The organism is Amycolatopsis keratiniphila subsp. keratiniphila (genome assembly GCF_001620365.2).
In the GTDB taxonomy this organism is placed as follows: Bacteria; Actinomycetota; Actinomycetes; order Mycobacteriales; family Pseudonocardiaceae; genus Amycolatopsis; species Amycolatopsis keratiniphila.
Genome location: NZ_LQMT02000052.1, coordinates 9,950 through 102,311, shown reverse-complemented (window position 1 = coordinate 102,311; position 92,362 = coordinate 9,950). Strand labels below are relative to the sequence as shown.

Here is a 92,362-nt window from a genome sequence, read left to right as displayed (position 1 = left end):
ACGGAAATCATGACAGGGCCCCGTGTGCCGCCTCCACCGCTGCACGAACCCCGCGCCGAAGAACCACCACCGTTCTGACCCGTCGCCGGAAAACGGCCACGGCTCGATCTTCATTGCCGAATACCGGCGAGGCCCCGGCACCCTCCACACGAGCCAACCGAGCCGCCCGGCAGCACCACGATTACGCCCCACCCCACACCGTCGCCGAAAACGACGACCCCCCGTCAAGCACAGCCACCACAAGCCCCAAGCACCCCCGGTGAAACCGGCGTGAACACCCGGTGACACCTCGCGACCCCACCCGGCAACCCCAGCCGCCAGTTGTCCACTTCATGACGTCATCCGGCCCCACCGCTAGGTGTTCCACGACACTTTTTGGCGGGTTCCTACAATCCCCGGCCCCCGGCATGCGCCACCGGCGACATTCTCGTACCGGCCGGTAAGAGGCAGGCTGTTAGACAGGTATCAGGAGACTGTCCCGCGCGTGATCCGGCGGGACGGTGCCGCTCACTTGGGAGGCTCAGTCGGTGTTCAGTCGTGTCGCCATCGTCAACCGCGGAGAAGCCGCGATGCGGCTCATCCACGCCGTCCGCGAGCTTTCGGCGGAGACCGGACGGCGGATCGAGACCGTCGCGCTCTTCACGGACGCGGACCGGTCGGCGACGTTCGTGCGGGAAGCCGACATCAGCTACAACCTCGGGCCCGCGTCGGCGCGTCCCTATCTCGACTTCGCCGTGCTGGAGCGGGCGCTGACCGAGACCGGGGCCGACGCGGCCTGGGTCGGCTGGGGGTTCGTGGCCGAAGATCCGGCCTTCGCCGAGCTGTGTGAGCGGCTGGGCGTCACCTTCATCGGTCCGAGCGCGGACGCGATGCGCAAGCTCGGCGACAAGATCGGCGCGAAGCTGATCGCCGAAGAGGTCGGCGTGCCCGTCGCTCCCTGGAGCCGCGGCGCCGTCTCCGATCTGGACGCCGCCATCAAGGCCGCCGACGAGATCGGCTATCCGCTGATGCTCAAGGCCACCGCCGGCGGCGGCGGTCGCGGTATCCGCGTCATCACCTCCGCCGACGAGCTCAAGGACGCCTACGAGCGCACCAGCCTGGAGGCCGAGCGCGCCTTCGGCAGCGGCGTCGTCTTCCTGGAGCGCCTGGTCACCGGCGCCCGGCACGTCGAGGTCCAGGTCATCGCCGACGGCCAGGGCACCGCGTGGGCGCTCGGCGTCCGCGACTGTTCGGTGCAGCGCCGCAACCAGAAGATCATCGAGGAGTCCGCCTCCCCGGTGCTGAGCCCCGAGCAGGCCGACGAGCTCAAGCGGTCCGCCGAGCGGCTCGCGCTCGCGGTCGATTACCGCGGCGCCGGAACGGTCGAGTTCCTCTACCACCCCGGCGACAAGCTGTTCGCGTTCCTCGAGGTGAACACCCGCCTCCAGGTCGAGCACCCGATCACCGAGCTGACCACCGGCATGGACCTGGTCAAGGCCCAGCTGCACGTCGCTTCCGGCGGCAAGCTCGAAGGGGTCCAGCCCGTCGAGTTCGGGCACGCCGTCGAGGCGCGGCTCAACGCCGAAGACCCGGACCGCGACTTCGCGCCGTCCCCGGGCCGCATCGCCCGCCTGGACCTGCCCGCCGGCCCCGGTATCCGCGTCGACACCGGGGTCAGCGAAGGCGACACCATCCCGGCCGACTTCGACTCGATGATCGCGAAGATCATCGCCTACGGCCGCGACCGTGACGAGGCGCTCGGCCGCCTGCGTCGCGCGATGGCGCAGACCACGGTCATCATCGAGGGCGGCGCGACCAACAAGAGCTTCGTCCTCGACCTGCTCGACCAGCCCGAGGTGATCGACGGCAGCGCCGACACCGGCTGGATCGACCGCGTCCGCGGTGAGGGCAAGCTGGTCACCCACCGCCATTCCGCGATCGCGCTCGCGGCCGCCGCCATCGAGGCGTACGAGGACGAGGAAGCCGTCGAGCGCCAACGGCTCCTCTCCACCGCGCACGGCGGCCGCCCGCAGGTCCAGCACGAGAGCGGCCGTCCGCTCGACCTCAAACTGCGCGGCGCCGCGTACCGCGTGAGCGTCGCCAGGATCGGCCACCGCCGGTTCCGCGTCGGCGTCTCGGCGGGCGGCGGCGACATCCACCCCGCCGACGTCGAGGTCGACCGGTTCGACGAGCACACCGGCCAGATCACCGTCAACGGCACCCGGTTCCGCCTGGTCACCGGCACCCACGGCCCGATCCACCTGGTCGAGGTCGACGGCATCACCCACCGCATCAGCCGGGACGAGGGTGGCGTCGTCCGCTCCCCCGCGCCCGCGCTCGTCGTCGCTACCCCGCTGGAGGTCGGCGCCGAGGTCGAGGCAGGCGCGCCCGTGCTGGTGCTGGAAAGCATGAAGATGGAGACGGTGCTCCGCGCGCCGTTCCGCGCGAAGCTGCGTGAGTGCGTCGTCTCGGTCGGCAGCCAGGTCGAGACCGGCGCTCCCCTGCTGCGGCTCGAACCGGTGGCCGAAGAAGGCGAAGAGGTCGCCGAGGACACCGGCAGCGTCGAGATCGAGCTGCCCGCGGAGCCGGACGGCACGTCGGCGGTACAGCGGATCACGCGGGGACAGCAGGATCTGCGCAGCCTCCTGCTCGGCTTCGACGTCGACCCGCACGACGAGCGCCGCACGCTCAGCGCGTACCTGGCCGCCCGCGTCGAACTGGACGGCAACGGCGATCGCCCGCTGGAGGGTGAGGTCGAGCTGCTGACCGTTTTCGCCGACCTCTCCGAGCTGATGCGCAACAAACCGGCGCGCGAAGACACCAAGACGGACACCCGGGTGCACAGCTCCCGCGAGTTCTTCCACACCTACCTACAGAGCCTCGACGTCGAACGCGCCGGGCTGTCGGAGTCGTTCCAGAACAAGCTGAAGAAGGTGCTGGCGCACTACGGCATCAAGGATCTGGAGCGGACCCCGGAGCTGGAGGAGGCGGTTTTCCGCATCTTCCTCGCCCAGCAGCGGACCTCGTCCGACGTCGCGGTCGTCACCGCGCTGCTGCGGCAGTGGCTCACCGAGCCGCAGCCGTTCGAGTCGATGCGCGAACCGGCCGGCAAGGCGCTGGAACAGCTCATCGCCGCCACCCAGCTCCGCTTCCCGGTCGTCGGCGACCTGGCGCGCAGCGTGGTGTTCCGCTGGTTCGCCCAGCCGTTGCTTCGCCGCACCCGCGCCGAGGCCTACAGCGAGGTCCGCAAACACCTGCGTCACCTCGACCTGCACCCGGATTCGCCGGACCGCGCCGAGCGGATCGCGAGCATGCTGGCCAGCGCACAGCCGCTGGTCCGCCTGCTCGGGCAGCGGATCGGCCGCCCCGGCACCGATCACAGCCCGCTGCTGGAGGTACTGAGCCGCCGCTACTACGGAAACCGCGCGCTCACCGATGTCCAGCAGGTGACCGTCGGCGGCTGCACCTTCGTCACCGGCGACTACGCCGACGCGAACGAGCGGTTCCACATGGTCACCACCGCCGTCGACCGCGCCGGGCTGCCCGGGGCGATCAAGGCGGTCGCCGGCCTCGCCGCGCAGCTGCCCGCCGACACCGACGTCGAGGCGGACCTGTACCTCACCTGGGACGACGAGTCGGCCGACGACGACACGATGGCCGCCGGGCTGCGCGAAGTCCTCACGGCCGAGTCGCTGCCGAGCCGGATCCGGCGGATCACCACCACCGTCGCCGGGCACGGCGGCGCGGTGATGCACCACCACTTCACCTTCCGCCCGTCCTCGACCGGGTTCAGCGAGGAGCGGCTGATCCGCGGCCTGCACCCGCTGATCGCCCAGCGGATGCAGTTGCAGCGGCTGGCGAACTTCGACCTCACGCGCCTGCCGTCGGGCGACGAGGACGTGTACCTGTTCAAGTGCGTCTCGCCGATGAACCCGTCGGATCAGCGGCTGGTCGCGCTCGCCCAGGTCCGCGACCTGACCCCGTTGCGGGACAACGACGGCAAGCTGCTGGCCCTGCCCGCGGTCGAAGGCACGCTGGCGGGCTGCCTCGACGCGATCCGCGAGGTACAGGCGAAGCTTCCGCCGAAGAAGCGCTTCGACACCAACCGGATCATGCTGTACGTGTGGCCGACCAGTGAGCTCACCGGCGCGGAGCTGGACACGGTCGCCCAGCGGGTGCAGCCGTCGACGGCCGGCGCGGGACTCGAAGAGGTCCAGTTCCTCGGCAGGCAGCGCGACCGCGCGACCGGCGAGGTCAAAGAGGTCGCCGTGCGCATCGGCTACGACGTGAGCGGCGGCGTGCAGATGTCGCTGTCCGAGCCCACCACCGAGCCGATCCTCCCGCTCGACGACTACCGCCAGAACGTGTTGCGCGCCCGTCGCCGCGACACCGTGTACCCGTACGAGCTGACCGAGATGCTCGGTTCGTTCACCGAGTACGACATGGACGACACGAACACCCTCGTCCCGGTCGACCGGAAGAAGGGCCGCAACAAGGCCGCGATCGTCGCCGGTGTGGTCACCACGCCGACCGAACGGCACCCGGAGGGCGTCAAGCGCGTGGTGCTGCTGGGCGACCCGACGAAGGCGCTCGGCGCTCTGTCGGAGCCGGAGTGCTCGCGGGTGATCGCGGCACTGGACCTCGCCGAGCGGCTGCGGGTCCCGTTGGAGTGGTACGCGCTCTCGGCGGGTGCCCGGATCTCGATGGAGTCCGGTACCGAGAACATGGACTGGGTCGCGGCCGCGCTCAAGCGGATCGTGCACTTCACCCAGAACGGCGGCGAGATCAACATCGTCGTCGCGGGGATCAACGTCGGCGCCCAGCCGTACTGGAACGCCGAAGCGACGATGCTCATGCACACCAAGGGAATCCTGGTGATGACGCCGGATTCCGCGATGGTGCTGACCGGTAAGCAGTCCCTCGACTTCTCCGGTGGCGTCTCGGCCGAGGACAACTTCGGCATCGGCGGCTACGACCGGGTCATGGGCCCGAACGGCCAGGCGCAGTACTGGGCGCCGAACCTCGCCGCGGCACGCGACGTGCTGATGTCGCACTACGACCACACGTACGTGGCACCGGGCGAGCCCGGTCCGCGCAAGGCGGTCACGAACGACCCGATCGACCGGGACATCTCGTCGTTCCCGCACGCGGCCGTCGACAGCGACTTCACCACGGTCGGCCAGATCTTCTCGCGGGAGGCCAACCCCGACCGCAAGAAGCCGTTCGACATCCGCACCGTGATGCGCGCGCTGTCGGACCAGGACCACCCGGTGCTGGAGCGCTGGCCGGGGATGGCCGACGCGGAGACCGCGGCCGTGCAGGACGTGCACCTCGGCGGGCGGCCGGTGTGCCTGCTCGGCATCGAGTCGCGTTCGGTGCCGCGCCGCGGCTTCCCGCCCACCGACGGCCCGGACACCTACACCGCGGGCACGCTGTTCCCGCGGTCGTCGAAGAAGGCGGCGCGGGCGATCAACGCGGCCAGCGGCAACCGGCCGCTGGTGGTGCTGGCGAACCTGTCCGGCTTCGACGGTTCGCCGGAGTCGATGCGGAAGCTGCAGCTGGAGTACGGCGCGGAGATCGGCCGGGCGATCGTCAACTTCGAGGGCCCGATCGTGTTCACCGTGATCTCGCGGTACCACGGCGGCGCGTTCGTGGTCTTCTCGAAGGCGCTGAACCCGAACATGACGGTGCTGGCGCTGGAAGGCTCGTTCGCCTCCGTGCTCGGCGGGGCGCCCGCCGCGGCGGTCGTGTTCGCCGGTGAGGTCAACGCGCGGACCGCGGCGGATCAGCGGGTGCGGTCGCTCACCGAGAAGCTCAGCGGGGCTGTGGGTGCCGAACGCGCCGCGCTGGCCGCGGAGCTGGCCGAGGTCCAGGCGTCGGTGCGGGCCGAGAAGCTGGGCGCGGTCGCGGCCGAGTTCGACGGCGTGCACAGCATCGAGCGCGCGGTGAAGGTCGGCTCGGTGGACGCGATCATCAGCGCCGCCGAGATGCGGCCGCGCATCATCGAAGCGATCGAAGCGGGCCTGGCGAAGCAGTAGCCCTCCCACCCCCTCACGAGTGCTATGAACGGGACGTTCCNNGAACGTCCCGTTCATAGCGTTTCCGGAGGGCTAGTCGGCGGGCGGCTGATCCCCGAAGTCCTCGGGCGCGATCTTGTCCAGCGCCGCCCGGAACTCCTCGACCTCCCGTTCCTGCGCGACCGGGTCGGACGGCACCGTCGGCAGTTCCGCGTCGGGCCCGGCCCCCACGATCTCGACCCGCACCGAAGCGACCTCCAGGACCGCGTCCGCCACCTCGATCCCGACCCCGGCCCGCAAGCCGATCGCGACCGCGTCACTCGGCCGGGCGGAGACGCGGATTCCGGAATCGAGTACCAGATCCGCGAAGAAGATGCCGTCCCGCAGCGCGGTGACCTGCACCCCGGTGACCCGGTGCCCGAACGACTCGACCACCTGGCCGATCAGTTCGATCGTGCCGGGCCGGGGCAGCCGGATCCGTTCCTGCGCGAGCGCCACCGCGCTCGCCTCCGGGCCGCCGATCGTGATCGCCAGCCAGCGACGTTCGCCCTCCCGTTCCCGCAGCAACATCACCGGTGCCGCTTCCGGGGCCAGGACTGCCATCCCCTCGACGTCCATCGAAATCATGCGCGGTACCTCATTCCCTCGCTCAGGCGTCGTCCTTGAGTGCCTTGTCCGCCACCACCTCCGACGGGGCGGGCCGGTCACGCCGCTGGAACGGCGTCGTGTGCCCCTCGGCGCGCAGCCTGGGGATCATGTGCGGATAGTGGAGTTCGAACGCCGGCCGTTCCGACCGGATCCTCGGCAGATCGAGGAAGTTGTGCCGGGGCGGCGGACAGGTCGTCGCCCACTCCAGGGAGTTCCCGTGTCCCCACGGGTCGTCGACTTCGACGACCTCCCCGAACCGGTAGCTGCGGACGACGTTCCAGATGAACGGCAGCACCGACGCGCCCAGCAGGAACGCGCCGATCGTGGAAATGGTGTGCAGCAGGGTGAAACCGTCCGAGCTCAAATAGTCGGCGTAGCGGCGCGGCATTCCTTCGTTGCCGAGCCAGTGCTGGACGAGGAACGTCATGTGGAAGCCGATGAAGGTGGTCCAGAAATGGAGCTTCGCGAGCCGCTCGTCGAGCATCCGCCCGGTCATCTTGGGGAACCAGAAGTAGATCCCGGCGAAGGTGGCGAACACGATGGTGCCGAACAGCACGTAATGGAAATGCGCCACCACGAAATAGGTGTCGTGGATGTGGAAGTCCAGCGGCGGCGCGGCGAGGATGATCCCGGTCAGCCCGCCGAGCAGGAACGTCACCATGAACCCGATCGACCACAGCATCGGTGATTCGAAGGTGAGCTGCCCCTTCCACATGGTGCCGATCCAGTTGAAGAACTTGATCCCGGTCGGCACCGCGATCAGGAAGGTCATGATGGAGAAGAACGGCAGCAGTACCGCGCCGGTGGCGAACATGTGGTGCGCCCACACGGCGAACGACAGCGCGGTGATCGCGATCGTCGCGAACACCATGAGTTTGTAGCCGAACAACGGTTTCCGGCTGAACACCGGGACGATCTCGGTGATGATGCCGAAATACGGCAACGCGACGATGTACACCTCGGGATGACCGAAGAACCAGAACAGGTGCTGGAACAGGATCGCCCCGCCGTTGGCCGGATCGAAGACGTGCGCACCTAGCCGCCGGTCCGCCTCCAGCCCGAACAGCGCCGCGGTGAGGATCGGGAAGACCGCCAGGATCAGGATCGTGGTGAACAGGATGTTCCAGGTGAACAGCGGCAGCCGCCACATGGTCATCCCGGGCGCGCGCAGGCAGAGGATCGTGGTGACCATGTTGACCGCGCCGAGGATCGTCCCGAGCCCGGACACGATCAGACCCATGATCACCAGATCGGCGCCGACGCCCGGCGTGTGCGCGGCGTTGGACAGCGGCGTGTACATCGTCCACCCGAAGTCGGGCGCGCCGCCCGGCGTCAGGAACGAGCTGAGCACCATCAGCCCGCCGAAGAGGTAGAGCCAGTAGGAGAACGCGTTCAGCCGCGGGAAGGCGACGTCCGGGGAGCCGATCTGCAGCGGCAGGATGTAGTTGGCGAAGGCGAAGAGATTCGGTGTCGCGTACAGCAGCAGCATGATCAGGCCGTGCATGGTGAACAGCTGGTTGTACTGCTCCTGCGACAGGAACTGCATCCCCGGCCTGCCCAGCTCGCCGCGCATCAGCAGCGCCATGAAGCCGCCGATGAGGAAGAACGCGAACGAGGTGCTCAGATAGAGCACGCCGATCGTCTTGTGGTCGGTGGTGCGGACGACGCTGAGGAAGACACTCCCCTTGGGGGCACGGATCCGCCCGCCGAAGCGGACGGCCTCCGGTCGCGGAGAGGGCTTCACGGCGGTCATGGCGACTCCCAGCACGAGGACACACCTTCTGAAGGCTGGTACCCCTCCAGGAGAGTCCCTACACGCGCGCTTTTCAAGAGGCCGAAGGGGACCATCCCCGCGTCTGATGTGGTGAAGGCGCCCATCACCGCGTGCGATGCGGGGAAAGGCCCCTTCAGCCACCGAGCAGTGCCTCCAGGTGGTCCGCCGCCGTGGCCGCCCCGCCCGCCTCCCGGAACGAGGCGCCCAACTTCTCGGCGGCCGACCGGTAGCCAGGATCGCCCAGCACCCTGGTCACCGCGGCCGCGATCCGGTCGGGTTTCGCCTTGCCGAACCGCAGCCGGACACCGGCGCCCGCGTCGACGACCTGGCAGGCGACGATCGGCTGGTCGTCCCGGATCGGCGCGACCACGAGCGGCACCCCGTGCCACAGGCTTTCGCAGACGGTGTTGTGCCCGCCGTGGCAGACGACGGCGTCCGCGCGGGCCAGAAGCGCCATCTGAGGCACCTGTGGCACCACGAGCACCGTTTCCCCCACCGGCCCCACGGCACCACCGGGATCGGCGATGACGGTCCGGATCCCGTCGACCCCGGAGAGGCCCTTGGCGGCCGCGCGGAGGAAGTCCCCGGCGGCGTCGGCGTTCGCGGTGCCGAGGGTGACGAACACGGTCGGCACCGCAGGGTCGAGCCGCTCCCACGGGAAGCCGCCGGTGGGCGCGCGCCCGCCGATGGACGGCCCGACCAGCCGGACCCGGCTCGGCAGCGCGGCCGGGCCGAGCAGTTCCCTCGTGGTGAACGCGAGCACGCCGTGCGGCGACATCCTGGGGTCGGCGGGGCCGCCGTCGATCCGCGCGCGCAGGCCGTCGAGGAGGTCGTCGAGCCAGGCCGCCACCTTGGGGAGTCCGGCCAGCGGGTCGACCAGTTCCGCGGACGTCGTCGCGGAGGTCACCCACGGCAGGCCGAGCCCGTCGGCGACGAGACCGCCCGCGATGGCCTGCTGGTCGGCGATCACCACCTGTGGCCGGAACCGGCCGATCGCGGCGCGGACCCCGGGCGCCATCGCCTCGGCCAGCGGGATCAGGAACTCCTCCCACAGGAACCGGAACGCCGCCGGTCCCTTGAGGCTCGCGTCGCGTTCGGGCAGGCGGCGCGGCACGGCGCACGGGAACACGTCGGCACCGTCGCCGGCGAGCCGCCGGATGACCTCCGGCCGCCCCGCCCAGGCGACCCGGTGCCCGCGTGCGGTGAGGGCGGCCGCGACCCCGACCGCGGGGTTCACATGCCCGGTCAGCGGCGGGGTGACGAAGAGGAATCTGCCCACTCAGGCCGCCGTTTCGCACGAGTGTTCGCGGACCCAGCCCAGGATCAGTTCCGACGTCTCCGCGGTGCGCTCGACGAGCACCGAATGTCCCTGGTCCGGCAGCACGACGGTGCGGCAGCGGGCGAGGTTCGCCTCCAGCTCCGGCACCTGCGCCGCGAGTCCCGACTGGTCGCCGAACAGCGCGAACACCGGGCACCGGACCGCAGTGAGGTCGTCGTCGATGGTCCGGCTCAGCGGGATGTCCTCCGCCAGCGTGGTGGCCGCGAGGATCCTGTACGCGGATTTCGACAGCCTCGCGGTGTGCGCCCCGTGGTTCTCGGCGATCCAGCCGATCACCTCGTCGTGCGCGAGCCGGTTCTTCGCGTCGGCGAGCCCCTCGGCCATGTGCCCGATCCACGCCCGCACCGGTGGCTCCGCTTCGATGGCGACGACGCTGGCGACGCGTTCGGGACGCGAAGCCGCGAGCCCGAAGGCGATCGAGCCGCCGAACGAGTTCCCGGCCACGTGCACCGGCCGGTCGATCCCGAGCGTGGTGAGCAGGCCGTCGAGATCGGCGACGAACTCCTCCAGCCGGTAGCCGGTGGCGGGCCGCGTCGTGCGACCGTGCCCGCGAAGGTCGTACATGACGACGTCGATGCCTTGCGCCGCGAAGGCGGGCCCGAGCGTGAAGTAGTAGCTCGCCAGGCTGTCTGTGAGGAGGCCGTGGACGAACACCACGACCGGCGCCTCGCCGTCCGGCGGACCGAGCCGCTGGACGTGGACGTCGAGATCGCCGACCTTGACCTTCGCCATGTTCAGGCCTTCCCCGCCAGGGACGCGACCACGTGGTCGACCAGTTCGCCGACGGTCAGCGCGATGATCTCGTCCAGTTCGCGGTCCGCGATGAACTCGGCGAAGTTGACCTTGTCGCCGTAGTGGTCGCGCAGCCGCCCGGACAGCGTCACGAGGTCGATGCTCTCCAGTTCGAGGTCGTCGTGGAACTTCGTGTCCCGGCCGATCTCGGCGTCGTCCAGCCCGTACTCCTCGAGCAGTTCGCGCAGCATCACGGTGAGGTCGGCCAGCACGGTCCCGGCCGCCACGGTTTCGGTGGTCATTCTTCGTTCTCCGTCCAAGCCACGACGTAGTCCTTCGCCGGTGTGGTGATCGTGGTGTGCCACACCGGATACCGGGCACCACCCGCCGCCACGACGAGCCGACCGTCGTCCGCGCCGACGACGGCGAAAGCGCGCGGATCACCGCGCAGACCGGTGCGGAGCCGTTTCGCAACGGCCTCCTTGGCCGCCCAGAACCTGGTGAACCACAACGCTTCCGGCTCGCCGAGCAGGGCCCGTTCCGCCGGACCGAGAGCCGCGGCGACCGTGCTCTCCGGCCGGTCTTCGACGGCTTCGATGTCGATACCGCAGGGCCCTCGCCGGGCGATGGCGACGCCGAGCGCGTCCCGGTGGGCGATCGAGACGGTGAGCTCCGGCAGGCTTCTCCCATAGGCGCCCGAGACGGTCGGCGCCCCCGACGAGTCGTTCCCGATGCGCAGCTCGGCGGGGAAGATGTCGCCCGCGCCGTCCGTCCACAAGAGACACCGGACGGCGTCCTTCGCCGCGATCCGGCCGAGTAACCAGGTCCGTCTCCGGCGCGGCGACTGGCCTGCGTACGCCTGTCTTTCCTGCCCCGCCAGCACGTTCCGCATGATCAGCTCGCGGGTGGCCAGATCCGGCCACTGCTCGCGGACCAGCGCCCAGCCGCCGGGGCGTTCCTCGGACAGCGTGGCGCGTTCGGGACGCCGGTCCATCGCCCGGATCACCGGGTTGCTGTCGAACCGGCGATCGCGCCAGCCCTCGATCTCGGCCCACACCCGGCCGCCCCGGCTCAGCTGGACGTCCGCTTCGAGTTCCGCGTCGGTCACCGACACGATGCGGACGACGCAGTCGAGCCGATCCCCGGGTAAGGGATGCTCGCCGTAGAACCGGATCCGCCGCATCCCCACCGGGAACACCGTGGTCCGTGCGGGAAGCCGCGACATGATCCAGTAGCCGAGCAGCTGACCGGCGTTGTCCAGCAGCGCCCCCGGCGCGTCCGGGGTTCGCAGCACTCCCCGTACGTGGCGATCCCCCACCGCGACCAGTTCTTCGACACCCTGGAACCTCGGCCCGTGGAACATCCAGCGTTCGGTGTAGAGCTGCTCGGCGCGCAGGTCCGGCCTCCGTTCCCGGGCGGCCGGGAACGTCCACGGCCCGGGCGGATCGGCGGGGAACGCGGCGTCCAGATCGACGACGGCCCTGGAGTAGTCGCCGAGGGAGACACCGGCTCGCGAGGGGCCTTGCGGCACCACGGTCACCGGCACGTCCAGCGCGGGGGTCGCGGCGATCCACTGGTTCAGCCGGACGTCCTCCAGTGCGACCGCGCGACGGCCCGGCGCGGCCTGTTCGGCGAAGTCCATCAAATGCCCGATCACCGTCGTCGCGGGTACGACCGGCCACGAGTCGGCGGGTTCCGCGCCGGGTGGCTGTTTGAAGAAGCAGTGGTCGAGCAGATACGGCATCGTCTCGACGGAGACGCGGAGTTCGGTGCGCGACGGCCGGATCCGGGGCGCCGGCCTGGCGGCGAACAGTTCGGCCGCCAGGCCGGCGGTGTCGGCCAGCAACCCGGAGAATTCGGCTGCCAGCGGGTTCCGTTTCCCGATCCTGTCCAAAGTGGACGCACCGGCCCCCGACGGGCGGAACCCGTGCCGGACACGTTCGTCGAGCGACACGAGCGCGCCGCCGAGGTCGAGCCGGATCGTCCGGCCGCGTTTCGCGCCGCGCCGGCCCGGCAGCAGTTCGAACGCCGGATCGGCGCCGTCGGCCCACAAGGCCGTCGCGGTCCGCAGCAGTTGCCGGAGACCGGGCCGGTGCGCGGAATGCGCGGCGACGACGAGATGTTCGCGGTCGTGCAGGGTGTTCCCGATCAGCGACCCGAGCTGTCCGGCGCCCGTCTGCACGAACGCGCGGAAGCCGGCCGCGTACAGGTTCTCCACGAGACCGCGGAACCGCACCGGCTCCAGCAGATGCCGGACGAACAGGTCGCGTACTTCCGCGGCGGCCTCCGGATACGGCCTTCCGGTCGTGGCGGACCAGACCGGGAGTTTCGCCGGATACAGCGTGTAGCGCTCGGCGGCCTCGCGGATCGGGCCGAGATACGGGGCGAGCATCGGGGTGTGGAAGCCGGACCGGAACGGCAGCACCTGGGCGATCACGCCGTCCGCGCGGAACCGCCGGACGAAGCCGTCGACGGCCTCCTCCGGCCCGCAGATCATCGCCTGGTTGGGCGCGTTGTCGTGGGACAGGACCACTTCGGACTGTCCTTTGAGGACTCTGATGACCACGGACGACGCTGCGCCGATCACCGCGAAGGCCAGACCCGGCACCTTGAGCGCGTCGGGGTCGAAGCCCGCCAGGAACGCGTCCACCTCGGTGTCGGCATGGATCCCGGCGACGGCCATCGCGGTCCACTCCCCCAGGCTGTGCCCGGCGAGCGCGTCCGGGGTGACACGCAGCCCGCGCAACGCCGTGTCGAGCAGCCTGCCCAGCTGGAACACACCCTTGCCGTGCCTGCCGACGTCGCCGATCGTGACGTCCGGCGCTTCCCAGCGGATACCGAAATGCCGGGCGATGTCGCCGGCGTGCGCCTCGAATTCGTTCTCCAGCCCGGGGAAGACGAACGCGAGCTTGCCCCCGCCCACGCCGAGCAGCGGTTCCGGAACGAACCAGAGGTCGTTGCGGCCGCGCCAGGGTCTGCCCTTCGCGACCACTTTCCTGGCCAGGTTCAGCCGTTTGGGTGTCGGGTCGACGAGCCCGAGCCGGACCCGGCCGCGACCGGTGTCACACTCGCTCAGGACGTCGTCGTGGTCGAGCAAGCAGCCCATTTCGGCGACGGTCGGCGCCGAGAGCCGCAGGACCCGTTCCGGCTCGGAGACCTCGACGGCGGGCCGGGTCGCGGCCTGCTCAAGGACCACGTGGGCGTTGATCCCGCCGAAGCCGAACGCGTTGACCCCCGCCCGCCGCACCGGCCGCCGGTCGTCGGTCTCCCAGGCCTTCGCGGTGCCGAGCGTCTCGAACCGGGTCGCCGCCAGCGCCGGATGCGGGTGCTCACAGTGCAGGGTCGGCGGAAGAACCCCGTGGTACACCGCCAAAGCGGCCTTGACGAGTCCGGCGACCCCCGCCGCGGGCATGGTGTGCCCGATCATCGACTTGACCGAACCGAGCACCGCCGTCGGCTCGCTCTCCCGCCCGAAGACCTCCGCGATCGTCGCCAGTTCGGCCGCGTCGCCCGCCGGGGTGGCGGTGCCGTGGGCTTCGAGCAGGCCGATCGTGGCGGGATCGATCCCCGCCGCGCACCAGGCCTGCCGCACCGCGCGGACCTGGCCGTCGGTGTCCGGAGTGGACAGTCCGGCGGCCCGGCCGTCGCTGGCCACGCCGGTCCCGGTGACCACGGCGTAGACCCGGTCGCCGTCCCGTTCGGCGTCCGCGAGCCGTTTGAGCACGACGATGCCGGTGCCCTCGCCGATCAGCACCCCGTCCGCGTCCCGGTGGAACGGCCGGATCCGCTGGCTCCGCGACAACGCGCCGAGCTGGGAGAACACGCTCCAGAACGTGACGTCGTGGCAATGGTGCACGCCACCGGCCAGCACGACGTCGCATCGCCCGCTCACCAGTTCGCGTACGGCGTGGTCGACGGCGACGAGCGAGGAGGCGCAGGCGGCGTCCACCGTGTACGCGGGTCCGCGCAGGTCGAGCCGGTTCGCCAGCCGCGAGGCGGCGAGGTTGGGCACGAGCCCGATCGCTGCGTCGGGGGCTTCGGGGCCGAGCCGGTCGGTGAACGCCCGGCGGAGTTCCTCCAGCCGCTCGCCACCGAGTTCGGGCATCAGTTCGCCGAGGGTGCGCACGACCTGGGTGGCCGTGCGGACCCGCTGGTCGAGCCGCACCAGCCCGGGCGTCAGATAGCCGCCGCGGCCGAGGATGACGCCGGTCCGCTGCCGGTCGGCGGGCAGCCGGTGCTCCCCGCCCGCGTCGGCGATGGCCTGCGCGGCCACCCGCAGCGCGATCAGCTGATCGGGTTCGGTACCGGGGACCGACGACGGCATCACGCCGAACCCGGTGACGTCCACTTCGGCCAGTTCACCGACGAAACCACCGCGATGGCAGTAGATCCGGTCCGCCCGCGGTTCGGCGTCGGGCTGGTAGAAACCCGGATCCCAGCGGTCGGCCGGGACTTCGGTGATCGCGTCGACGCCGTCGACGATGTTGCGCCAGTAGGTGTCGAGGTCGGGGGCGCCCGGGAACAGCACCGACATCCCGACGATCGCGATCGGGGAGGTTTCGGCCACCGGTCACCACCCCGACGCGGTGTAGGTGACGGCCGTGAGGGCCGCGTCGCCCCACGCCAGTTCGCGCAGCAGGCTCAAGGTGCCTTCCTCGGGGTCGATCAGCTCGATCCCGCGCCGGGCGTAGTCCCGCATCAGTTCCGGAGTGACCATCCCGTTGTTCACCCCGGTGGGCGCCCAGGGTCCCCAATGGACGGTGAGTCCACGGCGTCCGTACACAGTGGACCAACGGTGGCCGAGCGCCTCCAGCGCGTCGTTCGCGGCCGCGTAGTCGGCTTGACCGCGGTTCCCCAGCGTCGCGGCGACACTGCCGAACAGGACGGCGAACTTCGGCGCCTCCGGCAGTTCGCCCGCCGCCGCGAGCAGGGTGCTCGCCCCTTCGACCTTGGTGGCGAAGACCCGGTCGAAGGACGCCGGATCCTTCTCGGCGATCAGCTTGTCCTCGATGACGCCCGCCGCGTACACGATACCGTCGAGCCTGCCGTGTTCGGCGTGGATCTCCTTGACCGCGCGGTGCACGGCCTCCGCGTCGAGCATGTCCACCGAGTGGTACCGCACCGGGCTGCCGAGGTCGCCGATCCGCCGCAGCGTTCCGCGGACCTCGCGTTCGGACTCGATGAGCCGGATGGTCCGCTCGATCTCCGCCGGTTTGGACAGCCCGCTCCCGATCAGGGCGGCACGCAGCTCTTCCGTCGTCGTCGCCGTCGCGATCTCCGGTTCCTCACCGTCGATGGGCACGGCGGTGCGGCCGAACAGTTCGATACGGCATCGCGACGCCGAGGCCAGCGCGGTGGCCAGCCGGGCGGTGATGCCCTTCGCCCCGCCGACCAGGAGGACGACCGAGTCCCGGTCCAGGCCGAGGGCTTCCGCCTCGGCCGTCCCGTCACCGGCCGGGCCGGCGCCCGTGCTGCCGAGCAGACCGAGGCCTTCCTCGGTCATCCGCAGACCACGCCGAGCGCCACCGCGGCGGACGACGACCGGCTCCCAGTCTCCGGCGGACAGCTCGGCGAGCAGGGTCTCGACCTGTTCGTCCACAGTGGATTCCGGATGCTGCTCGACCACGCGGGCGACCGTGTCCGGGTACTCCCTGGCGACGGTCCGGAAGAAGCCGCGGGCACCGTCGGCGGGGCCGTTCGCGATGAGCCACCGCGGACCGCGCGCCAAGACCGCCTGGTACAGCGCGAAATCGTCGGGGAACGACGGTGACAGGTGGAACACGCCGTCCGCGCCGCGCTCCGGTACGCCCTGGACCAGTTCGGTTTCGGCGCCGTATCCGGCGAGCCGGGCGGTGAGCATCTCGGCCACCTGGCCTTCACCGACGACGGCGAAGCGGAGCCCGGCGAGTTCCTCGTCGGCGGGAGCGGCGTCGGCGAGATCGAATTCCCGCATGAGATAACGCTTCGGCGCCACGACGACGGCGCCGCTCTCTTCGGCGCGCTGGTCACCGGAAGGAACCCCGCCGAGCAGATCGGCGAGTTCCGCCGCCGTCCGGGCCTTGGCGAGGACCTCGGGATCACCGTCGGTCAGCCCCAGCCGGGTCGCGAGTTCTCCGGCGATCTCGGCCCGTTTGATCGAATCGACGCTCAGATCCGCTTCGAGGTCCAGGTCCGGTTCGATCATGTCCACCGGATAGCCGGTCCGCTCGCCGATCACCTCGACGACGGTGTCGAAGACCGACCGTTCGGGCGCGATCTCGACGCGCACGGGCTCGGGTACCGAAGGAACGACGACGGGCGCGGGCGGCGGCACACCGGGATCGGTGCCGAGGTAACCGAGCAGGACGTCCCGTTGCGCGGCGATCATCTCGCGGCTGGTGCGGAGGAACTCCGAGATGAGCGCCTCACCGCCGTCGGTGCCGGGCCGGGAAGTCACGATCGCCTCCGTGGGGATTCGCTGGGCTGGGTGCAGGGCGGTGGCGGGGATCTCGCCGTCGGCGGTGCGGACGAGGTGCCCGTCGACGGTCCAGCCCGCCTTCTTCGGCGGCCGTGCGGACAGCGCGTCACTGCACGCACGGCCGGTGAACAGCCGGCCGGTGCGGACGTCCGCACCGGCGACCGCCAGCCTCGCCAACACGGCGAGGAAGCCGGGGATCCCGGTGCGGCGGCCGCCTTCGAGAGCGACCGTCCGATGTGGACGGCCGTCGAGTACGGCGCCGACGAGCCGGGTGAGGACCGAGCCGGGGCCCGCTTCGACGAAGGTCCGGGCGCCTGCCGCGTACATGGCCTCGATCTGGTCGGCGAACCGCACCGGCGCGCCGATCTGCGTGGCCAGTCTGGCGCGGATCCCGTCCGGGGTGGACGGGTACGGCGCGGCGGTCCGATTGGCCCACACCGGGATCTCCGGTTCCCTGACCGCGACGGTACCGAGCACGCGGGCGAACTCCGTCTCCGCCGGGGCGACCAACGGGCTGTGGAACGCGCACGCGACCGGAAGGGATTTCGCCCCGAACCCGCGGACGCGCAGGCGGTCCACCGCGACGCCGACGGCGTCCGTGGGCCCGGAGATCACCGTCTGCTCCGGCGAATTCCGGTTGGCGGTGACCACGGTCCCGGTCAGGCCCTCGGCGGCGAGCACCGCTTCGACGTCGGTGGCGTTCGCGGCGACGGCCGCCATCGTTCCCGGGTCGCCGGTGCCGGTCGCGCCGAGGATCGCCTCCGCCCGCGCCCGGCTGAGTTCCAGCAGCGAAGCCGAACTCAGCGCACCGGCGACGGTCAGCGCGACCAGTTCGCCGTAGCTGTGCCCCGCCGCCATCGAAGGCCGGACCCCGGCCGTGCCCAGCAGGTGGTGCGCAGCTAGCCCGACGATCCCGAGCGCGGGCTGCGCGGCCCGGGTATCGGTCAGCCGGGCACGCTGTGCCTCGCGTCCGGCCTCGTCGAACGCGGTGGGCGGGAACAGGACGTCGACGGTGCTCCCGCCGCGCACGAGATAGCGCCGCAGTTCGGGGAACGCGACGAACAGCTCCGCGAACATCCCCGGGCGCTGGCTGCCCTGCCCCGGGAAGAGGAACGCGATCTCGCCCAGCGGCGCGTCGTCGGCACCGAAGATGCCCGCCTTCTCGTCCCGCTCCCCCGCGATGGCCCGGCGGAGCAACCCGGCCAATTCGTCCACAGTGGACGACAGAATGGCGAACCTCGTCCGGCCGCCCCGGCTTTCCGCCCGGCGCGACGCGGCGAGCGCCAGATCCCGCAGCCGCCAGCCTTGCTCTGTGGCGGCCAGGAGATCCTGCGCGTCCTTGTCACCCGCGAACAGGAAGAGCTCGGCAGGCCACTCGTCGAGGGTCTTCGCGGGCGGAACGGCGCCTTCGTGCGCGGTGAGGACGACGTGGAAGTTCGTGCCGCCGAATCCGAACGCGCTCACCCCGGCGACGCGTTCGGTCTCGGCCCACGGCCGAGCCTCGGTGTGGAACGCGAACGGGCTGGTCGCCGGGTCCCAGGCCGGATTCGGCATCTCCAGGTGCAGCGTCGGCGGTTTGACCCCGGTGTGAAGCGCGAGGCTCGCCTTGATCAACCCGGCCAGCCCGGCGGCGCATTTCGTGTGCCCGATCTGGGATTTCACCGAACCGAGCGCACACCGGCCGGGTTCGCCACCGGCCTCGGCGAACACCTTGGTCAGGGTGGCGAGTTCGGTGCGGTCGCCGACGACGGTGCCGGTGCCGTGGGCTTCGACGAGCCCGACCCGCGCCGGCGAGATCCCGGCGTTGCGGTATGCCCTGGTCAGCGCGTTGTGCTGGCCTTCGGGCCGGGGTGCGGTGAGCCCGAGCGCCCGGCCGTCGCTGGCGCTGCCGACGCCCTTGATGACGGCGTAGACGCGGTCGCCGTCGCGTTCCGCGTCCGCCAGCCGTTTCAGGACCACGCACGCGACGCCCTCGCCCAGCGCGATCCCGTCCGCGTCGCTGTCGAAGGTGGCCGATCGGCCGGACGGCGAGAGCGCGTGCACCGAGGAGAACAGCAGGTAGTCGTTGATGCCGTTGTGCAGATCGGCGCCGCCGCACAGGACGAGGTCGCTGGTGCCGGTGACGAGTTCCTTGCAGGCGACGTCGACGGCGGTCAGCGACGAGGCGCACGCCGCGTCGACCGTGTAGTTCGCGCCGCCGAGGTCGAGCCGGTTCGCGACCCGGCCGGCGATGACGTTGGCGAGCACCCCGGGGAACGAGTCTTCGGTGAGGCGCGGCAACTGGCGATCGAGGCCGGCCGGGAGTTCGCCGAGGTAGGACGGGAGCACCGTGCGCAAGGTCATCGCGTTGGACAGGTCGCTTCCGGCTTCCGCGCCGAAGACCACCGACGTGCGCGACCGGTCGAAGGCGCGTTCGGCGTATCCGGCGTCGGCGAGCGCCCGCCGCGACACTTCCAGCGCCAGCAGCTGCACGGGTTCGATACTCGCGAGCGACGCGGGCGGGATGCCGTGGTCGAGCGGGTCGAACGGGATCTCCGGCAGGAAACCGCCCCAGCGCGACGGCGTCTTCTCGCCGTCGCCGTCGGGCGCGTAGTAGAGCGCCGGATCCCAGCGCCGGGCCGGGACCTCGGTGACCGAGTCCGCTCCGGACAGGATGTTCGCCCAGAACGCGGCTAGGTCCCCGGCCTGCGGGAAGACACCGGCCATCCCCACGATGGCGATGTCGAGCGGTTCCGGCACGGGCTCGTCGTCCGGGACGCTCAGCAGTTCGGCGGCGCGGGCGGCGAGGAACTCCTGTGCCCCGGGGCCGACGGCCTCGTGCACCCGGGCGATCGTCGTGACCTCGGACCGCAGCACGGCGACGGCGCCCGCCATGAACATGCCCTCGGCGAGCTGGCGGCCCTCGTCGACCGGGCTGAGCGCGTCCCCGACCCGCTCGATTCCCTTGCTCGCCAGGCGAAGCCGTCCGACGTTGAGCTTCTCCAGCCGTTCCCAGGCCTCGCGGTCGGGCACGTCCTTCAGCGCGCGTTTGAGTTCCGCGTATTCGGTGGTGAACGCCGAACGCACGCACCGTGTCGCGTGTCCCGGCGCGGTCTCCAGCAGGTCGGTGCGGGTCGCTTCGACGATCTGGCGCTGGAACAACGGCAGGACGGCGCCCGCGCGCACGGCCTCCTCGGTGAACAGGTACGCGGTGCCCATCAGCAGGCCGACCGTCGCGCCGAGCCGGGTCAGCGGTGCCGCGGCGGCGGTGACCATCGCGGCCGAGCGCTCGTCGTGCACTCCACCGGCGAAGTACACCTCGACCTCGGCCGCGTAGTCGCGGAGAACGTCGATCTGCGCTTCCCACAGGGGAAAACTCGCCCTCGGCCCGACATGCCCACCGCATTCGGCACCTTCGAAGACGAACTTGCGCGCGCCCGCTTCGAGGAACTGGCGCAGCAATCCCGGCGACGGGACGTGCAGGAACGTCGAGATCCCGGCGTCCTCCAGCACCTTCGCCTGCGCCGGACGGCCACCGGCGATGATGGCATGACTCGGCCGGATCTCGCGGATCACCTCGAGCTGCCCGGCCCGGACGTCCTCGGCGGCGAACCCGAGCACGCCGACGCCCCAGGGCGCGTCGCCCAACGCCGTCTTGGTCGCTTCGAGCATCTCGCGGGTCTGCCCGGGCCCGGACAACGCCAGGGCCAGGAACGGCAGCGCTCCCCCGGCGGCGACGGCCCGCGCGAATTCGGGCTGGTCGCTCACCCTGGTCATCGGGCCCTGCGCGAGCGGCAACGGGCCGCCGGAAGCGGTGAGCCCCTCGGCGATCGACGCGCGAACGCCTTGGATCGCGGCCGGGAGGGTTCCCCAGCGGTCACGGAACCGCTCTGCCAGGAAGGCGTCCTGACCGGCTTCCACCGGCCGTCGGCGGAGCCGCCGGACACCACCGTCCACAATGGTCTCGGAACCGTCGAGGCCTTCCAGCGCCATCGTGACGTCCGACGGGAGTTCCGCTTCGGGGAGCAGCGCGAACGCCGTGTCGAGGACGACACCGGCGGCGCCTCCGGCCACGGCGGCGGCCGCGGTGTGCGTGCCGATCCCGCCGTACGCCCAGACCGGGACGCCGATCGCCGGATCGGCCAGCAACTGCTGCAGGAACACGAAGGTGCCGAGTTCACCGACCCTGCCGCCTGCCTCATGGCCTCGGGCGACGAGACCGTCCGCACCGGCGGCGACCGCTCGCACGGCTTCGTCCCGGCTCGTGACTTCCACGAGCACCCGGCGGCTCCCGAAGTCCACAGTGGACTGCGGCGCGCCCGCGGCGAGCAGAACCGTGTGCACCGCGGGAGGAAGCTCGGCCGGTCCCGCGACACGGACGCCGAAGCCGGTCGCGAGCCAGCACTCGGCCAGGTCGAGTTCTTCGCGGGCAGCCCGGTTTCCGCTGGTCAGGTCCAGGACACCGAGCGCACCGGCCCGCGTCGCCGCGGCCGTGAACCGCGCGGACGGCACGCGATGAGGGTGCATCGCGATGAGCAGATCCGCCGTACCGGTCAACGTTGAGGCATCGGCGCCACGAATCGACTTACCCACGGGAAGCCTCCGGCACACGGAAGAGTGACTTGGTTACCGGGCGTACTTAAACGCAGGCGAGGCTTTACGTCAATACTCGACAGTAGGGTTTCCGGTCACAGGAACCGGATGGCGGTACGCCGACCTGCGAAACGCGAAGTCCGTCGCGAGAATTTAGCGTTCCGGATACACACAGGACACCGGTTTTCCGTTCTCCCACGGGAAAGAACAGTCAACGACCAGGTGTCCCAACGTCCGATACGCCATCCGGCCTGTTACCCGGAGTACGCCATTCCGCTTTCGTCGGACCACCGGAATCAGTGGTCCGTACCCATTTCCGGAATTCGACTCCCCTTCGCCCTATCGTCGGTATCAAGGCGCCAAGAGATTCGGTATCACGCGCGGAAAACATGAAGGGAATCAGCGGGATTTCGCATTACGGACGGCGATGCCCAGCAGTTCCGCGGCCGGACCGGCGAGCCGCCGCCCGGCCGGCCACACCGCACGCAGCTCCCGGCCGAAGTCGACGCCGTCCACCGCGACCGCGACGAGCCGCCGGTCGGCGACATCGCGGGCGATGGCGAGCTCGCTGATCACCGCCGGCCCGGCGCCCGCGATCACCGCGTTGCGGACGGCGGATGCGGAACCCAGTTCCAGCAACGGTTTCGCCGGGCCGACCCCGGCCTTGCGCAAGGCGGCGTCCACCGTCTCCCTGGTCCCGGAGCCGAGTTCACGGACCACGAGCGGCGTGATCGCCAGCTCGGCCGCGGTCACCGGGCGGCGTTTGCGCGCCCACGGATGGCTCGCGGGCACGACGAGGACCAGGCGGTCGGTCGCCACCCGGCGGGACGAGAGGCCGGGCAGCGAACCGGGCGACTCGACGAACCCGAGATCGACCTTGCCCTCCCGCGCCATTTCGGCGGCCTGATCGGAGTTGGTGACCTCCAGCCCGAGGTACAGCCCGGGGTCGCCGCGTTTGAGCTCGCCGATCCAGCCCGGCACCAGATACTCGGCCAAGGTCATGCTCGCGGCGACGCGCAGATGCGCCTCGTGCTGCGTGCGCAGCGCTTCGGCGCCGTCGAGGAGACCGTCGAGTTCGGACAGCACGCGGTGCGCCCAGCCCGCGATGACCCGGCCGTCGGGGGTGAGCGCGGAGCCGCGCCGCGTACGGTCGACCAGCACCAGTCCCAGCCGTCGCTCGACTGTGGACAGTCGTTTGCTCGCCGACGGCTGCGCGATCCCGAGGCTGGCCGCGGCCTGCCCGATACTGCCGAGCTCGTCCACGAGCACGAGCAGGCGCAGGGAGTCCAGATCGGGTGTGGTCATAGCCCAAGTGTATGACCTACCCCCGGTATTCCCGGCTACCGAGGCCATCCTGGCCGGGCGAAGCTCGAACCATGAGCACCACGCACGCGAGACCGACGAAGCCCTACCTCACCGCCTTGGCCGTCACCGGCGCCGGGGTGGCCGCCGCGTACCTGATCGGCACCGCGTTCCCGGTCGTCAGCGCGCTCACCATCGCCGTCGTGCTCGGCATCCTCACCGGCTCGCTGTCGTCGGTGTCGGAGGAGACCCGGAAGGCCATCTCCGGGATCACCAAGAAGCTGCTTCGCGCCGGTGTCGTGCTGCTCGGTCTCCAGCTCTCGCTTCCCTCGGTCCTCGCGCTCGGCCCCGGGACCCTGCTCGCCGTCGTGCTCACGGTCGGCATCACGTTCCTCGGCACGATCGGCCTCGGCAGGCTCCTCGGTGTGCCGCGTGGCCTGGCGATGCTGGTCGCGACCGGGTTCTCGATCTGCGGCGCGTCCGCCATCGCCGCCATGGAAGGCGTGGTGAAACGCGAGGACTCCGACGTCGCGACCGCGGTCGCGCTGGTCACCTTCTACGGCGGGCTCGCCATCGCCGCGGTCCCGTTGATCGGCGGCTGGCTGCGGCTCGACGCGGCCCGCGTCGGCGAATGGGCCGGGCTCAGCGTGCACGAGGTCGCGCAGGTCGTCGCCGCGGCCACTCCCGCGGGCAGCGCCGCCATCGCGGTCGCGATCGTGATCAAGCTCAGCCGGGTGGTCCTGCTCGCGCCGATGGTCGCCGCGGTCGGCGTGCACGAACGGAAGCGTCCCGTCGACGGCAAGCGGCCGCCGCTCGTGCCGCTGTTCGTCCTCGGCTTCCTGGCGATGGCCGCGCTGCGCAGCACCGGGATCGTGCCGGGCGTCGCGCTCGACGTCGCCAAGATCGCCTGCACCCTGCTGCTGGCCGGAGCGCTGTTCGGGCTGGGCTGCGCGGTCCGGATCGGCACGCTCGTCCGCACCGGCGGCCGCGCCCTCGTGCTCGGGCTGCTCTCCACCCTGCTGGTCGGGACCACCGCGCTGATCACGCTGACCGTGCTCGGCTGAGGACCGCGACCGCGAGCAGCGCGACCACGCCGCCGGTGACCATCACGGCCGGGACGGACACCGCGTCGACGACCAGCCCGCCGAGCAGCGCGCCCGCCGAAAGGGTCGCCTGGAACGACGAGGTGAACAGCACCGACGCCGCCTCGGGCGCCTGCGGAGCCGCCCTCGCGAACCACGTTCCCGAACAGACCGGCACGGCACCGTAGGCGAAACCCCAGACCACAAGCAGCACGAGCGCGCCCGGTTCCGTGTCGCCGAGGAATGGCAACGCGCAGGTCACCACGCCGATCAGGCCCGCCGCGGTGAGGAAGGTCAGCCGGAGGTCGCGCGCGATCGCCGCACCGGCCACGAAGTTGCCGGCGATCCCGGCGGTGCCGTAGACGAACAGGAAGACGGTGATCAGCTCCGGACTCACCTGCGTCACTTGGCGCAGGAGTGGAGTGACGTAGGTGTAGGTCCCGAAATGGGCGAGCACGACCAGCACCGTGACGGCCAGCCCGAGCCGGGTCGCCCGCTGCCGGGTCATCGCGCGCAGGACACCGAGCCGGGTCGCGCCCGCCGACGGCAGTGGGGGCAAGGCCCACGCCAGCGCGGCGAGGACACCGGCCGTGAACACCGCCATCACGGCGAAAGCGGCCCGCCAGCCGAAAAGTTCGCCGAGGAAGGTGCCCGCGGGCACGCCCAGTACTGAGCCGAGCGGCACGGCGGAGAAGATCACCGCGGTCGCCGTGCCCGCGCGTTCCGGACCGACGAGCCGGGCGGCGAGCCCGGATCCGATCGCCCAGAAGGCGCCGATCACCAGCCCGACCAGGACTCGCGAGACGAGCACGGCCCAGTACGCGTGCGCCGTCGCGGCGAGGACGTCGGACAGGGCCAGCACCACCATCAGCGCGCACAGCAGGATCTTGCGGTCGAGCCGTCCGGCGGCGACGGTGACCGCCGGGGCCGCGAGCGCGGCGAGGAAGCCCGGCAGGGTCATGGTCAGGCCCGCCGTCCCCGGCGTGATCCGGAAGTCCTCGCCGATCGGGGTCAGGAGGCCGATCGGCAGGATCTCCGTGGTGACGAGGGAGAAGATCCCGAGCGTCACCGCGAGGACGGCGAGCCATCCCTTCAGCGGGGTCCGCGCGGAGGTGTCGAGGGTCGAAGCGGTCATGTGCTCCAGCCCATCACCGTGCGGGCACCGCGGTCTGGCGGATTCGCGACGTCGATCTAGGTGCGGGACCGCTGGGTCACGACGATGCAGGCGACGACGATCAGCGCGGTCACCGGCGCGGCGGCCGGGAGATGCTCACCGAGCAGCAGGACCGCCCAGACCAGCGTCAGCAGCGGCTGGGCGAGCTGCAACTGGCTCGCCCGCGCGACCCCGATCTCGGCCATTCCCCGGTACCAGGCGAAAAACCCGCCGAACTGCGAGATGAGCGCGACGTACAGCAGGCCGACGATCCCTTCGCCGGTGACGTGCAGCGGCTCGGTCGCGAGCCCGAAGACGGCGAACGCGCCGGTGACCGGCAGCGCCATCACCAGTGCCCAGGCGATCACGTGCCAGCCCGCCATCTCCCTGGCCAGCCTGCCGCCCTCGGCGTACCCGAACGCGCACAGCACGAGCGCGCCGAACAGGAACAGGTCCGCTGTGGACAGTCCGCCGCCGCTCTGCGCGACGGTGAACACCACGACCGCGCTCGCGCCGACCGCGGCGGCGAGCCAGAACCGGCGGGACGGCCGGTTCCCGGTCAGCTTCGAGGAGATGACGGCGGTGGCCAGCGGCAGCAGCCCGATCACCACCGCGGAATGCGCCGTCGACGACGTCTTGAGCGCGAGAGTGGTCAGGATCGGGAAGGCGAGGACACAGCCGAGGGAGACCACCGCCAGACCCCGCCATTGGTCGCGCCTCGGCAGCGGGACCCGGAAGACCCGGAGACAGGTGCCCGCGACGAGCGCGGCCAGGACACTGCGCAGCCCGGTGGCGGTCCACGGGTCGAAGCCCTTGAGCGCCCACACGGTGGCGGGGAACGTGAACGAGAAGGCGAGGACACCCAGCGCCGCCAGCGCGGTCCCGGAGCGGACCGCTACTGCCCGGTCCGCGATAGCGCTATCATCCAGTCTCATGTCCGATGGTAGCAGTGTCACCAGCCTGGTCGTACAGCTGCGGTCCACTTTGGAGCGCTATCCGGTCGATGGAAAGCTCCCTTCGAGCCGGGAGCTGGTCCGGGAGCTGAAGGTGAGCCCCGTGACGGTGTCGCGCGCCATCGCCGCGCTGGCCGCCGAAGGACTGGTGATCACCCGCCCCGGCGCAGGCGTGTTCCGCGCGCCGCCGCCTCGTGAAGCGGTGGTGTCCGGTGACGTGTCGTGGCAGGAGGTGGCGCTGAGCTCGCGGTCCGGCACCCGCGCGATCGACGCGAGTGGCGTGCTCACCGCGCTGAGCGATCCGCCGTCGGGCGTCATCGACCTCAACGGCGGGTACACGCACCCGAGCCTCCAGCCGGAACGCGAACTCGCGGCGGCGTCGGCCCGCGCCGGCCGTCGTCCCGGCGCGTGGACGCGGCCGCCGATCTGCGGCCTGCCCGAACTGCGGGCCTGGTTCGCCCGCGACATCGGCAGCCCGGTGAACGTCGAGAACGTACTGGTCACCTCGGGCGGGCAGAGCGCGCTGACCACGGCGTTGCGCGCGCTCGGCGCCCCCGGCGCGCCGGTGCTGGTGGAATCCCCGACGTACCCCGGGATGCTGGCCATCGCGCGGGCGTCCGGGCTGCGGCCGGTCCCGGTGCCGATCGACCGCGACGGCGTCCGGCCCGGACTGCTCGCGGACGCCTTCCGCGACACCGGGGCCCGGTTGTTCGTCTGCCAGCCCGCGTTCCAGAACCCGACCGGCGCGGTGCTGTGCGCCGAACGCCGCGCCGAGGTGCTGCGGATCGCCCGTGACGCGGGCGCTTTCGTGATCGAGGACGATTTCGCCCGCCTGATGGCGCATCCCGGCAGCCCGGCTCCCCCGCCGCCGCTGGTGGCCGACGATCCCGACGGGGTCGTGGTGCACATCCGCTCGCTGACGAAACCGGCGTCGCCGAGCCTGCGGATCAGCGCGCTGGCCGCCCGCGGCCCGGCGCTGGAACGGTTGCGCGGCCTCCACGCCGTCGAGAGCTTCTTCGTGCCGCGGCCGTTGCAGGAAACCGCGCTCGAACTGGTGAGCTCTCCGGCCTGGGCCCGGCACCTGCGGACCCTCGCGGCCTCGTTGCGGGAACGCCGCGACGTGGCCGTCTCGGCGCTGCGGGAGTTCCTGCCGTCCTGGCAGGCCGTCCCGGTCCCGACCGGGGGCTACCACCTGTGGCAGCCGCTCCCCGGCTTCGTCGACGAAGTAGCGCTGACCAGTGCCGCTTTCCGTGCGGGAGTAGCGGTCACCCCCGGCAGGATGTACTTCGCGGCCGAGGCACCGGGCCCCTATCTGCGCCTGAGCTACGTCAGCGCCGCGACAGGCGCCCAGCTGCGCGAGGGGATCCAACGCCTTTCCCAGGCGTACCAGGAGATCCCCGGCTGACGTCTCGTACGATCGCGCACGGAGGCGACGAGAAGGCATGACTCAGCCCGCGGCGGAGCCGCACGATACCCCCGGCAGGCTCTGGGAGCTGCTCGACGACGGCCAGCGCAAGGCGCTGCGGGCCGAGGCCGAACTGCGCCGGTACCCGGCGGGAACGGTGATCATCCGCGAGGGTGACCGCTCGGACTGGGTGCTGATCCTGATGACCGGGCGGGTCAAGATCACGTCGGTGTCCACCGGCGGCTACGACGCCGTGCTGGCCGTGCGCGATCCGGGCGACATCATCGGCGAGATGGCGTCGATGGACGGCAGCCTGCGCTCGGCGACGGCGATCGCCGTCGAGCCGGTCACCGGGCTGTGGCTGTCTTCACGGGCGTTCAACTCCGTGCTCCGCGAGCATCCCGGCATCTCCGTGGTCCTGCTCCGGATCATCACCTCACGCCTGCGCTACGCCAACTCGCGCCGCACCGAATTCGGGGACAGCACCGCCGCCGAACGTATCGCCGCCATCCTCGTCGACCTCGCCGAGCGTTACGGCGTGCCCGTCGCCGACGGCACCCTGATCGCCCTGCGGATCAACCAGCGCGACCTCGCGGGACTCGCGTCCGCGTCACGGGAAGCCGTCGCGCGGACCCTGCGGGCCCTGCGCGCCGACGGGCTGCTCAGCACCGGCCGCCAGCGGCTGGTCGTCCGGAGCCTGACCGACCTCAGGCAGCTGGCCCCCGACGACCGCTGAGCCGGTGCGGCAGCGCCCTCATCGGTGCACGGCTCTCCAGCGAAGCAGGGTCCGATGGCGTTCCACCCGCGCCCCGAACCGGGTGAGCGTTTCGCGCACGGCCGGGTCGCCGGGGTCGAACATCACGCGGTCGCGCACCAGGGCGCCCAGTTCGATGATCAGCGGCCCCGCCAGGTCGTCATGGACCCTGAGAATCGTCAGCGAAGCCAGACCGCTCTGCTTCTTGTGCCAGGCGAGGACGTCGACGCGGACCGGCGCCCTCCGGAACCGGCGCACGCCCATGGCGACGAGTCCCGCGACACCCTGGCACAGCAATTCCAGCACCAGGAACGGCATCAAGAAGAGCCCCAGCAGCAAGTACATCGGGACATGCACGAGTGCTTCCAAGAAGACCAGCAGCCCGAAAGCGCCCGTCGCCACCTTGTCCAGAGGTCCGTTGTCTTCGACCTCGTCTCGAGCCTTGGGTTCGTCGTCGAGGTAGAGCCCCCAGTCCGGGGTGAGCTTGTAGTGCCGGTAGCCGCCGGCGAGCCCAGCGAACGGCTGGACCCACCGGCGCCACGGGGCGAACCGGCGATCGACCGCCCATTCGCGCCCCTCCGGATCGAACACCTTCATCGCCCTCCCCCTCTCGATCTCGCCCCGTGTCGGCGGGATCGAGCTTGGCAGGAAAAGGACCGTCGTTCTGCGTCACCTGACACAGAACGCGAGACCGGTTGTACGCGCCTTGTACGACCGAAATGGACGCTGATGCCCCGTCACCCGGAAACCATCCAGGACGGAGCAATCCCTTGAAGATCTCTCGCGTCGCTCAGGGCCTGTTCGCGGCCCTCGTCGCCATCGCGGCGGTCGGCGCCTTCCCGGTCACCTCATTCGCCTCGACCGCCGCCGTAGGGAACACGGTGGTGTACAAACAGAAAACAGAAGGTTACGACTGCTTCAGAATCCCCGCCATCGTCAAGGCGAACAACGGCGAACTGCTCGCGTTCGCCGAAGGCCGCAACGGCGGCGCCGGCTTCTGCAACGACCGCGGCGACATCGATCTCGTCGTGAAACGCTCCGCCGACAACGGGAAGACCTGGAGCGCACCGAAGATCGTCATCGAAGGTTTCGGTGACACCAAAGGAAACCCGACGCCGATCGTGATCCCCTCCACCGGGCGGATCGTGCTGCTCTCGGTGATGGAATGCGTCAAGAACCCAGACTGCAACCGGATTCCGCGTGTCTCGATCAGCGACGACCACGGCAAGACGTGGACCGCGCCGAAGGTGCTCACCACGCAGCTCGGGTTCGCCACCGCGCCGGGCTGGCTCGCGACCGGTCCGTCGCACGGCATCGTGCTGACGCGCGGCGCGCACGCCGGCCGGATCGTCGCCGGGATGAGCTACACCGTCGACGGCAAGAACAGCGGCGCGCTCATCTACAGCGACGACCAGGGGGTCACCTGGAAGCGCGGCGCCACCGACACCCCGGCGACGACGGCCGGGCTCAACCCGCAGGAGATCAGCGTCACCGAACTGCTCGACGGGCGGGTCTACGCCGCGGCGCGCAACCAGGCCAATAACGACGACAAGTGTTTGAGTGGTGGCGCGAAGAACCGTGCCTACGCCATCAGTTCCGATGGTGGCGCGAGCTTCTCCACCAAGTTCACCTTCGAGGAGGACTTGATCACGCCGGTGGTACAGGCCTCGACCGCGCGGATGACCGCGACCGACAAGGCGGGCAAGTACAACCGGATCCTGTTCGCCGCGCCGTCGGTCTGCGACCGCCGCAAGGAACTCGTCGTGCGGTCGTCGTTCGACGAGGGCGCGAACTGGCAGGGCAACTCCGCCGGAACCCTGGTGTGGAGCGGTGATGCCGCGTATTCCGACATGGTCCAGCTTTCGTCGGGCTCCGTCGGCGTGCTGTACGAGGCGGGCCCGGCGGGCAACGCCAACGAGACCATCCGCTTCTCGACCGTCACCGAGACGACCCTCGGCGCTCCGGTGTGCGGTGGCGGCTACGGCGTGATCGACTCGGCGCCCCTCGGGACGGCAGGCACGGTTTACCTGTCCTACAACGCTTCCAACGGACAGAACTGTGTCAGCACGATGAAGAGCGAGGCGGCGGGCACCGCGACCGCGACGTCGGCCTACCTCGAGGTGTCGGGGTCGGCCCGGATCACCGACTCGGGCTCGTTCTCGTGGTTCGCCGGTCCGGTGCGGGCGGCCGCGGCGGGCAAATGCGTGAAATGGGGCGGTTCCGCGGGCGGGATCAAGTACGACAGCCCGTCCGAACACTGCGGCTGACATTGGGCCTCGTCAGTGGTAAGGACGGTTCTTGAGCGGTAAGGCGAAGGTGTCGTGGTCGCGGGCGGGTCGATGGTGGGGTGAAGGCTCCCTTCGCCGCGTCTAATGCGGTGAAGGGAGCCTTCGCCCCGGTCGCTCATCCGCGCCGGCCACCTACGCCACGTTTGCCTTACCTCTCAATAGAACGGTCCTCACCACTCACGAGGTCACGCGCGGCGCGTCACCCACCAGAGCCTCGCGCCCAGCACGGCGGCGACCGCGGCCGCGGCGGTGAGCCACCAGAACGTCGCGCGGAAGGCCGCATCCGCGCCCGCGGGCAACAGATTCGCCAGCACGACGGCGAACAGGGCGGTCCCGGCGGCGCCGCCGACCCGGCTGACGATGTTGATCTGCGCGGCGGCGTCGGGCAACTGGTCCTTGGTGACGGCCGCGTATCCGGCCGTCGTCGCGGGCATCAGCAGGAAGGCCACGGCGATTCCCCTGGCCAGCAACAGGATCTGCACGACGGCACCGTCGGGCGGGAAACCGCCGATGGCGAACGGGACGGTGGTGGCGAGCGTCGCGACACTCCCCCAGGCGGCGACCAGGCCCGCGCCGTAGCGGTCGGTGAGCTTGCCGGAGATCGGCAACGCGATCGCAGAACCGAGTCCGAGCCCCATCAGCAGCAGCCCCGTCTCGACGACCCCGCTCCCGCCCAGCACCTGGAAGTACAGCGGCAGCAGGAAAAGCGCGCCGAACAACGCGGGTGCGGCGAAGAAGGACAGCGCGACCGCAGCGGTGTAGACGCGACTGGAGAACAACGTCAGGTCCATGACCGGGTTCTCCCGGCCCCATGACCGCCGGACGAACAGCGCCATCAGCACGACCCCGGCGACGAGCGGCACCAGCACTCCCGCGCCGAATTCCTCGCCACCCTCACCCCAGGTGGTGAGCCCGTACAGCAACGCCGGGATTCCCGCGCTCACCAGGACGAAGCCGAGCCAGTCCGGCCGGGTCGCCGTGCCCTTCTCACCGCGAGGCACCAGTCGCAGCCCGAGGAACAGCGCGATCGCGCCGACCGGGATGTTGATCAGGAACAGCCATTCCCAGGAGAGGCCGCGCAGCAGGACCCCGCCGAGGACCGGACCGAACGTCGGGCCGACGCTCATCACGATGCCCAGCGTCCCCATGACACGGCCGAGCCGGGCGGGACCGACCGCCTGGCCGAGCACCGTTTGCCCGGCGGGCAGCAACAGACCGGCGGCGAGGCCTTGCAGCACCCGCAGCCCGATCAGCCAGCCGACGTTCCCGGCCAGCGCGCACAGCACCGAAGCCACGGTGAACGCCGCCAGCGACACCAGCCACACCCGGCCCGCGCCGAAGCGGCGGCTGAGCCAGCCGCACAACGGCAACGCGACCGCCAGCGCGACCAGGTACGCGGTGAAAACCCATTGCACGGCAGCGATTCCGGCGCCGAGCTCGCGGGTGAGCGTCTCGGCCCCGACCGCGAGGACCGTGGTGTCCAGCATGGTCATGAACGCGCCGAGCACGATCACCCAGGCCATCCGCCAGGCCTCGGCCGGAACCTTGTCCGGCGGCGGGACCGTGTTCGCCCGCCGTTCCAGCGAAACAGCCATCGGGATGTTCTCCTCACGTGCCCGGGGATCTTGACCCGGCTCACGCTAAGACCTCGACTTAAGTCAAGGTCAAGCGAAGAACACCTCGATCACTTCGGCGGACGCAGCCGCGGGGAAAGCTTGGTGAGCGCCAATTCCTCCAGCCGGCTCGAAATCTCCGCGAGCCCGGCGTCGAACCGGTCCAGATCCACTCCCTTCTCGGACAGGTCTTCGCGAACGTGCTTCTCCACCTTCGCCCAGTCATTGCGGTACCGGGTGGCGAGTTCCTTCCACGGCACACCGGCCAGCCCGGCGGTGAGGCCGCCGTCGTAGGCGAGCACGCCGCGCTCCATCAGATACGCGATGCCCGGGTACCCGAGGTATCCCTGCCAGTAGGACCCGTTGTCGTTGGCCGTGATCGATCCCGCGGCCGGATCGTGGCGGACGTCGTAGGTCTTGGCCTTGTCCGACGACGTCACGCGTGCCGTGTCACCGTCGATCTCGACCCGCCCGTCGGCCACCGCGCCGAGCGCCTCGTAGATCTTGATGACCGGGGACGGCTTCCATGCGGTGGCCAACTCAGCCCTCGAGCCTTTCGAGCAGCACGATGTCGACGGTGTCACCCTCCTCTTTGCCGATCGCCTTGCGCACGTCGGCCTTCACCGGCAGCTTGTGGGTGCCGTCCCCCAGCGCCATGAACGAACTCCGGAACGGGTGCCCGTCGATCGTCCCGCGTACCTTGACCAGTCCCCTGGTGCCGAAGAACTCGGCGGAGCCGGGCATGATCACGTACGTCCAGCCGCCCTTCTCCGGGCTCTTGAGCAGCTTCGCGGTGAACTGTTTCTTGTCCATGGATCCACCCTACGACAGCGCACCGACGAAACCAGTGCCTCAGAGAGTGACCGCGGAGCGGAGGTGTACTCGGAAAGTGCCATACGCGTGAACCCGCCCGGCCGAAGGCCCCGCTATCGCGGTGGCAGGGCGCCCGATCCGCCGTCGTGACGTGCTTTACCAGCGAGCGCCCTGCCGACGTCGATCGCGGTCGCGGGTTCACCTGCAAACGCTCAGAGGGTGACCCGGATGCGCACGCGGCGGCCGACATCGCGGGCCCAGGCGCGGATCGACGGCCAGTCCCGGAAATCGCCTGCCCACGGGCCCGCCGCCATGATCTTCCAGAACAGGCCGCTCGCGGTGTCCGGGGTGAGCTTCCCGCCGAAGGTGGCCGTGCGTTCGGCGTCGATCCTCGCGGCCAGCAGGGCGACCCCGGCGGGCAGGCTCACCCGTTTGCCCGCGGCGAGCGGCCCGCAAGGCCCGCTGTGGAACAACCAGACGGGGCGGTTCCGAAGCGCCTCTTCGTGCTCGGTGAGCAGGCGGACCGCCTCGGGGCGCCAGCGCCGGTGATACAGCGCGCTGCCCACGATCACCGCGCCGTACGGCTCGACGTCCTCGACTTCGGCCGCGTCCAGCAGATCGGCCGTCAGCCCGCCTTCCCGCAGCTCGGCGGCGATCACCTCGGCGATCTCCCTTGTCCCACCGGATCTGCCGGCGTGGACGACGAGCACTGCGGTCATGTCACCATTGTCCGCGCGGCCGCAACCCGTGCCACCGTTCAGCCCATCGACACGCCGCATTCGGCTCACCTCTTCACCCGTCGGAGCGCTACCCGGGAGGCAGGAACGCCGGCCTCGCGGCCGGGTCGGGTTCGTCGTAGTAGCGGTGGAACACGGCGGTCTGCCCGCCGGAGAGCGGGGGGACGATCCAGCTCCACTCGGCCCGGCAACGGCGTCCCGCGCGTTCCTCCTTGGCGATATGCGTGAGGAACCGCCGCGATTCGGTGTGGTGGTCGGCGACGGTCACGCCCGCCGCGTCGAAGGAGTACTGGACGGCCAGCGTCAGTTCCACCAGCGCGCGATCACGCCACAGGGTGCGCTCCGACTCCGTCGACAGGCCCATCAGGTCGGCGATCACCGGCAGCAGGTCGTAGCGGTCGGCGTCGGCGAGGTTGCGCGCGCCGACCTCGGTGGCGAGGTACCAGCCGTTGAACGGCGCCGCCGGGTAGGTGATCCCGCCGATGACCAGCCGCATGTTGCTGATCGCCGGTACCGCGTGCCAGCGCAGGCCGAGCCCGGCGAACCACCGGTGGTCGGGATGCGACAACGGGACCTCCAGCACGGCGTCCTGGGGCAGCCGGAACAGGCGCCGCTCCCCCGGCTCGGTCTCGATGAGGAGCGGGAGGACGTCGAAGGACCCCTTCCGTTCCGGCGGTCGCCAGCCGTGCTCCCGGACGGTCTCGGTGAAGTCGGCGTGGCGCGGATCGCCCAGCACCGAGCCGTCGCCGAGCCGGTAGCCCGCGTACCGGACGAGCTGATCGTTGTGGATCTTCGGGCCGGGCCCCGCCGGGCCGTCCGGTGCGAACACGGTGATGGTCGAGCGGATCCGGCCGCCCCTGGTCGCCTCCCGCAAATGGGTGACGCACTCGTCGGCGATGGCGGCGGCGCCGTCGACGTCGCGGCGGTCTCGCACCTTCAACCCCTGCCAGTACAGCCTGCCGATGCACCGGGCGGAGTTCCGCCAGGCCACGCGCGCGCCGAATTCGAGCTCGGCGGTCGTGTGCCGGTAGGTGCCGGTCGCGCCGATCTCGGCACGGACCCGATCGAGCCGCGCGTGCAGTCGCGCCTGCTCTGCGTCCGTTTCGGCGTGAAAGAGCCGGAGGAAGTCCTCGGCCTCCGCGACATCGACGCTCCGTTCCCGCGGCCGCACCTCCGGAGGCAAGCGAGGGATATCCGTCACTCGCATGGACGCCGTCGCCACCTCGGCCTCCCACTCTCCGAATTCGACGCCGGCACCGGCGGCGGGAACGATCACCATTCCTCCTGCACTCGGAAATGCCCGGAGGCTCATACCTGATCGGCGAGCTGGCCGGGTCCGGACCAGACGAAAGACGATACCCCACGGAAAGACGGCCACGATCCACCAAATGGCAGATGCTTCGGCCGCGATGACATTTAGCCAGGTAGAAAGCTTGCCGACGACAATATTTGGAATTGAGTACGACTTCGCGGGATATTCACCGAATTTCTCCGAACGAAATGATCAAAGGCGGCCAAGATCACTTTATGATCGTCATTAATCACTCTTTCGAGCGTATTCACCCGCCAGCCCTTCTACTCTTTCCCCGTGCCGGTGTATTGGCCCGGTTCCGCCGTCGCTAGAGTGCGGGGACCTCCGGCGGAAAGGAAAATCGTGGTCGACAGGCGGATTCCGGTCATCCTGGTCGCGGGCTTCCTCGGCTCCGGCAAGACCACCCTGCTCAACCATCTGCTGGCCAATCGGCAGGGCGCGCGGATCGGGGTCGTGGTCAACGACTTCGGCAGCATCGCGGTCGACGCGATGGCCGTCGCCGGCCAGGTCGACACCATGATGTCGTTCGGCAACGGCTGCCTGTGCTGCGCCGTCGACGCGAGCGGCCTCGACGCCATGCTCGCGAAGCTTTCCGAGGCCGAGGCCGGGATCGACGTCATCGTGATCGAAGCCAGCGGGCTCGCCGAACCGCGTGACCTCATCCGCCTGATGATCGCCAGCGAGAACCCCGTCATCGCCTACGGCGGCCTGGTCGAACTCGTCGACGCCGCCGAGTTCGAGTCGACCAGGAAGCGGCATCCGGAACTGGACGAGCATCTCGGGTTCGCCGACCTGGTCGTGCTCAACAAGAGCGACCGGGCCGACGAGGAGACCCTGGCCAAACTCCGCGGCACGATCGACGAGATCGCACCGGGCACACCGGTGATCGCGACCTCCCACGGCCGGATCGACCCCACCCTGTTCTTCGACGCCCGGCCGCGCGAACGGGCGGGCCAGATGTCGTTCGACGACCTCCGCGAGGAGGAGCACGACCACGAGCACCATTTCCACACCGCGTACGACAGCGTCGCCTTCACCACCGAGCGTCCGCTGGACCCGCGACGGCTGATGGACTTCCTCGAACAACGCCCCGGCGGGCTCTACCGGATCAAGGGTTTCCTCGACTTCGGCCCGAACGGCGCGCGGTCCCGGTTCGGCCTGCACACGGTGGGCTCGTTCATCCAGCTGGAGCGGTCGGCGTGGCCTTCAGGCCTGCCGCGCCGGAGCGAACTGGTGCTGATCGGTTCGGGCATCGACACCGAGGCCGTCACCGCACGCCTCGAGGCCTGTGTCGCGGACGATCCCGAGGGCGTCGACGAACGCGGCATGCTGCGCGTGCTGCGGTTCATTCAGGACTGAAGCGGGCCAGACACGCCGAAGGCCGAAATACCGGGAATCGCGGCGCGTCTGCTTGACACTGTTTTCCGGAAGGAATCTCGAGCTGGACCACCTGTATCGGGAGGACAGTTCCATGACGAACACCGCCGGACGCTGGTACCTGGTCGGCGCGCTGCCGGAGGACTCCCCCGCCGCGCACCTGATGACCCGCTCCGAAGACCTCCGGTACCGGCGTTCCGCCTGCGGGGACAAGGAATCCCGGCTGTGGACGCCGGTGGATCTCACCACCACCGACGTCGCCCCGTGCCCGCGCTGCGCCGCGACGCTGCCCGGCCACCGGTCCAGCCGCAAGGCCCAACCCGCCGTGAACACGCAACTCGCCTTCGACCTGCCACTCTGACCTCATTCAGAGGACTAAATGCTTTCTTTCTTCGCCCTGCTCGGCGCCACCCGGGGCGGCTCGTTCGGCATCTTCGGGTAGACAGGCGGCCAAGGCGCGTCCATGAGCCCGTTCGCCATGTCCTTCCGGGACATTTCCAGCAGCGGTTCGATCGACTGTGGTTCCGTTGCCGCCCAAGGGTCTCCGCGTTCGGCGAGACGAGCGGGCACAGTGGACAGAGTGAGCTTGTCCGGCTCGACGGTCTCCAGTTCGTCCCAGCCGATCGGCGTCGACACCTGCCCGCCGACCCGCGGCCGCACGCACCACGCGCCGAACACCGTCTTGTGCGGCGCGTTCTGGTTGAAGTCGACGAACACGCGGGAACCGCGTTCTTCCTTCCACCACTGCGCCGTCATCTCGTCCGGGTGGCGGCGTTCGAGTTCGCGGGCGAGCGCGACGGCGGCCGCGCGGACCTCGTAGCCGTCCCACTTCGGCTCCAGCGGCACGTAGAGATGCAGGCCGCGCGAGCCCGAGGTCTTCAGCTGCGCCGTGATGCCCAGCTCCTCCAGCAACGCCTTCGTGAGGACTGCGCCATGCCGCAATTCGGGGAACCCGATCCCCGGCGACGGGTCGAGATCGATGCGCAGCTGGTCGCTGATGTCCGGCGCGTCGGCCCGGTTCGGCCAGACGTGGAAACCGAGGCAGCCTTGGTTCACCGCCCAGATGACGTGCGCCAGGTCCTTCGCCACCAGTGCGTCCGATGTGGTCCCGTTCGGAGTGGACACCACCGTCGTGGTGAGCCAGCCGGGCGCGTTCTTCGGGACCCGCTTCTGGAACCAGGACTTCCCGCCGGCGCCGTCGGGATAGCGTTCCAGCAGCAAGGGCCGGTCCCCGAGCTGGGCCAGCAGCGGGACCGAGACCGCGCGGTAGTACTCGACGAGGTCCAATTTGGTCTCGCCGCGCTCCGGGAAGTAGGCCTTGCCCGGATTGGACACCGTGAACTCGACGCCGTCGAGGTCCAGCGTGACCGGCTCCGCTTTCATGCTTCCCCCAGCTCGGTGAACAAGGTGGCCAGCTCGGCGGGCGGGACCTCTTCGAGCTGCGCGTACGTGCACGAGGCAGGCTCGCGATCGGGACGGAAGCGCACGAGCCTCCCGCCGTGCCGGAACCGGGTGCCCTCGACGTGTTCGTAGCGGACCTCGGCGACCCATTCGATGCGGACCGGCTCCCAGCTCAGGTCCTTCTTCGGCGCCCACCGGCTGCCCGCACCCGGCATCCGGCCGCCCGCCTCCTCGTGGGCCGCGGCCCACTCGCGCCAGGGATGGCCCTCGAGCGCGTTCTCCCGCAGCGGCGCGAGCTCCTCCACCAGCTCACGGCGCCTCGCGGCGGTGAAACTGCTGGCCACGCCCACATGGTTCAGGACGCCCTCGTCGTCGTAGAGGCCCAGCAGCAGCGACCCGACCCCGGCCCCGTCCTTGTGCCACCGGAAACCGGCGACGACGCAGTCCGCGGTGCGCTGGTGCTTGACCTTCCACATCACCCGCTTGTCCTGCTCGTACGGCGCGTCGGCGGGTTTGGCCATCACACCGTCGAAGCCCGCGCCCTCGAAGCGGGTGAACCAGTCCTGTGCGACGTCGGGATCCTCGGACAGCGGGGTGAGGTGCACCCGGGCGAACTTCGTGTCGACCACGCTTTCGAGCAGCTTGCGCCGCTCCCCGAACGGTTCCGGCGTGAGATCCCGGTCTTCCAGGGCGAGCAGGTCGAACACCACGAAACTGGACGGCGTCTCCTCCGCCAGCTTCTTCACGCGGGACGCCGCCGGATGCAGGCGCAGCTGGAGCGCCTCGAAATCGAGCCCGCCCTCGGTGACCAGCACGATCTCGCCGTCGACGACGCAGCGCTCGGGCAGCGCGTCCTTGAGCAGCTCGACCAGCTCGGGGAAGTACCTCGTCAACGACCGGTCGTTGCGCGAGCCCAGCACCACCTCGTCGCCGTCGCGGAAGACCACGCAGCGGAAGCCGTCCCACTTCGGCTCGTACAGCAACCCCGGCGTGCGCGGCAGTTCGTGCACGGCCTTGGCCAGCATCGGCTTGACGGGCGGCATCACGGGCAATTCCACGAGGCGATCCTAAGCCGCGCCACCGACAAAAGCGCGACGTCAGAGCCCGGCCAGGAGGAGCCCGCTGCGTGGTTTCGGTGTGAAGTAGGTGGCCTTCCTCGGCATCCGCGCCCCGGCCGCGTGCACGGCGAGCACCTCCGCGTACGGGACCGGAGCCAGCAGCAGCACCGCGTCCGCGTCTTCGGGCACCGGCACGCCGGGCAGCAACGGGCGCACGTTCGGGCCTTCCGGATCGACGCCGAGTGCCCCGCGGAGCAGCTCCTGCTCGACCACCGCGTGGTCACCACCCGCCTTGCCGAGCGACACCCGGAATGCCGACGTCCCCACCACCACGGTCACCTCGCCCGCCTCGGACGGCGGCTCCGGCGGGCCGGGGTGGAAGTCGTATCCCGCCTCCGTCCAGCGCCGGACCAGGGTGTCCGCGTCGACACCGGTGCCGGCGAGCACCCGGTGGATGGGCCCGATCCGCAGCCCCGGCCCGCCGGTGACCAGCGCCAGCAGCGCGCCGCGCCCGGAGGCCGCGGCGGCCGCGACGCGGTGGTTGCCGTCCGCGACCAGAAGATCCAAGCCGTCCAGGGTCGCCAGGAGCCGGTCCTGGTCTTCACCGGGACCGGTGAGCCACAGTTCGTGTTTGCGGCCCGCGCCGTCCACTGTGGACAGGCTGGGCACCCGGCCGCGACAGGTTCGTTCGATCAGCGCGGTCAGCTCGCGGCCGCCGGTCGCGGGGACCAGCATCGCGGCGCTCGTCGCGACACCGAGCCCGGCGAGCATCGCGGCCCGTTCCGCGACGACGTCCGGATAGACGTCCTCGGTGTGCCGGACCCGGGTGACACCGTCGTCCCGGACGGCGGCGGGGTCGACGAGGCAGAGCACGCCCAGCGCGACCCCGTCCGGCCCGTCGATGCGATACGGCGCGACCACCGAGGACACCGGGCGATAGTGCCGCTCCCGGATCCGCTCGAACGTCGCCCTGGCCTGCGGCAACGCGGCCTCGATCGACAGCCCGCCCGCCAGCGCGGCCGGGGTTCGGGCCGGATGCTGCACCGCCAGCAGGCTGTCACCGCGGGCCCCGGCGAGGGCTGCGGCCACGCGGTCCGGGTCGGCGAACTCGTCGACGTCGGGTCCCGGGACGGTGTCGCGGACTACCCAGCCGCGGTCGATCGGGCGGATCCAGGTGCTCATCCGATCCATTTTGCGGGATGGCTCACGGAAAAAATCGGTCCCATGACCGGGTGTCTCCATGGAATGCTTACCCATGCGAAGTAGTTGACGTCGTTCATGAGCCTGAGGAGACCGTCACAGATGACCACCCCGGCCCCGGTCACCGCGAAGGAAGGGGTCGGTTTCCGGTCCGCACGCGGCCCCGTCCTGATCGCCGTGATGCTGTGTTCCGGCCTGATCGCGCTGGACTCGACCATCATCGCCACGGCGGTGCCCTCGGTGGTCGCCGATCTGGGCGGGTTCTCGCAGTTCCCGTGGCTGTTCTCGATCTATCTGCTGACCCAGGCGGTCACCGTCCCGCTGTACGGCAAGTTCGCCGACGTCCTCGGCAGGCGCCCGGTGATGTTCTTCGGGATCGCGGCGTTCCTCCTGGGCTCGGTGCTGTGCGGCGCGGCCTGGAGCATGCCGGTGCTGATCGCCGCCCGCGCGGTGCAGGGCATCGGCGCGGGCGCCATCCAGCCGATCGCGCTGACCATGGTCGGCGACATGTACACCGTCGAGGAACGCGCGAGGGTGCAGGGCTATCTCGCCAGCGTGTGGGCCATCTCGTCGGTGGTCGGGCCGACACTGGGCGGGGTGTTCGCCGAGTATCTCGACTGGCGCTGGATCTTCTTCATCAACCTGCCGCTCGGCGCGCTGGCGGCGTGGATGCTGTTCCGGAACTTCAGCGAACGCGTCGAACGCCGCTCGCACCGCATCGACTACCTCGGCGCCACGCTGCTCACCCTCGGCTGCTCGCTGCTGATCCTCGGTCTCCTGGAGGGCGGCGTCGCCTGGGGCTGGGCGTCCGCGCCGAGCCTGGGCATCTTCACCGCCGCGGCGGTGCTGCTGGTGGCGTTCGTGTTCGTGGAACGCAAGGCCGAAGAGCCGGTGCTGCCGCTGTGGATCTTCACGAAACGGACGCTGATCGGCGGCAACCTGGTCGCCGTCGTGGTCGGCATGCTGCTGATGGGCCTGACGTCGTATTTGCCGACCTTTTCGCAGGGTGTGCTCGGCACCGGCGCGCTCGTCGCCGGATTCGCGCTGGCCGCGCTGACCGTCGGCTGGCCGATCTCGGCGTCGCTGGCGGGCCGGATCTACATGCGGATCGGGTTCCGGGACACCGCGCTGATCGGCAGCGGGGCGGTCATCGCGGGCGCCGCGCTCACGGTGTTCCTGGCCGCGGGGTCGTCGATCTGGCTGGCGGCCGCGGCCGCGTTCGTCCTCGGGCTGGGACTGGGGCTGGCGTCGAGCCCGACGCTGATCGCCGTGCAGTCCACCATCGGCTGGGAACGCCGCGGCGTCGTCACCGCGACCAACATGTTCAGCCGCTCGCTGGGCAGCGCCGTCGGCGTGGCGATCTTCGGCGCGATCGCGAACGCGACCCTGGCGAACCGCTTCGCCAACCCGCCCGCCGGGGTCACCGGTCTGCCGTCCGGCGTCGACGCGACCAGTGTCGTCCTGGAGGGCAACGGCCCGGAAACCCCGACGACGACGTTCGTGCGGGGCGCCCTCGCGGACGCCACGCACCACGTCTTCCTGGCGATGCTGGTGGTCGCCGTGCTCAGCGTCGGCGCGCTGCTGCTGATGCCGCGGCGGACCGAAGAGCTGAAGTTCGACTGAGGCATCGGTCCGGTGGGGCATCCCACTGAGCGTCCCTCGACGATGTGGGATTTGGGACATTCAACGTCCCGATTTCCTACATCGTCAGCGCCTGGCACGCCGAGCAGACGACCCGAACCGGCCAGGTGATTCGACTGTGGAGGATTTGGGACACTCAACGTCCCAAATCCTCCACACTCGACCGTGCCTCAGCGAGCTTCCGCCTCCGCGGCCTCAGCGGCCGTCGCGAACGCCACTCACCGACCACGGTGACCCACTCAGTTCTGCAGCGGGACGGCGTGCTCGACGAAGTTCTCCACGAACCGCTCGATCGGCTCCGGCCCGGCCGGGTACAGCACGAACTTGCTCAGCCCGGCGTCGACGTGCTCGGCGATCAGGTCGCGGGCGGCGTTCCAGCCGTCCGCGATCAGCCGGGCCGGGTCCGCACCGGATCGCGACGCGACCGACGCAGCGAGCGCGTCCGGGATCCCGTCCTCCGCGACCAGGAGACTGATCCCGAAGTGGTCGGCCTCGATTTCCCGGCCCGCCTCGGTGGCGGCCTCCTGGATCGTCTCGCGGCCGGCCCGCGCTTCCTCCGGAGTGAGGAAACTGGCCAGCCACCCGTCCGCGAGCCTGCCGACCCGCCGCAGCGCGCCGGGTGCCTTCCCGCCGAGCCACAGGTCGAGCCGGTTGAGCGGGGTGAGGCCGAGGCCCTTGCCTTCGACGCGGAAGAACTCGCCCTCGAAGGTCACTTCCTCCTGTTCCAGCAAGGCCCTGATCAGGAGCAACGACTCGTCGAACACCGCGGCGCGGCGGCCTTGCGGCACCGGGAACAGGGGCAGTTCCGCGGCACGCGCGGGTTTCAGGCCGAAGACCGGGAGCACCCTTTTCGGCGCCAGCGCGGCGAGGGAGGCGAGCTGTTTGGCGACCAGCACCGGATCACGGCCCGGCAACACCATCACCCCGGTGCCGACCTTCAGTTTCGTGGTGCGGGCGAGCGCGTGCGTCAGCCCGACGACCGGATCGATCCTGGGCGAGTACACCGCCTCGGGCAGCCAGAGCGAATCGACGCCCGCCCGCTCCAGCAGATCGACCGCGGCACCGAACTCCCCCGGCGCCGTCCCGGTCCCCAGCCCCACGCCGATCCTGATCTTCAGGTCCTCCGCCACATCCGCTCCCATCCGCCGAGCACCGGTGTCCAGTGTTCCCAGCGTGAACAACCCCGCACAAGCATGGACTCATTCCGCGAATCCCCCGTACATTCCAGTGTCGTGCGGGTCGTTCCCGCACGGATTGGGGGATTTCCGATGGCAGGACGTGCTCTGAGCAGTTGGACACGCTGCTTCCATCCGGCGCCGTCGGCCGGCATGCGGCTGCTCGCCTTCCCGCACGCCGGCGGGTCCGCGAGCGCGTACCGCTCGTTTTCGGCCGCGCTCTCACCCACCGTCGAGGTGCACACCGCCCAGTACCCGGGACGGCAGGACCGGATGGGCGAGCCGGTCATCGACGACCTGCACGTCCTCGCCGAGCAGCTGGTGGACGTCGTCGCCGCGTTCCGGCGCCCCTTCGCCCTCTTCGGCCACAGCATGGGCGCCATCGCCGCGTTCGAGGTCGCGCGGCGGCTCGAAGCGCGCGGCATCGTGCCGACGGCGTTGTTCGTCTCGGCCCGCCGAGGTCCGGACGTGCAGAAGGAAAGGGCGCACCATCTCGCCGACGACGACACCTTCCTCAAGGAGGTCAGCCGTCTCGGTGGCACGGATCCCACGATCTTCGACGACCCGGACATCCGCGCGCTCGCGTTGCCCGCGCTGCGCGGTGACTACAAGGCCGTCGAGACCTATCGATACCGGCCCGGCCCCGACGTGAGCTGCCCGATCGTGGCGCTCGCGGGCGACGCGGACCCGGTCCTGGAGATACCGGACGCCGAAAACTGGGCCGAACACACCAGCGGCTCCTTCGAGCTGGAAGTGTTCCCAGGCGGGCACTTCTTCCTCGACGACAACTTGGACGCCGTCGTCGCGCGCATCCTGGGCAAGCTGACCGTCAGTCCTTGAGGCCTTCCCTGCTCGCCCACGCGACGACCTCGGTCCGGTTCGCCAGGCCCAGTTTCGCGAGGATGCTCCGGACGTGGCTTTCCACCGTACGTTCGGAAAGCACCGGTTTCTCGGCGATCCGGCGGTTGCTCAGCGCGTCGGCGAGCAGCAACCTCGTTTGGGCGACACCGGGCCGCGCGCCGATGCCTTCGTTGATCGCGATGGCCCGCTCGGACAGCCGCGCCACCTCGTCGTGGCGGCCCAGCAGGGCGTTGAGCCTGGCGGGGTGTTCCAGGCTCGTCTCGAAAGGCCTCGACCAGCGGTATGAGGTTGGGCAGCGCGCCGGTGGCGTGCAGCGCGAATTCCGGGCTCCGCACCAGCGGGACCAGCTGTTCGTAGCGGACCCTCGCCTCGTCGAGGTCGCCCGCGAGCAGGCTCAGCAACGGCCGCGAGACCAAGGTGACCGGCAGATGCGGCGCCCGGTCCAGCAGACCCGCGTAGTCCTCGGACAGCTCGCCGGGATCGCCCGTGAGAAGTACGAGCTGGATGCGAAACGCGTACGACATCCCTTTCGCGGAGAAGTCGTCCGCGAGTTCGGTGTCCGCCAGTTCCTCCGCCGCGAGATCGAGTTCGCGTGCCTCGGCCAGATCTCCGCGCAACGCCAGCACCGAACTGCGCAGCCGCAGGTCGTGCCAGCGCACCAGCGGAAGCCTCGTCAGCCGCGCCAGTGTGGTCACCGCGACGAGTTCGTCGTCGACGAGCGCCATCCGCCCGTCCGCCAAGGCCGCGTCGATCCGCCATTTGTGACCCCACAAGGAAACCAGCGGCTGCCGGCTGCGGGAGCCCAGTTCGGCCGCGAGCGCGCCGAGCCGCAGCCGTTCGGCCCTCGGTAGCTTGTCCGGAGCGACCTTCATCCCGGCGCGGACGGCGTCGACCAGCGCCTCCGGATCGCTTGATTCCTCGGCGAGCACGAAGGCTTCGTCGGCGAGCTTCTCCGCGTCGGCGAACCGGCCGTAGTCGGCTTCCACCGACGCACCGTGCGCCAGCAGGCGTGCCCGCGGATACCGGGCAGGAGATCCGGCGCCGCGACGTCTCGGACCACCAGCGCCGCACGGGCGATCAGCCCCGCGTCGGCGGCACGCCGGGCATGGTCGAGACTTCGCGCGAACCGGCCGGTCCGGTATTCGGCGACGGCGAGATCGAGCAGCAGCCCGGCACGGTCCACTTCGGACAGTCCGGCCTTGGCGCGGGCGTCGAGCGCCATCGCGAGGAAGCGCGCGGCTTCGTCGACGGCCAGTGCCCGGTTCGCTTCCGCGGCCCACTCGGCCGTCTTCTCCGGCGCGGTCGCCGAGCGCAACCAATGCCCGGCCACTGTTCCGGCGAGCGCGGGTTCACGCCGGGCGTGCCTTTCGAGCGCGGCCGTGCAACGTTTCCCGCGTCGACGTCCTCACCGAGCACCGCCGCGATGGCGAACAGCCGCCGCACCTCCGGCCCGAGGGCGGCCACCGCGCTCCGCACGAGGTGGCCGAGTTCCGCTCCTCCGGCCGAACGCGCGATCGCGCCGAGATAGAGCGGGTTCCCGCCGGAGCGGCGATAGGCCTCACGTACTTCGTCTTCGGCCAGCCCGGTGAGCAGCGCCCGCGCATCGGACTCGGCCAGCGGCGGCAGCGAGATGCTCCGCGCGCCCGGACGGCGCAGGAGATCCGGCAGGGCCGCGTCGAGTGCGGGAGTGTGCCCGGTGTCCCGGTGCGTCGCGACCACGGCCAGCTTCGAGCGCCGCAACTCCCCCGCCAGATGCCGCAACAGCCGCAACGACGCCTCGTCGGCCCAGTGCAGGTCTTCGACGACGACAACCAGCCCCGCCGGTTCCGCCGCGGCCACCAGCCTGAACCGCGCCGCCTGGACGTCGCCAGCCCCCTCGGTCTCGGCGAAAGCGGTCTTCACGGCCGAATCGACCGACGGCAGCGCCTCGACGACGCGGCGGCCGTCGCCTCCTCGACCAGCCGGGTCTTGCCGATCCCGGGCGGCCCCGAGACGAGCACCAGCCCGCCGGATCCCGCGGCGGCGTCGGCGAGCCTGCCGCCCGATCCATAACGCGATGGATGCAGTCGTCAGGAACGGCTACGTGCGAAAAAGATCGCTTGCGGAAATTGCTCGTCCGGGTCGAGCAGCCACTGGGCCTCGACCTCGAATCCGGCCTCACGCAGCCAGGATGCGACCCTTTCCGGCCGACGGCGGTGGACATGGAGCTTCATCGGATGGCCGCCGTAACCCTCGGTCTTCAACTCCGACCCGTCGCCTACGTGAAACAGGAGTTGCAGTGGTCCGCCCGGACGCAACGCTCGGTGGAAATGCGCGAAGACTGTCGGCACATCGCCGTCGGGGATGTGGATCAACGACTGCCAGGCAAGCAGGCCGGCCACCGAAGCGGCCGGGAGGTCCAAGTCTGTCATCGAGCCCACCTCGAACCGCAGACCGGGGTGCTCGTGCCGGGCCACGTCGATCATCCCTGGGGAAAGGTCGATGCCGAAGGCGTCGACATCGAGCCCGTGCAGGTAGGCGGTGACTTCTCCGGGGCCGCAGCCGACGTCCGCTACTGGCCCGCCTCCACCGGCCCTCACACAGTCGGCGAACACCTCCAGAGCCGCGCGAAGGTACTGGTGACCGGCGAGGGCACCACGGACTTGGTTGGCATAGCTGACTGCGACCGTGTCGTACGAGGTCCGGTTGTCGGCCAACCAGTCGTCCGTGTTCATGACCGGAACGATATGCCTGATCGCGATCTCATCGGCAGCCGACTCGATCTGTTCGTCGATGGGCAGGCACCTGAGCACCATGGTTGTTGTCCCCCAGAAATTTTGTACGGCAGGCGGGCGTGCGGTGGTGGCAACGGGCAGCTCATCGCTCGTGGATTTGATGCCTCCTGACACCGGGGTGCTCAACGGTGGCGGCGTAGCGGTAGGCGCCGACGACCGAGAGACCGAACAGGTCGCAGATGAGGCGGACGTTGCCGTTGCCGGCGTGAGCTTCTTCGAGGATGCGGTCCTGGCGGATGGCTTGGGCGTTCATGCACCTCACGGTGACCGCGGCCGGGCCGGCGGACAACGGCGACGGCACCTGGCGGGTGCTCGCCGGGGCCGTCTTCGACCGGCGGGCGATCGGGCTCCGCGCGCCGAGGTTCCTGATCGGCAGGGAGATCACGATCGCGCTCGACGTGGTGCTCGCCCCGCCGGGCTGATCAGGCCCAGGCGGCTAGCTCCTTGGCGAGCGAGGACGGTCCGGCGGCGGTGCGCAACGCCGGCGGGCCGGGCCAGCAGTCCTGGTGGTCGCCGGTCCGCAGGGTCTCGGCGAACCTGGCGACCAGGCGCGGATGCGACGCCACCGTGCGGCCGCCGAGATAGGCGACGACGACGTGGTGGTCGTCGTCCGAATGCGTCGCCACCGCGGCCGACCAGCCGTGCTCCTCGTGCCACATCAGGTCGACGTCGCGCTCGGGGAAACCGGGGAGGCGCCAGTTCAGCCTCAGCTGGGCGGTGACCGGACCGGTGAGGTCGACCGTGCCCGAATCCCGCGGTATCCCCAGTGCCGCGGCCACGTCCTCCAGGTAGGCGTTCAGCCTGGTCATGAGCTCCAGACCTGCTTCCGTGGGCGCGGGGGTCGAGGTGGTCACGGTCCCTCATCTTCCTGTCACTGTGTGCTGGCGTGACGGGAATTACCCACCCCGGAGCGGCTTCACACCCCCATTTCGTCACACCCCGGTTTCGGTTCGTTCAAGCCGTGGCTTCGATGACCCGGGTGAGCGCCTTGTGCAGGGCCTCCAGCTCGGAGACCTCCATTCCGAGCTTCTCCACGACGCGATACGGGATCTTCTCCGCCTCCGCGCGCAACGCGCGACCGGATTCCGTCAGCTCGACCGTGAGCAGCCGCTCGTCCTCGGCGCTGCGCCGCCGGGTGACGTAACCGATCGTCTCCAGTCGCTTGAGCAGCGGTGACAAAGTCGCGGGTTCGGCGCGCAGGGCGACGCTCAGCTCCTTGACCGCCTGCGGGCCCCGCTCCCACAGCGCCAGCATGACCAGGTACTGCGGATGGGTGAGCCCGTGGGGTTCCAGTAGCGGCCGGTAGATGGCGATGACGCTGCGCGACGCGACCGACAGCGCGAAACACACCTGACGCTCCAGCGCGAGCGGATCCTCGCCCAGATCGATCGACTTCATCTCCGGCCCCTCCGAGTTCATACCGTCGATCCTAGCGGTGACGCTAATGTTTAGCGTACTAATGATTAGTGTACTGTGCGGGCACCGAAGGAAGGAGTCGCCCGATGCCCCGCAAACGCCCGGACGTGTTCCGCTGGCTGTGGTACTCACTCGGCGGCAGGCTGCCCGAGCGCTACCACGACTGGATCCTCCACGACGCGACCACCGGGAGCTGGCGCTGGCGGCACGTCGCCCGCAGCACGGTGATGATCGCCCCGCTGTGCGCGGTGTGGCTGCTCCTGCCCGGCCCGCTCACCCTGCGGCTGGCGATCGTGCTGATGGCCGCGCTCGTGGCGTACTTCTACTCGATGGCCTACATGGAGGAGAGCATCGAGCACCGGCTCGCCAAGAACGGCTTCCCGCCGGGTATCGGGCGCCGGACCCGCGCGGAGGCAGCCGCGGTCGCGGAAGCCGAGGTGACCGAGCGGTACCTCGCGCGGTACCGGGACCAGCCGAACTCCTGACGCTCTCCGGCTCTCCGGCTCTCCGGCTCTCCGACCCGCCGGTCGCCCGGGTGCCCATCCGGACGTTGCGAAAGCCACTTTCGCAACGTTGAAGGTTGCGAAAGTGGCTTTCGCAACGCCGGAGTAGGCGGTCAGGCGGCCTGCTTACGGGCGATGGCGGCTCGATGAGCCGCGACGAGTTCCGCGGCGACACGCTCCGGCTCGGTTCGCAAGCGGCTGGGCAAGGTCTGCAGGACCATGATGCCGGCGGCCGCGTACCTGGCATTTCTCGCCACCGTCGCGGCGTACTGCTGCTTGCCGAAGTGGAACTCATACGAATCGATCTCCCAGGCCAGACCGGCCGACACGAAGTAGCCGTCCGCGGTGGCGATGTATTCGCCGTTCTCGTCCCGCAACTCGTGATTCCACAAGGGTTCCGGCAAGCCGGTCGTCCGCCATACCTTCATCGCGTCGACCTCCGCCGCAGACCGTGCCCCGTCGGCGATCCGATGCAATGCCTCACGCGGGATCGCCGTGCCACGGCTGCTCCCGGCGTCGAGTTCGGCGAACAGTTCCGCGAGGCTCACACCTCGTTGTACCGCCTCGGCAAGCAGAGCGGACACTTCTCGCCTCGAGCCGAGCCGACGACACACGTCGAGGACCGCCCTGTTCAACGGCGCCAGCGGCACTCCGTCGATCGTGATCGACCGCGGTAGCCGGGTCGTCCGTTCGATGATCACGTGCCCGGAACTGCCGACCTTGTGCTCGAGCGGCACGAGCAGGTGGACGCCGAAGGGCTGGTCCGGCAAACCCCGCAGCCCCTGCCGCCGGCATGCGACGGCTCCGGTCAACACGGCGTCCGGCCCCGCGTACAGGAGCGCGGCATCGACCAACTGCCGCCGCGTCGGCGTCCCGGAACTCAACAGGACGACACCCGGTAGCAGCCGCTGCCATGGTTTCCCGGGGCGGCACCGTCGATAGCAGGTCATGGACGGAACGCCGAGTTCCCCGAGCCGGGCAACGGTGACCACGCCGCCACGGCTGTGTTGATAGAGCCCTTCGGGGTCACGGGCCCAGTCTCCGGTCTTCACCCCATGATCGTCGGGCCGGGATCGATCGCGCACCAGCACCTTTTCGCCGGCCTGTGGACAACTCGCCACACCAGCCCCACTGTGGATAACTCCTGGGAGTTGCGAAAGCCACTTTCGCAACCTTCAACGTCGCGAAAGTGGCTTTCGCAACGCGCGAGCACCCGCGGGGCACCACGGCAGCCGTCCCCGACCAGGGGCGCGGCTAGAGTGCGCGGTGATGAGACGCAAGCTCCGCCCGCCGCTCCCGCCCCGTCACGGGCTCGATCCCGCGAGGCTCAAGATGCCCGCCGAGGGGCCGTGGACGACGTTGCGCGAGCACCTCGTCGAGCGGCTCCCCCGCGTCGCACCCGAACGGATCGAGGAGATGCTCCGCGAGGAGCGCATCGTCGGGCTGGACGGGCCGCTGGGCGTCGATTCGCCGTTCGTGCCGGACTCGTTCATCTGGTTCCATCGCGACCTGCCCGACGAGGTCGACGTGCCGTTCGAGGTTTCGGTCCTGCACCGCGACGAGCATTTCCTCATCGCCGACAAACCGCATTTCCTCGCGACGATCCCACGCGGACGGCACATCCTGCAGACCGCGCTGGTCCGACTGCGCCGCGACCTCGATCTCCCGCGGCTCACGCCAGCGCACCGGCTCGACCGGGTCACCGCGGGGCTCATCCTGTTCGTGATCACCCCCGAGGTCCGCGGCAAGTACCAGACGATGTTCCGAGATCGCTTGGTACACAAGGAATACGAGGCGGTCGCGCGCCACGATCCGGCGGTCACGATGCCTCGCGAGATCCGCAGCCGCATCGTCAAGGAACGCGGGGTCATCGCCGCGCAAGAGGTCGAAGGGCCGCCCAACGCCGAGACCCGCGTCGAGCTGATCGAGCACCGCGACGGTCTCGGCCGCTACCGCCTGATCCCCGCGACCGGCCGCACCCATCAGCTCAGGCTGCACATGAGCGGCCTCGGGCTGCCGATCCTCGGCGACGACTTCTACCCGGAGCTGACCGAAACCCCGCTCGACGACTTCACCGAACCCTTGCAGCTGCTGGCGAAAGTCCTCGAGTTCACCGATCCGGTCACCGGGGAACGCCGCCGGTTCGAGAGCGGGCGGACGCTCCAGGCATGGACTGACCTCGACGCGTGGCGCCGCGGCCCGAGCCTAGTGAGCGGCAAGGACTAAGGCGGATTCGGCTACGAGTGCGTGAAGGCCCCCTTCCCTCGGCTGAGCCGAGGGAAGGGGGCCTTCACGCACTTCAAGCGAACGACGCGGCGGCTCACTTCCGCCAGAACTTGATCCCGCTCCAGGTCACCTTGACCGGCCCGGCGCCACTGGCCGTCCGGTAGGCGCCGAACTTGTCGTAGTAGCTCCCGCCGCTGCTGCTCACGGTCTGCTTCAGCGAACCGTTGATGTACACCTTGTGCGTGCTCCCGACCTGGTGCACGGTGTTGACCCGCACCGACGTCCCGACGGTCGCGCCGCTCCCCAGGGTGTCCCCGCCGTGCACGGCGTAGAGCCGCCCGCCGCGTTCGACCGCGAGCATGAAGTACGGTCCGGCGGTCGGCGCGTCGCGGAAGGTCTGCTTCAGGCTGATCCGGCTGCCCGCCATGCTGGTGATCCGGAACGAACCCTCGAACTGCCGGGTCCCGCCGGTGTAGGTCACGTAGCGTCGTTCCGCCCGTTGGTCCCCGCTTCCGGTGGAGCAGGTCAGCTCGAAGTTCAGCCCGTCGACCTGGCCGCATCCGCGTTCCTGCACGTTGAACGACGGGTTCTCCGCCGTCCACGGCCCCGTTCCGACCTGGGCGTTCGCCGGTATCGCCGACGCGATCAGGCCGAGGACGGCCGTCGCGACCACCCCGGCGGTCCGAAGTCGTCTCCGCATCCTGCCTCCTGCACACTCAGGGCGGCGGTGATGGTCCAGACCAGGACCAGGCTGCGACTGTACGAGCACGAACCGTCGTCGGACAAGACGTTGACGCCCCGGCGTCCCGCTGATTGGGTAACGACGGTGATCCTCTCCTTGACGGTCCTCGAAGGACTGGCGGCCGGGACGATCGACCTGGCCTTCCGGCGCTGGTCGAAACAGAACGTCCGCCCCGGCGACGTCATGCGCCTGGAGGCCGGGGTGATCGAGGTCGTCTCGGTCGAGATCGTCGACCCGGACGGCATCACCGAGGCCGAGGCACGCCGCTCGGGCGCGGAGTCCGCGAACGCCGTCCGCGCGACACTCCGCGGCCCCGCGGACGCCCCGGTGTACCGGATCCGGCTGCGCTACGTCGGTCCCGATCCCCGGCAAGCGCTCAGCGCGGACGCCAAACTGTCCGAAAAGGACGCCGAAGCCATCGGCAAACGCTTGTCCAAGTTGGACAGACGCCGCCCGTGGACGCACGAAACCTTGCGGCTCATCGCCGAAAATCCCGGCCGCCGCGCGCAGGACCTCGCCGACCTCCTCGGCCGCGAGAAGGAACCGTTGAAGGTCGACATCCGCAAGTTGAAGAACCTGGGCCTGACGCACAGCCTCGAAGTCGGCTACCGGATCTCCCCGCGCGGCGAGGCCTACCTGCGCCTCATCGAGGATCCCGGTAGAACGCGCTGAGTTCCGGCACGAGCCGCTCCGGTGCGACGCTGTGGAACTCCCCGTCCAGCTCGACCTGCCGTGCCCCCGGGACCGTCTTCGCCGCGGCGAGAGCGGCGGCCTTCAGCCAGTCGGTGCTGCCGTTGCTGTTCACCACGAGCACGGGTGTCGCGATCGACGCCAACTCGCCCGGCACCTTGGAATCCCTCATCACGAAGGCGTCGTAGACGAGCGTGGGCGCGAACGAGCGCAGCTCCGCCCACATCGGCGTCGCCTTGGCCGCGGCGACGGCCTCCGCCGGCGTGCCGACCGCGGACATCGTGAACAGCGCGACGGCGTCGTCCCAGCGGTCCGCCGCGACCAGCTCGCGCATCTCGTCGGCGTACCCCTCGGGGACTTCTTCCGTCTCGCCGCGATAAGGCGGCTCGAAGACGGACAGCCGCTCCATCGGCACGCCCGCCGCGGCCGCCAGGAGCGCCAGCGCGCCGCCGGAGGAGATGCCGTGCACGATCACCGGCTCACCGAGCGCGGCGACGACCGCGGCCAGGTCCTCGATCTCACGCTCGGCCGAGTACGGCGCGGTGTCGCCGCTGTCGCCCCGGCCCCGGCGGTCGTAGGTCACCACGGAGAACTCTGCCGTCAGCTCCGCGACCAGCGGTTCGTCGCCGTGCCGATCGTTGCCCGCGCCCGCGACGACGACCAGCGCCGGGCCCTCGCCGCGCCGTTCGAACGCGATCGGCGTTCCGTCCGCGGACGTCACTGTGTGGATCATGCCGACCATCGTGCCCGACCGCACCGACAGAAGCAGGTCATTTACCCACTCGAACACCCGTTCGACAAACGATCGGAACCGGGGTAGGTTCGGATGCCATGACCCCCGCCCTTCAAGCCTCGCTGTTCGACGAGTGCGCGGTGCTCGGGCTCGGCTCGCTGGATGGGCTCCGGCGCACCGAGCTGACCCGCGGCGCCTGGATCGACGTGCTGCCCGGCTGGCTCACCGGCGCCGACGAGCTGTTCACCCGGCTCGCCGAAGACGTGCCGTGGCACGCCGAACGACGGCAGATGTACGACCGTGTCGTCGCCGTTCCCCGGCTGCTGAGCTACTACCGCGAAGGCATGCCGCTCCCCCACCCGATCCTCACGGAGGCACGGGAGGCACTTTCGGCGCACTACGCGCAAGAGCTCGGCGAGCCGTTCGTGACCTCCGGTCTGTGCTTCTACCGGGACGGTCGCGACAGTGTCGCCTGGCACGGCGACGACACCGGCCGCTCCCGCACCGAGGACACCATGGTCGCGATCGTCTCGGTCGGTGCCGCCCGGCAGCTGGCGCTGCGCCCGCGTGGCGGAGGCGAGACGGTCCGCCACGCCCTCGGCCACGGTGACCTGATCGTCATGGGCGGCAGCTGCCAGCGCACCTGGGAACACGCCGTCCCCAAGACGGCCAAACCGGTCGGGCCGAGGATCAGCATCCAGTTCCGCCCGAGAGGAGTCGCCTGAGGATCAGTCCAGCAGCACGGGCAGCGCGTCGACGCCGTAGACGATGGAAACCTTCCGGAAGCCGACCTCTTCCGGTTCGACCGCCAGCCGCATCTCCGGGAACCGGCGGACCAGCGCGGGATACGCCGTGCGCAGTTCCATCCTGGCCAGTTCGGCACCGATGCAGCGGTGGATGCCCCAGCCGAAGGCGAGATGCGACGTCGGCTCACGGGTCGCGTCGAACTTCTCCATGTCCTCGCCGAGGACGCCGTCGCGGTTCGCGACGCTGAGCGACACCAACACGATGTCGCCCTTCGCGATCCGGACGCCGGCGATCTCCATGTCCTCCTTGGCGAACCGGGGGAAGGCCATCTGCACCACGGTCAGGTACCGCAGGAGTTCCTCGACGAACTTGTGGACGGCCTCGTCGTCACCGCGGACGGTCTCGAACAGCTCGCGATCCTTGAGCAGCACGAGCGCGCCGAGCGCGAGCATGCTCGCCGTGGTCTCCAGTCCACCGGTGAGCACGCCGTCGGCGAGGCCCGCCAGCTCGCGGTCGTCGATCTCGTCGCCGTGCTCCTTGATGAGCATGCCGAGCAGGCCGTCGCCCGGCTGCTCGCGCTGCTTCTTGACGATCTCGTCCAGATAGGACAGTGACTCGGTCATCGCGCCGAGTGACGCCCCCGCGCCGCCGAAGAGGTCGAACCGCGCGGTGCTCAGCCGCTGGAAGTCGTCGCGATCCTCGTACGGGACGCCCAGCAGTTCACAGATCGTCAGCGACGGGATCGGCAGCGCGAAGGCCTCCCACAGATCGACGGGGCCGTCCGCCTTCTCCATCGCGTCGAGCTGCTCGGCGACGATCTCGTCGATCCGCGGCGTCAGGCGCGAGAGCCGCCGCATGGTGAATTCCGGCGTGAGCAGCCGCCGCAGCCGGGTGTGCACCGGCGGATCGGCGAACCCGAGCCCGCCCGGGTTCTGGTCCTCGGTCACGCCGGCGTTCCCGACCAGGTTCGTGAAGTCGCTGCTGAACTCGCCGACCTTGCCAAGCACGGCCTTGGCCTCGTCGTAGCCGGTGACCAGCCAGCCGTTCATCCCGAACGGCAGGTCGAGCTTGCTGATCGGCTCCGCCGCGCGGATCCGGCCCAGCTCGGCCACCGGGTCGAGACCGTCGCGCTTGAGCGGCAGCAGCGCGTTGTCCGGGATGATCGACATCTTGGACAGGTCGAAACCGTTCTTCTGCTGACGCGCGAGGTAACGGCGGCCGATCCAAGCCAGCACGCGCGAGCGAATGCTCCCCATACTTTGCACCCTACTCCAGCCCGCGATCACGTGACCTGGCACAACAGGCCGCCGCCGCCCGTCAGGGCAGGAATTTCGACGGCTGTTCACCCGCCGTCCCACTCGATTACTCACGTCCAGAAAGTCGGTTCTTCCCCGTCAAAGGTTCCCGGAGACCGGGAGACGTCGGTCACCCTCGGTCACCGCGGACCGGGGGTAACGCCTGACAGCGGGCGCGCGTCGTGAGATTGTCGGACCCTACTGGGAGGATTCGGACATGTCAGCCGCGCTCATCGGACGTGACCATCCCGCGGGAGTGCTCCGCGCGGAGATCGCCCGCGCCACCGAAAGCCACGGCGGGCTGGTGCTGGTCACCGGAGAGGCCGGAATCGGCAAGACCACGCTCGTCACCGGCGCCGCCGAGGAAGCGAAACGGCTCGGCGCCCTCGTGCTCAACGGATCCTGCTGGGACTCGGCGAGCTCTCCGGGCTACTGGCCGTGGACGCAGGTGGTCCGCGGGCTGCGGCGCGCGGTCGGCGAGCGCTGCTGGGCCGCGATGGCCGACAGCGCGTTGGACGTCCTGCTCGGCGAGGCGCGCGGCGACGGCGCGGCGGACGGGTTCCGGTTGTACGACGCGGTGACGAGTGTGCTGGTGGCCGCTTCACAGGACCAGCCGGTCGTCGTGGTGCTCGACGACCTGCACTGGGCCGATGCCGCGTCGCTGCGGCTGCTGGAGTTCGCCGCCCAGCACACCTGGTTCGAACGGCTGCTGCTGATCGGCACGTACCGGGATGTCGAGGTCGAAGCGACCGACCATCCGCTTCGCTCACTCATGCTGCCGTTGCTCGCGAAGGCCACTTCGGTCACTCTCACCGGCCTCGAACCGGACGAGGTCGGCACGCTCATGGCCAGGACGGCGGGCGCGGAGCCCGACGAGGCACTGGTCGCCGAGGTCCACCGCCGCACCGGCGGGAATCCGTTCTTCGTCGAGCAGACGGCGCGGCTGTGGCACAGCGGCGGTTCCGCCGAGACCATCGCCCCCGGCGTGGCCGACGCCCTGCAGAGGCGGCTTTCCCTGCTCCCCCAGCCGGTCCTCGCTCTGCTGACCACCGCGTCCGTGCTCGGCAGGGAGTTCCACCGCCGTCTGCTCGCGGGGGTGGCGTCGGCACCCGTGCCCCAGGTGGACCGGCTGCTCGACCAGGCCGTCGCGGCGCGGCTGGTCGTGGTACACGGGCAGGGCCGGTTCGCTTTCGCCCACGACCTCGTCCGCGAGACGCTGTACGCGAGCCTGTCCGAACCGGACCGCCGCAAGCACCACGCCGCGGTCGTCGCGGCCGCCCGCGAGACGCCGTCGTCGCCGGACCGGCTCTTCCCCGCGGACATGGCCCGGCACGCGCTGCTCGCGGGCCGGGAACTCGATCCGGACGAGGCCGTCGACCTGCTGCTCGCCGCCGCGATCGACGCGACCGGCCGGATGGCGATCGAGGAGACGACCACGCACTACCGGCGGGCGATGGAGATCGTCGAAGACCGGCGGCGGCAGGCGGTCATCGCGCTCGAACTGGGCGCGCACCTGACCCGCCACCAGGAAACGGAGGAGGGCAGGCAGGTCCTCGACGACGTCGCGGTGCTCATCCGTGAACTCGACGACGACGATCTCCTCGCCCGGCTCGCGTTGACCCTGGTCCGCGCCGATCACAAAGGCCTGCGGGTCGACGAGACGGCCAAGGTGCTCACCGAAGCGCACGGACGGCTGTGCGTCCGCGAGCCCGGCCGGGACGTCACCGTCGAGGAGATGACTCAGGAACTGACCGCGCACATCATGATCACCGCCCGCGACGATCAGGACGATTCCGCCCTGTTGTTCGGTCTGTGGGCCCGGCACGACGCGATCTGGGGGCCGGGCAGCGCCGCGGAACGCGAGCGGCTCACCGACGAACTGGTCCTCGTCGGCCGCCGCACCTCGAACCCGGAATTGGAGCACTACGCGGCGTCGTTCAAGTGGGTGGCGCTGCTCGAACAGGGCGATCCCCGGTATTTCGAGCAATACCAGGAGTTCCTGGCCCTGGCGGCTACCGGGAGGGCGCCGAGTTCGCAGCTGGCGTCCCGGATCGACCAGAGCATCATCGCCACGCTCCAGGGCCGGTTCTCCGAAGCCGAGGCGTTCATCCAGCAGGTGGTGTCGTGCCACGCAGGAGACGAGCATCCCCATTTCGGTGACCTGAGCCAGTTGCAGCAGTGGGCCCGGTGGTGCCTGGAGGGACGGTTCGACGAGCTCGCCGGGTTGCACCGCGAAATCTCCCGCGGCGGGTACGCCTACGGCCGGATGATGGAGGCGATCACCGCGGCCCAGCGCGAAGACGTCGGGGAGGCCCTCCGGCTCACCGATCTCGCCGCCGACGCGAAACCGTACCCGCGTGACCTGGAAGCGTTGTGGTTGCGCTGTCAAGCGCATACGGCGGCGGTCTCACGCGATCCCGAACGCTGTGAAGCGGCCCGCGCGCTCCTCGCTCCGTCCAGCGGGGAGTGGCTGGTTTCCCTGTACGGCTGCGAAATCTCCGGCCCGGTCGACCTCTGGCTCGGCAGGCTCGATCTCGCGCAGGAACGGTGGAACGAAGCGGTGGACCGGCTGCGCGGTGCCGTGCTCTCCGCGGATCGTCTCCGGGCGACGGTCTGGGCGACCGAAGCCAAGTCCTGGCTGGGGATCGCCCTCCTCGGCCGTAACCTCGACGGCGACACGACGGCCGCGGTGACCCTGCTGTCCGAAGTGGACAGAGAAGCCACCGCGCTCGGTATGCGACAGGTCGTGGCCAGGGTGACGCGGGCGCGGGAGGGCGCGCGGACCCCGGCGGCGCCGACGGCCGAGTTCCGCCGCGACGAAGCCGTGTGGACCTTGCGCTTCGACGGCGTCACCGCCCACCTTCCGGACTCGAAAGGCCTGCGGGATCTGCATTTCCTGCTCGGCAGGCCGGGTTCGGAGGTGGCGGCCGTCCGCTTGCTCGATCCGAAGGGAGGCGAGGTGGTCGTCGCCGCGAAGAGTCTCGGCGGGGACGCCGTCCTCGACGACGAGGCGAAGGCCCGGTACCGCGCGCGGCTGGACGAACTCGACGAACTGATCGACACCGCGACCGGGCTGGGCCAGGACGCGCACGCCGCGGCGCTGGACCGGGAACGGGACGCCCTGCTGGCCGAACTGCGGTCCGCGGCCGGGCTCGGCGGCCGCACCCGGCGGCTCGGCGACGAGGCCGAACGCGCCCGCAAGACGGTGACCGCCCGCATCCGGGACACCCTGCGCAAACTCGACGAGCAGCATCCGGCACTGGCCGCGCATCTGCGCGCGTCGGTCACCACCGGTTCGTCGTGCCGTTACGCACCCGAGGAAAAAGTCCCCTGGCGGCTGTGAGCCGCCAGGGGACCTACCCCCGGTTTCACTTGCGGTTGTAGAGCCGCATCGTCAAGGTGCCGAAGATGGCGAGGATGACCGCGCCGGCGATCAGCACCCAGCTGATCTCGCCGCCGTTCCAGTTGCCGTCCATCATCGAGCGGACCGCCGCGACCACGTGGGTCACCGGGTTCACGTCGACGAAGGCCTGCAACCAGCCCGGCATCGTCTCCGGATTGACGTAGATGTTGCTGAGGAAGGTCAGCGGGAACAGCACCATCATGCTGACGCCCATCACCGACTTCTCGCTGCGCAGCAGCAGGCCGAACATCGTCCAGATCCACGAGAACGCGAACGAGAACGCCAGCAGCAGGAGGATCGCCGCGGCCACGCCCCCGACTCCACCGGCGGGGCGGAAGCCCATGATCAGCCCGACGCCGAGGATCACCAGCGAGGCGATGAGGTAGCGCAGCATGTCGCCGAGCAGGTAGCCGACCATCGCCGACGGCCGCCAGATCGGCAGCGTGCGGAACCGGTCGAAGACACCCTTTTCGATGTCGGTGTTGACCGAGATCCCGGTGTACATGGTGATCATCAGGATGCTGCTCGCCATGATGCCCGGCAGCAGGTACTGCAGGTACTGCGTCGGCGAATCGGACAGCGCGCCGCCGAACAGGTAGGTGAACATCAGCGTCATCATGATCGGGAACGCCGTGACGTCGAACAGCTGCTCGGGCACGTGCTTGATCTTCAGCATCGCGCGCCACCCGAAGGTGACCGATGTCGACAGCGCGCTGGGGCGCTGCGGGCGGTTCTTCGAAAGCAGGACGGCGGCGAGATCCTCCGCCTTCGGTGCCGCGAGAACCGGTTCGTTGTCTTTGACTGCCGTGGTGCTCAAGCTGTCCCCTCCTTTGTCTTGCGCGCGTCCGCGATCGGGTCGCCAGGGCGCACGTAGGAAATGAGCGTTCTGTCCGAGTGACCAGGCGCCCTGCCGCCCCGATAGCGGGGCATGGCCGGCGCGCGCTCTTCGGTCACCGAAGATTCGAATGGCGGCTTGAACTCCGTGCTCAAGCTGCACTCTCCTCGGGGGTGGCGGTGCGGTCGGTGAGGGCCAGGAAGACCTCGTCGAGGCTCGGCTGGCCGAGGGAGAACGTGTCGACGACGATGCCGGCGCGGGCGAGTTCGGACAGTGCGCGCGCGGCGTGCTCGGCGGCACCCTGCTCGGTGCTTTCGCCCGTGAGCCGTGCGGTGAGCGCGACCGGGTCCGGCTCCAGGAGCACCTGCGCCTCCAGGTGGCTGACGAGCAGCGCCTCGGCCGCGGGCCGCTGGTCCGCCTCGCGCAGGCGGACGTGGACGGCACCCGCCCCGACCGACGCCTTCAGCTGGCCCTTGGTGCCTTCGGCGATCACCTTGCCGCGGTCGATGACCGCGATCCGTGAAGCCAGCTGGTCGGCCTCGTCGAGGTACTGCGTGGTCAACAGGACGGTGGTGCCGTGCTTCACGATCGCGCGCACGATGTCCCAGACCTGGTTGCGGCTGCGGGGATCGAGACCGGTCGTCGGTTCGTCGAGGAAGAGCACGTCCGGGGTGTTGAGGATGCTCGCGGCGATGTCGATCCGCCGCCGCATCCCGCCGGAGTAGTTCTTCACCTGCCGTCCCGCGGCCTCGGTGAGACCGAACGCCGCCAGCAGCTCCGCCGCCCGTGCGCGGGCGGCCGGTTTGCGGTGCCCGGTCAGCCTGCCGATCAGCACCAGGTTCTCGGTGCCGGTCAGGTCTTCGTCGACCGAGGCGTACTGCCCGGTCAGGCTCACCATGGACCGGACCGCGTCGGCGTCGCGGACGACGTCCTTGCCGAAGATGCGCGCTTCACCGCCGTCGGGGCGGAGCAGGGTCGCGAGCATCTTCACCGCGGTGGTCTTGCCGGCGCCGTTCGGCCCTAGGACGCCGTACACGGTGCCGGCGGGGACCTTCAGGTCGATCCCGTCGACCGCCCGGTTCTCGCCGAACACCTTGACCAGCCCCGAGGCTTCGATGGCCAGTTCACTCATTTTCCGTTTCCTTTCAGAAGCTTTCAGCAGACGTAGGGACGGGCGGCGCGCGCGTCGCGCAGGGCGAGGCCCCACCAGGCGAGTGCGTCGAGCAAGGTGGTCACGGCCTGTACCTGCCCGTCGGAGTCGAGGGTGCCGTCGAGGAGGTTGAAGGCCACGGTGTCGCGCATGGTCACCGTGTGCAGCTCGGTGAAGATCGTGCGCAGCTGCTCCACGGCGTAGAGACCCTGGGAGCGGTAGCCGTAGGAGACGAAGCCGACCGGTTTCGCGCGCCACTCGTCGTAGGCGCAGTCGATCGCCTGCTTGAGCGACGCCGGGAAACTGCGGTTGTACTCGGGGGTGACGACGACGAACGCCTCCGCCTCGTCGACCAGCCGCGCGAACCGCTTCATGTCGGGCGTCGGATGCTCCGGCAGCCCGGCGGGCAGGTCGAAGTCGACCAGGTCGACCACGTCGATGACGAGGTCTTCCCGGTGTTCCGCCCGGCCGGTGAACCATTTGCCGACGGAGTCCCCCACCCGCCCTTCGCGGGTGCTGCCGACGATCACCGCGACCCGCAGCGGACTGACGTCCATGACCGACCTCCTCTCGCCTCACCCCTCAGGCGCGAGAAAGCCGCCGGACCTTCGCTAGATCGGATCTAGCGGAGGCCCGGCGGCTTCGGTCGGTGATCTCGCTACGCGTCCAGCGCGATCGCGATCGCGCCCAGCAGGGACGCGTCCTGGTCGAATTTCGCCGACACCAGTTCCGGCGGGAACGGCACGGCCCCCGCCAGCCGCTCGCGCAGGGCGGGCAGCAGGATGTCGGCCGAGCGCACCAGTCCCCCGCCGACGGCGATGCGCTGCGGATCGAGCGCGATGGCGAGATTCGCGACGTGCATCGACAGTTCGTCGAGTGCCGCGCCGACGAGTTCCTTCGCCTGCGCGTTCTCCCTGGCGAGGCCGAACAGCTCACCCGCGGTTACCGGGCGGCCGAGCAGCACACTCGCCCGGCCGCCCAGCCCACGCCCACCGACGGCTTCCTCCAGCGGCGCCGCTCCGCCGGCGAACCCGTCGGTGTCCTGCGGCGAGAGGAGGTTGTACCCGATCTCTCCCGCAGCGCCGTTGGCGCCGGTCAGCAGCCGGCCGCCGACCAGGACCGCCGCGGCGATCCCGGTCCCCAGCGAGAGGAACACCGCCGGATCGGTGTCCGCCAGTGCCCCCCATCGCCATTCCGCGAGCGCCGCCGCCTTGGCGTCGGTGCCCACTTCGATCGGGACGCCCTCGAACTCGGCCGCGACGAGTTCCCGCAGCCGCAGTTCCTCCCAGCCCGGCACGTTCGGCGCGAGCAGGATCCGGTCTTCCAGCACGATGCCCGGGCTGACGACGCCGATCGCGACGAGCCGGTCCGCGGCGCCTTCGTCGGCGAGCAGTTTCCGCGCCGCGGCGAGCGCCCGGCTCACCACCTGCTCCGCGCCCGCTTGCGCGTCGGTGTCGAGCCTGCGGGTGACCAGCAGGCTCCCGGCTCTGTCCGCCAGCCCGATGGCGACCTTCGTCCCGCCGAAGTCGATCCCCAGGATCAGTTCTTCCCCCGTCACTTCCCGTTCCCCTCTGTCGCCCCCGCGAACGATTCCTGAATCCCCTTGGGCCCGAACGGCCACACGCGTTCCGCCTTCGCGTAGGCGAGGAACGCGGCCACGCCCAGCACGATCCAGCCCACCGAAAGCCCGATCGAGAGCCAGGTCGCGGAGAAGTAGATGTAGACCCAGCCGAGCAGCGCGATGATCGTCGGGATCGGGTAGAGCCATTGGCGGTACGGCCGCTCCAGCTCCGGCCGTCGCCGCCGCAGCACCACGATCGCCGCGACCTGCGCGAGCGACTGGATGAGCACCAGCACCGTCACCGCCGCGTTGATCACCGCGGTCAGGGTGAACAGCGAGCCGATCGCGGCGATGGCACCCATCGTCAGCACACCGGCGGTCGGCAGGTTCAGTTTCGGGTGCAGCCTGGCGAAGACCGGCAGGAACACCTTGTCGCGCGCGGCCTCGAACGGGACCCGCGATCCGCCGAGCAGGCCCGCGAACACCGAACCGATCGCGGCGATCACGATGAACACGGTGATGACCTTGGCCGCGCCCGTGCCCCACGCCTGTTCGAGCACGGTGGAGGCGACCGAAGTGGCGTTCTTCAGCTCTTCCAACGGGATCGAGCCGAGGACACCGAGCTGCAGCAGGAAGTACAGGCTCATGATGCCGAGGATCGACAGGATGATCGAGCGCGGCAGCGTCCGGCCCGGGTCACGCACCTCGCCGCCGAGGTAGGCGCTGGTGTTGTAGCCGAGGTAGTCGTAGATGGCGATGATCAGGCCCGCGCCGAGCCCGGCCCAGAACGCGCCGCCGCCGAACGAGAACGCGCCCGGGGTGAAGGCGAACGCTTGCGCGCCGTCGAAATGCGTGAAGGCCGCGACGATCACCGAGAGCGCGGCGAACAGCATGATGCCGAACAGGACGGTGGTCAGCTTCCCGATCTCGCCGATCTTGCGGAACAACGCCAGCACGATCAGGGCGATGATGCCGAGACCGATCACCTTGCCGAGCGTCGTCGTCCCGCCGTCGTCGGCCACGCCGGGCACCAGGTACCCGAGGTACTGGACCAGGCCGATGATGCCGGTGGACATGATCAGCGGAATGAACAGCACCGCGCTCCAGGCGAAGAGGAACGGCATGAGCCTGCCGGTGCGGACGCCGAACGCCTCGCGCAGGTAGACGTAGGTTCCCCCGGCGCCCGGGAGGGCGGCGCCGAGTTCGGCCCAGATGAGGCCGTCGGCCAGCGCGATGACCGCGCCGATGAGCCAGCCGAACATGGCCTGCGGACCGCCGAGGGTCACCACCATCGCGGGGATGGTGACGAACGGGCCGATCCCGCACATCTGGGTCATGTTGATGGCGGTCGCCTGGAGCGGCCCGATCTTCCGCTCGAGCCCCGGCCGCGGGGATGAACTCAAAACGCGCCTCCCTGTTAGTTAGTAAAGTTTCTTAACATAATTTCGGGCGTGTCGGAAGGCCACGCGGCGAAGTTGTCGTGCACTGGTCCACCCGGGGAATACGCCCGAATGGACCAAGCCGGGACGTATCAGGGGCCACTCGTTCCGCGTCCTTATCCAGAAGGGCGTCTTCCTCAAGGACGGTGAGGTCCATGAAACGGCTGTTCAGCACGGCGATGGCGATCGCCGCTCTCGGGTTCGCGACGGCCTGCGGCGGGACGGCCACGCCCCGCGACACGGCACCGGGTGATCTGACGACCGACAGCGGGATCACCACGGAGACGGCCCCGACGGCGTCGTCCGAGACGATCCCGACGAAGGACTCTCCACCGCCCGGTCTCGTGCCCGGGAGCCCGATCGGATACAACAGCGACCTGCTTGGCACCGACCCCGAGACCGCCAAAGGCGCGATCGAGCAGAACCTCGAGCGCCTCTGCAAGAGCTCCCGGCGGTGCGGGGTAACGGTCGAGGTCGTGGGCGAGGGGAACTGCATCCGCGGTATCGGCCCGAATCCGGTGTATCCCGGCAAGACGGTCAAGATCCACGCCAGGGCCTGCGAAACCGGGACCACGGAGGAAAGCTCGGCGCCGCCGAAGTCGGAAAGCACGCCGCCGAGCGAAACCACGGGCGGATGAGTACCCGGCGGCCACTACGGCGGGGCCTGCGCGCCCCCGCGCCTCCGGAGCCCGAATCCGCGGCGGGCCCGGGACACGCGCTCAAGCTGGTCGGCACGGTCCTGGCCAACACGACCCTGCTCACCGCGCTGCTCTACTACTTCGGGCTCGTCTCCACGCAGACGTACTTCGGCTACTTCCGCGTGCACTACACCCTGCTCGGCCAGACACCGGACGAGATCTTCGGGCGCGGCGTCGACGGGGTGCTCCTGCCCCTGACCGCGGCCGCGGGCGCCGCCCTGCTCTTCCTCGTCCTGACCAGGTTCCTGAAGATCCGCCTCGGCGAGGCTTCCTGGGCCCGACTGTTGCGGATCTGCTCCCCCGTCGCCGGTGTCCTCGGCCTCGCGCTGCTGGCCGGGACGACGGCGATCGCGCTCGACCCGGAACCCTTTCGCGACCGCCCCGGAGTTCCGGGGGTCGGCTTCGCGATCGGGTCCTGATGGCGCTGTTCTCCTGGCGTCACTGGACCTCACGCAGGACCGGAAGCGCCCGGTCGAGTGTCGCGGAGCTGGTCACCGGTTACGTCCTGGTGAGCATCGGCCTCTTCTGGGCGGTCGGCGACTACTCGGGAGCCGTCGGCACGAGCCGCGCCTTCGAGGCCTCCACGGTGATCCCGGCCAGACCGGCCGCGACGCTGTACAGCGCGGAAAGCCTCAATCTCGCCGCGAACGGTGTCGCGCAGGTGAAATGCGCGGACCCCGGATCGGCCTACAAATACCGGTACACCGGGCTGAAGCTGCTGCTGCAGTCCAGCGGCCAGTACGTCTTCCTCCCGGCGAACTGGCGGGCCTCGACCGGCGTCGCGTTCGTGATCCCCAAGACCGACAAGCTGCGCCTGGAATTCGGACCGGCCCGGTCGGTGCCGTCACCGGCCTGCTGACGCGCGTCAGCCCAGGTGGCGAACCAGCCACTCGGCGACCTGGTCGTCCACCAGTTTCGCGATGGGCAACTGCGGCGCGGGCTCGATGCCCGGGTCTTCGGCGAGCGGGTGAGCGAGGCCCGGGAGCCTGCGCAACCGGACGTCGTCGGCCACGGAGTACCGGGCACGCAACGCGTCGACGAGTTCGTCGGCGTCCGCGCGGAACGTCGGGAAATCCTCTTCTCCGCTGACGACCAGCAGCGGAACCTGCGTATCCCTGGCCGAGATTTCACCCGATCGTGCGACGAAGTCGAGTTGATCCGCCGCTTGGTTCGCTTCGTCCGTCCACGAATAGGGCTTTTCCAGCATGGTTTCCACCACGCCGACCAGCGACCGCGCCCGGACGGCGGGGTTGACCAGCGCGGCGGCCCGCACCGGGATCTCCCTCGTGGCAAGGATCGTGAGCGCCACCGCACCGCCGAGGGAACCGCCTACGACGGCCATCCGCGAGGTGTCGAACCCGAAGCGTTCCCGCAGCTCAGCCAGTGCGGCGGGGAATTCCAGCGCCGCCTGCCGGACGAACGGGTCGGCATAGGCGAGCACCGAGTCCCGGACGGCCCGTTCCACCACCGCGTCCATGCTGCCGTCGACCATTCTCGCGCCGCACAACGGCATTCCGAGATACACCCGCCACGCCGGCGCCCCCGCCAGCGGCAACGCGGCCGCGAACGCCGCGTCGGAGCGGGGCGCGTCGATCATGTGCCAGGCGACGACCACCGGCGCGGGTCCGCTGACCTCGGCAGATGGCGGCAAGACGGTGAACGGCACCCCAGCGGCCGTGCCCGTGACCGGTTCTCCCACCGCGATCCTTCCTCGTGTGCTGTCGATCTCCACGATATCCAGGACGCGGCGGAGGCGGACCTCGTTCCGCCACAAGCGAAACAGTATGCCCGCGACGTCACCCCGACGCGCCGCGGAGGTGGTTGCGACCCGGCGGCGGCGGCCGAATAGTGTTGCGGCCCGGCCCTTTGGAGGTGAACCGCCCGTGCCCGACGTCGACTATTACGAGGTGCTCGGGGTGGGCAAGGCCGCCTCGGTCAACGAGATCAAGACCGCGTACCGGCGGCTGGCGAAGTCGCATCACCCGGACACCGGCGGGTCCGCCCTCACGTTCCAGCTGGTCCGCGAGGCCTACGACACGCTCAGCGATCCGATGCGGCGCGCGGGCTACGACGCGGGCGGGCGCTCGGTGCGCGCCCCGATCCGGCCGCGGCCGCGGCGCCGCTTCGGCGAAGAACCGGGCTACGAACCCGAGCCGGTCGTGATCGATCCGGACGACCTCGAATGGTGGGAGTTCGCCGCACAGGACGAGCGCGTGCGCCACGGCCGCCGTCGCGGCCCCGGGCACACCCCCGTGGTGGCGGCGGTCGGCGGGATGGTGCTGGTCCTGCTGCCGGTGCTGACCGGCGTCGGGTTCTCGGCGCCCACGCTGATCGTCTGGCTGCTCCTGACCGCCGGAACCGCCCTGCTGGTGCAACGGCTCGCGCGTGGCTATCTGGCCGCCTCCCGCGCCAAGAACCGGTTCGCCGCCGAATTCGGCGGGAAACGCGTGTTCGGCACCCCCGGCGTCGAGAGCGACGAACTCGCCGAGCGCCTCACCGCCGACATGCTCGAGCGCTATCTGACCCGGCTGCCCGGCGCGCGGATCTTCCACGGCCTCTCGTGGCCGGACTCGGTGTTCGCCGACGTCGACCACGCGGTGCTGTGCGGGAAGCGGCTCGTGCTCGTGGAATCGAAACTGTGGCTGCCGGGACACTACGAAACCGGGGACGACGACCGCCTGCTGCGCAACGGCCGCGCCTTCCGCGGCGGCGGGAGCAGGTTGACCGAAAGCCTCGCCGAGTTCCGGCGGGTCCTGCCCGGTGTCACGCTGCGCGGGGCGATGGTCGTGTACCCGAGCCGGACCGGGGAGATCACCACGGATCTCGACGATCCCTCCCCCGCGCCGCCGATGACGCCGGAGCAGTTCCTGCACGAGATCGGCGGCTGGCTGGCGGCGGAGCCGTCCACTGTGGACGCGGCGACCATGCGGGTGGTGCGGGACCGGGTGGCCGGCACCGTCTGATGTTCCGGGCCGCTTGCCGGCGGAGCGACGTTGCGAAAGCCACTTTCGCAACGTTGAAGGTTGCGAAAGTGGCTTTCGCAACGCTGCTGAGTCCTGTCAGCGCTCCCATGTCGCGAAAGCCACTTTCGAGACATCAGACGTCCCGAAAGTGGCTTTCGCGACATCCCGTAGCGGAGCGGTGTGGCGAACGCGGCTCCGGACCCTCTCTGATGCAATGAACGGTCCTTTCCTTGCAAAATTCGCAAGGAAAGGACCGTTCCTAGCACGCCGGTGCCGGCACCGAACGTACGCGCGTGAAGCGAGGAACTACCGGACCGAGCGCTCCTTCTTGGCCCGCGCCGACCGGGTGCACACCTCACCGACGTCGACCGTCTGGCCGCGGTCGATGTACACGTCCGTCAGCCCGACGAGCTTGCCCTTCGGCGACGTACAGGTCAGCTGGTACGCCTCCTTCGGACCGTAGGTCGGCGGGATCGGCGACTGGAACGACACACCGCCGGTCCAATCGTCCACAGTGGACGGATTCGCCTGCGAGTAGTTCACCAGCACGGCCCGGTATTCCCCGGCGGGCGGGTCGTACAGGATCGCGTGCTCTTCCGTGGTCGAACCGTTCGCCGACGACGACACCATGTTGCCCGCGGCGTCGAAGACGTACAGGTCCCAGTCGGTGTCCTGGCTCGCCCACTTGACGTCGACGCTGAACTTCCCGTTGTCGACCTTGGGGAGCCCGTCCACGCGGAAGGTGAAGCTCTCCGAGGTCGGGTCCGTCGGGTAGTTCTGGTTGATCGCCGGGACCCCGGCCGGGTTCACGGCCTGGATCGCGGGCTGCGCCGGTCCCTGCGGCTCGCGGCCGTAGCGGCCCGCGACGTAGGGGCGGGTCGACGGGTTGATCGACCACGCGAACCGGCCACCGGTCGACGACAGCGACGAGTTCAGGTCGTCGGTCACGTAGATCGGCGGCTTCGTCGAGCCGTCCGGCTGCACCACCGGGGAGGTCGGCGTCTGGAACGTCTTGTGCAGCTTCAGCTGGTAGCCCTTCGGCGCCGTACCGATCAGCGTCGAGTGCGCCGCCGGGTCGGCGGTGTTGGCCAGCATATCGATGAACGCGGCACGGTTTCCGCCCTTGCCCGCGCCCGCGGCGGGGGCGACACCGGTGTACTCGGCGACGACACCCTCGGCGAACGGCGGGTGGAACTCGTTCGGACCGACCTCGAAGGTGAAGCCCCAGCCACCGGTGGCCCAGTACGACCAGTCCTCGGTCGAGCCGGTCGTGTCGTAGAGCGCCCACGAGGGCTGGCTGGTGTATCCGTTGCGCGAGGCCATCTTGTCGCCGAGCGCCTTGTACGCCGGCTCGTCGAGCGGCGGGCGGACGGCGGCGACACCCGGGACACGCAGCACCAGGTTCGAGAAGGTGTGCAGCGTGATCAGGTTGGTCACCTGGCGGTTCGACACGATCGAGCGGACGTTCTGCGTCTCGGGCTCGGAGAACGGGCCGGCACCGCGGAACGTGTCGCTGCGCCACAGGGTCGACGCGCCGGCGCCGCCCCAGAAGCCCGCGTAGTTGCGGTTCGGGTCGGTGCCGCGTTCACGGCCGCCGGGGTTGGCCTTGCAGACGCCCGTCGCGAACTCCTTGGGCGAGTCGTTGACGTTGCAGTTCTTGCGCTTCATCTCGTAGTCGAAACGCGAGAAGTCGCCCCTGGGCTCGGCCTCGCGGGAGATTTCGAAGCCGTCGGGGTTGACGATCGGCACGATGATGTTGCGCGTCCGGCCGACCAGGCCGCGGATCTCGGCGTTGTTGCCGGTGTAGCCCTTGACCAGTTCGTGGGCCCATTCCATGGCGTGCTCGCCCGCCGGCCACTCACGGGCGTGGTGCACGCCCATGGTGAAGTTGACGGGTTTGCCGTCGGCGATGTTCTTGACGTCGGTCGCGATCTCGAGGCCGAGGACGTCGCGGCCTTCCCAGGTCGGCTGCGGCAGCGTGAACGCCGTGACCAGGCCGGGGTTCTTGCGGGCCAGTTCCTTGACCTCGAACTGGTAGTCGTAGAGGTGCCGGTAGCTCGTACGCCCGGACGGCAGGGTGGAGCCCGGCGTCTTCGCGGCGTACTCGCGGTCGGTCTTGGCGTTCTGGATCGACCGCGCCGAAAGGTCGCCGTCGATCACCTTCGCCTTGAAGCCGTTGTCCGCCAGCGTCTTGCGGTCGGCGTCGTTGGCGAGGACGACCTGCACACCGGTGGCGTCGGCCTTCTCCGTGACGTCCAGCCCGAGCCGGAGGAGCTTGTCCTTGTCCTGCTTGGCGGGTGTCTCGACCCGGACCAGTTCGGCGCGCTGCGGCGCGGGCGCGGCACCGGTCGGGGTCCCCTGCGGCGTGAGCGAGAGGAAGTCGACCCCCAGTACCGCGTCGCGCGTCCGGCCGTCGTACCGGCAGGTCTGCACGACGAGTTTCTGGTCCTTCTTCACGAAGCCTTCGGCGAGCTCGTGGCTGCGCAACGCGGCGGACGCGGCGACCACGGCACCGGTGGTCTTGTCGAAGACCGCGAGGTCCCAGTCGCCCTCGGTGCCGCCGCGCGGCGCCAGGCGCGCCTGCAACAGACCGTCTACTGTGGACGTGAACTCGCGCCGATCGGTGCCGGGCGTACCCGGCTTCTGCAGCGCGGCGAAACAGGAACGCGGCACGGCCTTGTCGGCTCGCACCACGTTGTCCGCGGCCCCCGCCGTCGTGGCCGACGGAAGTGCCACGAAGGCCCCGGCGAGTACCAGGGTCGCCGCGGTCCATCCCGCTCTTCGCCGGTTTGGTGAATACCCCACAGACTGACCTCCTTGGACAGTCCGGTGACCGGGTGAGGTCACCGGTAGCGAGACCCTAGACCCGCGACCCCGCCGGAGGGACCCGCCACAAGTCGCCTACACCTCTTTCGGCCCAACGATCTCACCGTCCGTACCGGAACGATCACCGGTACGCGCGCCGTACAATCGGACTTTCCTGTCGATTCCGACAGGTCGGCCTAAGAAAACCTTCAGGATGGGCGGTTACCTTTCAACCATGACGACGCCCCAGGTCACCGCCAGGTCACCGCTGGCCCTGCTGGCCGCCGTGGTCTCCGTCGCCGGCGGAGCGCTGCTGATCCTGTTGCTGCAGGTCCTCCCCGCCACCAGCGACATCAGCCCGGTCCGCCGCACCATCAGCGAGTACGCGCTCAGCGAGAACAAGTGGATCTTCGACGTCGCGGTCCTGCTGGTCGCGTTCGGCTCGGCGATCGGCTTCGGCGCGCTGATCCGCCGCAAACACCTTCCCGCCCTGTCCGCGGCGTCGGTGTTCTGCGCGCTCTGGACGGTGAGCCTCGTGGTGATCGTGGCGTTCCCCAAGAACAACTGGGCGATCGGGCCGAGCACCGGCGGCACGGTGCACCGGATCGCGAGCGTCGTCGCCTTCGTCTGCCTGCCGCTGGCCGTGTGGTTCGCGGCGAAAGCCGTCTTCCCCTCCTCGCCCGCGCGCCGCGCCGTGACCCGGGTGCTCGCGGTGGCGGCCCTGGCCTGGTTCGGCGTGATCCTCGGGGCCATCGTGGTCTCGATGAACGGCGGCGAGCCCTGGTGGCGGGCGATCCCGCTCGGGCTGGTCGAACGCGCGATGGCGCTGACCGGGCTGATCGCGCTGGCGTCACTGCTCATCCCCGCCCGCGTGGTCACCGCACCGGTGACCGAGCAGGCCGAAGCCCTGGAGATCGCGTCCTGACCGCCGGACGCCTCGCCCGCGCCTGGGACGAAGCCGCCGACGGTTACGAGGCGTATTACGTCCCCCGTTTCGCGCCTTGGGTCGCCGAGGCGGTGCGGGCCCTCCCCTCGGACCTGCCCGACGGCCCCGTCTTCGTTCCTTGCTGCGGGACCTTCCCGGAGCTCGACGTGCTCACCGGGCACCTGCCCGGCCGCGAGATCGTCGGCATCGATCTGTCCGCGGGGATGGCCGCGAGGGCCAGGAACCGGGCCGCGGGCAACCCACTCGTCCGCGTCGGCGAGGGCGACGCCTCGGAACTCGACGCGGGCTCGGCCGCCGCGATCGTCTCGGTCTTCGGCCTCCAGCAACTGCCCGAACCCGACGTGGCGCTCCGGTCCTGGGCCGAGGCGCTACGTCCCGGCGGAGTGCTTTCGGTCGTCTACTGGCCGCACAGCACCGAACCGGGCGGGGCCTTCACGGTGCTGTCCGAGGTGCTCCGGGAGCACGTCCCGGCAGGCGACCGCTCGTGGGAAGAACGGCTCGTCCCCGCGCTGGCGGGCGCCACGCTCGAACGGGACGAGCCTTTGTCGTTCCCGATGGCCCACCCCGACGCGGACACGTTCTTCACCGCGCACACCCGTTCGGGACCGATGCGGCCGCTGGCGGACGCGCGCGGTGAAGAGTTCATCGCCGTGCTGCGCGAGGAATTCCTTCGAAGGGCACCGGAAGGGGAATGGCGGCACCGTCCGTCCGCCCGGCATATCGTGGCGCGGGCGTGAGCTCGGCGGCGTCCTTGCGCAACCTCGCGGTGCACACCGAAAGATGCACCACGTTCGCACGTTTGTGGTGGCGGTACACGTGGACGTCGGAGGCGAAGCACGCCGCGGCCAGCAGGGCCCGCCTCTGCTCGATGCGCTCGTAGCCGACCCCCGCCGGGCAGAACACGGTGACCTCGACCTCGTCGCCACGCGGCTTGGTCCACAGGATCACCGGCAGCTTGCCGTCGAGGGTGCACACCCGGGCGCGGGCGAATCCGGTCCGCAGCCGGTGCTGCACGACGACCGAGCGCAGCCGGTCGCGAAGGAATCGCCGCGCCGATTTCCAGTAGAACAGCCAATTCGCGACGCCGAACAGCACGACCGCGCCCCAGATCGGGCCGGCCGCCTGGAAAAGCGAGAACAGCGCGTACGGGAGGACGAGCAGCGCGCAGATCTCGTAGCGCCAGTGGTAAAGCGCGGTGACCGGGTTGGGCCTCCTGACCACCGTGATCTCCCTGGCCAGCTCGGCGATCGCCTGGGGTTCCTGCCAACGGCTCATGACCTTCCTCCTGTCCGTCCGGCGGTTTTCTCGGCGACCGCGGCCGCCGCGGGAATGGAGCGGACGACACCGGCACCGGCGCAGTCCGGGCAAACGGCGTCCTCGTAGGGCCACCACCCCGTGCCTCCGCACGGTTCGCACGCGTGCACGGTGTCCCAGCGGGGATCGCGGTAGACACGGCGCCTGCTGTCCGGCACCCGGGTCACCTGCCAGCCACGAGCGGCGGCTCTCGCGTCCTCGCCGGACGCGAAGAGCCATTCGTGGAAGCGTTCGAGAAGTCGATCGAACCAAGATCGGGGCGCTGCCGTGTGGTTCTCGTGGTGGGACATGAGGTTCACCCCCGATGCGGCGAAGCACTGATTCGGGTCGGCGCACACGACGCCTACTCCGGCATTCGTGTGACCCGCAGGCGACGCGAACCGAAACGGATGCACAGCGTCACATTCAGATGGCTGACAGCATCCACTCTTCGGTCGTGCCCTGTTCGGCCCATGCCTCGCGGCCGGGTGGATCGCGCACCCCAGGACCAGGTAGAACAGGCCCGGACGCGAGCGCCTGCCCGTCGTGACAAGACATTGACCAACGCGCCAGCGCGGTCCGATTCGCTTGCTGTACTCTCCCCGTTGTGTGCACGTTCAGTCACCGCCCTACTTTGCCTACTAGAGGTAGGTAAGCCTGTGTCTAGTGCCTACATGAAGCCTACATCGGCTGGACGGCGGCCGGTAAGCCCCGATGCGGAAACCGTTACCGCGTCGGGTGTCGGACGTGAACTGCGGCGGCTGCGCAAGGCCGCGGGCGAAACCCAGGCGGAAACGGCCCGGATCATCGGGGTGACCAGGGCGAACCTGACCCAGTGGGAGACCGGCAAGTACCTGCCGTCGACACATAACGCCCGCCAGCTCGACGACCACTTCCGCGCCGCGAACGCACTGTTCACCCTGGTCGAGACGGCCCGTTCGCCGCAGGAGCACACCCCGCCCGCCGTCGGCGACGCGGGCGTCGTCGACACTTCGCGGTCACTGCTGCAGGTGTTCCACACCGTCGGCGCCAAACTCGCCGAGCGCCTGATCCGCGACGAGCACGGGAAACCGCTGGGGTGGCGGCAGAACCTGCAGAAGAAGACGCCTCCGACCGTGCTCAGCACCGCGTACGGGATCAGCACGATGCAGTTGGTAGGTGACACCTACCTCGACCTACATCCGCTCGTCGAAAACCTCCACAGCCGTCGCTCCGAATTCGGCTGGCGGGGGCGGCCGGAAGGCAGGTGGCCCGAGACCACCGCGGCGGTCGTGGACGCGCTGTTCCGGGTGGGCACCACGCTTTCCGCCGATGACGGGCTGCGGCTCCTGGAGCATTCGCTGGACCCGTTCAGCAACACCCGCCCGTACCTGCTGGCGACGACCCTGCAGACGGCGGTGCGGTTACGGCCGGACGCCCCGCTGACCGATCGGCTGATCGACGATCTCCTGGCCACCAGGCTCGAATTCGACGGCCTCCGGCTGTGGCCGGAGAAGAACGAAGCCGGGCTCGTGGCACCCGAGCCGTCCGTGGCGCACACCGCGCGAGCCATCGTGGTGCTGCGCGACGTGCTGCGGAACCGCGACGATCGCAACGATGTTCGAGAAGCGGCCGACGAAGCCACACAATGGCTCGTCGACCACACCCATCCGGATGACGGCGTGGCCGAGGACCTCGAAAAGCCTCGTCCCGACGGTGACGGAACCGCCCGGATCATCATCCGACACTTCACCTCCGCCTGGGTCGTCCAAGCGCTGGCCACCGCCCCCCTCCTGCCACTCCCCCGGCTCAACCGTGCGCTCGGAACCCTTTGGGAGCGCTATGACGCCGATCAGGGTCTGTGGGCTTGGGGAAGCGGGGACCTGCCGATTTGGCAGACCCTGGACGCCGTCACGGCTCTTCGCTCGGCAGCACTCGCCGTAGCCGCACCCCCGCTCAGCCCTCCAGGAACTTCAGGTACGACTCCATGACCGACAACTCACCGTCGTCCAGCCCGGCCGATTCGGCCGGAGCTCACGCGTTCGTCCGGGCCGTCACGCGATCACGGCCCGCCGACGGCGTCGTGGGGCCGCCTTGGCTCCGCCGCGCGGCCCATCGGGTCCAGGACGATCCCGGCACCTTCCTCGCCTGGCTGGAAGCGATCCTCGGCGACGAGGAAGCCGTACGCGAAGCCGCCAAGCGCTCCTACTGGCACCCGAACGGCTTCGCCAAGATGGTGCTGCACTCCTCCGCCGACTTCAGGATCCGGCTCCACGTCTGGCCGGCGTCCACGGAGCCGTCGCGCGGCGAATCCAATCCGCACAGCCATCGCTGGGAATTCGCCTCGACCGTCGTCGCCGGCGAAGGCATGCACATGGTCGAGTACGGCGAAACCGACGAAGGCGGCGAGCTCCACACCAGGTACTGGTACGGCGCCGATCCGGCCGACCCCGCGGCATTGCGACGCGACGGACAGGCTCGCCTCAGGAAGCTTCGAGCCCCGCATGTACGACGCGGCCAGGTTTACAGCTGCGACACCGAAGTCGTGCACACCGTCCGGCCGATCGAGGCCGGCCTCACCGCGACACTGGTCTTCCAGGGGCCCCACCGGTCGGCGAAAACCGTCGTCTATTGCCTTCCCGGCCAGACCGACGACCAGCCCAACGGCGAAATGAGCGAAGAGGAATTCAGTCTTCTCGTCGAATCCGTCGTCGCCGCCTTCACCGAGCGGGTCTCCTCATGACCACGGTCCAGCCCGCCTCCTCGGGCAGGCTCTCCAAGCTCCGCATCGGAAACCGGCGATTCGACCGCGGCGTGCTGACCGACAGGGAGATCAGGAGGGCGCTGCTGGAGGGCGATCTTTCCGTCACGCCCTTCGACGACTCCCTGATCCGGCCCGCGGCGATCAGCCTGCGGCTGGGCGAAGAAGCCTTCAGCCTGGTGTCCACCGGCGCGGTCGACATCGCCGACCGCGGCACCTACCCGGATCTCGTGCCGAAAGACCTGGACGACCGGCGCCGCCTGCGGGTGGAACCCGGTGAGGTCGTCCTCGCCCCGACCATGGAACGCATCGGGCTCTCGGGCAGGCTGGCCGGGCTCGTCGACGGCACCAGCGATTACGCCCGCCTCGGCGTCGGCGTGGTGCTCTGCGGCCAGGTCAGCCCCGGCTTCGGCAGCAGCAATGGCGCGGTCCTCACCCTGGAGATAGTCAACCATCTACGCCACGCCGTCCTGCTGCACCCCGGCGCCCGAATCTGCAATTTGATGCTGTTCGCCTCCAGCGGGAGCGAGGAATCCTACGACCGGATTCCGCACAACTATTCCAACGATCATTTCGTCATGCCCTCCCGCCTTGCCGAAAGAATCGAACAGACACACAATTCAAGGAACTAGCCGGTTCATCCTCCTGGCGGGCAGACAGCCGAAATGGCCGCCTCTATCCTGTGAGGGGTATGCCCACCAGGAGGAGGCCTCGTGGGAACTCTCGACCGGTCCGAACTGCGCATAGCCCAGGATCTTCAGCAAGCAGGGATGACCCGCTCCGCCGCGATACTGGCCGTCGTGATGGCGACACGGGGGTACGACCGGCCGGAGCGGGATCTGGCGGAAATCGTCCGCCATTATCCCGGGCTCGAATCCATAGCCGAGGCCCGACTGGCGATTCAAGACCTGTTGCACCGGAAATGGCTCACCCGGAACGTCATTCACGGCGTGACGGTCACCGGACGCGTTCCCCGGCTGGCAGACCTGATCGCGACCCGCCTTGGCGACCAGGGCATCGCCGATCGGTTGCTAACGTTGCGGGTCACCCTCGAGCCCTACATCAAGGTCCTGGGCCCGATGGAGGATTCCTCGGTATTCCACTCGTATCTGGACCTCCTCCGGTCCGCACGGAGCGAGATCTGCCTGCCGATGCTCGTGACGCCACCGTACGAGGAAACGGTGCGCGCACTTCGCGAGCGCGCCGAAGCCGGCGTGCGGATCCGCATCCTGCTCGCCGCGCCGACGCTGGCGGCGAAATGGCGGAGCGAAACCATGCGGACCATTTCCACGGAACGTATCGACGCCTGGGTGCGAGAATTCAAGAATCATCCCAATGTGGAAATACGGTTGAGCAGGACCGCGGAGGACATGGAACTCGCCACCTGTTTCTCCATCGACGGCGAAATCGTCAGATTCGACATCTACGACCCATATCGGCAACGCAGCCTCGAAGGGGTCATGATCGAGGTCGCCGCCCCACAGGGCATGCTCCCGAATTTCGTCAGGATATTCCTGAGGCTCTTCGAGGAAGCCTGGTCGGGCGCCGTGCACGTTTCCATCCGGGCCCGGATCCTCTGGTTCTTCCGAAAGCGATGGAAAGCCTGGTTCGCGATTCTCTTCCTGCTGCTCGCCTTCCTCCCGGTGCCCGTGCCGCATTGGCCCGAGATCCTCATCGGCATCAGTTGCGGGATCACCGCCCCGCTGCTGATCGAAGGAGTCCCGCGCCTGACGAAGGTCGTGCGCAAACGGCGGAACAGATGACCGGCGGTCGCGATGCCCGACTTGAGAACTTCGCGCGGTCTTGAGCCCGGGTCGCGGGCGCACCCGCGTGACGCGACACCGAACTCACGTGATTCGGCGCGGATCTCGCGTGTCCGGAGACGGATCTCACGGCGCGGGCGCCGTCCGGGTGCGCATTCCCCAAAGGGCGCCTCAAAAGCCGTTGACATTAACGCCGTGGATGCCGTTCGGTGAATCCATAACGAGGCCGCGTCTCCGCTGACGAGGGAGCGAATGGACCAACAGGCAGGGAATTCCGCCGCGCGCATGTCGCCGAGCGTCAACAAGACCGCGCTTCACCGGCTTTGGGAACACCCGTTCAGCCCAGAGGGTTCCTGCTAGGATCAAACATAGGATGTTTGGCCGGTTTTTTCGACATGCGGGCATCATATCCGATTGCACATACGGGGGTACCATGGATTTGCGTATACTTGGCCGACTCTCACTGAGCGCGAATGGCGTCGACTACACGCCGACGGCACCCAAGTTACGACACCTTACCGCATTGTTCATGATTAATTCCAACGAAGTCGTTTCGGTGGACTGCTGCATCGATGAATTGTGGCCGACGGATCCGCCCAAGAGTGCGTTGTCGACGCTGCAGACCTACACCCTGCAGCTGCGCAAGATCCTCCGGTCCATCCCGGCGAGCGCCGACTCGCCGGACGCGGCACTCGAACTGCGCACGAGGCACCAGGGATACCAGCTGGTGGTGCCGCGGGAGTGCCTCGACAAGGAGCTCTTCGACCGGCAGGTCGCCACGGCGCGGGAAGAACTGGCCAGGGAGAACGTCCGCCGGGCCGCCACGCTCTTCCACTCCGCGCTGCGGTTGTGCGAAGAACCGGTTCTCGCCGACGTACGCCCCGGCCCCTCGATCGCCGCGTACCGGCTGGAGATCAAGGAGACCAGATTCAGTGTCCTCGGCGAGCGTATCGACGCCGACCTCAGGCTGGGAAGACACCGCGCGGTGATCGCCGAACTGCGGCAGCTCGTGAACGCCCATCCCATGGACGAGAACATCCATGCCCAGCTGATGGTGGCGCATTACCGTTCGGGTCAGCGCGCGGAATCGGTGATGGTGTTCCACCGGCTCCGCCGCACACTCGCCGAAGACCTGGGACTGGAACCCAGTCCCCAGACGAAACGGCTGTTCGAGGCCATTCTCAAAACCGACAAACTGCCCACCATCGAGGTACCGGACCTTCGGCCGGCCTGAACGCGCCCTCCTGGGTGGAAGTACGCGAAGACCGCTTCACGTGCTTCCCCCGCGGCGGCCTCTTTGGTATTCGCGCCTGGTAATCCTCAACCTAGTAATGGCATTACCAGCTTACCGAGGTTGTCGGCCGCGACGGTTCCGCCATAATGGGTGGGTGCAGGCAAGGAAGGAACTCAGCGATTTCCTGCGGTCCCGGCGTGATCGGCTGCGGCCGGAGGACGTGGGACTGACCTCCGTCGGCCGCCGGCGCACCCCGGGACTGCGCCGGACGGAAATCGCCCACCTCGCCGGGATCAGCGTCGATTACTACGTCCGGATGGAGCAGGGCCGTGACGGCCGGCCGTCGCCCACGGTGCTGGAGGCGCTGTCGCGGGTATTGGGCCTGGACGAAGACGAACGCAGCCACCTGTACACCCTCGCCCGCTCCGAGCCGGCCCCGCGGCGCGAGGCCTCCGACGAGGAGGTCCGGCCGAGTGTGCGCCGCCTGCTCGAGCTGCTCAATCCCAGCACCCCCGCGTTCGTCGTGGGGCGGCGGATGGAAGTCCTCGCCTGGAACGATCTCGCGGTCGCGCTGCTCACCGATTTCGAGGCCTGCCGCCCGCCGTTGCGCAATATGGTGTGGCACGGTTTCTGCGATCCCGCCGCCCGGGAGTTGTACGTCGACTGGGAACAGATGGCCCGGCAGGAACTGGCCCACCTGCGGGTGGCGGTCGGCCGCTATCCGGACGATCCCGGCATCGTCGCGCTGGTCGGGGAACTGTTCCTGAAGAGCGAGGATTTCCGGCAGTGGTGGGAGAACCACGACGTCCAGGACCGGAGCCACGGTCTGCGGGAGTTCGATCACCCGTTGGTGGGCAGACTCGAACTGCACTACGAATCCCTCGCCATTCCCGGCGTGCTCGACCAGAAACTGGTGACGTACACCGCGGACAAGGACAGCCCGTCCCAGGCCGCCCTCGACACGCTCGCCGCGGCGGCGGCCGGTACCAGGCGCGCGCACGAGGAGCGTGATCCCGCGCCGAGCGGCTGACCTCCGCCGATTTTCGCCCGATTCTTCAGCGTGCGCTGCCAGCCTGGCTGCAGGGAGAATCCCGCACCGCTCGGATGCCGATGCGGAGCCTGGAGCCCAAAGGCAGGTACTTCGGACACGACACGCTAGGCGGGCAGATGTCAGTCACTCTTCTCACCGGGAAATCACTACGAATGGCGCGCCTTTCCCGGCGCGCCGACAACAGATATCTCTTCGTGCCGCTCGACCATTCGATATCCGATGGCCCGATCGGCACCGCGGCGGCTTTCAATCGCTTGATAGAAGACATCTCGGACGGCGGCGGCGACGCGATCGTCGTGCACAAGGGACGCGCGAGAATGGTCGACCCGGCCTCGCTGGGCGATTGTTCCCTCGTGGTGCACCTGTCCGCCAGCACCACGCACGCCAGCGACCGCGACGCCAAGGTACTCGTGGGCGGCGTCGACGAAGCGATCCGGCTGGGCGCGGACGCGGTCAGCGTGCACGTCAACATCGGCTCCGAGACCGAGGCCGCGCAACTGGCCGACCTCGGCGCCGTCGCCGCGGCCTGCGCGGACTGGGGCATGCCGTTGCTGGCCATGATCTATCCCCGCGGCCCGCGGATCAGCGATCCGGGTGATCCGGCGTTGCTCGCGCATGTGGTCGGCATCGCGGCCGATCTCGGCGCGGACCTCGTCAAAACGGTGCTCGCCACCCCCGCCGAGCGGATGGCGCAGGTGGTGCTGAGCTCCCCGATCCCGGTCGTGGTCGCGGGCGGCGCCGCCGTCGAAGGCGGCCTCGCCGAGTTCGCCACCTCGGCCCTGGCCGCGGGCTGCCAGGGCGTGGCCGTGGGCAGGCGGGTCTTCGAAAGCCCCGACCCACGCCACGCCGTCCGTGAACTGGCCGGGGTGATCCACGGCCCCCGGATATCCGACTCCCTGCGCAAGGAACTGGTGGGTGCCCCGTGAAGTTCGCCTGGATCGACCTCCGTACCGTGCCCGATGCCCAGCGGGAAGCCGTCGTCGACGCGGCCGTGCACGCGAGGGTGGACGCCTTGGTGCACGACGACGTGCGGCTCCTCGACACCCTTCCCGCCACCGTCAAACGCGTTCTGGTCAAGCCGGACCGCGACAGTGACGGCGAGGGCCTGGTGCGCCTCCGCTCCGTGGGCGGGGAAACCGAGCTGAACGCCCTCAAGAACGCCTGGTACGACGAGAAGACCGACATCGCCGCACTGGTGCACGTACGCGATGACGCCACCCTGAAGCTGGCCTGCGAATCCGCGCGCTCACTGCCTTACACGGTGGTGGAATTCCGCGATCCGACGAAGATCCCGCTCGAAATCGTCATCGCGGCCGCGGACGGTTCGTCCGGACAGCTGATCTGCCAGGCCGACGATCTCGAAGAGGCACAGATCATTGTCGACGTCCTCGAAAAGGGCTCCGAAGGCGTGCTGCTCGCGCCTCGCGACGCCAACGACGTCTTCGGCCTGATGGAGATCCTGCGGGACAAGACACCGCAGCTGAGCCTGACCAAACTCACCGTCGAGTCGATCGAGCACTGCGGCCTCGGCGACCGGGTCTGCATCGACACCTGCACCCATTTCGACGAAGACGAGGGCATGCTGGTCGGCTCGTACTCGCAGGGCTTCATCCTGTGCTGCAGCGAAACCCACCCACTGCCCTACATGCCGACGCGGCCGTTCCGGATCAACGCCGGCGCGCTGCACTCCTACGTCTTCGGACAGGACAACAGGACGAACTACCTGAGCGAGCTCAAGGCCGGGAGCACCGTGCTCGGTGTCGGCGCCGACGGCCGGACCCGCCGGATCGTGGTCGGGCGGATCAAACTCGAATCCCGGCCGCTGCTGAGCATCAAGGCCGTTTCCGAGGAGGGCGTCGGCGTCAACCTGATCGTCCAGGACGACTGGCACGTACGGGTCCTCGGCCCCGGCGGTGCGGTGCTCAACGTCACCGAACTCACGCCGGGCACCCAGGTGCTGGGCCACCTGGCCACCGATCAGCGCCACGTCGGCTGGCCGGTCGGCGAATTCTGCCTGGAAAAGTGAAACCCCGGTTCCGCCCGGACGGCACACCGGGCGGAACCGGCCTTCGGACGGTGGTGGGCATGACAACGCGATCCTGGTGGGGAGAAGACCTGCTCGGCCGTGGTGGCGACGACGAACTCTGGGCGTACGGGGAACGTCCCGTCACCCGCGGCGAGCTTCGCGCGGCGGTGGCCTGGCTCGCCACCGTGTACCGCCATCACGGCATCGGGGCGGGCACCACGGTCGCCCTGCACGGGACACCCAGTTTCACCCAGCTGTGGTCCGTGTTCGCGTTATGGGAACTGGGCGCGCAAGTCGCCCTGATCGAGCAGAAGACCGGCCTCGCCGAGATGACCTGTCTGCTCGGCCGGTGGCGGCCGCGGTTCTTCGTCACCTTCGGCGGCAGCGACCGCAGGAGCCGTCCGTTCACCGACGAATGCGAAGTGCTGGTGCGGCGGCTGCCGGACGGCGAACCCGCGTCGACCGGCCATTGCCTGCTTCAGCTCTCCTCGGGCACCACCGGTGCGGGAAAACTCGTCGGCCGGACGCCGGAGTCGCTCCTCGCCGAACTCGGGCGGATCGCGGCGGTGGACGGCGTTCCCGGGCCGGGGGAACGGGTGCTGTTGATGAATTCCCTCGCGCATTCCTTCGGCTTGGTCGGCGGCGTCCTGCACACCCTCGACAACGGGGCGTCACTGCTATTCCCCGCCCGGTCGCCCGCCGTGCGGACCGCCGACGTCGTCATCGGGGAACCTCGGGACTTCGCGAGGCTCGGCGAAGACACCGTGGAATCCTTCACCTCGCTGCGTGCCGCGATCTCCAGCGGCGACGTTCTGCATCACGACGTCTTCGACCGCTTCCGTGACCGGCACGGCGTGAGCATCGGCCAGGCCTACGGCACCACCGAAACCGGCGTCATCGCGATGGACGTCGCCGGCCGGTTCGCGGTGTCCGGTGTCGGGAGGCCGGTACCGGGGATCCGGACCCGCGTCACGGACGGTGTGCTGGAGGTCCATCTGGCACGTTCGCCGTACGTCATCGAGGCCGAGCCGTGGTTCGGCGGCTGGCTCTCCACCGGTGACCTGGTGCGGCGGGACCAGGTCACCGGTTCGCTGCAGCTCCTCGGGCGCACCGGCGGGGGTCACCGGGATCTGGACCTGCTCGAGATCGAACGGGTGCTGGCGGCACACCGCGAGGTCACCGACGTGATCGTGCTCGGCTCCGACGTCATCGAGGCCCACGTGGCGGGAACGACGGCGCTGGACCCGGATCACCTCGGGTCGTGGTGCCGCAGGTTCCTGGGGGCGGAGAAGACACCGTCGCGCTACCACGTCCTCCCCGCGCTCCCCCGCACCACCAACGGGAAGTACCTCCGGGACCGGAACGCGCTGCTGTCCGCCGGATGACCGCGGCGGCTATCCGGCGGAGAGGAGATCCGCGGTGGGACCGTCCAGCACCGGGTCGGCGAGCAGGATGGCCGTCTGGAGTTCGCTCAGCGCGCGGGATCCCGTCTCGGCCGTGGTCAGGAACCGTTGGTACACCGCCAGCGCGTCGGCCTGCCTGCCGCTGCGGTAGAGCGCCGTCATCAGGTGCGCGGTGAGCCGTTCGTCCGCCGGATTCAGGTGCACCAGTGCGGCGAGCTTGCCGAGCACCTGGCGGTGGCGCCCGAGCCGGAGCGCCAGTTCGGCACAGATCACGAGTGCCTCCATCCGCTTGGCCCGCAGCCCGACCAGTGCTCGCTGCGCGCCGGGCCCGGTCTTGACGTCGACGAGTGCCTCGGTGTGCCACAGATCCAGCGCCTCGGTGATCAGCCTGGCCGCTTCGCCGGGCTTCCCGTCCGCGCGCCGGAGCCGCGCGACGGCCACGAGTTCGTCGAACCGGTCGACGTCGAGCTCCCCCGGCTCCGTGATGAACAGATAGCCCGCGTCGGGACCGGCTCCGGTGGTGCGCAGCCGTCCCGCCGCGGGGCCGAGTGCCTTGCGCAGCTGCAGGATATGGGTGTGCACGGTCGACACCGAGCAGTTCTTCGACGCACCGTCGCCGAGTTCTCCGGCGCACTGGGCGACGCTCACCTCGCGGTTGGCGTTCAGCAACAGAAGCGCCAGCAGCGTCCGCTGTTTCGGCGCCGAAGGCACGATCGGCCTTCCGTCGTGAACCACCTCGAGCGGGCCCAGCAAAGCGATCCTCACGGTGACTCGACTCCCTTCGCTCTTCTGCACTGTGGTGATCAGGCGGTCCTCGCCGTTCATCCGGCGGCCGGGGCCTTCACCTCCGGCGCCCGGTCGTCGGCGCGGCGGCCGAACAGGGCGGCGGTGACCAGCGCGCCCACCACCACCACGCAGCTGATGACCAGGTAGACCGCGTGGTAGGTGGACAGGCGCTCGGCCTGCTCCCCCGATTCGGAGAGCGCCGAGGCGAACGCCACGAGCGCGGCGATACCGACGCTCGAGCCGATCTGCTGAGCGGTGATGTTGAACGCGCCGGCGACGCCGTGCCGCTCGCCGGGGACGCCGGTGAGCGACGCCGCGGTGAGCGCGGTGTAGGCCAGTCCCTGCCCGATGGCCATCACCGCGACCCCCGGCAGGACATGCGCCAGGTAGTCGCCGTCCAACGGGGTACGGAGCCAGAGGGCGACACCCGCCGCCAGCAGGAGAAGGCCGACGACGAGGACCCGTCGCTGGCCGAACCGCGACAGGAGACGACCGGCGACGTTCGACGACACGGCGACGAGCAGGCTCATCGGGAGCACCGCCAGCCCCGACTGCAGCGGCGTGTAGCCGAGCATGCCCTGCATGTAGAGCGGCGCGAAGAACAGGACCCCGTTGAGCGCGAAGAAGAACAGGCCGCCGGCGAGGGTCGCCGCCCGGACCGGCCGGGAGCGCAGGATGCCGACCGAGAACAGCGGTTCCGGCGCCCGGCGTTCCCAGAGCACGAAACCGGCGAGGAGGAGGATCGCCAGCAGCGCCGACACGACCGTGCCGGTGTCCGCGAGGCCGGCCTCGCCCGCCCTGGTCACCGCGAAGATGCCGGCCAGCAGCCCGGCGGTGACCATCGCCGCCCCTGGCAGGTCGACCGGGCGCCGGTCGCCGGCGGAACTCGGCAGCAGCGGCCGGATGCCGAGCAGGACCAGCACACTCGTCACGGCGCTGAAGGCGAACACCGCGTGCCAGCCGAACGCGCTGGTGAGCACCCCACCGAGCACCAGGCCCACCCCGAAACTCGCCGCGCCGACGGCGGTGTAGACGCCCAGCGCGCGGTTGCGCAGCCGTCCCGGCGGGAACACCTGGAACAGCAACGCCATCGCCGCGGGCACGGACAGGGCCGCTCCCAGCCCCTGCGCCGCCCTCGCCGCGATCAGGACCTCCGCGGTGGGCACGACGACCGGGGCGAGCGCGCCCACCGCGAAGATCCCGATCCCCGCCGCCAGCACGAGCCGCCTGCTGAAGACGTCGGCCAGCCTGCCGCCGAACAGCAGGCAGCCCGCGAACGTGATCCCGTAACCGGTCATCGTCCACTGGAGCAGGGCGTCGTCCATCCGCAGGTCCCGCCCGATGTCGGGCAACGCCGGATTGACCACGGCCACGCTGCCGACGTCGAGCGCCACCGCCGCCGCGAGCAGGATCAGGGTCCACCACAACCTCGGGGTGAAACCGCCGCCCAGTTCCTCGACGCGCGGCACTTGCTTGGTCACCAGAACACTCCTTGGGTCGTGATCGACGCGACAAGCCGGACCGATGTCGTCCGGTCCGGGGATTCGGCCAGCCTCGCAGGCGCCGCGCGCGGCAGATAGTGCTCTGTTTTTCCTAGTAATCGCAGGGCTAGTCAACCGGATACCAGTAATCGCGGACCGCGCTATAGCGGACCTTGCTCGGTTTTTCATCGGACGTCGTGAGCATGGGTCACGTACCAGTTCGGCCAAGGAAGGAGACACCGGTGTTCGGCCAAGAACCCCGCACGCCGTTTCCCCGGCGAACCGGAAGTGGGCGGTGAAACGGGCGATCCGCGGGCTCAGGGACTGTCTGGGCCAGTTCGCCACCGGCGTGACCGTGGTGACCGTTCGCCATGACGGTACCGTCCACGGCGCCACGGTGAACGCGTTCGCGTCGATCTCCCTCGAACCGCCCTTGGTGATGGTTTCCCTGAACCGGCGCAGCCGGTTGTGCGGGCGACTGGCGGGAGCCGCTTTCGAAATCAACATTCTTTCGTCGTGGCAGCAAGGAATCGCCCGGCATTTCGCGGGCCACGGAACGGATCCGGCACCCGACATCCGCTGGGACGTGCTACCGCATTCCGCCCGCCTCGCCGGCTGCGCCGCGTATCTGAGCTGCGCGCCGTGGGCCTCCTACGACGGCGGCGATCACGTGATCTATCTCGGCGAGGTACGGAACTTCGAGATCCGGGGCGGTCCTCCGCTCATTTTCCACCGCGGAGCGTTCCACGAACTGCGCCATTCCGCCGCGCTCGCCTCCACCACCGACGGGACAGGAATTCTCCGATGACACTGCAGCAGGAAACCGCCGCGACGGCGAACGGCGGCCACCCGGTCGCCCGGCCGATGAACGGTGAGGAATACCTGGAAAGCCTGCGGGACGACCGCGAAATCTACCTCTACGGCGATCGCGTCGCCGATGTCACGAAACATCCGGCCTTCCGCAATTCCGCCTTGATGACCGCCCGGCTCTACGACGCGCTGCACGATCCCGCCAAACGGGACGTGCTGACCACGGCGACGGACACCGGAAGCGGCGGATACACGCACAGTTTCTTCCGCACCCCGCGGACACCGCAGGATCTGCTCGACGATCGCGAAGCCATCGCGGAATGGGCGAGGCTCACCTACGGCTGGATGGGCCGGAGTCCCGACTACAAGGCGAGTTTCCTCGGCACCCTCGGCGCCAACGCCGACTTCTACTCGCCGTTCCAGGACAACGCGCGCCGCTGGTACCGGGAGTCCCAGGAGAAGGTGCTGTTCTGGGACCACGCGATCGTGCACCCGCCGGTGGACCGGCACCTGCCGTCCGAAGCGGTGAAGGACGTCTTCGTCCACGTGGAGAAGGAAACCGACAGCGGCCTGATCGTCAGCGGCGCGAAGGTCGTCGCGACCGGGTCCGCGATCACCAACCTGAACTTCATCTCGCATTACGGCATGCCCATCAAGGAACGCGAATTCGCGCTGATCGCGACCCTGCCGATGACGGCGCCGGGACTCAAGCTCATCTGCCGCCCGTCCTACGCGGCCACCGCGGCGGTGATGGGCAGCCCCTACGACCATCCCCTGTCCAGCCGGTTCGACGAGAACGACACGATCTTCGTGATGGACAAGGTGCTCATCCCGTGGGAGAACGTGTTCATCTACGGCGACGCCGGCAAGGTCAACGAATTCGTCGCCGAGTCGGGCTCGCTGGAGCGGCTGACCTTCCAGAGCTGCGTCCGGCTGGCGGTGAAGATCGACTTCATCGCCGGTCTCCTGCTCAAGGCGATCGAGATGACCGGGACCAAGGACTTCCGCGGCGTGCAGGCGCGGGCGGGCGAGGTCCTCGCCTGGCGGAACCTGTTCTGGGCCCTCAGCGAGGCGATGGCGAGGAACCCGCGGGAGTGGCGGGACGGCTCGCTCCTGCCGAGGAAGGACTACGGCCTCGCGTACCGCTGGTTCATGACGCTCGGCTACCCGCGCATCAAGGAGATCATCGAACAGGACGTCGCCAGCGGCCTCATCTACGTGAACTCGAGCGCGGACGACTTCAAGAATCCGGCGATCCGGCCCTACCTGGACAAGTACGTCCGCGGCTCGAACGGGCACGACGCGGTCAGCCGGGTGAAGCTGATGAAGCTGCTGTGGGACGCGATCGGCACGGAATTCGGCAGCAGGCACGAACTGTACGAGCGCAACTCCTCCGGGAACCACGAGTCGATCCGCACCGAGATCCTCGCGGCACAGACCGAAAGCGGACAGGTCGACGGCTACAAGGGCTTCGCCGAGCAGTGCCTGCGCGAATACGACCTCGACGGCTGGACGGTGCCGGACCTCGACTCCTTCGACGAGCTGAAACACGTCATGCGCGGCCTTGGCCGCAGGTCTTGAGCCGGGAGGACGTCGTGTACCTGCGGGGAACACACCGGTCCGTGGCCGACCGGCTGAAACTCTCGACCCGGCGCGATCTCGGCGCGGGCAATTTCTTCTGGCACGTCTGCGAAATCGCCCGCGACCCCGACCGGCCGCTGCTCTTCCGGCGCGAGGGCGGGACGACGACTGGCCATTCCCTCGACCGGCTGCGCGCCAGGGTGCTGCGGTGCGCACGGTGGTACGCCGGCGAAGGGGTGGGCCCGGGAACGCGCGTCGGTGTCCAGCTGACCGACGGGCTCGCCGGTTTCGTACAGCACATCGCGATCACCGCACTCGGCGGGGTCACCACGCTGACCAATCCACGGATGCCACCCGGGACCGCGGCCCACTACTTCGCCCGCACGGACACCGCGCTCGTGGTCACGGACCTCGACCCACCGGCCGTCTCCGGAATCCGGTTCGTCGACGAAGCGACCGTCGGCGCGAGCGGGGACGGCCCGGTTCCGGAGCGCTACCGGCACCGGGACGACGATCTCGTGCTGATCTCCCACTCGTCGGGCACCACCGGTGTCCCGAAGCCGACGGCCTTCGCGCACCGGACGTTCTCCGTCGGCAAACGGGAGCGGCTCTGGAAGTTCCCGTCCCTGCGCACGGATCGGATGCTCACCGCGCTGCCGCACAGCCATTCCTCCGGCATCAGCTACCTGAGCCTCGCGCTGATGCTCGGCCTGCCGACCATGCTGGCCGACGGGACTTCGGGCGAAGCGGTCGCGGAGGCGATGAACGCGTTCGAGCCCACGCTCGTGCTCGGTTTCCCCGGTACGCTCGCGGAGCTGCCGATCGATGCGCTGACGACGGAAGCGGCAGGTGCGGTCCACACCTGGATGGGGATGGGTGACGCGTCGCACGAGCGCCATATCCGCCCGCTGGTCGCGATCGGTCACACGCGGGCGAACGGCGCCGTCACCGCCGGATCGACCTATGTGGACGGTCTCGGTTCGTCCGAGATGGGCATGGTGCTGTTCAAACACGCCTACACCGCCGATTCCACCTCGTACGCGCGGGCGATCGGCAAACCGGTGCGGGTGGTCCGCGAGGCCGCCGCCCTCGACGACGCGGGCCGGGTCCTGCCGCCGGGCCGGGCCGGGCTGCTGGGGGTGCGCACACCGAGCGTCACCCCGGGCTACGTGAACGACGAGAAGCTGAACCACCTGGCCCGCCGCGGCGACTTCTTCCTCACCGGCGACGTCGTACGCCAGGACGAGAACGGCACCTGGTACCACCTCGACCGGACGCCGGACGTCATCGAGACCGGCGGCGGCCCGGTGTACAGCCTGCCCTTGGAAGAGGTCGTGCTCAACGAGACGAAGGCCTTGGACGCCGCGGTGATCGCGGTGGCCGACCCCGCCCGCCCCGGCCGGTCGCTGCCGGCCGCGGTGGTGCTCTTCGGGCACGGCGATCCGCCCGGCGCCGAGGAGATCCGCGCCGCGTGCAATAGCGCGCTCATGCGAGCCGGGCTCGCCGAGCTCGCCGCCGTGGTCGTGGCCGGCTCGCGGAGCGAACTACCGGTGGGGGTCACCGGAAAGGTCCTCAAACGCGAGCTCCGGGAAAGACATCGGGAACTCCTCATCGGCGCGTCGGGCACCGCCCGGCAGAAGGGAACGAACGGATGACCGTGAGCGACACGGACGAGCCGGCCGCGCGCGCCGTGGTCGACATCGTCACCGGGACCTGGCGGTCACAGGCGCTCTACGCGGCGGTCGCGCTGGGTCTGCCCGATCATCTCGCCGAGGGGCACGTCACGAGCGCTTCCCTGGCCGCGCGGGCGCAAGCCGATCCCGACGGGGTGCTCAGGCTGATGCGGCTGCTCGTCGCGATCGGCGTCTTCGACGGCGACGACCGGACCGGCTACCGCCTGACCCCGATCTCCCGGCTCCTGCGCACCGGCACCCCGGGCTCGATGCGCGAGATGTGCCGCCTCTACGGTGAGGAGTTCCACCAGGCCTGGGGTTCGGTCGTCACCGCGGTGCGAACGGGCCGTTCCGGTTTCGAGCACGCGTTCGACCGCACGCTTCACGAGTACCTCGCCGAGGTACCCGGTGCGGGGCAACGCTTCCTCGACGCCATGAACGCCGGGAGCTCCTTCTTCGCCGACGTTCCCGAGGCGTTCGATTTCTCACGCGGCAAGACGGTCGCGGACCTCGGCGGCGGCAGCGGGAACCTCCTGTCCACCGTGCTGGAAGCCCATCCCCATCTGCGCGGGGTGCTGGTGGACAAGGAGCACATGCTGCCGGTGGCGAGGAACCAGCTCGTCGCGCGCGGCTGCGCGGACCGCTGCGAAGCGGTGGCGGGTGACATCTTCGAAGCCGTACCCGAAGGCGCCGACTTCTACCTGCTGTCCCGGATCCTGCAGGACTGGGACGACAGCGAATGCATCACGCTGCTCACGCACTGCCGCCGTGCCATGGCGGACGAGTCCGCGCGGGTGCTGATCCTGGAGCGGGTCATCCCCGATTCCGGGACCGAGGTCCTTCCGCTGCTGTGGGATCTGCACCTGCTCATGATGGCGGGCGGGCGGGAACGGACCCTCGCGAGCTACGAGTCCATTCTGGACGGTGCGGGACTCCGGCTGGAGACCGTCCATCCGCTGGCGCTGGAGACCAGCCTGCTGGTCGCGGCGCCGGACCGGTCGCGGTGACGCCGGTATGCGGATCTGCATCGTCGGCCTCGGCCCTCGCGGACTCTCCGTACTGGAACGGTTGTGCGCCAACGCTTCCGTCCTGGTACCGGCCGGTCACGAACTCGTGGTGACCGTACTCGACTCGCATGTGCACGACGGCGGTCTGGTGTGGCACCGGCGCCAGGACCCGAAACTGCTGATGAACACCGTGGCCGCCCAGATCACCATGTTCCTCGACGACACCGTCGAGGCGGCGGGCCCGGTACTGCGCGGCCCGAGCCTGTACGACTGGGCGAAGTCGCTCTCGGACGCGCCGTCGTCCGACGAGATCCCGGACGGCGTTCGCCGGGAGGCCGCACTTCTCGGCCCGGATTCCTATCCGTCCCGGGCGTTCTACGGCTCCTACCTGCATTGGACCCTGCGACGGATCATCAGGACCGCTCCCGCCTCGGTGCGGATCGTCCTGTGCGCGGAGAAGGCCGTCGATCTGCGGGACGACGGCGACGGCTCGCAGCGCGTCTGGCTGTCCGGCGGAACCGTGCTCGACGGCCAGGACGCCGTGGTGCTCACCCAGGGCCATTTGGACACGCTCCCGACGCGTGAAGAGACGGCGATGGCGCGGTTCGCCAAGAAGCACGGTCTTCGCTACCTCGCACCGGGCAATCCGGCCGGCGCCGGGCTCGACGGGATCGGGCCGGGGGAACCGACCGTCCTCAGTGGAATGGGACTGTCCTTCTTCGACTATCTGGCGTTGCTCACCGAGGGCAGGGGCGGACGTTTCGTCCGCACCGCCGACGGCCTGGTCTACCGGCCGTCCGGCCGGGAGCCGCGGTTGATCGCGGGATCCCGGCGCGGCGTCCCGTACCACGCGCGCGGCGAGAACCAGAAGGGCGCCTACGGCAGGCACGAACCGTTGTTCCTCACCGCGGAGGTGATCGAACGGTTCCGCCGTCGCGCGGAACCCGCCGACTTCCGCGTGGACGTCTGGCCGCTCATCGACCGCGAGGTCCGCGCGGTGTTCTACGGCACGCTGGTGCGGCACCGCGAATCCCCGGCGAGGGCCGAGGAGTTCATCCGCGCCTTCGTCGCGGCGGCCGGCGACCGGTCGTCACCGCCGGTGCTCGCGGATCCGCTGGCGCCGGTACCGTCGGCCCGGGAAGAACGGGTACTCGCCGAGTTCGGGCTCGAGGAGCGATGGGATTGGCGCCGGGTGGCGCATCCGATCCAGGAGGACGACCTCACCGGCACCGGCCGTTTCCGGCGCCGGCTACGGTCCTATCTGGACGAAGACATCGCGGAAGCGAAGCGCGGCAATGTGTCCAGCCCGCTCAAGGCCGCGCTCGACGTGCTCCGGGATCTGCGGAACGAGATCCGGCTCGTGGTCGATCACGGTGGTCTCTCCGGCGACTCCTACCGCGACGACCTCCAAGGCTGGTACACACCGCTGAACGCGTTTCTCTCGATCGGCCCGCCCGTGCGGCGAGTCGAGGAGATGGCGGCGTTGATCGACAGCGGTGTGCTGAGTGTCCTCGGCCCACGGCTGTGCGTGCGGGCCTCGCCGGACGCCCGCCGGTTCGTCGCGAGTTCGGCGAGAACGCCCGACGTCACCGAAGCCGCCACCACCTTGATCGAAGCCCGCCTGCCCGAGGCCGACCTGCGGCGGACCAAGGATCTGCTGCTGCGGAACCTGCTGGCGCGGGGCGAATGCCGCCTCCACCGGATCCCGATCAGCCGCGGCGGCTCCTACCCGACCGGCGGCCTCGCCGTCACCCGCCGCCCGTACCGGCTGGTGGACATCGGCGGCAGGCCGCACGCCCGCCGGTTCGCCTTCGGTGTGCCCACCGAGACCGTCCATTGGGTGACGGCCGCGGGGATCCGGCCCGGCGTCAACTCGGTGATCCTGACCGACGCCGACGCGGTGGCCAGGGCCGGTCTCGAAATCGCGTCACCGAACCTTTCCCCATCCCGTCCGAAGGAAGCAGGAGAATCATGGATCTACAGCTGACCGGCCGGATCGCGGTGGTCACCGGCGCTTCCAAGGGGATCGGGCTCGCGATCGCCCGGACCCTGCGCGAAGAGGGCGCTCGTGTCGTCGCGGTGTCCCGGAAGAGCAGCCCGGAGCTCGACCTGCTCGCCGGAGCCGAACTGACCCACGTCGCGGCTGATCTGATGGATCCCGACGCGCCGGCGGAAGTGGTGGCGCGGGCCGTGGACCTCTACGGCGGCCTCGACATCCTGGTGAACAACGCGGGCGGGCCGCCACCGGGGGTGATCCTGCCGCGCTCGTCGTTCCTGGACGCGACGGACGAGGAGTGGCACAAGATGTTCGAGTTCAACCTCTTCTCCGCTGTCCGTGCCATCCGGGCCGCGCTGCCGCCGATGATCGAGCGCGGCGGCGGCTCGATCGTCAACATCTCGTCGTGCAACGCGCGGCAACCCTCGTCCATCAACGTCGATTACGGCGCGGCCAAGGCCGGGCTGAACAACGTGAGCAAGGTGCTCTCCGAGGAGTTCGGGCCGCAGGGCATCCGGGTGAACGTGGTCTCCCCCGGGCCGGTCCGCACGGCGTGGTGGACCGAGGAGGGCGGGGTCGCGGATCTGTTCGCGGCCAAGACCGGGACCGATCCCGAGACCGTGATGACCGAGGTCGTCCCGGAGATGATGGGCCTGGCCACCGGCCGGATCGCCGACCCGGGTGAGGTCGCCCGCCTGGTCGCGTTGCTGGCCTCACCCCTTTCCGTCAACACCACCGGTGCGGAGTTCGCGGTGGATTCCGGGTTCGTCAAGGTGATCTAGCGGGTGGCGATGTCGCGTGCACGGCCGGCGTTGCGAAAGCCACTTTCGCAACCTTCAACGTTGCGAAAGTGGCTTTCGCAACCCCTCGGGTCAAGGCCGGCACCCAGCGGGACCGGCGAGTCACCAGGACACGGTTGGCTCTAACGACCCAAAACACTCACGAGGCG

79 protein-coding genes are annotated in these 92,362 nt (G+C 69.7%); 37 read left to right on the top strand and 42 right to left on the bottom strand.

All coding sequences use genetic code 11. The annotated features are described in order from the left end of the window. Positions 1 to 527 precede the first annotated feature (527 nt). Positions 528 to 6,017 (top strand): ATP-binding protein, encoded by a 5,490-nt coding sequence (locus tag AVR91_RS41515; protein ID WP_063272835.1) that lies wholly within the window; start codon positions 528 to 530, stop codon positions 6,015 to 6,017. A gap of 72 nt (positions 6,018 to 6,089) precedes the next feature. Here the strand turns inward: AVR91_RS41515 and AVR91_RS41510 are convergent, their stop codons facing one another. The 8 genes from AVR91_RS41510 to AVR91_RS41475 all read right to left on the bottom strand — a co-directional run bounded on the left by AVR91_RS41510 (position 6,090) and on the right by AVR91_RS41475 (position 22,823). Then, positions 6,090 to 6,623: a bifunctional nuclease family protein gene (locus AVR91_RS41510; RefSeq protein WP_063276865.1), complete on the bottom strand. Its 534-nt coding sequence runs from the start codon at positions 6,621 to 6,623 to the stop codon at positions 6,090 to 6,092. A gap of 22 nt (positions 6,624 to 6,645) precedes the next feature. Then, a complete protein-coding gene (ctaD, locus tag AVR91_RS41505) occupies positions 6,646 to 8,397 on the bottom strand; it encodes an aa3-type cytochrome oxidase subunit I (protein ID WP_083737957.1) in 1,752 nt (583 codons plus the stop codon). 154 nt (positions 8,398 to 8,551) lie between these two features. Then, positions 8,552 to 9,697, bottom strand: coding sequence for a glycosyltransferase (locus AVR91_RS41500; protein ID WP_063276863.1), 1,146 nt, complete (start codon positions 9,695 to 9,697; stop codon positions 8,552 to 8,554). Further along, positions 9,698 to 10,489 carry an alpha/beta fold hydrolase gene (locus tag AVR91_RS41495; RefSeq protein WP_063276862.1) on the bottom strand — a complete coding sequence of 264 codons (792 nt, stop codon included), beginning with the start codon at positions 10,487 to 10,489 and terminating at the stop codon, positions 9,698 to 9,700. A gap of 2 nt (positions 10,490 to 10,491) precedes the next feature. Continuing rightward, positions 10,492 to 10,791 carry an acyl carrier protein gene (locus AVR91_RS41490; RefSeq protein WP_063276861.1) on the bottom strand — a complete coding sequence of 100 codons (300 nt, stop codon included), beginning with the start codon at positions 10,789 to 10,791 and terminating at the stop codon, positions 10,492 to 10,494. Then, positions 10,788 to 15,023 (bottom strand): beta-ketoacyl synthase N-terminal-like domain-containing protein, encoded by a 4,236-nt coding sequence (locus AVR91_RS41485; protein WP_394329986.1) that lies wholly within the window; start codon positions 15,021 to 15,023, stop codon positions 10,788 to 10,790. The genes AVR91_RS41490 and AVR91_RS41485 overlap by 4 nt, the downstream gene beginning before the upstream one ends. Positions 15,024 to 15,059: 36 nt before the next feature. Then, the gene (locus AVR91_RS41480) at positions 15,060 to 21,452 is read right to left on the bottom strand and encodes a type I polyketide synthase (RefSeq protein ID WP_063276874.1); all 6,393 of its coding nucleotides are present in this window, start codon (positions 21,450 to 21,452) and stop codon (positions 15,060 to 15,062) included. A gap of 465 nt (positions 21,453 to 21,917) precedes the next feature. Then, positions 21,918 to 22,823, bottom strand: coding sequence for a LysR family transcriptional regulator (locus AVR91_RS41475; RefSeq protein WP_037344197.1), 906 nt, complete (start codon positions 22,821 to 22,823; stop codon positions 21,918 to 21,920). Between the two features lie 71 nt (positions 22,824 to 22,894). On the opposite strand from AVR91_RS41475, the gene AVR91_RS41470 reads away from it, so the two are divergent. Then, a complete protein-coding gene (locus AVR91_RS41470; protein ID WP_063276859.1) occupies positions 22,895 to 23,884 on the top strand; it encodes a YeiH family protein in 990 nt (329 codons plus the stop codon). Here the strand turns inward: AVR91_RS41470 and AVR91_RS41465 are convergent. Then, positions 23,862 to 25,037 carry an MFS transporter gene (locus AVR91_RS41465; RefSeq protein ID WP_083737951.1) on the bottom strand — a complete coding sequence of 392 codons (1,176 nt, stop codon included), beginning with the start codon at positions 25,035 to 25,037 and terminating at the stop codon, positions 23,862 to 23,864. The two genes, AVR91_RS41470 and AVR91_RS41465, sit on opposite strands and share 23 nt — an antisense overlap. A gap of 56 nt (positions 25,038 to 25,093) precedes the next feature. Further along, positions 25,094 to 25,990 (bottom strand): DMT family transporter, encoded by an 897-nt coding sequence (locus AVR91_RS41460; protein WP_063276858.1) that lies wholly within the window; start codon positions 25,988 to 25,990, stop codon positions 25,094 to 25,096. Between AVR91_RS41460 and AVR91_RS41455 the strand changes: the two genes are divergently transcribed. Both AVR91_RS41455 and AVR91_RS41450 read left to right on the top strand, forming a co-directional pair. After that, complete coding sequence (locus AVR91_RS41455; RefSeq protein ID WP_063276857.1) at positions 25,989 to 27,413, top strand: aminotransferase-like domain-containing protein; 1,425 nt, start codon at positions 25,989 to 25,991, stop codon at positions 27,411 to 27,413. The genes AVR91_RS41460 and AVR91_RS41455 overlap by 2 nt on opposite strands. Before the next feature lie 37 nt (positions 27,414 to 27,450). Continuing rightward, on the top strand, positions 27,451 to 28,149 hold the full coding sequence (locus AVR91_RS41450) for a Crp/Fnr family transcriptional regulator (protein ID WP_063276856.1): 699 nt from the start codon (positions 27,451 to 27,453) through the stop codon (positions 28,147 to 28,149). Between the two features lie 18 nt (positions 28,150 to 28,167). Here AVR91_RS41450 and AVR91_RS41445 read toward each other — a convergent pair whose 3' ends face one another. Beyond that, complete coding sequence (locus AVR91_RS41445) at positions 28,168 to 28,764, bottom strand: hypothetical protein (RefSeq protein WP_063276855.1); 597 nt, start codon at positions 28,762 to 28,764, stop codon at positions 28,168 to 28,170. Positions 28,765 to 28,937: 173 nt separating this feature from the next. Here AVR91_RS41445 and AVR91_RS41440 point away from each other — a divergent pair, with 173 nt between their 5' ends. Then, positions 28,938 to 30,434, top strand: coding sequence for a sialidase family protein (locus tag AVR91_RS41440; protein WP_063276854.1), 1,497 nt, complete (start codon positions 28,938 to 28,940; stop codon positions 30,432 to 30,434). Positions 30,435 to 30,640: 206 nt separating this feature from the next. Here AVR91_RS41440 and AVR91_RS41435 read toward each other — a convergent pair whose 3' ends face one another. The 5 genes from AVR91_RS41435 to AVR91_RS41415 form a co-directional block, all read right to left on the bottom strand. Continuing rightward, positions 30,641 to 32,050 (bottom strand): DHA2 family efflux MFS transporter permease subunit, encoded by a 1,410-nt coding sequence (locus tag AVR91_RS41435; protein WP_063276853.1) that lies wholly within the window; start codon positions 32,048 to 32,050, stop codon positions 30,641 to 30,643. 89 nt (positions 32,051 to 32,139) lie between these two features. Continuing rightward, positions 32,140 to 32,607, bottom strand: a complete 468-nt coding sequence (locus AVR91_RS41430) for a hypothetical protein (RefSeq protein ID WP_037344187.1) — start codon at positions 32,605 to 32,607, stop codon at positions 32,140 to 32,142. Position 32,608: 1 nt separating this feature from the next. Then, positions 32,609 to 32,881, bottom strand: coding sequence for a DUF1905 domain-containing protein (locus tag AVR91_RS41425; RefSeq protein ID WP_016335596.1), 273 nt, complete (start codon positions 32,879 to 32,881; stop codon positions 32,609 to 32,611). Positions 32,882 to 33,093: 212 nt separating this feature from the next. Continuing rightward, positions 33,094 to 33,600: a flavodoxin domain-containing protein gene (locus tag AVR91_RS41420; protein ID WP_063276872.1), complete on the bottom strand. Its 507-nt coding sequence runs from the start codon at positions 33,598 to 33,600 to the stop codon at positions 33,094 to 33,096. 88 nt (positions 33,601 to 33,688) lie between these two features. After that, entirely contained in the window at positions 33,689 to 34,897 is a 1,209-nt protein-coding gene (locus AVR91_RS41415; RefSeq protein ID WP_063276852.1) for a nitric oxide synthase oxygenase, read from the bottom strand. 375 nt (positions 34,898 to 35,272) lie between these two features. Between AVR91_RS41415 and AVR91_RS41410 the strand changes: the two genes are divergently transcribed. Both AVR91_RS41410 and AVR91_RS41405 read left to right on the top strand, forming a co-directional pair. Next, positions 35,273 to 36,289 carry a CobW family GTP-binding protein gene (locus tag AVR91_RS41410; RefSeq protein WP_063276851.1) on the top strand — a complete coding sequence of 339 codons (1,017 nt, stop codon included), beginning with the start codon at positions 35,273 to 35,275 and terminating at the stop codon, positions 36,287 to 36,289. A gap of 112 nt (positions 36,290 to 36,401) precedes the next feature. Continuing rightward, the gene (locus tag AVR91_RS41405; RefSeq protein ID WP_063276871.1) at positions 36,402 to 36,668 is read left to right on the top strand and encodes a hypothetical protein; all 267 of its coding nucleotides are present in this window, start codon (positions 36,402 to 36,404) and stop codon (positions 36,666 to 36,668) included. A gap of 14 nt (positions 36,669 to 36,682) precedes the next feature. Here the strand turns inward: AVR91_RS41405 and ligD are convergent, their stop codons facing one another. Genes ligD through AVR91_RS41390 form a run of 3 tightly spaced genes read right to left on the bottom strand, consistent with a single transcriptional unit; the run spans position 36,683 to position 39,957 of the window. Further along, entirely contained in the window at positions 36,683 to 37,690 is a 1,008-nt protein-coding gene (ligD, locus tag AVR91_RS41400) for a non-homologous end-joining DNA ligase (RefSeq protein ID WP_063276850.1), read from the bottom strand. Next, positions 37,687 to 38,766 (bottom strand): ATP-dependent DNA ligase, encoded by a 1,080-nt coding sequence (locus tag AVR91_RS41395; protein ID WP_211282835.1) that lies wholly within the window; start codon positions 38,764 to 38,766, stop codon positions 37,687 to 37,689. Before AVR91_RS41395 ends, ligD begins: the two co-directional genes overlap by 4 nt. A 39-nt stretch (positions 38,767 to 38,805) precedes the next feature. Beyond that, a complete protein-coding gene (locus AVR91_RS41390) occupies positions 38,806 to 39,957 on the bottom strand; it encodes a DUF1015 family protein (RefSeq protein ID WP_083737949.1) in 1,152 nt (383 codons plus the stop codon). A gap of 111 nt (positions 39,958 to 40,068) precedes the next feature. Between AVR91_RS41390 and AVR91_RS41385 the strand changes: the two genes are divergently transcribed. Then, a complete protein-coding gene (locus AVR91_RS41385; RefSeq protein ID WP_063276847.1) occupies positions 40,069 to 41,589 on the top strand; it encodes an MDR family MFS transporter in 1,521 nt (506 codons plus the stop codon). A 257-nt stretch (positions 41,590 to 41,846) separates the two neighbouring features. Here the strand turns inward: AVR91_RS41385 and AVR91_RS41380 are convergent, their stop codons facing one another. Beyond that, on the bottom strand, positions 41,847 to 42,737 hold the full coding sequence (locus AVR91_RS41380) for a TIGR03854 family LLM class F420-dependent oxidoreductase (RefSeq protein ID WP_083737947.1): 891 nt from the start codon (positions 42,735 to 42,737) through the stop codon (positions 41,847 to 41,849). A gap of 138 nt (positions 42,738 to 42,875) precedes the next feature. On the opposite strand from AVR91_RS41380, the gene AVR91_RS41375 reads away from it, so the two are divergent. Continuing rightward, positions 42,876 to 43,622: a thioesterase II family protein gene (locus AVR91_RS41375; RefSeq protein ID WP_211282834.1), complete on the top strand. Its 747-nt coding sequence runs from the start codon at positions 42,876 to 42,878 to the stop codon at positions 43,620 to 43,622. On the opposite strand, the gene AVR91_RS44170 is transcribed toward AVR91_RS41375, so the two are convergent. Further along, entirely contained in the window at positions 43,612 to 43,848 is a 237-nt protein-coding gene (locus AVR91_RS44170) for a response regulator transcription factor (RefSeq protein ID WP_228709486.1), read from the bottom strand. The genes AVR91_RS41375 and AVR91_RS44170 overlap by 11 nt on opposite strands. Before the next feature lie 223 nt (positions 43,849 to 44,071). Here AVR91_RS44170 and AVR91_RS44165 point away from each other — a divergent pair, with 223 nt between their 5' ends. Continuing rightward, positions 44,072 to 44,494, top strand: coding sequence for a hypothetical protein (locus AVR91_RS44165; RefSeq protein ID WP_228709485.1), 423 nt, complete (start codon positions 44,072 to 44,074; stop codon positions 44,492 to 44,494). Between the two features lie 226 nt (positions 44,495 to 44,720). Here the strand turns inward: AVR91_RS44165 and AVR91_RS44160 are convergent, their stop codons facing one another. From AVR91_RS44160 to AVR91_RS43250, 4 genes are all read right to left on the bottom strand, one after another. Continuing rightward, on the bottom strand, positions 44,721 to 45,545 hold the full coding sequence (locus tag AVR91_RS44160) for an ATP-binding protein (RefSeq protein WP_063276844.1): 825 nt from the start codon (positions 45,543 to 45,545) through the stop codon (positions 44,721 to 44,723). Then, positions 45,542 to 45,643: a hypothetical protein gene (locus tag AVR91_RS44380; protein ID WP_267284153.1), complete on the bottom strand. Its 102-nt coding sequence runs from the start codon at positions 45,641 to 45,643 to the stop codon at positions 45,542 to 45,544. Before AVR91_RS44380 ends, AVR91_RS44160 begins: the two co-directional genes overlap by 4 nt. Before the next feature lie 69 nt (positions 45,644 to 45,712). Further along, complete coding sequence (locus tag AVR91_RS41350; protein WP_063276868.1) at positions 45,713 to 46,357, bottom strand: class I SAM-dependent methyltransferase; 645 nt, start codon at positions 46,355 to 46,357, stop codon at positions 45,713 to 45,715. 142 nt (positions 46,358 to 46,499) lie between these two features. After that, a complete protein-coding gene (locus AVR91_RS43250; RefSeq protein WP_158077428.1) occupies positions 46,500 to 46,670 on the bottom strand; it encodes a hypothetical protein in 171 nt (56 codons plus the stop codon). Between AVR91_RS43250 and AVR91_RS43245 the strand changes: the two genes are divergently transcribed. After that, entirely contained in the window at positions 46,669 to 46,839 is a 171-nt protein-coding gene (locus tag AVR91_RS43245; protein ID WP_158077427.1) for a hypothetical protein, read from the top strand. The two genes, AVR91_RS43250 and AVR91_RS43245, sit on opposite strands and share 2 nt — an antisense overlap. Here the strand turns inward: AVR91_RS43245 and AVR91_RS41345 are convergent, their stop codons facing one another. Both AVR91_RS41345 and AVR91_RS41340 read right to left on the bottom strand, forming a co-directional pair. Then, positions 46,840 to 47,271 (bottom strand): DUF6292 family protein, encoded by a 432-nt coding sequence (locus AVR91_RS41345; protein ID WP_063276843.1) that lies wholly within the window; start codon positions 47,269 to 47,271, stop codon positions 46,840 to 46,842. Between the two features lie 100 nt (positions 47,272 to 47,371). Beyond that, positions 47,372 to 47,815, bottom strand: coding sequence for a MarR family winged helix-turn-helix transcriptional regulator (locus tag AVR91_RS41340; RefSeq protein WP_063276867.1), 444 nt, complete (start codon positions 47,813 to 47,815; stop codon positions 47,372 to 47,374). A gap of 104 nt (positions 47,816 to 47,919) precedes the next feature. On the opposite strand from AVR91_RS41340, the gene AVR91_RS41335 reads away from it, so the two are divergent. Then, complete coding sequence (locus tag AVR91_RS41335) at positions 47,920 to 48,318, top strand: DUF5313 domain-containing protein (protein ID WP_063276842.1); 399 nt, start codon at positions 47,920 to 47,922, stop codon at positions 48,316 to 48,318. Between the two features lie 131 nt (positions 48,319 to 48,449). Here the strand turns inward: AVR91_RS41335 and AVR91_RS43470 are convergent, their stop codons facing one another. Further along, positions 48,450 to 49,388 carry a hypothetical protein gene (locus tag AVR91_RS43470; protein WP_063276841.1) on the bottom strand — a complete coding sequence of 313 codons (939 nt, stop codon included), beginning with the start codon at positions 49,386 to 49,388 and terminating at the stop codon, positions 48,450 to 48,452. Between the two features lie 217 nt (positions 49,389 to 49,605). Here AVR91_RS43470 and AVR91_RS41325 point away from each other — a divergent pair, with 217 nt between their 5' ends. Continuing rightward, entirely contained in the window at positions 49,606 to 50,562 is a 957-nt protein-coding gene (locus tag AVR91_RS41325; protein ID WP_063276840.1) for an RluA family pseudouridine synthase, read from the top strand. A 94-nt stretch (positions 50,563 to 50,656) separates the two neighbouring features. On the opposite strand, the gene AVR91_RS41320 is transcribed toward AVR91_RS41325, so the two are convergent. Beyond that, positions 50,657 to 51,262 (bottom strand): LamG domain-containing protein, encoded by a 606-nt coding sequence (locus AVR91_RS41320; protein ID WP_063276839.1) that lies wholly within the window; start codon positions 51,260 to 51,262, stop codon positions 50,657 to 50,659. Between the two features lie 30 nt (positions 51,263 to 51,292). Here AVR91_RS41320 and AVR91_RS41315 point away from each other — a divergent pair, with 30 nt between their 5' ends. Beyond that, complete coding sequence (locus tag AVR91_RS41315; protein ID WP_228708320.1) at positions 51,293 to 51,976, top strand: hypothetical protein; 684 nt, start codon at positions 51,293 to 51,295, stop codon at positions 51,974 to 51,976. On the opposite strand, the gene AVR91_RS41310 is transcribed toward AVR91_RS41315, so the two are convergent. Continuing rightward, positions 51,948 to 52,727, bottom strand: a complete 780-nt coding sequence (locus AVR91_RS41310; protein WP_228708321.1) for an alpha/beta fold hydrolase — start codon at positions 52,725 to 52,727, stop codon at positions 51,948 to 51,950. The genes AVR91_RS41315 and AVR91_RS41310 overlap by 29 nt on opposite strands. 98 nt (positions 52,728 to 52,825) lie before the next feature. On the opposite strand from AVR91_RS41310, the gene AVR91_RS41305 reads away from it, so the two are divergent. Continuing rightward, on the top strand, positions 52,826 to 53,452 hold the full coding sequence (locus tag AVR91_RS41305; RefSeq protein WP_063276837.1) for an alpha-ketoglutarate-dependent dioxygenase AlkB: 627 nt from the start codon (positions 52,826 to 52,828) through the stop codon (positions 53,450 to 53,452). Positions 53,453 to 53,455: 3 nt separating this feature from the next. Here AVR91_RS41305 and AVR91_RS41300 read toward each other — a convergent pair whose 3' ends face one another. Beyond that, positions 53,456 to 54,730, bottom strand: coding sequence for a cytochrome P450 (locus AVR91_RS41300; RefSeq protein ID WP_063276836.1), 1,275 nt, complete (start codon positions 54,728 to 54,730; stop codon positions 53,456 to 53,458). Between the two features lie 256 nt (positions 54,731 to 54,986). Here AVR91_RS41300 and AVR91_RS41295 point away from each other — a divergent pair, with 256 nt between their 5' ends. Beyond that, positions 54,987 to 58,112, top strand: coding sequence for an ATP-binding protein (locus tag AVR91_RS41295; protein ID WP_063276835.1), 3,126 nt, complete (start codon positions 54,987 to 54,989; stop codon positions 58,110 to 58,112). Between the two features lie 25 nt (positions 58,113 to 58,137). Here the strand turns inward: AVR91_RS41295 and AVR91_RS41290 are convergent, their stop codons facing one another. From AVR91_RS41290 to AVR91_RS41270, 5 genes are all read right to left on the bottom strand, one after another. Further along, positions 58,138 to 58,989 (bottom strand): ABC transporter permease, encoded by an 852-nt coding sequence (locus AVR91_RS41290; protein ID WP_016333262.1) that lies wholly within the window; start codon positions 58,987 to 58,989, stop codon positions 58,138 to 58,140. A gap of 169 nt (positions 58,990 to 59,158) precedes the next feature. Next, entirely contained in the window at positions 59,159 to 60,139 is a 981-nt protein-coding gene (locus tag AVR91_RS41285) for an ATP-binding cassette domain-containing protein (protein WP_063276834.1), read from the bottom strand. Positions 60,140 to 60,162: 23 nt separating this feature from the next. Beyond that, positions 60,163 to 60,714 (bottom strand): NADPH-dependent FMN reductase, encoded by a 552-nt coding sequence (locus AVR91_RS41280; protein WP_063276833.1) that lies wholly within the window; start codon positions 60,712 to 60,714, stop codon positions 60,163 to 60,165. Between the two features lie 101 nt (positions 60,715 to 60,815). Next, entirely contained in the window at positions 60,816 to 61,715 is a 900-nt protein-coding gene (locus AVR91_RS41275; RefSeq protein WP_063276832.1) for an ROK family protein, read from the bottom strand. Continuing rightward, a complete protein-coding gene (locus tag AVR91_RS41270) occupies positions 61,712 to 63,121 on the bottom strand; it encodes an APC family permease (RefSeq protein ID WP_063276831.1) in 1,410 nt (469 codons plus the stop codon). Before AVR91_RS41270 ends, AVR91_RS41275 begins: the two co-directional genes overlap by 4 nt. A gap of 191 nt (positions 63,122 to 63,312) precedes the next feature. On the opposite strand from AVR91_RS41270, the gene AVR91_RS41265 reads away from it, so the two are divergent. Genes AVR91_RS41265 through AVR91_RS44145 form a run of 3 tightly spaced genes read left to right on the top strand, consistent with a single transcriptional unit; the run spans position 63,313 to position 64,714 of the window. Beyond that, positions 63,313 to 63,795 (top strand): hypothetical protein, encoded by a 483-nt coding sequence (locus tag AVR91_RS41265; protein WP_063276830.1) that lies wholly within the window; start codon positions 63,313 to 63,315, stop codon positions 63,793 to 63,795. Beyond that, complete coding sequence (locus tag AVR91_RS44150; protein ID WP_228709484.1) at positions 63,792 to 64,274, top strand: hypothetical protein; 483 nt, start codon at positions 63,792 to 63,794, stop codon at positions 64,272 to 64,274. The genes AVR91_RS41265 and AVR91_RS44150 overlap by 4 nt, the downstream gene beginning before the upstream one ends. Continuing rightward, positions 64,274 to 64,714 (top strand): hypothetical protein, encoded by a 441-nt coding sequence (locus AVR91_RS44145; RefSeq protein WP_228709483.1) that lies wholly within the window; start codon positions 64,274 to 64,276, stop codon positions 64,712 to 64,714. The genes AVR91_RS44150 and AVR91_RS44145 overlap by 1 nt, the downstream gene beginning before the upstream one ends. Positions 64,715 to 64,720: 6 nt before the next feature. Here AVR91_RS44145 and AVR91_RS41255 read toward each other — a convergent pair whose 3' ends face one another. Beyond that, the gene (locus tag AVR91_RS41255) at positions 64,721 to 65,554 is read right to left on the bottom strand and encodes an alpha/beta hydrolase family protein (protein WP_228709482.1); all 834 of its coding nucleotides are present in this window, start codon (positions 65,552 to 65,554) and stop codon (positions 64,721 to 64,723) included. Between the two features lie 184 nt (positions 65,555 to 65,738). Here AVR91_RS41255 and AVR91_RS41250 point away from each other — a divergent pair, with 184 nt between their 5' ends. Beyond that, positions 65,739 to 66,818, top strand: a complete 1,080-nt coding sequence (locus AVR91_RS41250; RefSeq protein WP_063276828.1) for a J domain-containing protein — start codon at positions 65,739 to 65,741, stop codon at positions 66,816 to 66,818. 306 nt (positions 66,819 to 67,124) lie between these two features. Here AVR91_RS41250 and AVR91_RS41245 read toward each other — a convergent pair whose 3' ends face one another. After that, positions 67,125 to 69,623, bottom strand: a complete 2,499-nt coding sequence (locus AVR91_RS41245) for a M14 family zinc carboxypeptidase (protein WP_063276827.1) — start codon at positions 69,621 to 69,623, stop codon at positions 67,125 to 67,127. 235 nt (positions 69,624 to 69,858) lie between these two features. On the opposite strand from AVR91_RS41245, the gene AVR91_RS41240 reads away from it, so the two are divergent. Together AVR91_RS41240 and AVR91_RS41235 are read left to right on the top strand one after the other, a co-directional pair. Next, positions 69,859 to 70,548 (top strand): DUF998 domain-containing protein, encoded by a 690-nt coding sequence (locus AVR91_RS41240; protein WP_043848032.1) that lies wholly within the window; start codon positions 69,859 to 69,861, stop codon positions 70,546 to 70,548. Positions 70,549 to 70,640: 92 nt separating this feature from the next. Further along, complete coding sequence (locus tag AVR91_RS41235) at positions 70,641 to 71,306, top strand: class I SAM-dependent methyltransferase (protein WP_211282833.1); 666 nt, start codon at positions 70,641 to 70,643, stop codon at positions 71,304 to 71,306. Here the strand turns inward: AVR91_RS41235 and AVR91_RS41230 are convergent. Continuing rightward, on the bottom strand, positions 71,212 to 71,844 hold the full coding sequence (locus tag AVR91_RS41230) for a hypothetical protein (RefSeq protein WP_063276825.1): 633 nt from the start codon (positions 71,842 to 71,844) through the stop codon (positions 71,212 to 71,214). The two genes, AVR91_RS41235 and AVR91_RS41230, sit on opposite strands and share 95 nt — an antisense overlap. Next, a complete protein-coding gene (locus tag AVR91_RS41225) occupies positions 71,841 to 72,173 on the bottom strand; it encodes a hypothetical protein (protein ID WP_076153599.1) in 333 nt (110 codons plus the stop codon). The genes AVR91_RS41230 and AVR91_RS41225 overlap by 4 nt, the downstream gene beginning before the upstream one ends. Before the next feature lie 363 nt (positions 72,174 to 72,536). On the opposite strand from AVR91_RS41225, the gene AVR91_RS41220 reads away from it, so the two are divergent. The 9 genes from AVR91_RS41220 (at position 72,537) to AVR91_RS41180 (ending at position 82,061) form a co-directional block, all read left to right on the top strand. Beyond that, a complete protein-coding gene (locus tag AVR91_RS41220; RefSeq protein WP_063276824.1) occupies positions 72,537 to 73,832 on the top strand; it encodes a helix-turn-helix transcriptional regulator in 1,296 nt (431 codons plus the stop codon). Further along, a complete protein-coding gene (locus AVR91_RS41215; protein ID WP_063276823.1) occupies positions 73,829 to 74,584 on the top strand; it encodes a hypothetical protein in 756 nt (251 codons plus the stop codon). The genes AVR91_RS41220 and AVR91_RS41215 overlap by 4 nt, the downstream gene beginning before the upstream one ends. Beyond that, complete coding sequence (locus AVR91_RS41210) at positions 74,581 to 75,234, top strand: dCTP deaminase (RefSeq protein WP_063276822.1); 654 nt, start codon at positions 74,581 to 74,583, stop codon at positions 75,232 to 75,234. Before AVR91_RS41215 ends, AVR91_RS41210 begins: the two co-directional genes overlap by 4 nt. An 81-nt stretch (positions 75,235 to 75,315) precedes the next feature. Further along, on the top strand, positions 75,316 to 76,365 hold the full coding sequence (locus tag AVR91_RS41205) for a phospholipase D-like domain-containing protein (protein WP_143254270.1): 1,050 nt from the start codon (positions 75,316 to 75,318) through the stop codon (positions 76,363 to 76,365). 529 nt (positions 76,366 to 76,894) lie between these two features. Next, positions 76,895 to 77,599: an AfsR/SARP family transcriptional regulator gene (locus AVR91_RS41200; RefSeq protein ID WP_158077426.1), complete on the top strand. Its 705-nt coding sequence runs from the start codon at positions 76,895 to 76,897 to the stop codon at positions 77,597 to 77,599. A gap of 154 nt (positions 77,600 to 77,753) precedes the next feature. After that, positions 77,754 to 78,629 carry a helix-turn-helix transcriptional regulator gene (locus AVR91_RS41195; protein ID WP_063276819.1) on the top strand — a complete coding sequence of 292 codons (876 nt, stop codon included), beginning with the start codon at positions 77,754 to 77,756 and terminating at the stop codon, positions 78,627 to 78,629. Positions 78,630 to 78,766: 137 nt separating this feature from the next. Next, positions 78,767 to 79,576, top strand: a complete 810-nt coding sequence (locus tag AVR91_RS41190; protein WP_076153598.1) for a 2-amino-3,7-dideoxy-D-threo-hept-6-ulosonate synthase — start codon at positions 78,767 to 78,769, stop codon at positions 79,574 to 79,576. Next, positions 79,573 to 80,676 (top strand): 3-dehydroquinate synthase II family protein, encoded by a 1,104-nt coding sequence (locus AVR91_RS41185; protein WP_063276817.1) that lies wholly within the window; start codon positions 79,573 to 79,575, stop codon positions 80,674 to 80,676. The genes AVR91_RS41190 and AVR91_RS41185 overlap by 4 nt, the downstream gene beginning before the upstream one ends. Positions 80,677 to 80,735: 59 nt before the next feature. After that, positions 80,736 to 82,061 carry a class I adenylate-forming enzyme family protein gene (locus AVR91_RS41180; RefSeq protein WP_063823219.1) on the top strand — a complete coding sequence of 442 codons (1,326 nt, stop codon included), beginning with the start codon at positions 80,736 to 80,738 and terminating at the stop codon, positions 82,059 to 82,061. Positions 82,062 to 82,070: 9 nt separating this feature from the next. On the opposite strand, the gene AVR91_RS41175 is transcribed toward AVR91_RS41180, so the two are convergent. Together AVR91_RS41175 and AVR91_RS41170 are read right to left on the bottom strand one after the other, a co-directional pair. Next, entirely contained in the window at positions 82,071 to 82,844 is a 774-nt protein-coding gene (locus tag AVR91_RS41175) for an AfsR/SARP family transcriptional regulator (RefSeq protein WP_076857557.1), read from the bottom strand. A 56-nt stretch (positions 82,845 to 82,900) separates the two neighbouring features. Beyond that, positions 82,901 to 84,346: an MFS transporter gene (locus AVR91_RS41170; protein WP_063276814.1), complete on the bottom strand. Its 1,446-nt coding sequence runs from the start codon at positions 84,344 to 84,346 to the stop codon at positions 82,901 to 82,903. 295 nt (positions 84,347 to 84,641) lie between these two features. Between AVR91_RS41170 and AVR91_RS41165 the strand changes: the two genes are divergently transcribed. The 6 genes from AVR91_RS41165 to AVR91_RS41140 are packed head-to-tail and all read left to right on the top strand — an operon-like array spanning position 84,642 to position 92,195. Next, complete coding sequence (locus AVR91_RS41165; RefSeq protein WP_063276813.1) at positions 84,642 to 85,154, top strand: flavin reductase family protein; 513 nt, start codon at positions 84,642 to 84,644, stop codon at positions 85,152 to 85,154. Then, positions 85,151 to 86,737 (top strand): 4-hydroxyphenylacetate 3-hydroxylase family protein, encoded by a 1,587-nt coding sequence (locus AVR91_RS41160; RefSeq protein WP_063276812.1) that lies wholly within the window; start codon positions 85,151 to 85,153, stop codon positions 86,735 to 86,737. The genes AVR91_RS41165 and AVR91_RS41160 overlap by 4 nt, the downstream gene beginning before the upstream one ends. Before the next feature lie 41 nt (positions 86,738 to 86,778). Next, positions 86,779 to 88,392, top strand: coding sequence for a class I adenylate-forming enzyme family protein (locus tag AVR91_RS41155; protein WP_211282832.1), 1,614 nt, complete (start codon positions 86,779 to 86,781; stop codon positions 88,390 to 88,392). Next, positions 88,389 to 89,417, top strand: a complete 1,029-nt coding sequence (locus tag AVR91_RS41150) for a methyltransferase (RefSeq protein WP_063276810.1) — start codon at positions 88,389 to 88,391, stop codon at positions 89,415 to 89,417. Before AVR91_RS41155 ends, AVR91_RS41150 begins: the two co-directional genes overlap by 4 nt. A 7-nt stretch (positions 89,418 to 89,424) precedes the next feature. Next, positions 89,425 to 91,404 carry an FAD/NAD(P)-binding protein gene (locus AVR91_RS41145; protein ID WP_063276809.1) on the top strand — a complete coding sequence of 660 codons (1,980 nt, stop codon included), beginning with the start codon at positions 89,425 to 89,427 and terminating at the stop codon, positions 91,402 to 91,404. Beyond that, a complete protein-coding gene (locus AVR91_RS41140; protein WP_063276808.1) occupies positions 91,389 to 92,195 on the top strand; it encodes an SDR family NAD(P)-dependent oxidoreductase in 807 nt (268 codons plus the stop codon). Before AVR91_RS41145 ends, AVR91_RS41140 begins: the two co-directional genes overlap by 16 nt. The last annotated feature ends 167 nt before the right edge of the window (positions 92,196 to 92,362 follow it).

Bases quoted from the DNA above. Each gene is read 5' to 3' on its own strand.
- AVR91_RS41390 (WP_083737949.1), bottom strand. From the start codon at position 39,957: ATGGATCGGATGAGCACCTGGATCCGCCCGATCGACCGCGGCTGGGTA.
- AVR91_RS41220 (WP_063276824.1), top strand. From the start codon at position 72,537: ATGAAGCCTACATCGGCTGGACGGCGGCCGGTAAGCCCCGATGCGGAA.
- AVR91_RS41425 (WP_016335596.1), bottom strand. From the start codon at position 32,881: ATGGACAAGAAACAGTTCACCGCGAAGCTGCTCAAGAGCCCGGAGAAG.
- AVR91_RS41180 (WP_063823219.1), top strand. From the start codon at position 80,736: ATGACAACGCGATCCTGGTGGGGAGAAGACCTGCTCGGCCGTGGTGGC.
- AVR91_RS41150 (WP_063276810.1), top strand. From the start codon at position 88,389: ATGACCGTGAGCGACACGGACGAGCCGGCCGCGCGCGCCGTGGTCGAC.
- AVR91_RS44165 (WP_228709485.1), top strand. From the start codon at position 44,072: ATGCGGCGCCCGGTCCAGCAGACCCGCGTAGTCCTCGGACAGCTCGCC.
- AVR91_RS41465 (WP_083737951.1), bottom strand. From the start codon at position 25,037: ATGACCGCTTCGACCCTCGACACCTCCGCGCGGACCCCGCTGAAGGGA.
- AVR91_RS41420 (WP_063276872.1), bottom strand. From the start codon at position 33,600: ATGACCGCAGTGCTCGTCGTCCACGCCGGCAGATCCGGTGGGACAAGG.
- AVR91_RS41405 (WP_063276871.1), top strand. From the start codon at position 36,402: ATGACGAACACCGCCGGACGCTGGTACCTGGTCGGCGCGCTGCCGGAG.
- AVR91_RS41435 (WP_063276853.1), bottom strand. From the start codon at position 32,050: ATGGCTGTTTCGCTGGAACGGCGGGCGAACACGGTCCCGCCGCCGGAC.
- AVR91_RS41240 (WP_043848032.1), top strand. From the start codon at position 69,859: ATGACGACGCCCCAGGTCACCGCCAGGTCACCGCTGGCCCTGCTGGCC.
- AVR91_RS41450 (WP_063276856.1), top strand. From the start codon at position 27,451: ATGACTCAGCCCGCGGCGGAGCCGCACGATACCCCCGGCAGGCTCTGG.
- AVR91_RS41385 (WP_063276847.1), top strand. From the start codon at position 40,069: ATGACCACCCCGGCCCCGGTCACCGCGAAGGAAGGGGTCGGTTTCCGG.
- AVR91_RS41230 (WP_063276825.1), bottom strand. From the start codon at position 71,844: ATGAGCCGTTGGCAGGAACCCCAGGCGATCGCCGAGCTGGCCAGGGAG.
- AVR91_RS41510 (WP_063276865.1), bottom strand. From the start codon at position 6,623: ATGATTTCGATGGACGTCGAGGGGATGGCAGTCCTGGCCCCGGAAGCG.
- AVR91_RS41460 (WP_063276858.1), bottom strand. From the start codon at position 25,990: ATGAGACTGGATGATAGCGCTATCGCGGACCGGGCAGTAGCGGTCCGC.
- AVR91_RS44145 (WP_228709483.1), top strand. From the start codon at position 64,274: ATGGCGCTGTTCTCCTGGCGTCACTGGACCTCACGCAGGACCGGAAGC.
- AVR91_RS41350 (WP_063276868.1), bottom strand. From the start codon at position 46,357: ATGAACACGGACGACTGGTTGGCCGACAACCGGACCTCGTACGACACG.
- AVR91_RS41310 (WP_228708321.1), bottom strand. From the start codon at position 52,727: ATGATCCACACAGTGACGTCCGCGGACGGAACGCCGATCGCGTTCGAA.
- AVR91_RS41200 (WP_158077426.1), top strand. From the start codon at position 76,895: ATGATTAATTCCAACGAAGTCGTTTCGGTGGACTGCTGCATCGATGAA.
- AVR91_RS41340 (WP_063276867.1), bottom strand. From the start codon at position 47,815: ATGAAGTCGATCGATCTGGGCGAGGATCCGCTCGCGCTGGAGCGTCAG.
- AVR91_RS41280 (WP_063276833.1), bottom strand. From the start codon at position 60,714: ATGGACGTCAGTCCGCTGCGGGTCGCGGTGATCGTCGGCAGCACCCGC.
- AVR91_RS41145 (WP_063276809.1), top strand. From the start codon at position 89,425: ATGCGGATCTGCATCGTCGGCCTCGGCCCTCGCGGACTCTCCGTACTG.
- AVR91_RS41495 (WP_063276862.1), bottom strand. From the start codon at position 10,489: ATGGCGAAGGTCAAGGTCGGCGATCTCGACGTCCACGTCCAGCGGCTC.
- AVR91_RS41335 (WP_063276842.1), top strand. From the start codon at position 47,920: ATGCCCCGCAAACGCCCGGACGTGTTCCGCTGGCTGTGGTACTCACTC.
- AVR91_RS41325 (WP_063276840.1), top strand. From the start codon at position 49,606: ATGAGACGCAAGCTCCGCCCGCCGCTCCCGCCCCGTCACGGGCTCGAT.
- AVR91_RS41215 (WP_063276823.1), top strand. From the start codon at position 73,829: ATGACCGACAACTCACCGTCGTCCAGCCCGGCCGATTCGGCCGGAGCT.
- AVR91_RS41210 (WP_063276822.1), top strand. From the start codon at position 74,581: ATGACCACGGTCCAGCCCGCCTCCTCGGGCAGGCTCTCCAAGCTCCGC.
- AVR91_RS41300 (WP_063276836.1), bottom strand. From the start codon at position 54,730: ATGGGGAGCATTCGCTCGCGCGTGCTGGCTTGGATCGGCCGCCGTTAC.
- AVR91_RS41315 (WP_228708320.1), top strand. From the start codon at position 51,293: ATGGTCCAGACCAGGACCAGGCTGCGACTGTACGAGCACGAACCGTCG.
- AVR91_RS41415 (WP_063276852.1), bottom strand. From the start codon at position 34,897: ATGGTGATCGTTCCCGCCGCCGGTGCCGGCGTCGAATTCGGAGAGTGG.
- AVR91_RS41445 (WP_063276855.1), bottom strand. From the start codon at position 28,764: ATGAAGGTGTTCGATCCGGAGGGGCGCGAATGGGCGGTCGATCGCCGG.
- AVR91_RS41455 (WP_063276857.1), top strand. From the start codon at position 25,989: ATGTCCGATGGTAGCAGTGTCACCAGCCTGGTCGTACAGCTGCGGTCC.
- AVR91_RS41285 (WP_063276834.1), bottom strand. From the start codon at position 60,139: ATGAGTGAACTGGCCATCGAAGCCTCGGGGCTGGTCAAGGTGTTCGGC.
- AVR91_RS41225 (WP_076153599.1), bottom strand. From the start codon at position 72,173: ATGTCCCACCACGAGAACCACACGGCAGCGCCCCGATCTTGGTTCGAT.
- AVR91_RS41480 (WP_063276874.1), bottom strand. From the start codon at position 21,452: ATGCACCCTCATCGCGTGCCGTCCGCGCGGTTCACGGCCGCGGCGACG.
- AVR91_RS43250 (WP_158077428.1), bottom strand. From the start codon at position 46,670: ATGAACGCCCAAGCCATCCGCCAGGACCGCATCCTCGAAGAAGCTCAC.
- AVR91_RS41295 (WP_063276835.1), top strand. From the start codon at position 54,987: ATGTCAGCCGCGCTCATCGGACGTGACCATCCCGCGGGAGTGCTCCGC.
- AVR91_RS44150 (WP_228709484.1), top strand. From the start codon at position 63,792: ATGAGTACCCGGCGGCCACTACGGCGGGGCCTGCGCGCCCCCGCGCCT.
- ctaD (WP_083737957.1), bottom strand. From the start codon at position 8,397: ATGACCGCCGTGAAGCCCTCTCCGCGACCGGAGGCCGTCCGCTTCGGC.
- AVR91_RS41375 (WP_211282834.1), top strand. From the start codon at position 42,876: ATGGCAGGACGTGCTCTGAGCAGTTGGACACGCTGCTTCCATCCGGCG.
- AVR91_RS41320 (WP_063276839.1), bottom strand. From the start codon at position 51,262: ATGCGGAGACGACTTCGGACCGCCGGGGTGGTCGCGACGGCCGTCCTC.
- ligD (WP_063276850.1), bottom strand. From the start codon at position 37,690: ATGAAAGCGGAGCCGGTCACGCTGGACCTCGACGGCGTCGAGTTCACG.
- AVR91_RS41160 (WP_063276812.1), top strand. From the start codon at position 85,151: ATGACACTGCAGCAGGAAACCGCCGCGACGGCGAACGGCGGCCACCCG.
- AVR91_RS41265 (WP_063276830.1), top strand. From the start codon at position 63,313: ATGAAACGGCTGTTCAGCACGGCGATGGCGATCGCCGCTCTCGGGTTC.
- AVR91_RS41190 (WP_076153598.1), top strand. From the start codon at position 78,767: ATGTCAGTCACTCTTCTCACCGGGAAATCACTACGAATGGCGCGCCTT.
- AVR91_RS41475 (WP_037344197.1), bottom strand. From the start codon at position 22,823: ATGACCACACCCGATCTGGACTCCCTGCGCCTGCTCGTGCTCGTGGAC.
- AVR91_RS41490 (WP_063276861.1), bottom strand. From the start codon at position 10,791: ATGACCACCGAAACCGTGGCGGCCGGGACCGTGCTGGCCGACCTCACC.
- AVR91_RS41140 (WP_063276808.1), top strand. From the start codon at position 91,389: ATGGATCTACAGCTGACCGGCCGGATCGCGGTGGTCACCGGCGCTTCC.
- AVR91_RS43245 (WP_158077427.1), top strand. From the start codon at position 46,669: ATGCACCTCACGGTGACCGCGGCCGGGCCGGCGGACAACGGCGACGGC.
- AVR91_RS41470 (WP_063276859.1), top strand. From the start codon at position 22,895: ATGAGCACCACGCACGCGAGACCGACGAAGCCCTACCTCACCGCCTTG.
- AVR91_RS41485 (WP_394329986.1), bottom strand. From the start codon at position 15,023: ATGTCGGTGCTGTTCCCGGGCGCCCCCGACCTCGACACCTACTGGCGC.
- AVR91_RS41305 (WP_063276837.1), top strand. From the start codon at position 52,826: ATGACCCCCGCCCTTCAAGCCTCGCTGTTCGACGAGTGCGCGGTGCTC.